Source organism: Pseudomonas sp. LBUM1672 (assembly GCF_059695655.1).
On record NZ_CP166781.1, the window covers coordinates 6,370,790 to 6,457,253 of the forward strand.

The following is an 86,464-nucleotide window of genomic DNA, read 5'->3' on the forward strand; positions in this document are numbered from 1 at the left end:
TTGGCCAACAGCTGGGCGATCGACAGAACGACGTCTTTCTCGCGCTCCCCTTTGGCACCCACCGCACCGGGGTCTTTGCCGCCGTGGCCCGGGTCGACCACCACGATGATGTCGCGTTTGGGGTGAGCCTTGTCGACGCTCGCCTCAGGCGCTATGGCAATGGGTAACGACGTTGCCGACTTCAGATCGAGCACCAGCCGATCGCCTTGGCCATCCTGCGGCGGCAGGAGAAAGCTGTTGAGCTGCACCGGGGCGCTGAGGTCGAGGACGATCCGCGTATCGCCCTGACCAAAATGCCCGGAGCGGATCGAACGGATGACCGTATTGCCAAGCGCCAACTGGCTGAAATCACCACTGAGGCTGGCACCCCGCAGATCGATGATCAGCCGCTCGGGCGCGCTGAGTGAAAAGGTTTTGTACTGTACCGGCCCGCTCAGATCGAATACCAAACGCAGCTTGTCATCGGAACGCCAAAGCCGCGCATTGCGAATCTGCGCGGCCGAAACACCAAAGGGTAAAGCGAAGGCCGCGCTGGCCAGTATCCAGTTGAGCAAGTGACGTCTGTGCATTTTGAGAGCCGCTCGTGAAAAAGGCGTAGTCGATTCTGATGTAATAACATAACATTAGAAACCGACTCCTACGATGGACCTGTTCATGAATGCGCTGACTCTGCCGGATATCGCCGCGCAGGCTTCACGCCAAGCCCTGCCACTCGACTGGGTGGGCATGTGCGGCATCGCCCTTCCTGTTTTGTTCGATGGCCAACGGCTAAGCGCAAAGGCGGACGCCGGCGTGAGCCTTGATGATGGAGAAGCACGCGGCATTCATATGTCCCGGCTGTATTTGGCGCTGGAAATGCTTGAACGTGAAAACCTGACACCCGCGCTTTTGCGGCGAGTCTTGCAACGTTTCCTCGACAGTCATGAAGGACTATCCAACACCGCCTACTTAAAAATTGATGCGGATTTACTGCTCAAAAGACCGGCGCTGATCAGCCCGTTGGCCGGCTGGAAAACGTATCCGGTGAGCATCGAAGCGCGTTTGAAAAACGCGATGTTCCACGTGGAACTAAAAATCGATGTTCCATATTCCTCAACGTGTCCGTGTTCAGCTGCACTTTCCCGACAATTGATTCAGCAACAGTTCGTCGACGACTTCGCCAACCAATCATTGCAACACGCCGATGTATTGGCTTGGCTAGGTTCCACAAAAGGCATCGTGGCGACGCCTCACAGCCAACGCAGCAATGCACATTTACGGCTGCGCTTGGACGATTATCTGGATGACCTGCCGCTGATCGCACTCATCAACGATGCAGAAGCAGCTCTCGGGACCGCCGTGCAAACCGCGGTGAAGCGCGCCGATGAACAAGCTTTCGCTCTGGCCAATGGTCAGAACCTGATGTTCTGTGAAGATGCTGCGCGCCGCTTGAATCTGGCCCTGAAACGCTCCCCCGGCATCAACGCCTTCCACATACGCGTCATCCACGCCGAAAGCCTTCACGCCCACGATGCCGTCGCCGAAAGCCGATGGAACTGGGAAGCGCCATGATCCGCTGCCAAGCATTGCGCTGGGGAGCACCTGGTCAACCGCTGACGCCACCTGTGGATTTTGCCTTACCCAGAGGAAGTCTGACGGCCGTGATCGGTGCCAATGGCTCCGGTAAAAGCAGCCTGCTAAAAGTAATCGCCGGACTGCAAAAGCCACTGGCTGGAAAAATCATCCTCGATGTTCCACGCAAGGGTTCGCTTTCTTTCCTGCCCCAGCAGCAACACTTGGACCGGCAATTCCCCATCAGCCTCCAAGAGTTGGTGGCAGCCGGTTTTTGGGGCAACCAACAATCACCAGCGCTACGCCGCCAACGCCTCAAAGCCGTGCTGGAAAACTGGTGCCTGAGCGGTTTGGAACAGCGCCCGTTGATGGCCCTTTCCGGTGGCGAATTACAGCGCGCCCTGCTCGCCCGATTGAGCCTCGCCGACACGCCGTTGCTGTTGCTCGACGAACCCCACGCCGCACTCGATGAGTTGGGCCAGTCGCTACTCTGGAAGCACATCCACGCCTGGCACGCCGAAGGTCGAACCCTGCTGGTCGTGTGCCATGACCTGGCCGCGGTTCGCCAACACATGCCTCAAAGCTTGCTGATCAAAAGCAGCGGCTGCGTACTTGGACCCAGTACCGAACTGATCCGTCAACAACCGCAAACACAGGTGGCTTGATGCTCGCTGCCGCTCAGCTTTGGCAACCGTTCCACGAGTTTGTATTCATGCGCCGGGCACTCTTGGGTGGATTGGTCCTGGCCTGCAGCACGGCTCCGCTGGGCGTGTTTCTGATCCTGAGACGCATGAGCCTGATCGGCGACGCAGTGGCTCACGGCATCCTGCCGGGTGCCGCGCTCGGCTTCTGGTTCGCCGGATTGAGTTTGCCGGCATTGACCTTCGGTGGCCTCGGCGCAGGCTTGAGCATGGCCGGACTCGCCGCCTGGATCACCCGCCGGACGGGGTTGCGCGAAGATGCGAGCCTCGCCGCGATCTACCCGATTTCCCTCGCCAGCGGCGTGCTGATCCTCGGCATCGCCGGCAAACGCCTGGACCTGCTTCACCTGTTATTCGGCTCGGCACTGGCGGTCGATGGGCCGACATTGACAGGCATGTTGTGGGTCTCCGGTGTCAGCCTGATCGCCATGGCGCTGATCTACAAACCGTTACTGCTGGACACCCTCGACCCGCTTTTCCTGCAAACCGTCAGCCGCCTCGGTCCCTTGGCACACGGCGTATTTCTGACCCTGGTGGTGCTGAACCTGGTGATCGGTTTCCAGGCCATCGGCGCGTTGATGGTGGTTGGGTTGATGATGTTGCCCGCCGCCGCATCGCGCTTCTGGAGTCGCCGTTTGCCAGTGTTGATCGCAATCGCCGCCCTGCTCGGCTGCCTCTCTGTGTGGCTCGGTTTGTTGCTGTCGTTCTACTACTCGCTGCCCAGCGGCCCGGCGATCGTGCTGGTGGCTGGCGGTTTGTATGTGCTGTCTGTGGTGTTCGGGCCGGTGCACGGTTTGCTGCGCCGCCCGCCTTTGTTCACATCCCAATGAGGTGCTTTCCGATGCGCGCTTTACTCGTGCTGTTCAGTCTGATGCTGTCGATGTCGATGTCGCTGTCCGCTGCGGAGAAACTTCAGGTGGTCACCAGCTTCAGCATCCTCGCCGACATGACTCATCAGGTCGGCGGCGAACATATCCACATCACTAACATGGTCGGTCCCGACGCCGATGCCCACACCTACGAGCCGACTCCGGACGATGCCAAAGCCTTGCTCAAGGCCCGACTCATCATCAAAAACGGTCTGGGATTCGAACCCTGGCTGGACCGTCTGGTGACCAGCACCGAGACCAAAGCCCCGGTCATCAGCGCGAGCCACGGCGTCATCCCACGCTCCCTGGATGAAGACGGCGAGACCGTTCCCGACCCTCACGCCTGGCACAACCTGGCCAACACCGAGTTGTACATCAGCAACATCACCAAAGCGCTGATCGCCGCCGATCCGGCGAACAAAGCCGACTACGAACGCAACAGCCAGGCCTACCTGAAACAGATCTACGCGCTGCTCGCCAAAGCCAAGGCCAAGCTTGGTTCGTTGCCACCAGGCAACCGCAAGATCGTCACTTCGCATGACGCCTTCGGTTATCTGGGCCAGGCCTACGGCATCGACTTCATGGCGCCGCAAGGCCTGTCCACGGAACGCGAACCTTCGGCCGCAGAAGTCGCAGCGCTGATCACTCAGATTCGCCAGGCCAAGGTTAAAGCGGTGTTCATGGAAAACATCAAGGATGCTCGCCTGCTCAAACAGATTGCCGACGAAAGCGGCGCGCACATCGGTGGCACGTTGTACTCCGACGCGCTCGCCGCAAGCGGTCCGGCGAGTACCTTTGCCGGCCTGTTTGAATACAACCTCAACACCCTCTACGACGCCTTGAGCAAGCCATGATTCGCAAGAACCCCTCAGGCGATTTGCCACTGATTGCGGAGTCCGCGTATGTGGATAAAACTGCAATCATCTGCGGCAAAGTGGTGATCGGCGAAAACGTGTTCGTCGGTCCATACGCCGTCATTCGGGCCGACGAAGTGGATGCGTCAGGCGAAATGGAACCGATCACCATCGGTGCCAATTCGAACATCCAGGATGGCGTGGTGATTCACTCCAAGTCCGGCGCGGCGGTGACCATTGGCGAGTTCAGTTCGATCGCTCATCGCTCCATCGTTCATGGCCCGTGCACCGTTGGCGACCGGGTGTTCATCGGGTTCAACAGCGTGTTGTTCAACTGCGCGGTCGGCGATGGCAGCGTGGTGCGGCACAATTCCGTGGTCGACGGTCGTGACTTGCCTGAGGATTTCTACGTGCCCTCCACCACTCGCATCGGGCCCCACACCGACCTCTCGCAGTTCCCGCCGGTGAGCGTCAGTGCCTCGGAGTTTTCTGAAGACGTGGCGCGCACCAACGTCGATCTGGTGCGCGGCTACAAAGCCCTGCAGAACGAGTTTTGACCATGAGCAGCGTGCTGATTCGCAATGCCAGATTGGTGAATGAAGGTCGGGAGTTCGAGGGTGACCTTCTGGTGAGCAACGGCCGGATCGTGAAGATTGCCAGCAGCATCGACGGGGAAAATGCCCACATCGAAATCGACGCGAAAGGGCAGTGGCTACTGCCGGGCATGATCGACGATCAGGTGCATTTTCGCGATCCCGGATCGCCGGATAAGGGCAGCGTTTACACGGAATCGCGGGCGGCCGTGGCGGGCGGTATCACCAGTTTCATGGACATGCCCAACACCAACCCGGCCACCCTGACCCTCGCGGCACTCGCCGACAAAAAACGTCGAGCGGCGATCAATTCTGTCGCCAACTATGGCTTTCACTTCGGCGTGAGCAACAACAATCTCGACACCGTCGCGGCGCTCAATCCCTGCGAAGTGGCTGGCGTAAAAGTATTCATGGGCGCCTCGACCGGCAACATGCTGGTGGACGATCCGCAGACGCTCGAACGTTTATTCGCCGAGGTGCCGACCCTTCTGCTGGCGCATTGTGAACACACGCCCAGCATCGAGGCCAATGCCGCGACGGTGCTTGAGCGTTTTGGAGAATACATTCCCGCCGCCGTCCATCCACTGATTCGCGACACCGAAGCCTGTTTTCGCTCCTCCTCAATGGCCGTGGACCTCGCTAAACGTCATGGCACGAGACTGCACGTTTTGCACCTGACCACAGCCCGCGAACTCGCTCTGTTCGAAGACAAGCCGCTGGCACAGAAACGCATTACCGCCGAAGTTTGCCTGCATCATTTGTTGTTCGATGATCGCGACTACCCGACCCTCGGCAACCTGATCAAGTGCAATCCGGCGATCAAAAGCCAGGCTGATCGTGATGCCTTGCGTCATGCCCTGTTAAGCAATCGACTGGACGTCATCGGTAGCGACCACGCGCCGCATACGTGGACGGAAAAACAACGGCCCTATACCCAGGCACCCTCCGGTCTGCCGTTGGTGCAACATGCCCTGCCGGCGTTAATGGAACTGGTGTTGGACGAAGTTCTGCCGATAACTACCCTCGTGGCCAAGACCAGTCACCGCGTGGCTGATCTGTTTGCCATTCCCGACCGCGGTTATCTGCGCGAAGGCTATTGGGCCGACCTTGTTCTGATCAAACCAGAGCCGGAAGGCGTAGCCGTTTCCAGGCAGCCAATCTTGTCGCAATGCGGCTGGACACCTTTCGCCCGCCAGCGGTTTCGCCACAGCGTCAGCACCACGATCGTCTCGGGGCAAATCGCCTGGCACGACCAACGTCTTAATGACAACTGCCAGGGTTTACCCCTACGGTTTATGCGCTAACGCGCGTTTATTGCACTCGAGAGCACCGACATGATTCACATCACCCTGAGCGATGGTTCATTGCGTGAATACGACCAACCGTTGTCGGTGTATGAGTTTGCCGCGAGCATCGGTGCCGGGCTGGCAAAAGCGGCCGTGGCCGGCCGGGTGGACGGTGTTCTGGTGGACTGTGAATTCATGATCGAGGCCGATGCCCGGGTCAGCATCGTTACGCCTCAAGAGCCCGATGGGCTGGAGATCTTGCGACGCTCCTGCGCCTTGATGCTGGCGGTGGCCATCAAGCAGCTCTATCCAAAAGCGCAATTGCAGACTGGATCGGCGCTGGGTGATGGCTTCTTTTATGAGTTTGCGTTCGAGCGTCTGTTAAATCTGGTCGACCTTGCCGCCATAGAAGCGCGCATGAGGACCCTGGCGGCCACCAACCATTCGATCCGGCGCCGCAAGCCGGTATCCGGATCGGCACCCACGCAGAGGTCATTGCCCTACCTCCTCGGGGATTTCGAATGTGTGTCATCGGGCCCGCACGTTCCCGCCACCCGAGTGTTGCAAGCATTCGCGCTCGATCACATCAGCGGCACCGCGCCGCAGCGGATCTATGGCACTTGCTGGAGCTGCCAACAGGAACTGGAAGACTGGCGATCGCCGCCGCACGTAATCATCGTCAGCATGGACGAGCGTCAAGCGGATTACGCACAGTCCGTGACCGAGGCCTTGCGCCGAAGCGGCGTGCGCGCTCGTGCGGATCTGCGCAATGAGAAAGTCCGCCACAAGATCCGCGAGCACAGTCAGCAAGTGCCCTATCTGGTGGTGATCGGCGAGAAAGAAAAAGCAGGCGGGTTTGTCAGTGTGCGCAGCCGCACCGGGGAAGATTTCGGCAGGATGGCTGTGGAGGCAGTGTGTGACTGGTTGAGGTCAATAGGCATTGCGAGGGTCTGAACTGACGCCATCGCGAGCAGGCTCGCTCCCACAGGATTCACACCGACCCTGTAGGAGCGAGCCTGCTCGCGATGCTTTTAAGCCCTAGGCTTAACGGTCCCGCAATCCTGGCCCAACCAAACCGCACGGGTATCAAGGCTACCCTTCTGCTGAAGGCCGGTCGCATTGAACGTGCCGTTGACCTTGGTGGTGAACTCACGATCACTGAGGAAAGTGGCGACACCCGCCCCCTGCGCTTTCGGACAGCTGAAGCGGAATTTCCACTGATTACCGCTGCGCTCAGTGATTTCCTGTTTGCAGCCCGATTGCGGATCCGTCAGCGGAATATTGTCTGACTTCACTTGCTCCGGCGTCAGACACGCCCGAATGCCTTTTCCGCCCATGGTGATGCCCTGCTTCTCCAGCTGCGCACGTTGTTGCGGGGTCATCTGGCCTTGCAACTGACCGAGGATCAACTGCAAATCCGGCAGGTTCTGGTCATCGACCTTCATGTTGCTCGTGGTCAATTCCCACAAACCTGGCTGCAGCATCTGCGCCTGAGCGGCCACAGGAAGTGCCAAACCAAAAGCCACGGCCAAACCCAGCAGACGAACGTTCATCGAGTAACTCCTGATCAGTAGTGGCCGTTAGACGTCAGCCAATGGCTTCGGTTCATGGGCCAATTAAATAGCGACATTCTGCACGGAACATGGTCTGTTAAGCATTGAATCTTCAGGAGCAAGGCTGCCCCATGGATTACTTTGGACCGCACATTTTCGGCTACATGATTGCACTGCTTCATACGCTGGGCCTGATAGCAGCCATCCACGCCGTACTCACCGTCCGGACCGCCCAGGGATCCATCGCCTGGGCCCTGTCGTTGATCTTCATGCCTTACCTCACGCTTATCCCGTACCTGGTCTTCGGCCGCAGCACCTTCGATGGCTACATCCAGGCGCGGCGCCAGGCCAACGAGGAGATGCGCAAGGCCATCTCCGAGCTCAACTGGCGGCCCTGGGTAGAAGAAGCGCTGACCGCTCGTGCTTCCAGTGCATACGCCTCCCTGAGAGCGATGCCGAAACTGGGGCGCATGCCGTGCCTGGCGAACAACGAAGTGCGTTTGCTGATCAACGGCCAAGCCACCTTCGACGCGATTTTCGAAGCCATCGACAACGCAAAGGAAGCGGTGCTGATTCAATTCTTCATCATCCACGACGACCGCCTCGGCCAGCGCCTGCAAACCCTGCTGTTGAAGAAAGCCGCCGAAGGCGTGGCAATCCACTTGCTGTACGACCGCATCGGCAGCCATTCCCTGCCCCATAGTTACGTGCAACCGTTGCGTGATGGCGGCGTCGAGGTCAAAGCCTTCGCCACCCGCAGCGGCTGGCTCAACCGCTTCCAGGTCAACTTCCGCAATCACCGCAAGATCGTCGTGGTCGACGGCATTCTGGGCTTTGTCGGCGGGCATAACGTCGGCGACGAATACATGGGCGAGAAACCACCGTTGGCACCCTGGCGTGACACCCACGTCCGCGTGCGCGGGCCGGTGGTGGCCTGCATGCAGGAATCGTTTGCCGAAGACTGGTTCTGGGCGGCGCGGTCGTTACCACCGCTGATCCTGCCGGACGTGTACCCGGACGACGGTGTGCTCTGCCAATTGCTCGCCAGTGGCCCGGCCGATTCCTACGAAACCTGTTCGTTGTTCTTCGTCGAAGCCATCCATGCGGCGACAGAACGGGTGTGGATCACCAGCCCTTACTTCATTCCCGACGAAGCGGTGTTCGCGGCGTTGAGACTGGCGGTGCTGCGCGGCGTGGATGTGCGGCTGCTGCTGCCATCACGACCGGACCACCGAATCGTCTACGCGGCCTCAAGTCTCTACGCCTTCGAAGCGGTACGCGCAGGCGTGCGAGTGTTTCGTTACCAGCCGGGTTTCCTGCATCAGAAAGTGGTGTTGATCGACAGCGAAATCAGCGCGATTGGCAGCGCCAACCTAGACAACCGTTCGTTCCGGCTGAATTTTGAAGTGATGCTGCTGACCGTCGACAGCGCGTTCGCCGCCGAGGTGGAACAGATGCTCAACGATGACTTCGCCCAGGCCCACGAGATCGCCAAAGAAGAAAGCCGGGAGACCCGCCGCCTGCAACAGGTCGGCATGCGGATCGCCCGGCTTATTTCGCCGATTCTCTAAAGGTAGATGTCGTCTCGCGTCCAAGGCAGTTCATGGCTGCCATCGGCGTGGGCTTTCACCGCGAGGATCTGGTGCAGGTTGATCCAGCCTCTGGCGAACGCATAGGCGCATCCCGCCAGGTACAACCGCCAGATCCGCAGCGCCTGTTCCGGAACCAGTTTTGAAGCCGCTTCCAGATTGTCCTCCAGGCGTTCGCTCCAATGGTCCAGGGTGCGCGCGTAGTGCAGTCGCAGACTCTCGACGTCGACGATCTCCAGCCCCGCTTCGCTGATCTCGGCGGAGATCATCGACAGGTGCGGTAACTCGCCGTTGGGGAACACATACTTCTCGATGAACTCCCCGGCACCGCGTCCCACGGGTCGGCCATCAGTGTGCTTGGCGGTGATCCCGTGGTTCATCACCAGACCGCCCTCTTTCACTGCGCCGAACAAGGTCTTGCAATACTCGGCCAGGTTGGCGTGGCCGACGTGTTCGAACATGCCGACGCTGACCACTTTGTCGAAGCGCCCGTCCTGAGGCAAATCGCGGTAGTCGAGCAATTGCAGTTCAACCAAATCGTCCAGGCCTTCGGCGGTGACTCTTTCACGGGCCAGGGCCAGTTGCTCTTTACTCAGAGTAATCCCGAACACTTTGGCGCCGAACTCACGGGCCGCAAAGCGGGCCAGCCCTCCCCAACCGCAACCGACATCCAGCAGGTATTCGCCGGGTTGCAGCCGCAGCTTGCGGCACAGGTGGCGGAATTTGGCTTGCTGGGCTTGCTCCAGCGTTTCACTGCCGGTCTCGAAATAGGCGCAGGAATACGCCATGTCGCTGTCGAGCCATAGCTGGTAAAACGCGTTGGAAAGGTCGTAGTGGTAGGAAATCGCCTTCGCGTCGGTTTCCTTGTCGTGGACGGTGCGCACAGGCTGACTGTCGTCGTCCTCGCTCAACAACGCCTGGCTCCATTCATCACAGACGCGGATCACGTCGCTGATGGAGCCTTCGAGTTCAAGCTTGCCTTCGACAAACGCCGCTCCGAGCGCGTCCAGGCTTGGGTGGGTGAACTGGGTAACCATTTGTGGGTCCTTGACCACAATAGTGACGCTGGGCGCCGGCCCCAGGTTGAATTCATGGCCGTCCCAGAGTCGCAGGCGTAGCGGTAACTGCAGATTCTGTAAGGCCGGTGGAAGTTGCGCGAGCATGGAAAATCCCCCCTTGTTTCAGACGTCTGATGTGAGGTTAGACCATCCTGGAAAAATAGCTGGCTATCGATTTAATAGCCGTTTTCTATGATTCGCGGCGCTGTAACCAACCGTCATGAATCCACTGTTTCAGCCATGTAACAGCTTGAAGTGGTGCACCCTCACCATAGATGACTGCTAATTCGGAACACAGTTCAGCAAAACTCCAGCCGTGCTGAAACATACCTTTTAGAGCGGTTGCCTCGGCAGATTCGAGACTCCGGTAGTGACAAACCAATTCGCTGCGCCAGATGGCGACAACCTGGTGCGCCTCCAATGCTGTGCTCCCTGGAAACGCGGTTTCATCCTTCACTGCTCGCCACAGTGCGACGCTGTTGAAAGCACATTCCAACCACTGCACGGTGGTACCGGGACAGACTCGCAACATCGGCCAGTCTTGCTGTGGCAAAGTGGCCATGTCCTGCATCGTCAGCGGTCGGGAATCAGGTGCGTCAAACGCCAGGGTGAAAGCCCACTCAAGCGCGGCTAACTCGGCAAGTGCAGCACTCTGTTCAGGTACCAGGTGCTGACGGATGAACATTTCAAAACCTTTACCGAGCCACCTCAAACTGAAATGCGTTGAGGGTGACTGGCGAATGTAAGCCGCGGCGAGCTGTGCGAATTCATCGTCGCCCAACCAATGCCAGATGGCCGGATAGTCCCCACGCAACACTTCCTGAAGCCGCGCCTGATAGGCGTTGTGATAGATCGCCAAGCCAGTATTTACATCGAGTGTCGGGCCGCCGATCAGGCTTGCTCCCAGCTTGGGATCGGCTATTGCCCGCTCCCCTGACAGGTAATCCTCAAAGGCCAGTTGCCAATCGTTCAGACGCATTTCAGTCTCCGGGCCAGCACGCTATCGCCTAGCTCCCGGACCTTTTGCAATTCAGTCAGCAGTTCTGCAAAAGGCGGGAGGTGATCATCGCGTTCCAGAAGCGTGGCGACCGGGCCGAGGTGTTCGAGGGTTTTTTGATAGAGCGTCCAGACCGAATCACTCACGGGCTGATCATGGGTGTCGATCACGTAATGTCCGTAATCGCTGTGCCCTGCCAGGTGCAGTTGGCGAATCTTGTTCGCCGGCAAACCTTGGATGAACGTCCACGGATCGAAGCCGTGATTGCGCGAACTCACATAGACATTGTTCACGTCCAGCAACAGCTCGCAGTCGCTCAGTCGGCTGAGGGCTTCAAGAAACTCCCACTCGCTGAAATCGTCGCCAGCGCTACGCACATAACTGGAGACATTCTCCAGCACCAACGGCCGCTGCAAAACGTCCTGAACCTGTCGCACTCGGCCCGCCACGTAATGAAGGCTTTCCTCGGTGTAAGGCAACGGCAACAGATCATGAAGCTGATGAGCGTTGCCGCGGCTCCAGCACAGGTGATCGGAGATCCACGCGGGTCTCACTCGCTCAGCCAATAATTTGAGTTGATTCAGATAGTCTGGATCGAGGGCGTGAGGCCCGCCGATGGACAACGACACGCCATGCATCACCACCGGATAACGCTCGGCAATGGCGTCGAGGTAGTACAAGGCTTTGCCGCCCTGAACCATGAAGTTTTCGGAGACGACTTCGAACCAGTCAACGGGGGGCGACTGCTCGAGAATCTGTTGGTAGTAAGCACTGCGCAAACCCAGGCCGTAGCCCAGGCAAGGAAGGGATGCAGACATTTTGCGGACTCCTCGCAAAGTGGCCGCAGTGGCGCAAACCACTGCGGCGGCATGCAGTAGTCGATTACTCGCCGACCTTGCCACCTGCTTTCACACACTCGGTCTGAGTCATTGCCTTGAAGCCGTGACCTTTGCAAACACCCTGGCCCTTGCAGGCATTTTCAGCAGTCTTGCAATCGTTCATGCCTTTGCAAGAAGTCACGCCGTAGCAATGAACCTGAGCAGTGTCCGCGGCTTGGGCCTGAGTGGCGACACCGGCAAACAGGGTGGCAGCAGCGAAGGCGAGAGCAGCACCGGCGGTGGCGTTTTTGAAGTTCATTTTTATATCCTCGGTAATCGTCAGTGGTGTCGGCTGGACGGCTTGTCCAGTCCCGACACAGCACTAGAGCGCAGTGCCCCCAACGGCGTTACAGAGGGAGTAAAAAAGAGTTTCGCGCCCCTTAAAGCTCGTCCTTCAACTTGAGCAATGGCTCCTGAAAGCGCAGCAACCGTCCAGCGTTACCGAGTACCAGCAACGTGCTGAGGTTATGCAGCAACGCTGCGATCATTGCCCCCGCTGCACCGAGCCAGCCGAACGCGGCGAAGGCAACAATCGCCAGGGTCCAGCCCAGCCCGATGATCACGTTGACCTGCAAGGTCTGCCGACATTGGCGACTCAACCGCACACAGGTGCCGAGGCGACGCAGGTCGCTGCCGATCAGCACGATGTCCGCCGACGCCAGCGCGATGTCCGCACCACCCGCGCCCATGGCCACACCCACGACGCCGGCCTTGAGTGCCAATGAATCGTTGATGCCATCCCCCACCACCATCGGCCGGAAACCGTTGCCGATCTCCGCCAGCACGCGATTAAGTTTGTCCTCGGGCAAGGCCTGCGCTTCAACGTCGCTGATGCCGACATCGCGCGCCAGCGTGTGCGCCACGCTGTGCCGGTCACCGGTGAGCAGCAACTGACGGCCCAACCCCAGTTCACGTAATTCGCTCAAGGCAAATCGCGCCTCAGGTTTGACGCTGTCGGCCAGCAACAGCCAGGCAAGGAATTCACCGTTGAGTGCCAGCCCGGCAATCGGGCCATCGTGTTCGGGAACGACTGAAGTGGCGATGCCCAGTTGCGCGAACAACTCCGGGCGACCGAGCGCCGCCTCGCCTTGCTCCGTCATCGCGACGACGCCCAGACCTTGGCGCTCGTGGATGTCCGAGAGCAGCAGAAAATGTTCCTGAGTGACCAACCCGGCGAGCGCACGGCTGACCGGATGACTGCTGGCCGAGCCGAGGCTGGCGGCGAGTTTCAGCACGTGACTGCGGTCCGCCAACGGGCTGTCGATGGACTGCAAGCGCAAGGTGCCAAAGGTCAGGGTTCCCGTTTTGTCGACCACCAGCGACGTCAGGTCCGCCAACTCTTCCAGAAACGCCGAACTACGGATCAGAATCCCGTGCCGCGCCGCCACCGCCACGCCGGCAATTGCCGTGGCCGGTGCCGACAAAACCAACGCGCAAGGACACGCCGCCACCAACACCGCGAGCATCGCCTGGGCATCGTTGGTGACAAACCAGGTCACCGCGGCCAATAGCAACACCAACACCATGTAGCTGCCGGCGTAACGTTCGAGCAAACGGGTGATCGGCGGCTTCGAACGCTCCGCGCTTTGCATGAGGGCGATGACTTTACCGAGGGTCGATTCGCTGCCCGTGCGCGTCACTTCGAGGCGCAGCAGACCGTCGAGGTTGATCGCCCCGCCAAAAACCTGCATGCCGACGCCCGCCTCGACCGGCACCGACTCACCGGTGATCGATGCCGTGTCGAGGCTCGCCTGACCGGACAACACCCGACCATCGGCCGGCACCCGGTCACCGGCCCGCACCTCGACAATGTCGCCGGATTTAAGTGTGCCGTTGTCGACCTCGACGATGGCACCGTCCCCCTGAACCTTGCGTGCGTGACTGCGGGTCAGTTTGCCGAGCGCACGAATCGCTTCCTGGGAACCGATCACACTGCGCTCTTCCAGTACGTGGCCGAAGATCATGATGATCGGCAACAACGCGGCGGTCAGCAGATCACCCGTGGCCCAGGCGCCGAGCATGGCGAGGGCGATCAACTGATCGGTGATTCCGTGCAGGCTCGGATAACGCAAGCTGTACCACGCCGATCGCATCACCGGCACAGCCACCAGTAAGGAAGCAAAACCCAACAGCAATTGACTGACGCCGATCTGTTCCGGCGACAGCCAGCGCCAGACCAAACCGAGGCTGAGCAAGCCAAGGGCGAGCATGGCCAGGGTCAATTGGCGTGCAGCGCTGCGTTGTTCAGCCGAGGACAACAGGCTCGGTGCGGCGGCAGTTTCGGCGGTCATTGTGCGGCTCCCTGAATGATCAGGCGGGTATCGTCTTTCGGGTTGACCGTCGTCACCGAGCCGGCCTGGCCGAGAATCTTCGGCATTCGCTCGCGGTAGATACGCAGCAACATTTGCGGGTCGGTGCCCTGCTGTTGCGCCTTGGCCAGGCTCAACACCGTGGCCGTATCGGCCGAGGCTTTGGCCAGTCGTTCGCTCGCCTGGGCGTGGGCGACTTGCAGTGTTCGATCGCCTTGTTCATTGGCGGTCTGGGTCAACTTCTCGGCCTCGGTGCGCGCATTGGCGACGGCTTTATCCGCTTGCTGGCTGGCGGTCAGCACCGCATTGAACGCATTCACTGCTGGGCCGGGCAGACTTGATTGCACGTCGACTCGCGTCGCTTCGATACCCAGTCCCTGCCCTGTCGCGGTCAGCTCGGCCAGTCGTTGATTGATGCCCTGCACCAAATCACCGCGCAGGCGTTCGCGGCGTTCGGCCGCCTGATTGTCGGAGCCGATCAGCTCCGGTCGTGCCACCAGAATGGTGTCGAGGTCGCGTGCGGCGGAGAGTGCAACGGCACTGCGAGTGACCAGTCGATCGAGTGCCGGCAGCACATGTTCACCTTGAAGCACGAAGGCATAAGGTTCGGTGACCTTGTAGAAAACCCGCACATCCAGTTGAACCACGCCCGCGTCACCGGTCAGCAAATAGCCCGAGCCAGCAAGCGCATCGCTCAGCGGAGTCGCGAAAGACGCTAGTCGGTCGGCCTGCAATGCAGCATCGCTGCGAAGCAGATTTTCTACCCGACGCTCGATCACCCGATCGGCTGCCGGCAACAAAATCACTTGCTCGAAGGGACGCGGCCACGCCAACAGCAACCCGGCATTCTGGATGCGATCCAGCGCGCCGAAGTGCAGGACCACAGCGCGATTCTGTGGATCGATCTGCCGCACATTGGAGAATGCCCAAGCTAGCGCGGCGAGAATTGTCACGCCGTATAGAGCCAGAAAAGCCAACCGCCCGGCCTGAATCCAGGGGCTACTTAACTCAAGTGTTCCACGTGGAACTAAATTCATGGCTGCGCCCCGGACTTGTTATCGAGGGTCGGCGGACCGTCAACCAACACCCGGAAAGGCGCGGCATCGGTGCGCAAAATCAGTTTGGTGCCTGGGGTGACGATCGTGCCCAAGGTGTCAAGGGAGCGCAGCAAGTTGTAAAGCTGCGGCGAACCGGCGTAGGCACGACCATAAATCTGCGCCGCTTCGACCCGTGATTGGGCTTCAATATCAGCCGCTTTGACCGTTGCATCGGCTTGCACGATGCGCGCATCACGCTCGGCAGCCGACCGGATTTGCGCGGCCTCTCGTTTGCCGATGGCGGTGCGTTCAGTGGCAATTGTTTCACGCTCGGCACGCATGCGATCGACGGTGGCGGTTAGCGTTACCGACGGCAGAGTCAAACGCTCGATGCCCACTTGCAGCACCCGGACGCCATACGTGGTCAGCAACTGTTGGTCGATCTGTTTACGCAGCTGCGCTTCGAAATCGGCAATGTGCACTTGATTGGCGTCGGTGTTCACCAGGTTGGCCAGATCAAAACTGCTCGCGGTGGTTTCCAGCGCAGAACCGACAAACGTACGAATCTGCCGCGCCGCTTCGTCCGGCTGATTCTGCACGGCGCGCATAAAGCGCTGCACGTTGTCTGGATCACCCTGCACCTGCCACGCCACGTACGCTTGAACAATGATGCGCAAACCGTCGCGCGTGCCCACATCCTGCAAGCCGCTGGAGGTGGTGCGCAGCCGCAAGTCGACAGGAATCGCCGCTTCAAACGGGGCCGGCCAGCGCCAGCCAAGGCCCGGCTCCAGCAACACCCGCGACGGATTGCCGAAGCGAGTGATCACCGTGGCTTCTCCCGAGCGAACCTGCACCAGACTCGCTGCCGCGATGGCGAATGCTACGAGCAACGCGGCCCAGCCCATGCGCCGCCACGGGAATGGACCGGCTTCCTGTGGATCACCGTGATGGTGGTGACCGTGGTGATGTCCGCCATGGCCGTGATCGTGGCCGGCGTGGTCGTCATGATCGTGAGTGTGCGACTGGCTCAATGGGCAGCTCCTGGCTGAGCGCTGGTGCGCGGCGACGCAGGATCGGCCGGCAGCGTGAAGGTTCGTAAGTCGATGGTCGGTGCATTGCCGCTGCCGCCGAGACGATGATCGAGCACCAGCAATTTGGCGTTGGCCAGGCCTTGGGTCAGTTGGCTGAGATACTGCTCCAACACGAACGCCTGGCCGGCGCTGGCATAAGCCTTTTGCTCGGCCGTGAATTTCAGATCAGCCGCCTGGGCGGTGGAATTGATTTCACGCGCACTGGCAGTCGCTTGATCGCGAGCGATGCTGGCCTGCAATTGCGCCTGATTGGTCGCCTCGGCTGCCGCGCCGCGTTCACGGGAGATCAACGCCTGGGCACCAATCTGCGCTGCTTGAACACCGTGATAAGCATTGGCCGCACCGGCCGGCGGATGGATCGCCTCCACCACCGTCGCGAGAATTTCCACGCCGCTGTCAAGTTTCTGCAGATCAGATTGCACGGCGCGACCGATCTCTTCGGCCAGCCCTACCCTGTCTTCGCCGAGCAAACCATCGAGGGTTCGCGAGGCAAAGTCGTGAACCAGAATCCGGCTGGCGGTGCTGCGAATCAACGTCGGTACATCGGCGCTGTTGTACGTCGCGGCCAGCGCCGCTTGATCGGTCAGACCGATGCGATAGACAAAACGCACGTCCATGTTGACGATTTGAAAGCTCTGCTTGTCGGCACGGCTGCTGGCGATGACCTGGGATTTATCGTTCACATGACTGGCGTCCCACAAGCGATTGGCTATCGCCGGCGCCGGGCCTTCCGCCGGCTCCAGGACGACTGGCGCCGACGTTTCGCCAACGCTCGTTGCCAACTCATGAACCACGCCGTTTTCAACATTCAGCACCCGACCCAATGGCCACGGCAGACCAGCGTGCAAACCTGGACCGAACACTTCCACCGGTTTGCCGAAACGTTCGTAGATGCCCCGCCCTTGCAGCGGTATTTCGTGAACGCCGGTGAGCGACCATCCGACAATCGCCACCACCGTCATCACCGGCAAAAACGCCCGACGCATGTAGGTGAAGGCCCAGATCTGCCGCAGGTCGATACCGAAGCGGTTATGCAATTCGTGCTGCAACGCCAGCAACGGTTGTGGTGGCCAGCGCAGCATGTCGGCGACAAAACTACGCGCCAGCAATGTCGGTTCAAGTTGTTCACGGCGAGGACTGAACAGCGACAGCACGGCGCGCAGCAGCAACTCGAATGCGACCAGTCCTGGCAGCAAGCCGATCAATACGGCGAGGCGTACCGGCCAGACCGAGGTTTCGCTACCGAACAACAAACACAACGCGCTGAGTACCAGGCAAATGATCGCCACCCGGCTCAGTTGCGCCAACGGCCCCGCTTCCGGCCATTGGGCGATGTTTTCCTGGGCGAGCTGACGCTCAAGCACCAGCAAACCGAAGGCCAGCAACAACGACAGCGCGGCGCCAACACTCGCCGATAAACCCAATGCAGCGGGCGGCAGCGCGAGGTTCCAGAACTGACTGATGCTGAAGATCGTCAACAGCGCCCAACCGGCGAGCCAGAGGGTTGGTGCGCCGATCTGCCCGAGCATGCGCACCCAGCGCTGACTGAGTCGCTCCAGCAGCCGTTCATACCAGCCTTCAGGAGCAACGGTTTCTTCCGTTACCACTACCGGCAGCGTCGGGCTCATCGCTTGTGCGCGCCACTGAGTCACCCACCACGCCGATTGCAGTCCCGCAATCAGCACCAGCAAACCGGCACTTTGACTTACCAGCAACGGCGCCCACAGCGACAGCGGCGCAAACAACCCGACGAAAAACGCCAACAACAGACCGACCGCCGCCAAGGCGCTCAGGCCGATCGCGAACTGACGTAATCGCCGCCCTTGAAAGACCGCCTGCTGAAAGCGCGGCAGCCCGGCTACCTGCGTTCCATCGACTTCGAGATCGACTTGCATACCACCCCAGTGCTTATCATTAGCTGTATCGCAATTCGTTACGATATAACGAAAGTGGTGAAATTTTTGTACTAATTCGCTCTATCTAAAGATGCCCAACCTGTCGCCTTGCTGAAGCCTTGACCGAAATAGTCACAAACGCACATATTACGTCCGTAATTTTAATCAAAGACTACGGTTATCCAGCCCATTCCCTTTCAGTCCAGGAGTACATCCATGAGCACTTATGACGTCGTGATACTGGGCGGTGGCCCGGGCGGTTACAACGCAGCGATCCGCGCAGGTCAGTTGGGCCTGAAAGCGGCGTGCGTGGAAGGCCGGGCGACGCTCGGGGGCACCTGCCTCAACGTCGGTTGCATGCCGTCCAAGGCGCTCTTGCATGCCTCGGAACTCTACGACGCGGCCATGGGCACGGAATTCGCCAACCTGGGGATCGAGGTCAAACCCACCCTTAACCTCGCCCAGATGATGAAGCAGAAAGATGAAAGCGTGACCGGGCTGACCAAGGGCATCGAGTTTCTGTTTCGCAAAAACAAAGTCGACTGGATCAAAGGCTGGGGCCACATCGACGGGCCGGGCAAAGTGACGGTGACCGACAGCCAGGGCGCCAAGACCGAACTGAGCGCCAAGGACATCATCATTGCCACCGGCTCCGAGCCCACTCCCCTGCCCGGCGTCGAGATCGATAACAAGCGCATCCTCGACTCCACCGGCGCGCTGTCACTGGCTAAAGTGCCGAAGCACTTGGTGGTGATCGGTGCCGGCGTGATCGGCCTGGAACTGGGCTCGGTGTGGCGACGCCTGGGCGCTCAAGTGACGGTGGTCGAATTTCTCGACCGCATCTGCCCCGGTGTGGACGCAGAAGCAGGCAAAACCCTGCAGCGTTCATTAAGCAAACAGGGCATCAGCTTCAAGTTGAGCTCGAAAGTGACCAGCGCCACCACCTCGGCAAACGGCGTTCAGCTCAGCGTGGAGCCGGCGGCGGGCGGCACCGCCGAGCTGCTCGAAGCCGATTACGTGTTGGTGTCCATCGGTCGCCGTCCTTTTACCCAAGGCCTGGGGTTGGAAAACGTCGGCCTCACCACCGACAAGCGCGGCATGCTCGCCAACAAGGGACACCGCACCGAAGCTGCGGGCGTGTGGGTGATCGGCGATGTCACGTCCGGGCCGATGCTCGCCCACAAGGCCGAAGATGAAGCCATGGCCTGCATCGAGCAGATCGTCGGCAAGGCGGGAGAGGTCAACTACGACCTGATCCCCAACGTCATTTACACCAAGCCTGAGTTGGCCAGCGTCGGCAAGACGGAAGAGCAGCTCAAGGCTGAAGGCCGCGCGTACAAGGTCGGTAAATTCCCTTTCACCGCCAACAGCCGGGCGAAGATCAACCACGAGACCGAAGGCTTCGCCAAAGTGCTGGCCGATGAACGCACCGACGAGATTCTCGGCGTGCACCTTGTAGGACCGAGTGTCAGTGAAATGATTGGTGAGTATTGCGTGGCCATGGAGTTCAGCGCTTCGGCTGAGGACATTGCGTTGACTTGCCACCCGCATCCGACACGGTCCGAGGCGTTGCGTCAGGCGGCGATGAATGTGGAGGGGATGGCGACGCAGATGTAAGCCAGCCTGGCCGCCTTCGCGGGCAAGCCCGCTCCCACACTGGTTTTGTGAACGCCACAAATCCCCTGTGGGAGCGGGCTTGCTCGCGAAGGGGTCGACTCGGTCTAAAGCGGCAAATGCCCCAACGGCAACGCCCCCGGCGTCTTCACCGTGTGAATCGCAAAGTTGCTGCGGATATCACTCACACCCGGCAATTTCAGCAATCGCTCCGTGAGAAAGCGGTCATACCCGCGCAAATCCGGCACCACCACTTGCAGCAGAAAGTCCGATTCCCCTGACACCAGAAACGCCGAAATCACCTCGGGCAGTGCCGTCACGGCCAAGCGAAAGGCGTCGGCCTGTTCATCGTTGTGGCGCTCAACCTTGACCCCGACAAACACCGTCAATCCAAGCCCCACCTCATCACGATCAAGATTGGCCTGATAGCCGCGAATCACGCCCGCCTCCTCCAGCATCCGCACCCGGCGCAAACACGGCGACGCGGACAAACCGATCTCGTCGGCCAGTTGCACATTGCTCAGGCGCCCGTCCCGTTGCAGGGCTGCGAGAATTTTGCGGTCGTAGGCGTCCAGTTTCATGGTTTGGCAGATCCTGATGGTTTGATCGTCACGAAGTGGCAGGTTATGCCAATTATCGATCCATTAGAAGCTGACTACGCAAGCACCTGCCCCACCCTTGCGCCCTAGACTGGCGCTACCAAATCGACAACGAATGGGGTGCAAAGTGGAAGGACTCTGGCTGTTTTTCATGGCATTGGCGGTGGTGTATCTGTTGCCTGGCCCGGACATGATTCTGCTGCTGCAAACCGGTGCCCGTCAGGGCAAAGGCGCGGCGTTGGCGACGGCGGTGGGTCTGGGCATTGCTCGCGGCTGCCACGTGGCGTTGGCTGCGCTGGGGCTGGCGGCGCTGTTCAAGGCTGCGCCGTGGACCTTCGACGTGGTGCGTCTGGCGGGGGCCGCGTACCTGCTGTGGATCGGCATTCAGTGCCTGCGAACCACGATGTTGCCGAACCTGAATGGCGCAGCCACAACAGGTGAAAAATCGTCCTGGCGCGCATCGATCCAGCGCGGTTTGCTGACCAACCTGCTCAACCCCAAGGCGCTGCTGTTCTGCTCGGTGCTGTTGCCGCAGTTCATCAACCCTCACGCAGGACCCGTGCTCGCGCAGTTTGCGGTATTGGGCGTGCTGCTGGTCGGCGTCGGTTTGCTGTTCGACAGCGCCTACGCCTTGACCGGCGCCGCACTGGGCCGCTGGCTGCAACGCAGTCCCTCGGCCCAGCGCCTGCAACAGTGGTTGTTTGGCAGTCTGTTGATCGGCTTCGCCCTGCGGCTGACCTTTGTTCAACAGGCCTGAACCTTACTGCGCCTTACGACGGCGACGGCGGTTGAGCAACAACAGCGCCGCCGCAGTCACCGCGATAACACCACCGATCTGCAACGGCCACTTGTACGGCCGCAGCACCGAACGCGTGGCGTCAGTCACCTGGGTGACATAACGTTTGCTGGCATTTTCGAAGTCGGGATACGGGCACTGGTGGCCGAAATCCACCGCCCACTCCACGTAGGGCCCTTCCTTGACATAGCGCTGGTACAGCGCGCTTTGGTCTTCAAGGCTGCTGTTCCAGCCCGCCGCTGAACACAACACCGCCGCAAAGGCCTGGCTGGTGTGAGGCAGGTTATCGGCGGCGCGGTTGGCCAAGGCCGTTGCGACGAATCGATAGTGGTAGCGTTCGTCGGGCTTCGCGGCACTGGCTTGCTGGCGCTGGACTTCACCCTCGGCCACCAATGGGCCAACCTTCAGCTCAGCCGTCTCCAGGCTGTAATTGCCGCCAAACGTGGCGTAGTCCGGGGCCATTTCATAACCGAGAATGTCCATGCCCCACTCGCGTGCCGTCCAGGCTGCGTTGAACAGCGCAGACGCACGCTTGGTCGGCCACCACGCCGCATCGGCGAGCTGCCGCTGTTGCGCATACAAACGGGCTTTTTTCTGTAGATCCGGGTTATCGAAGTAGACCAGCGCCTCGTCGTAGCGCTCTTCACGCAGCAAGCGACGCCCGAGCAGATTGCGCAGTTGCGCCGCCACCGGCAACGGCACGTAGTTGTCACGATCCTGCTGGCTGAGCGCTGGCGGCGCCGGCACCTGGGTGTCGACGTAATGCTTGAGTTCATCGACCGTCAATACGCGTTCGGCAACGGTCGCGGCGTCGAACCAATAGATGCTTTGGCTGCGATAAAGCTGATCGAACGCTTGCAGGTAATCGCCGCGTTGCAGCGCCAGGATCGCGCTTTCACCCTCGACCCGGCACTTGGGCTGCAGGCTTTCGAAATCGTAGTCGGGCGTACGTCGCTCGCCCCACGACTCGTTCTGCGGGAAAGCCTGGGCAGCCTTGGCATACGCCGCGGCGGCTGCGTTTTTGTCGCCGTCGCGCAGCGCCAGTTTCGCCCGCAGCCACCACGCCAGACCGCCGTCCCCGGCGTGTTCAAGGAACGCCTTGGCGCTGGTGTAATCGCCCTGCTGATAATTCATCGCCGCCAACCGATCAGCGTTGTCCAGACTGCCGCGCGTGCTGCTTTGCAGGAGTTTGATCAATTTCAGTTCGTTCGGTGGTTGATCACCAAATGACCAGCCCAGGCGACTGATCAACGACGCGGTCACCAGTTGCTGCACCGGTTTGCCCTTGAGCAACTCGGTCAACTGATCCTCAGGCATCGCCAGCAGATCCGCCATCAACAGCTTCAGCGAGGTGTAACCCACCGCCGAACCGTGACGATTTTGCGTGGCGTACAGGTTGATGGCGCGGTTCCAGTCGCCGGCGGTGCGCGCCACGCGGGCTTGTTCGCCGAGGCTGGCGACACCCAGTTCCTGCGGGTCGCTGAAACCCTCGATACTCAGCTGAAGGGCCTGCTCGAAAGCTGTTTGCGCCTGCGCCAACAGGTCGGGCGCTGCGTCCGCTTCGGCGCTCATGGCAAACAGCGCACGACCCAGCGAATAAGCGGCCCAGGTGCTGCGCAATGCGCGTTGATCCGCCGGCAGCGCCAGCACGTTCTGGAAGTATTCGGCGGCCAGCGCGTGATCACCGGCGTTGAACGCCGCCGCGCCCGCCAGATAGAACCGAAGCTCGGCCGGCAGGCTCGCGCCGTCGGTTTCGACTTGATGGGCATCGATCAGCGCGCGCAGTTGTTTGACCAAGGCTTGCTGCTGCTCCGTCAAACCGGCCTGCTCGGCCTTGTCCCGCTGCTCGGCGTAGTCAGTCGCCTCCATGCTGTAAGGGGACGCCGCAACGTTCTTGAGCCCAGCGATCATGTGCCCGAGGCGGTTGATCTCGAACTGGAAGTTGCCTTCCGGCAGCTCCGCCAGCGATTGGGCGCGGTTGTCCAGCAAGCGCATCGGGAAGTCCGGCCCGCAGGCCATCGCCGAACCCAGCGGCAGGCTGAGGCTCAGGCAAAGCAAATGGCGGGGCCAGTTACGGGTGAACATTCGAACCTCCTTGATCAATGTGTGCGCAGCGTGCCCAACCGATGGCGCGCTGCTCGCCGGCCGGTATCCGGCCGTCGCGCAGGCGGGTGAAGGTAAGCAGATCCGGGCTTTGTTGCAATGTATAACCGGCCAGCGCATCGGCACCATCGCAACCGCGAACCGCCAGCGTTACGCGTTCGGGCCAGGCGTTGTCGAGGTTGCCTTGATTGCTGACGCTGATGTCATAGAGGTCGTCTTGCGCGATGAGTTTCAAACTCAAGCGACTGTCGAGGGAATCTCCGCGAGCTACGGCCCTCAGCGTGTTCAGGCTCCAGGCCCGACGATCACCCGCCAGCGGCAGACGAAACCAGATCAGGCCGGCCAGATGCTCCGGTGGATCGGCGCGTAGCTCGGTGGCGAGTGTGCTCAGCTGCAAGGGGTCCGCTAGCAATTCCCTACGTTTGCCGGTCCGCTCGATGGGCACTTCGCTTTCAATGACCGGCGCACCACTGGCCCCCGGCAACAGAGCCACGCCATAGGCGGGCAGCGCGAGGTAAAAGGGTTTTGAGGTGATGCGGCTCCAGGCGTTGGCCCATTGCCTGGATTGGTCCGGATCAAACAAACCACGACGCGGATCGCTCACCGCATGCACCTGCAAGACGCTGCTGTCGACAGTCGCCAAGAGTGTCGGCAATTCAGGGCTGTCGAGCCAGGCAGGCAATGCGGTGATGCTTAACGGCAAAGCGGCAGGTAAAACCGCGCGCAAGTGCGTGAGAAATTCGCGGTAAGCCGGTAGCCGGGCGCTACCGGCGTCGTGGTCGATTTCGACGCCGGAGAGCGTCAGCCCCTGCCCTTGCCACTCGCTGAGCACTTGCTGGATCTGCGCCGTGACGTCGTCCTGATCCAGCGCCGTGAGTTGGCCATCGAGGCGGATCACCGCAATAAGCGGCCGGCCATCACGCTTGAGCAACGCCGGATCGATCCGCGCCCGGCTCCAGCCCGCCTGGGGAAATGCCTGCAAGGCCAGCACCCGCAAGGTCGAGAAGTCCGCGCGACTGTCTTGCAAGGCGGCGTCGTGGGCTGACGTCCATTGCCGTTGCCAGACGTAGAGTTGCTGATCGAGCGGTGGCGCGTCTTGTTGCTCGCAACTGTTGAGTAGCATTACCGCGGCCAGCACTGCCGCCAGTCGAACAAAAAAATACATGAATCCCCTTTCTCTGTAGCAGCTACCGAGCAGCGCGCTGTGGCGAGGGGATTTATCCCCGTTGGGCTGCGAAGCAGCCCCCTGCATTCCTTCAGACGCACAGAGTTTGCAGGATTGACGGCTGCTTCGCAGCCGAACGGGGATAAATCCCCTCGCCACAAGGCAGCTGCTACAGAGAGTGCCTACACCAATGGCTTGCGGGCAATGATCACCTGACTTTTCGCCACGACCGCGTCCAGCGCTTGCTTGATCTGAGTCCCCCGGGGCGATGCCAGGATGGCCTGCCATGTGTCGGCCCAGTGGTTGAGCAGCGGGTGGTCGGGATTGCTGAAATCGACCTTGGCTTCCCAGAACAACAGCATCCACATCGACCAGTAAAACCCGTACTGGCTGTGGCTGAGCACTTCCAGGCCCGCGTCACTGACCATCGCCTTGAACTGCTCTTCGCTGATGATGCGAATGTGGTTGGGCTTCTGAAAATACTCGGGCGCCGCGATGTCTTTTTGCAGGTCTTCGGAGCTTGGGTGCGGGACGCTGAGCAAGTACAGCGCGCCCGGTTTGCCGACACGGACCAGTTCGGCGAGAAACTGCGCCGGATCGTCCACGTGTTCAATGACTTCGGTGGACACCACGCGGGTGGCCGTCGCATCGACGATCGGCAGAGGATTGCAGTCGGTGACGTGGCATTCGACCTCGCGCGCCGGCGTGTCGCCCAGGCGCTGACGGGTGGCTTCGACCTTGGCCGCGTCGATGTCGGCGATGATGATCTTCGCCCCGCGCATGCCGCAGAAATGCACGTTGCCGCCATCACCGCAGCCGACGTCCAGCAGCGTGTCCTCGGCGGTCACCGGGAACCCGGTGAACAGCTCGCCGGTTTGCTGATTGAACCAGCCGCTGAGCATCGCGTCGTGCAGGCCGAGCATGTATGGATCGACCTTCTCGACCTTCTCGACCTTGTCCACCACAGGCGCCACGGGAGCGGGCGTACCCGCCGTGAGTTTCTTCAAAAGGCTCAGCATGAGGTGGCTCCAGAGGTTTGGGCGGCTGTTCGGGACGTGCCCAGGCGTTTGACCAGCGAGGCGCCGCGGTTGCGCATGGGCATTTCGATAAAGCGGAAGTTGAGTTCGCTCAACAAGGCGATCAACCCGCCAGCAATCATCAGTGTCAGGATCGGATGGCCGCCGGGATTGGGCAGACCGGCACCCTGCAAGCGGAAGGTGAATTCGCGTACCAGCAGATAAGCCGGAATGTGGATCAGGTAGATCCCGTAGGAGCGACTGCCGACCCACGTCATCAGGTTCTTGAACGCGCCCCGTGGCAGGAGGTAATCGCGATTGTAGGAAGCAATCCACACCAGCACCGCGCACAACACGGCAATCGTGCCGATGCGGTAGTTGGTAAACGTGAAGCGATCCGTCGCCATGAAACTGAGCACCAGCGACAGCGCGATCAACGCCGTCAGACCGGCCCATGGACGGCGTAAAAACGTCGGCTCCCAGCGCAGATACGAAGGTTGTGCACTCCACATCGCCAGCAAGATACCGAGTGCCAGCGCATCGGTGCGAACCACCATCAGGATCGGCGTGCGCAACGTGAACAACTGCACCGCGACCAGCGCCAGCAAGGCCCAGACCAGGTGCTTGCGACAAAGCAGAATCAGCAGCGGAAACAGCAAATAAAACTGTTCCTCCAGCGACAGGCTCCAGTACACGAAACTGGTGCCGTACTCATAGTTATAGAAGCTGTCGGCGAAGCGGAAGTTGGCGTACTGCGCGACCCCGGCCAGGGTCGCTTGCAGGTTGGCGTGCAGCGTGCCGAACGCCCCGGAGCGATTGAGGAAAATACACGCCAGCAACATCAGCGCCAGCCACAACCACGCCGACGGCAACAATCGAAAGGCTCGGCGCAGCCAGAAGTTGCGCGTCTGCTGCCAGTATTCCTGGCGTGTGCTGCAACCCTGCAACGCTGGGATCAGGCTGCGTGCGATGACAAACCCGGAGATAGCGAAAAACAGATCCACGCCCCACCACGGCTGCCCCCACGCGGTGATGGCTTGCAACAGCGGCACCGGGGCCGCAAACAGGCTGTCTTGCAGGTGATGGAACAACACGCCGAGCACTGCAATGCCGCGCAACAATTCGATGTCCATGATCCGTCTGTCGTTACTCATGTCGTCCTCCTGGACGCTGCTCCGCTATATACCCGATGCAACGCTGCGCGGGTCATGCTTCGGGGGTATCCACGGCGACGCAGGTTTCAAGGAGCTGCGCGAAGAAGACTTTCAGCCGTTGCTCGGCAGTGGCCTGGCTGCAGAATTTTTCCAGGCTGGCCACCGAATGCGCGGACATCTGCGCGTAACGCCCGGCATCGTTTTTGGCGACGTCATAGCTGGCCCGATAAGCGCGGCACAACGACGCCCAGTTCGTCACGTACCGCAGGGTCCGGAACGCCCTGCGCGGGTCGTGAGGCCAGGCCGTCAGCTCGTCGGTGGAGTCGATCAGGAACGCATTGTCGGCATCCAGGTAATCGATCATCGCCGTGGTCCGTGGCGCCACGGCCGGTTTGCCGCAGGACATGAACTCCATCAACGGCAAGCACTGGCCTTCGCCGTAGGAGGTGTTGACCACGTAGCTGGTTGCCTGCACCAGCTGCTCGTAGTCCGCATCCGCGAGGTAGCCGTAAATCAGCACGATGCGGCAGCGGTAAGACTGGTTTTTGTACAAATGGTGAAGGATGTCGGTCAGCGCCGCTTCGGCGTCGTGGTGGGTCAGTTTGAGCACCAGCGTCGCGTCATCGACCTCGCGGAACGTCACGCAGAAGGCACTGAGCATGTCTTCCCAATTCTTGCGCCCGTCACCCGGGTTGAACACTGAGGTGTAGATCACGCCGTCGAGCACCAACTCGTGTTCACGGGGCGGCGCCTCGAAATCGATACCTTCACCTTCGCGTAAAGGCGCCGGCCCAAAGGCCCGCAAGTCGAGCGTGCGGCTGTCTGCCACCAGGCCTTTGATCTTCAGTCGCACCTGGCTGGCCAGTGGTTGACGCTGCAACTGGGCGCCACGCGCCGAGAATCGGTCCCACACCGGCGCCGGCACCGCGACGATCGGATAGTCGGCGCCCATCGCCTCGTGCACGGCGTTCACGGTGTAGCCGGAATGGGTAATCGCCGCGCCTGAAGCGCGCAAAACCGTGCGCCAGTCATTGCGCGGCTCACCGGCAAAGGGTTCGTTGGGAATGGTGCTGAATTCCCACGCAAACACCGGCAAGGTCGGACAGGCGAAGTGCACCGGCGTGCAATGCGGCGGCGAGAACGACAGGAACACGCAGTCTTCACCACGGGACAGCGCGTCGAGGTACAAGGCATCGACTTCGGTCTGCGGATCCCTGACTTCTACCACGCGCCCCAGGCGTTCCAGCACCGGCCGGTACTCCTTGAGCACGAAGTAATAGCTGTACTCCGAACGGCCAAGGTTCTGGGCAATGGTGTGCTGGTTGGTTTCCGAATGAATGATGATCAGCATGAGGCGTTATCCGTCACAGCCGCTGCCGGCAAAACCTGCGGCGTCAGCCCGAAAAAATCCGCCAGGCGCTTCTGCACCGGGGCGAAGGCGCAGTAGTCGCGCATACGCTCGACCGCGTCGGCAGACATGCGCTGGTACGCCTGCGGTTGCTCCTTGGCCATCCGATAGCTGTTTTCGTAGGCGATTTTCAGCGACCCCCAGTCCGGTCGATAACGCAGGGTCCGGTAGATGATCCGGGTGTCCTGGGGCCAGATGGTCAGCTCTTCGCTGGACTTGACCACAAACGCCACACGCTCATCGATGTAATCCTCCATGGCGGTGTGGTTCGGGGCAATCACCGGTTTGCCGCTGGCCATGAACTCCATCAGCGGCAGGCACAAACCCTCGCAGCGCGAGGCGTTAACGTAATAACTGGCCGCTTCGTACAGCCGGGCATATTGCGGATCGTCCAGGTAGCCGTGCATCACCACCACCCGACAGGCGAACGGCGAAAGTTGCGCGAGCAAGGTCATCAGTTCGTCGTAATAGGACGACAGGTCGCTTTGGGTAATCTTCAGCACCAGCGTGGCGTCCTCCGTTTCGCGGAAGGCCCAGCAGAAGGCGGTGATCAATTGATGCCAGTTCTTGCGACCGTCCCGGGGGTTGAACACCGTGACGTACACCACGCCGTCGACGTGAGTCTCGACCTGGCCAGTGGTGTCCGGCCATTGACGCGGTTCAGGCTCATGCACGGCCATCGTCTGCGGGCCAGCGATGGCCGGCAAAAACCCGGCAAGCCGTTCATGAGCGGCGTCCGACAGCAAGTCACGAACGCCTTCCCAATACCACTGGCTCAGAAAGTGCGTGCGATGCACCGGGATGGGCAGTGTTTTGCCCATGTCCCGGCGCCACAGGTGCAGGTAATGGCGAGCAATGACGAAGCGGCGTTTCAAGGTCAGCGGCGGTGGCTTCGCGGCTTCCGCTTCAGCCTCTCGCGCGGCGATTTCTTCGGCCGTGGGCACGACCGGGATCAGTGCGTCAGCGCTGAGCCCGAGGGTACGGGTGTCGAAAATGCAGCCCTTGATCTCCAGAGTCGAACCGGCATTGACCGGGACGCTGGTGTGGTTGCTGCGAATCGTCGCGAAGTTCTCCCACAGTGGCGTGGGCAAAACCAGCACGGGGAAGTCTTCACCCATGGCTCGCCGAATCGCCCGGGCCGTGTGACTGGAAAGCGTAATGACCCGACCCTGGCGCGCGAGCATTTGCGTCCAGTCCTGGCGCGGGTCGTTGTCCCACTGCTCATCGGGAATGGAGTCGAACTCCCAGGCCACCACGCAGATCGTCGGGCACTCAAGGTCGTTCGGGGTTTTCTGCGGCGGCGTAAAGGACAGGAACAGGCTGTCTTCGCCGGCAGCCAACAGTTGTCGATAAAGAGGATCGACCTCGGCGGTGGAGGACACCACATGCACCCGCCCGAGGCTTTCGAGCACCGGGCGATACGCCTTGAGCACGAAGTAATAACTGTATTCGGGACGGCCGAGGCTCTGGCTGATGGAGCTGTCGTTGACGTCCGAGTAAAGAATGAAATTCATGGCATCCCACGATGAAACCGCCATCCCGGCAGCCTCACTCTATGACGGCAAAGCCACGGATCGACCCGGAGTTTGCCGGTCGTCGTCCATCGTCTTCTTGCCCGTCTACGTTCTTGTTTTAATGGTCAGTTTCGCGGGGTGTGAATACCACCCGGCCGAACCCTGGGTAATCGTGACGAGGGGCATTCTAAACACATCCGCTGAGGATTCGTGAACCGCCCGGCGAGAATAAATCGGGCTACGCTAACGAGAACTGACCGGTCACGGTGGGACCTGTTGAAATTGCCGCGTAATTGGCACAGATTGGCTACCAAACAACTACAACAAACGTTTCGCCTGTCTTTCGACCAAGGAATCCACCCGGTCTGTCAGACATCTCCATAGAGCCTGTGGGGAATGGACGAAATGCATGACCAAGGGGCTGCTGTTTGAAAAAGCGTCTGTTCGTTACGGGTCTCAGTGGATTCGTAGGACAACACATCCAATCTCGCCTGCAGGCCGGTGCCTCGGAATGGGAGCTTCTGCCTGTCGCCGCCCGTTACGATCTCGCTGAGCCCGGCACCCTCGACGGCCTCTGGCCCGAGATGCCCGACGCGGTCATTCACCTGGCTGGCCAGACCTTCGTTCCCGAAGCCTTCCGCGATCCGGTACGCACGCTGAATATCAACCTGCTCGGCACCCTGAACCTGCTTCAGGCACTCAAGGCCCGCGGCTTCAACGGGACCTTTCTGTACGTCAGCTCCGGCGACATCTACGGCCAGGTGATGGAATCAGACCTGCCGATTACCGAGCTCCAGCCACCCTGCCCGCGCAACCCCTATGCCGTGAGCAAACTGTCGGCCGAGTTCCTCAGCCTGCAATGGGGCCTGAGCGAAGGCTGGCCGGTACTGGTCGCCCGCCCGTTCAACCACATCGGCACCGGTCAGAAAGACAGCTTTGTCATCGCCAGCGCCGCGCGGCAGATCAACCGTATCAAACAAGGCCTGCAAGCCCCGCAACTGGAAGTCGGTGACATTGATGTCACTCGCGATTTCCTTGATGTCGGCGATGTCGTGTCGGCCTATCTGGCGCTGCTGGAAAAGGGCACGCCGGGGCAGGTCTACAACATTTGCTCGGGGCGCGAGCAGAGCATCCGCAGTTTGATCGAACAGTTGGGGGACCTCGCCCAGGTCGACATGCAATTGATTCAGGATCCGGCGCGTCTTCGCCGCGCGGATCAGCGTCGCGTTTGTGGCAGCCATGCCAAGCTCGCCCAGACCACAGGATGGACGCCTGAAATCACAACACAACAATCCCTGCGGGCGATCCTGTCCGACTGGGAGAAGCGAGTAAAAGAAGAATGACAAAAAGTGCATTGATCACAGGGATCACCGGTCAGGACGGCGCCTATCTGGCCAAACTGCTGCTCGACAAGGGTTATAAAGTTCACGGCCTGGTGGCACGGCGCAGCAGCGATGCGCGCTGGCGTCTGCGTGAGATGGGGGTCGAGGGCGACATCGTTTACCTGGACGGCGACATGGCCGATGCGTGCTCGGTGCAGCGTGCGGTGATCAAGTCCGCCCCGGACGAAATCTATAACCTGGCGGCGCAAAGCTTCGTCGCGGCCTCCTGGGATCAACCGGTCACCACCGGCATCGTCGACGGGCTGGGCGTGACTCATCTGCTCGAAGCGATCCGCCAGTTCAGCCCGCACACGCGTTTTTACCAAGCGTCGACCAGCGAAATGTTTGGCCTGATCCAGGCCGCGCAGCAGGACGAGAACACGCCGTTCTACCCGCGCAGCCCTTACGGCGTGGCCAAGCTGTACGGCCACTGGATCACCGTGAACTACCGCGAAAGCTTCAACCTGCACGCCAGCAGCGGGATCCTGTTCAACCACGAATCACCGCTACGCGGCATCGAGTTCGTGACCCGCAAAGTGACCGACGCCGCCGCCCGCATCAAGCAGGGAAAACAGCAGGAACTGAGCCTGGGCAACATCGACGCCAAACGCGACTGGGGGTTTGCCGGCGATTACGTCGAAGCCATGTGGCTGATGCTGCAACAGGACAAGCCTGACGACTTCGTGGTCGCCACCGGCGTCACCACCACCGTACGCGAGATGTGCCGCATCGCCTTCGACCACGTGGGGCTCAACTACCGCGACTTCGTCAAGATCGACCCGGCGTTCTTCCGCCCGGCCGAGGTCGAAGTGCTGCTCGGCAACCCGGCCAAAGCCCAGCGCGTACTGGGCTGGAAGCCAAAAACCGATCTGGATACCTTGATCCGCATGATGATGGATGCGGACATGAAACGCGTCGCCAAGGAGTAGGCCATGCTGATTCCTGTGATTCTCTCCGGCGGTGCCGGTACTCGCTTGTGGCCGGTGTCCCGCGAGGGCCATCCCAAGCCGTTCATGACCCTGCCCGACGGCCAGTCGCTGCTGGGCAAGACCTATCGGCGGGCGGCCGGGTTGCTCGATGGCTGGGGCGATATCGTCACGGTGACCAACCGCGACTATTACTTCCAGAGCAAGGATCACTATCAGGAGGCGCAGCTAAATCGCCATCGCGGGCACTTTCTGCTGGAGCCGACGGGCCGCAATACGGCCCCGGCCATCGCTGCCGCGGCCCTGTCGCTGCAAGCCCTGCACGGCGATGAAGCGATCATGGTGGTGATGCCCGCCGACCATTTGATCCTCAATGAAGATGCCTTGAAGTCCGCGGTCGAACACGCCATGGCACTGGCCAAAGATGGTTTCCTGGTGACGTTCGGCGTGGTGCCGACCGCCCCGGAAACCGGTTTCGGTTACATCGAGACCGGCGCGGCGCTGGACGGAAAAGGCGCCGCGAAGGTGCAGCGCTTCGTCGAAAAACCGGATCTGCAAACCGCCACCCAGTACCTGGAAAGCGGCAAGTTTCTGTGGAACTCGGGAATGTTCTGCTTCTCGGTCGCGACCGTACTGGCCGAACTGCAGGTCCACGCGCCCGAGCTGCTGGAGCAGACGCAAACCTGCATGGCGCAAAGCGCCCCCGTGGAAACCGCCGGGTGCCTGCAACAGGAATTGTCCCCGGCGCTGTTCGCCGAGATCACTGACATTTCCATCGACTACGCCTTGATGGAACGCTCCGACAAAGTGGTCGTGGTGCCCGCCGGTTTCGACTGGAGCGACATCGGTTCCTGGGGCGCAGTGGCCGCGCTGGTACCGGCGGATAGGCAAAACAATCGCGCCAGCGGGGACGCGGTGTTCGTCGACAGCCACAACAACTTTGTCCAGAGCGAAGACCGGCTGGTGGCGGCAGTGGGTGTGGATAACTTGATCATCATCGACACCGCCGACGCGGTGCTGGTGGCCCATGCCGATCGCGCCCAGGATGTGCGCCGGGTGGCCAAGCAGCTCAAGGACAAAAAGCACGAGGCCTATCGCCTGCACCGCACGGTCAGCCGCCCTTGGGGCACCTACACCGTGCTCGAGGAAGGCCCGCGCTTCAAGATCAAGCGCATCGTGGTCAAACCCGGCGCCAAGCTGTCGCTGCAAATGCACCATCACCGCAATGAACACTGGGTGGTCGTCGAAGGCATGGCCAAGGTCACCAACAATGGCACCGGCACTCACCTGGTGGCCAAGAACGAATCGACTTTCATTGCCGCCGGCCACAAGCATCGCCTGGAAAACCCGGGCGTGATCGACCTGGTGATCATTGAAGTGCAAAGCGGCGAATACCTGGGAGAGGACGATATCGTTCGCTTCGAAGACCAATATGGCAGGACGGTTTGAATGCTGCTTTCCCTATACCGCTCACTGTGCAGCCATCGAGGGTTCATCCTCGGTAGCGTCCAGCGAGAGTTTCAGGCGCGTTACCGCAATTCGCTGTTTGGTGCCCTATGGCCGGTGCTCAATCCCCTGTCGATGATCATCGTCTACACCGTGATTTTTTCTCACATCATGCGCGCCCGCCTGCCGGGTGTGGATGACAGCATGGCCTACAGCGTGTACCTGTGCGGCGGCTTGCTCGCCTGGGGACTGTTTGCGGAAATCACCCTGCGCAGCCAGAACATGTTTCTGGAAAACGCCAACCTGTTGAAGAAAATCAGCTTCCCGCGGATCTGCCTGCCGGTGATTGTCTTGATCAACGCCGGCATCAACTTCGCGATCATCATCGGCCTGTTCCTGGGTTTTCTGCTGTTCACGGGACGTTGGCCGGGCATGGCGTTGCTGGCGTTGATACCGCTAATGGCGTTGCAAATGATGTTCTGCGCCGGGCTGGGAATGATACTCGGCGTGTTGAATGTCTTCTTCCGTGATGTCGGGCAACTCTTCGGCATCTGCCTGCAATTCTGGTTCTGGCTGACGCCCATTGTGTACCCGATGAGCATCCTGCCGGACTGGGTTCAGCGCCTGCTGCAACTCAACCCACTGACCAACCTGATCGTCAGCTATCAAAACATGTTTCTCTATGGGCAATGGCCGGTCTGGAGTTCGCTGCTGCCGATTTTTGTCACCGGCGTGGTGTTCTGTCTGATCGGGCTGCGTCTGTTTCGCCAGCGCGTCGGCGAAATGGTGGATGAACTCTGATGGGGCATATTCGCGTCACCGGCCTGGGCAAGGCCTACAAGCAATACCCGAACCGCTGGAGCCGACTGGCCGAGTGGCTGATCCCGTTCTCGCCCAAGCGTCACCACGAGCACTGGGTGCTGCAAGACGTCGAATTCGAGATCGCCCCCGGTGAAGCGGTGGGCATCGTCGGGGTCAACGGTGCGGGCAAAAGCACCTTGTTGAAGATGATCACCGGCACCACCCAACCGACGTGCGGCAAGATCGTACTCGAAGGCCGGGTGGCGGCGCTGCTGGAACTGGGCATGGGGTTTCACCCGGACTTTACCGGTCGACAGAATGCAATCATGGCCGGGCAATTGCTGGGCATGCAGGTCGATGACATTGAAGCGCTGATGCCCGAGATCGAACATTTCGCGGAGATCGGCGAAGCCATCGACCATCCGGTGCGGACCTACTCCAGCGGCATGCAGATGCGCCTGGCGTTCAGCGTGGCCACCGCTCGACGTCCGGACATCCTGATCGTCGACGAAGCGCTGTCCGTGGGCGATGCCTACTTCCAGCACAAGAGCTTCGAACGCATCCGCAGCTTCCGCAAGGCCGGCACCACCCTGCTGATCGTGTCCCACGACCGCTCGGCCATCCAGGCGATTTGCGATTCTGCCATCCTGCTCAAGGACGGCCGCATGGCCATGCACGGCAAACCCGAAGCGGTCCTGGACTATTACAACGCCATGATGGCCGAACGTGAAGGCCAGATCGTGCGTCAGGAAATGCTCGCGGACGGGGAAGTGCAAACGATTTCCGGCACCGGTGAAGCGGGCATCCTCAGTGTGCGGTTGCTGGACGAGAATGAACGTTCCATCGACGCCGCCGAGGTCGGCCAGGCCGTGGTGCTGGAAGTCCAGGTCGAAGTCCGTCAGGACATCGAGCGATTGGTGCTGGGCTTCATCCTCAAGGACCGCCTGGGTCAGATGATGTATGGCATCAACACCCATCGCCAGGACAAGGCCCTGACCGATCTGCACGCAGGAGAGCGCTACACGTACCGTTTTGCCTTCGTCATGGGCCTGGGCAAGGGCAATTATTCCGTGTCCCTGAGTCTGTCGCGGCTGGACTCGCATCTGGACCGCAACTACGAATGGCGCGATTACGGGTTGGTGTTCCACGTGATCAACAACCGGCATGAAGACTTCGTGGGCTGCTCGTGGCTGGCGGCGAAAACCACCATTACCCGCTCCGGGTCGACTGTTTCGGAGCGCACGCCATGACCCGTCTCCTGGTGGAATGCACCCACGTGTTCCAGCACCCCAAGGTCAATTCGGGCATTCAGCGGGTGGTGCGTAACGTCATCAATCAGCTGCCGGACAGTGTCGAGGGTGTCGAGTGCATTCCGGTGGTGATGCTCAAAGGCAAACTCTATCGGGTGCTGAAACTCGGCGCGTTGAACATCCCGTTTTTCGATGGTTTGATGACCTTCGGCGGACGATTGGGACGCCTTGCTCATCGTTTCTGGCAACTGCATCAACGCTTGCACAAACGCAGCAACTCGCGAGTGATCAAGCGCCTGCTGCACGTGGCCTACCGCCTCACAGCCATTACCTGCTTCAGCCTGCCGATACGGCTGATCGAGGCCATCAATCAGTATCAACTGCCCAAACGGTGCTCGCCGCTGCAGCATCAGCCGGGCGATCAACTGGTGTTGCTGGACTCTTCCTGGCACAGCGATTTCTTCCCGTTTGCCGAACAGCTCAAGCGTGAAGGCGTGGGCATCGTTTCGGTGATCTACGACCTCATCCCGCTGACTCACCCACAGTTCTACGACACGCGGCTGGTGCAGATTTTCAACGAGTGGTTCAACTGGATCACCCAAACCGCTGACGGCTACGTGGCGATTTCGGCCACGGTGCGCGATCAGGTACGAGAAGAACTGCAGCACCGGCTGGGCCCGGCCAAAGCCGATGCGCTGTGGTTCGACTATTTTCACCTCGGTTCCGAGCTGGACCTGAGCGAAGCCACCGCTGCCGTCGAGCCACGACTGACGCGCGTATTCGAAACGCCGGAACCGGTTTTTTTGATGGTCAGCACCATCGAGCCGCGTAAGAACCACGATTACCTGCTCGACGCTTTCGAACGCGCCTGGGCCTCGGGTTCGCACGCCCGGTTGTGCATCGCCGGGCGTATCGGCTGGAAGTGCGACGCCCTGCTCGCCCGCGTGCGCAATCACCCGCAACTGAACCAACGCCTGTTCATGTTCAACGACCTGAGCGACACCAGCCTCGAACACGCCTATTCCCACGCCAGCGCGCTGGTGTTTCCGTCCTGGGTCGAAGGCTTCGGCCTGCCCCTGGTCGAAGCGATGCAACGCGGTTTGCCGGCCATGGGCAGCGACATTCCGATCTTCCGCGAAATCGGTGGCGAGTTCATGGCGTACTTTGATTTGGCCGAACCGCAAAGCCTGGCAGACCTGGTCACCGGTTTCGAACGCTCGGGGCAATTCCCGGCGGTTCGCAGTGTGGCGGACTGGCAGTGGATCGGCTGGCGTGAAGCCAGTGCGCAACTGGCCGAACGCACCGTGCGCAATCTGGCAGAAGCGCCGGTCGTGCAAGAGAGGCAACATGCGAATTGCCCTTAACGCCCGGATCCTGCAAGCCCCGCGCACCGGCATCGGCCATTACGTCGCCGAACTGGCGAACGCCCTGGCTGATGAGCCCGATGTCGAACTGACGCTGTTCCACGGTTGGGGCTGGAGTTCGGATTTGCCGGAAGCCGCCATGCCCGGCTACTCGCGACTGACGCCGTTGCTGCGACAGATTCCGGGGGCTTATCAGGCCCGGCGCTGGCTGGAGCAGAAACGCTTCGATCAAGGGCGCTCGAAGACCATCGACCTCTATCACGAACCGAGCCTGTGGCCGCTGTCGTTCGACGGCCCGACGGTCATCACCCTGCATGACCTGACGCACCTGCACTACCCCGAGACGCAACCCCCCTCGCGCCTGCGGGAAATCGAGCGGCGACTGGCCGACGGCGTGCAGCGGGCGAGTCTGATTCTCACCGACTCGCAGTACATTGCCGACGAAGCCCAAGCGTATTTCGCACTGCCGGCCGAGCGTTTTGTCGTCGCGCCGCTGGGCGTGGCCGCACGTTTCCATCCACGGGAACCTGAAGCCATCGACGCGGTGCTCAAGGCCCACGGCGTTGAGGCGCGGGAATACTTTCTGTGCGTCGGCACCCTTGAGCCGCGCAAGAACCTGACGCTGGCCCTGCGTGCCCACGCCCGACTACCGGAAGCCGTGCGCCAGCGTTTTCCACTGCTGATCGCCGGCATGGCCGGTTGGCAGGGCGAACAGTTCAGTGACGAATTGCGCGCCGCCCTGGCCACCGGCGATGTGTGCCTGCTGGGCTATCTGCCCGATGAAGCGCTGGCACAACTGCTGGCCGGCGCCCGGGCCTTGGTCTTTCCCTCGTTGTACGAAGGGTTCGGCCTGCCCGTCCTGGAAGCCATGGCCAGCGGCACGCCGGTGATCCTGACCCGGCATTCGGCCATGCCGGAAGTCGCGGGCGCCGCCGGCAACTACATAGCACCGGACGATCCGGACCAATTGCGCGATGCCATGAGCCGACTCATCGACGACCCGCTGCATTGGCAGGTCTGTCGCGAAGCCGGTTTGCAACAAGCGAAGCTTTTTTCCTGGGCGCGTTGCGCGAAGGCCACGGCCCGCGCTTACCGCCAGGCTATGGGAGACTGATATGCGCGTACTGCACTTCTATAAGACCTATCTGCCGGATTCGATGGGTGGCATCGAACAGGTCATTTTTCAACTCTGCGAGAGCGGCGCGCGCCACTCGGTCGACAGCACGGTACTGACGTTGAGCAACAACCCGGCACCTGGCGCGATACAGATCCGTCAGCACCAGGTTCATCAGGCCCGGATGGATTTTCAGATGGCCTCCACCGGTTTTTCCTACAGCGTCTTCAAACAGTTTCGTGAGCTGGCGGCTGAGGCGGACGTGGTCAATTACCACTTTCCCTGGCCCTTCATGGACCTGGTGCATTTTTTCAGCGCCACTAAAAAGCCCTGCGTGGTGAGCTACCACTCGGACATCATTCGCCAGCGCCATTTGCTCAAGCTCTACCGTCCATTGATGCGTCGTTTCCTGGACAGCGCCGACCGAATCGTCGCAGCCTCCCCCAACTATTTTCATACCAGCGATGTGCTTCAGGAGTACCGCGATAAAACCCGCGTCATCACCTACGGGCTGGACAAGTCAGGTTATCCACAGCCTGAAGCGGAACGTACCGAACGCTGGCGCAAACAGGTGGGCGACCGCTTCTTCCTGTTCGTCGGCGTCATGCGCTACTACAAGGGGCTGCATATTCTGCTGGACGCGATGCAAGGGCTGAATTATCCGGTGGTGATCGTTGGGGCCGGACCGCTGGAAGTCGAACTGCATGCCCAGGCCAAGGCCTTGGGATTGCAAAATTTGCACTTCCTGGGGCGTTTGGGTGACGAGGACAAGGTGGCCTTGCTGGAGTTGAGTTACGCGGTGGTGTTTCCGTCACACCTGCGCTCGGAAGCGTTCGGCATCTCGCTGCTCGAAGGCGCGATGTACGGCAAGCCGATGATCTCCAGCGAAATCGGCACCGGCACCAGCTACATCAACATCCACAACGAAACCGGGCTGGTGGTGCCGCCGAGTAATCCACAGGCGTTCCGTGAAGCGATGCGCACGCTGTGGGAAAACCCGACGCGTGCAGCGGAAATGGGCGTGAAGGCTGAGGCGCGGTATCGGCAGTTATTCACCGCTGATGAAATGGGCCGCAAGTGGACCGAGCTGTATGAAGAACTGCTGGAAGAAAAATCCCTGTCCTACGCCTGACTGCTTTTCTGTGGGAGTGAGCCTGCTCGCGATAGTGGTGTATCGGTCGACATCAATGTGACTGTCAGGCCGCCATCGCGAGCAGGCTCGCTCCCACAGTGGTTCAGCGGTGTGGTGCAGATTTCGGTACGGCAACGTTATCCAGCATCCGGTTCACCGCCAGTTCCGCCAGCATCACAATCTGCTGAATCGCCATCGCCGTATGCCGATGCGGCCCTTCCAGATACCCCGCAAAATCACTCGCCATCACGCTGGCCTGAGCCAACGACTCACAGGTGTGGGCCAACAGGTCTTCATCTTTGATATCCGGCGCGATCATGAACATCGTGCTTGGCTGGCGGGCCACGGGGGATTTGAGCGCGGACGGGTTGAGGTAGTGATCCAACGCGCGCTCGGCGGCGTCGTTGAGTTTTTTGGAGTCGATGGATTCGTAGGGGGAAACGTCGTCGGTTTCCGGGGGATTTGGTGTTTCTTTAATCATGGTGACACTCCGAATGAGAGGGTGGCTGCCACTGATCGCTGCGACGCGATGTGAAGGAGGCAGCTGTACGCGGGGTCGCAGACCGAGCCATTCGGAAACTCGGCATACCCGAAGGTATCCCGCGCACAGCCGCCATCAAGCGGGGCCGGCGATTATGCACCAAATGAACTGAACGGACTGCGACGCCCGGTCGCTGACGTGCAGCGACCTCCAAAGCCTATCCCCCCCGACTTCCGACACGACAACCGCTAGAACGTGTCCGAATCATCTCCAGGAACGCTCAAGTTTGTAGGACGTTCGCAGTATTTTTCAGGCCAACATCGGCCCCAATGTGGGAACGGGCTTGCTCGCGAAGGCTGTTTAACATTCAACATTGAAGTTGGCTGACACACCGCCATCGCGAGCAGGCTCGCTCCCACAGGGGATCTCCTGCGCTTTGCGGATTCGTTACAGATCCAGCACCAACGGCTGCGACCCTTGCGCCGGCACCGCGCAACAAATCAGCACCTCTCCCGCATCGGGCACTTCCGCCGGGGGCTGTGGATAATTCACTGCGCCGCTGATCAGACGAGTCTTGCACGTGCCACAGGAACCACCGCGACAGCTGAATTCCGGACGCAATCCACGGCTTTCCGCCAGCTCCAGCAAACTCCCGCCCTCCGGCTGCCAGCGCGCCTCTTTGGCCGAGCGCTGGAACACGACAGGCACCGAAACCGTGGCGGCCGGCGGTTGCTCGATGACCACGGCGTCCGGGTCCGGCGTGCGACGCAACGTCGAAGGCCCAAAGGTTTCGGCGTGAATCCTGGAGTCGCGAATGTCCAGGCCCCGCAGGGTGTCGTACAGCCCTTGGGTAAAACTGCCCGGACCGCAGAGGACAAAGTCCACCTGGTCGAAGTCTTCCACTTCAAGGATCGTCTTGAGCAAGTCGCCGTCAATCCGCCCGGTCAGGTCGAAATCTTCACCTTCGCGGGCATCCGGCTCCGGTTGGCTGAGCAGCCGCAGAACGCGCACCGCGCCACCGAGGCCATCAAGCAAGCGGTCCAGCTCGGGACGAAACGGCTGATCGGCCAAGGTTCGCGAACTCTGGAAAAACCAGGTCGGGCGGATGCCCCGCGTGCGCAGACCTTGATAAACCACCTCACGTACCATCGACAGCAGCGGCGTGACTCCGACGCCAGCGGCCAACAGCACCAGCGGCCGCCGCTCATTGGCCGTCACGGTGAAATGCCCCTGAGGTGCGCGGGCTTCCAGCACATCGCCGACCCGGATCTGCTCATGCAGGTACGACGACACAAGGCCTTCACGCTTCACACTGATGCGGAAAAAGTCATCGGACGGCGCGCTCGACAGGCTGTACGTGCGGATATGCACATCGCCCCCAATGTTGAATCGCAAAGGCAAATGCTGCCCGGACTGAAACACCGGCAACCCGGCGTCATCGGCAGGCTCCAGATAGATCGAACGGATGTTGTGGCTCTCCTGTTCGATGCGCGCCACCCGCAGCGGCCGCCAGAGATCGCCCAAGGCCTTGGCTTGCAGGCGTGCGTTTGCCTGCGCCCAGGTACCGGTCAGCAAACTGGTGGGCGACACGCCGTCAAAGCGCCAGCGCAACGCCAACGCCGCAGGCCTCCGCACCACGCGCTCCACGTCGAACGTCCACAGCCGCTCGGCGCCTTGAAAGGCTTCGACTTGCTCGCCTTCGAGGATGACTTGCGCGCGGCCGCTGAGGTGCAGCAGGTCGCCCGTATTGAAATCGATGAACAGCAAACCGGCCCGAGGATTAATCAGCAGGTTGCCCAAGGTGTTGAAGAACAGGTTGCCGGCAAAGTCCGGGATGGTCAGGCGATTGCCTTCCACCTGTACGAAACCGGCCTGTCCGCCTCGATGAGAAACGTCCACCGAGCGTTGGCCTTCGACGTCGACATAACTGGCGACAAAGAAGGTATCGGCGCCGGCGATCATGGCTTGGGCCGCGTCATCCAGCGCATTGAGGTGTTGCGCGACACGGGTCGCCGGATCCGCCAAGGGCACCGAACGAAACTGGCGCAACTGGATGTATTGCGGGCAATTGCCGAAGGATTGCTCCACCGTGACCGCGAAACCATCCTCGGTGACAGCGCCGACTCGGCCGTTCATACGGTTGCGGCGTCGGGTGTGCAGCTCGATACCGAGCAGACCGATCGCCGCACCTTCTTGCAACTGCGCAGGGTCGTCGCTGCCAGGCAGGCTGGCGAACTGCAACAACGCAGGTGCCGGGGAATGAGCAAACCCCGGTGCCCCTTCGAGAATGCTGGCCCAAGGGTTGCCGTCGGCATCCACCGCGCCGTACAGCATGAACGGCAATTGCTGATAGAACTGGCGGTGCTGATCCGGCATCTCGCCGCGAATCACCCTACGACCTAATGTGTCCATTCGCTCGGCCACACCCACGTGAGCCTGCAACTGTTTCTCGCCTGCGTGCCAAGGTGAACGGTCCATAACGGCTTCTCCCCTGCGCTCATCGCGCAACCAGAACGGCCCGACAGAGTCGGGCCGTTAACATCAGGCAGTTTTTTGCAAACCGACGACGGTGCGCGGCATGCCGACAAACCCTGGCAGGGCTTCGATGCGAGCCAGCCAGGCGCGGATATTGGCGTAGTCGTCCAGCGACACGTTGCCTTCCGGCGCATGGGCGATGTAGCTGTAGGCCGAGACATCGGCGATGGTCGGCTCATTGCCGACAAGGTATTGCGTGGCGGCCAATTCCTGATCGATCGCTTTGAGCCAGGTGTGGGAGTAAGCGATCACTTCTTCGGCGTTGTAAGACGCACCAAACACAGTGATCAACCTTGCTCTAGCTGGGCCAAAGGCAATCGGCCCGGCGGCGATCGACAACCAGCGCTGGACCCTGGCCGCACCGACCGGATCGGTTGGCAACCAACGCCCGTCGCCGTATTTCTGCGCCAGGTAAACCAGAATCGCGTTGGAATCGGCCAGCACCACGCCTTGATCATCAATCGCCGGCACCTGACCCAATGGATTGAGTGCCAGGTAATCCGGCTGCTTGTGCGCGCCTTTGGCCAGATCGACGAAGATCAGCTCGGTCGGCAGTTGCAGCAGGGACAGCATCAGCTCCACACGGTGAGCATGGCCGGAACGCGGGAAGTTGTAGAGTTTGATGGCTTGCATGGTCGACTCCGCTGGGTAGTGGCGCCGTTCCAGGGAAGATCAGCGCCGATAGGAGCTATCTTCCCCTCTCAACCAAAACAACAGAATAACCAGCAAACGCAATCCATTATTTCAGCCAGCGCAATAACCCATCAGCCGTGCAAGGCCGGGTGCTCACGCAGCTCTTTCACCGCGAAGTCGACAAAGCTGCGGACCCGCACCGGCGCCTTGCGTCCACCCTGATAGACCACATGAATGGGCAACGGCGGCAGTTCGAAGTCAGCCAGCACGATTTCCAGCTCACCGGCGGTGATCTTGCTCGCCACTTGATACGACAGGACTCGGGTCAGGCCCAGCCCCAGGCTCGCGGCGGTAATGGCTGCCTGATTGGCCGTGACCACAAGCCTCGGCTCCGGGCGGGCACTCAATGGCTCCCCCGCCTCAAGGAACGGCCAGGTTCTCAGTTGGCCAATGGACGAGGTGGCGATAATCGGCGCCCCGTTTAAATCATTGGGGTGCAGAGGCTTGCCGCGCTTCGCCAGAAACTCCGGAGAGGCGCAAATAACCCGCCGCACCTCGCCCACACGAATCGCATGCTGGTTGCTGTCAGGCAATTCACCGATGCGCACCGCCACATCGATGCCCTCCTCGACCATGCTCACCACCCGGTCGACGAGCAGCGCGTTGATGGTGACTTCAGGAAACTGATTGAGGTAACCGACCGTGAGCGGCGTGACGAATAACTCACCGAACAATACCGGTGCTGTAATCGTCAGTTGCCCACGAGGTTGTGCGTGACTGCCGGCGGCCGAATCCTCGGCTTCCTGCACCTCGGCGAGAATCCTCCGACAATCTTCCAGAAAACGCTGCCCCGCCTCACTCAAATGCACGCTGCGAGTGGTCCGCGTCAGCAACTGCGTGCCGATGCGCTTCTCCAACGCAGCCACCGCCCGGGTGACGCTAGCTGCCGACATCCCCAAACGCCGCGCCGCCGCAGAGAAGCCTTGGTCCTGGGCGACGGCGACGAAGACCTGCATTTCCTGGAATCTGTCCATGGGGCAATGTCCTTCATTCGGATAAAAAAAATCGCAACCATAGGCTGCGATTTTTAGTGTTGGCGCTGAACAAAACATTTTGACACTAGCAGGTCAGTAAATACGAGGGCAAACGTATTAACCTGGCACGCAGCCAGGTGGTGTTTTGCCGTTAACGAAGTTGCTCGACGTGTCGCCGGAGGTGCTGGATCTGATTGCCTGCTCGGCCCCTTGCCAGCCGGCCTGGCGCAAAGCGTAGAGCAAGGTGGCGGCATCCAGCCCCGGCACCGCATGCCCGTTGCCTTCGGAATCATCGAGATATCAAACATCCAAGGCTGATGAAGCGTGGGGGGAGATTCGCAGGGGGGCTTATGTCCCGAAATAGTCTTCCGGGCCTGACTAATTCATCATAAACCAACCAACTCTCTCTAGAGGCGAGTGGATGGTGGGCAAAGCCGCGAAGGCTGGGGTACCGGCAACTAGTACCGGCCACCCTTTCGGGCGCCCGACGCGACTCCGCCCATAACGCAGACAACGCGATAATTCACAGAGGCCCTAAGCAATCCCGTTGGATTCACCGACGGGCTTCTTGGTAGCAATTCTAGGCTAATCGATATCAAGTCTTCGTCGAGATTTGATTCAAAAAACATCACTCCCCCCCGATAGGAGCAGTGTTCCATGGTCGGCTACGGGCAAGGCTCAATCAAATCCTTTCCAGAACACCTCGTCTTCGATAATCCATTTACGGGGCCGTGCTATCAAGCAATTCGCGATCGCTTATTTGACTAAGGTGATTGGTACTTCTGAGAGCTGAATCACCTTAGCCGCGACAGAACCCAGAAAGATCCCCGCCAGAAAACCGTTACCATGGGAACCTAGGATGATGCTGTCACATCCTAGGGATTGCGAGCTCGCCACGATTCTGCTGGCAGCATCGCCTTGTAACGTATGGAATGTGAATGCAATGCCTTCTTGTGTCAGAAGCGTCACAGCCTTTTGTGAGTCTTCAGCACTTTTATCACCGTAGTAACGATCAATCTCATCCTCGCTCATGTCGTGTGCGATTCGAGTGGGTAAAAGTGGCTGCACATTCACCAGATGTACCTCAACACTCCCGCCCAGTAATCCGCCATCTTGGATCAGCCCAATAAGGTAACTAACCGCGCGCCCCGAATGCTCGGAACCATCGACCGCTACAAGTATTTTATGCATTTTCTAAACCCTCTTTCAGTGGCATGAAGATGCTTGTCGATAGGGTATGGCCAGCTTGCAATCAGTTCTACTCGGACAAGCGGATTCGAATTTGTTTTTCAATCTCGATGATCGCAAAGAGCGCAACACCAACCCCGATGATCAGTAGGCCATCAAGGAAGGGTATCGCTTCTGTGGCAAACACCTTTTGCAGCGGTGGCGCATACGTGATGGCGAACTGAGCGATGGTAACCACTGCGACGGTCATCCACACGACCTTGGTGCCACGAATGCCCTTCCAGGTAAGCGATGTGCTGTAGAGATTACGAATGAAGAACAAATGGAATATTTCCATCACGACTAACGTGTTCACCGCGATGGTTCGGGCCAACTCCACCGAGTAGCCTCGGTCGAGCGCATACGAAAAAATACCGTAAACGCCGCAGAGAAACAGAATAGAAACAAGCACCATATGCCAGACTAAAGCACCGCTTATCAGCGGCTCTTTGCGCGAACGGGGCGGTCTAAGCATGGTGTTTTCTTCGGTGGGCTCAAACGCTAGTGCGATGCCGAGCGTCACTGCGGTTATCAGATTGATCCACAGAATCTGTATCGGCGTCACCGGCAGTGTAAGGCCGAGTAGCAGGGCCACGATGATGGTCATGGTCTCGCCCGCGTTTGTAGGCAGCGTCCAGCTCAGCACTTTCTTGATGTTGTCGTAGACTGTCCGCCCTTCGCGCACTGCAGCCACGATGGACGCGAAGTTGTCATCGGCCAGCACCAGGTCTGCGGCTTCCTTGGCGGCCTCACTGCCTTTTCCACCCATGGCGATACCGGCATCGGCACGCTTTAGCGCTGGTGCATCGTTAACACCATCGCCGGTCATGGCCACAGCCATGCCATTCGATTGCAGCAGCATTACCAGCCTGAGCTTATGTTCGGGGCTGGTACGAGCAAAGATATTGACGTCCTTTACCGCCTCCTTGAGGGCGGCATCGTTCATGGCGTCCAGGTCTACACCAGTCAGCACCTTGTCGGGATTTTGCAGGCCAATCTGGTAACCGATGGCGGCGGCGGTGCCGCCATGATCGCCAGTAATCATTTTTACGACAATGCCCGCCGCTTGGCATTGTTGAACTGCCTTTATGGTCTCGGGTCTAGGCGGGTCAATCAGCCCGACCATACCCAGCAAGGTTAATGTCCCTTGCACGTCCCCAAACTCCAACACGGTGTGCTCGGGCTGAACTGATCTAACTGCAAAAGCCAATACACGCTGCCCTTTGGCAGCAATCGTGTTTGCCTGTCCGTGCCAGTAGTCCGCGTTTAGCGTCTCAGTCCCGCCAGCGTTTACGAGTTGCTGCGTGCTCATGGCCAATATTTGCTCTGGCGCACCTTTCACATAAATAGAGGCCTTCCGATCATGGTTGTGATGCAGGGTCGCCATAAAGCGGTGTTTCGCGTCAAACGGAATGGCATCGGTGCGGGGCCAGGCCCGATGATCTTCATCGCTATCTACTCCGGTCTTTCCGGAAAATGCCAGCAAGGCACCCTCCATCGGATCTCCCTCTACCTTCCATAAGTCTTCATGCAGGCGCAGCACAGCATCGTTGCACAGGCCGGCTGCTCGCCCCAGTTCTGCCAACGCAGGATAAGTCGATATATCGACTAGCTGATCTGCAAGACTGATGCTTCCCGCAGGCTGATAACCTGCGCCATCGACCTTGAAGACGAGATCGTTCGTGACGACCGATGCCACCATCATTTCGTTGCGGGTGAGTGTGCCGGTCTTGTCAGTGCAGATGACGGATACCGAGCCTAGCGTTTCGATGGCAGGCAGGCGACGCACGATGGCGTTGCGGCGAGCCATTGCCCGAACTCCGACAGCCAGAGTGATAGTAAGGACGGCGGGTAGCCCTTCAGGTATCGCCGCGACTGACATCCCGACCACGACCATGAAGATATCGGTGAACTCGTAGTGCCCGACATAATGGCCGAACACGAGCAAAAGGCCGCCGACTAACAAGATCAAGATCGTCAGCCAGCGCGCAAATACGTTCATTTGCTGCACCAGCGGAGTGGTCAGCGTTTCTACTCCTGCAAGCAGCGTACTGATGCGTCCGATTTCAGCTGCTGCTGCGGTAGCAACTACAACCCCAGTTGCTTGTCCGCAAGTCACGAGCGTGCCGCTGAACGCCATGCAAGTACGATCACCCAGGGCGGCTTCAAGACCCACTGGTTCGGTATGTTTTTCTACTGGTACGGATTCACCGGTGAGAATTGCTTCTTGAATTTGTAGTCTGTTCGCGTGCAGCAGTCGTAAATCAGCAGGTACTTTGTCTCCGGCCTCCAGCAAGACAATATCGCCCGGTACTAGCTCCTCGCCTACAACACTCAAGCGTTCGCCTGCACGAACTACTGCGGCGTGCGGTGCCAGCATCTGCCGGATAGCGTCCATGGCTTTTTCCGCTTTGCCTTCTTGGACATATCCAATGATTGCGTTTGCAATAACCACTGCAAGAATCACCACCGTGTCCCACAGATGCTGCAGCATCGCGGTAATCGCAGCGGATCCTAGAAGTACATAAATCAGAATGTTGTGAAATTGCAGCAGGAATCTGAGCCACGCAGGTCGACGTGCTGCTTCTGGTAGCCTGTTGAAACCAGTGCGGGCAAGCCTGGCTTGAACTTCGGCGGCCTCCAGCCCAACATGCTCATTGACCTCAAGCAGGTTCGTCACCTGCTCTGCAGGCAGGGAGTGCCAGGCCACGGAATGCGGAGGGATTGGTGTTTGCTCAACTGCTGCATCGACCACCTGATTCATCAATAATTATCTCCTGTGCGCACAGCTCAACTGAATCGGGCTGAGGTGGTCATGAGCGAGCGTGGCTATATCAGAATGCTGAAAAATCGTTCGTCGTTCTTACATTCTCTATGTCATCTAGCTGATACGAACTAAAAGATACATGCAACCAATCGCTCGATGATTATTGACTTAAATCAAATTGTTGGCAGTCGGTAGTGTGACAAGATATTTTGCTGAGTAAGCTATTCTTCGATCTAAGTTTCTGGTGATTAAGGGTGTCAGCCCCCTGATATTATTGTTTAGTAAGTTTGATCTGTGAGCCTTTTGAATACCGTTACTGCAATACGTTGATAAATCATTACGTTACAGTCCGCCTATTGGTTGCACTCGACGTCAGAGTGCAACCATACGGGGTACCTAGCTTGATTGAGCACCGCTGTCGACCGGATTCTCATCCAGCACTTCTAGTGCTTCTGGCAACTCGGTAATCACGCTGAAGTCGCTCACCTCAACGGCACCCAATCCATAGCCCAACAAGTGGAACGAAAACGCCTTACGCGACTGCGGATTGTCAAAACTGAAGTCCATCTCCAGTGGCTGGTCTGCAGTGACGACCATTTCGGCTGGCAGGCCCAGTTGGACATCCTGTTCCAGCTCCTTGGCCTTGAGCAGTATGTAGGCGTTCTGTTGTGGATCTACCGAGCGCACGGTCAGACGCACGCGAGTATGTGAGCCCTTGGGCATTTCCAGGTACTGAGCACCGATAAGGTTATCGGCCCAGTCATCCTTGATCTGCGCCTGAAGCGGGATGATGGCGGGACTGCCGAACTGGTACTGCTGGTTCAACGGTGTCCGGAGCAGCGAATGATCCAGTGCCGTCGCTCTGGCTACGATTTGGCGGGCACGCTGGCCCCCATACTGCCCCGTCAAGGTTGCACGCTCGGCAATGAAGCCGGCGCTGGCGTAATACCGACAGCGCTGTTGAAAGTCACACTCGGTCAAGATGCCTTGCAGCCAGTCGCCTATAAGTTTGATCCGTTGATCCATTGGGGACTCTCGATTCCAGGGCATGGTCAGGCACCTCCTGACCATATTTCACACCTGTAAAGAATGTCTCCGGTTTAAAACGTAAAGGATGTCTCTAGTTTCTACCGCTTGGCGGTTGACGCCGACGTAAGCGCCGGGAATACCTTCCCGCGCGATGATCAACACATTGCGCGCACGCCCCGGTGCCGCGAGCAATTTCTGTCCGTCCAAATCGAGTTGAGTGAGCCCCGCCATTTGCGGTGGGACATCGACAACATCACCTTCCAACCACTCTTCTGCGCTTGCCTGAACATCGCCAACGCTCGCGGCCATCAACTGATGCGGGAGGTTGAACAAGCGCCACTGGTCTTCCTCTGAGGGGCACAGGTGCTGAGCGCCCCAATGGGCGATCAATAGCAGTAGCGGTGCTCCCCACGCGCTTCGTGGCAAGCCCGGAGCGGCAGTGGAGCGCCCCAGATACTGCGTGATCAGCCAAATCACCAGTCCAAGAAACAGAGTGGCGGCTAGCCAAGGCTGGGCGAAACCACCACCGGTAGAGTTTTCCAAAAACTGAGGGTCGATCAGGTAGTGGGGGTATGGAGCCGATGGGCGCATGTATATTGTTTCGCATGCCAATAGGTTCTGGTCTAAAACCCCCATTCCAGAGTAATGAATGAACAGCATTAATGCCCGGTTATGGCCTTGAACATTAACTGTTTCAGGCTGTTTAACGCCGCCATTCGTGTAGGCCAGATGTTAATCTATTACCTTTTAAGTGATCCCAAGGACGTTGATGACCAAGCATCAAGCTAAAGCCGAAACCCCTAGAGCAGCCGCGATTCTGGCTCGCTTCCTGTCGTCGGAATCCGCTGGCGGTCTCGTGTTGATGGGTGCAGCTCTGGCCGCTCTGATTGTTGCTAACTCGCCTCTATCCCAGAGTTACTTTGCAGCGTTGCACAGCGTTTGGATGGGCATGTCTGTAGAGCATTGGGTGAATGATGGTCTGATGGCGATCTTCTTTCTGATGGTCGGTCTAGAAATCAAACGAGAGGTGCTGGCTGGTGGGCTTTCCACTTGGGGGCAGCGAGCCTTACCTGGATTTGGTGCTTTGGGCGGCATGGTTGTTCCTGCGCTGATCTACATCGCAATCAACTGGGGTAATCCTGAGACCTTGGGGGGGTGGGCGATCCCGGCCGCTACTGACATCGCATTCGCCTTAGGTGTTTTGTCGTTGCTGGGTAAGCGAGTCCCGACTTCGCTGAAGGTGTTCCTTGCTGCCTTGGCGATCATTGACGATCTGGGCGCGGTGGTGATCATCGCCTTTTTCTATACGTCGGGCCTTTCCATGCCGATGTTGCTGGCCTCGCTTGCGACTCTGGTCATTCTGATCGCAATGAATCGATTGGGCGTAAGGCGATTGTTCCCGTATCTCCTGGTCGGTGGTGTGCTGTGGTTCTTCGTGCTGCAATCGGGTGTCCATGCCACGCTGGCCGGTGTCGCTGTGGCGCTGTGCATCCCCATGGGCAAGCCAGAAGAGGAAGCCCGATCTCCGCTGCTTTTCCTGGAAGAGAAGCTGCACATGTGGGTAGCTTTCGCTGTGGTGCCGATTTTTGGTTTCGCCAACGCGGGTGTTTCATTGGCCGGTATTTCGATGGAGAACCTGGTCGATCCGGTTCCACTGGGTGTCGCTCTGGGGCTGTTGGTGGGCAAGCAGGTCGGTATTTTCCTATTGGCTGCTATGGCGATTCGTATGGGCCTGGCCAAGCTGCCGGAAGGGAGTACCTGGGTTCAACTCTATGGCGTAGCACTGTTGTGCGGCATTGGTTTCACTATGAGCCTATTCATTGGCAATCTGGCGTTCGCCGGATCAGCTCTTTTGATTGATGAAGTCAAAGTCGGTGTATTGATCGGATCGATTCTGGCAGCGTTGGGCGGCGTTATAGTCCTTCGCCGCAGCAGCGTCCTAACGAGTGCTGCCGTAGCCAAATAATCTCTCCTGATATGACCACAGTATTTCTCGAAGCCTAGAAATACTGTGGTTTAAGAACCTGCGTCAGCCACTTAACAACCGATCCTTGTTTGACTGATTGCCCGTAGAAATTTTACGCAAAATTTACGGGGCGTGGAGGTTGAGCATTCGATACTGCGCGGCGCTAATTTGGCAGGCTACTTTCTATGTCCCTCGCAGCATTGCGGCTCATCGGCTTCATCATAGGCATTTTTTTGATCACGCTGGCCGTAAGCATGGCTATTCCCATGATTACGCTGGTGGCCTATGAGCGTAACGACGATCTGTCGGCTTTTCTCTGGTCGAGTTTGATTACCTTCATCAGCGGCCTTCTTTTGATCGTGCGTGGGCGCCCTGATACTGGCCAGCTCCGTCCGAGGGATATGTACCTGTTGACGACTGGCAGTTGGGTGGTGGTGTGTACCTTCGCAGCGTTGCCAATGGTGTTCATCAGTCACATCAGTTACACCGACGCTTTCTTCGAAACGATGTCCGGCATCACGACCACCGGCTCAACTGTCCTGAGTGGTTTGGATAGCGCTTCACCGGGATTGTTGATCTGGCGCTCGATGCTGCACTGGCTGGGTGGTATCGGCTTCATCGGCATGGCTGTGGCGATCCTTCCACTGTTGCGAGTGGGTGGCATGCGTCTTTTCCAGACAGAGTCCTCAGACTGGTCGGAGAAAGTGACTCCTCGCTCCCATGTGGCAGCCAAGTACATCCTTTTGCTCTATCTGGGACTCACCGGTGCCGGAGCTCTGGCACTCTGGATCGCTGGGATGACGCCGTTTGAAGCGGTCAACCACGCAATGTCGTTGATCTCTACTGGCGGATTCTCCACTTCAGACGCCTCGCTTGGGCATTGGACGCAGCCAGCGATTCACTGGGTAGCGGTGGTCATCATGATTCTGGGCAGCCTGCCTTTTACCTTGTACGTCGCAACTTTGCGCGGCCATAGGCGTGCGCTACTGAAGGATCACCAGGTACGCGGATTTCTTGGATTCCTGATTGTCACCTGGCTGGCTGTGGGTACATGGCTATGCTTTCACAGCGACTACGTTTGGTGGGATGCATTTCGTATTGTGGCGGTCAACGTGACCTCCGTCGTCACGACCACAGGAGTTGCAGTTGGCGATTACACACTATGGGGTAGTTTTGCCGTTCTGTTGTTCTTCTATCTGACGTTTGTCGGCGGATGCTCAGGCTCGACGGCTGGCGGACTGAAAATCTTTCGCTTCCAAGTTGCTGCCGCCCTACTCGTGAGTAGTTTGAAGCAGTTGATCCATCCTCGAGCCGTGATTCAGAAGAAGTACAACGGTCACCCCATTGACGAGGAGATCTTGCGCTCACTTTTAACCTTCTCATTTTTCTTCACCATCACCATTGCGGTAATCGCCCTAGGGCTCGCTTTAATCGGACTGGATTGGACGACGGCTTTAAGTGGCGCTGCTACTGCTGTGTGTAACGTTGGGCCAGGCCTGGGCACGATTATCGGGCCTGCCGGTAACTTCTCATCACTACCTGATGCAGCAAAATGGTTACTGACCATTGGCATGTTACTGGGGCGGTTGGAAATCCTGACCGTGCTGGTACTTATTACGCCAGTCTTTTGGAGGTATTAGCCTACCTATTGTGAGTTTGAGACTGGCTGCCCAAAACCTCCATCGCCAATTGAAAGAATGGAAAACCGAGTTAGGTGCAGATGTTGTTGAGTCGTGGCACACTCAATAACATCATTTGTAAGTACAAAGGGCCCTGTGAGGGTAATGCCAGTCAGCCAAGCTGACTTGTAGTGGTCAACTAATCCCGGACACGACGTTAAGTTTTTCTTCGGCCCGAGCTGGCGCCAGTCCATCGTTGAATTGATGGGGCCGAATCCAGTTGTACCGATGCATCAAGAAATCACTGATATCGCGTTGGGCTTCTTGAGCAGTCCTGTAGCCCGTGGTCGGTATCCATTCTGTTTTCAAGCTGCGGAACACGCGCTCCATCGGCGCGTTGTCCCAGCAATTTCCCCGACGACTCATGCTCTGACGCATTCGATAACGCCACAGTCGCTGGCGAAATAAACGACTCGCATACTGCGACCCTTGATCAGAGTGAAACAGCAGGCCCCGAGGCCTTCCTCGTTGTTCGTAGGCCATATCCAGCGCCTTGATAGCCAGCTCGGCGTCCGGCTTTTCCGACAACGCCCAGCCCACCACCCGGCGCGCGCAAAGATCCATCACGACAGCCAGATAATGCCATTTCCCCTGAGCCCAAATGTAGGTGATGTCGCCGCACCACACTTGGTTGGGTGCCGGGACATCGAACTCCCGATTCAAGATGTTCGGGATATCCAACCGCTCAACCGTCGCCCGTTTATAAGCATGAGACCCTGGCTGTTTGCTCACGAGGTCAAGCTCACGCATCAAGCTGCGTACTTTGAACCGACCGAGTTGCTCACCATCGTCACGCATCAACGAGAGAATGCTACGGCTGCCGGCAGCACTGCGACTTTGCGAAAACAACTCGCTCACCCGGCTGCGTAGCCGAAGCCGTTCGACATCAGGCGTTCGACGCTTGAGGCGGTGGGCGTAGTAACTTGAGCGGTTGATTTCAAACACTTGGCACAGCCAATCAACCGGCTCGTGGACGCTCAGCTGATTGATCAGCGCGTACGCTCGTGATCTTCCGACATCAAGAGCGCGGTAGCCTTTTTTAGTATCGATTTCTCCCGTTCAAGGCGGGCGATCCGGGCTTCCAGCTCCTGGATTTTCTGCTGCTCTGATGTCAGCGCTTTGCTCTGCGGAGTAACGCCTTGGCGTTCCTTCTGAACCTGGTCAACCCAACGGCGCAGGGCCGACTCGCCGACGCCGAGTGAACGGCTGGCTTCGATGTAGCTGTAGTTTTGCTTGAGCACGAGGTCGGCAGCCTCGCGTTTGAACTCAGCGGAAAAGGAACGGCGTTGTTTGGTCATCTGACACCTCGATCTGGCGAGCATTCTCGCCTAAATGGGTGTCCGGTTTCATTAGACCACTACAGACTGGCATTTTTTTCGGGGGTGAGAATCCCGATTAGGCGTCATCGCAGCGACCGATTGAGAAGCCCAAAATTATTAGGCTAACTCAGCTTCCCACTCAAGGCGTTGGTTTCGACTACAGTAGAAAGACTCTGCATAAAGCCATAACAAGACGGAGAGTTTTCCATGCGAGTAAACAAACGCTTTAGCCTCTTTGCGGCCACCACTGCGTTGACAGTCTCGTGCGCAGCTAACGCCGCACCGGTGTTCATAAACATCCTTACAGGTGGTACTAGCGGGGTTTATTACCCCATTGGGGTTGGGCTGTCACAGATATACAGCGATGGGATACCGGGGGTGAAGACTTCTGTCCAAGCGACCAAAGCCTCGGTGGAAAATCTCAACCTTTTACAAGCTGGTCGTGGGGAGCTCGCTCTGGCGCTTGGGGACTCTGTGGCTGATGCAAAAAACGGAGTGGAAGATGCCGGATTTAAGGCCCCGCTGACAAAGTTGCGAGCAATTGCCGGAGCCTATCCGAATTACATTCAAATTGTTGCGAACAAAGAGTCCGGCATCAAAACCTTGGCGGATCTGAAAGGGAAAACCATCTCCGTCGGCGCCCCCAAGTCCGGTACCGAGCTGAACGCGCGTGCGATCTTCAAAGCTGCGGGATTGACGTACGAAGACATGAGCAAAGTCCAATACCTACCCTTTGCGGAGTCGGTCGAGCTGATCAAAAACCGTCAGTTAGATGCCACGCTTCAGTCCTCGGGGTTAGGAATGGCGGCTATCCGCGACCTTTCCTCAACCATGCCATTGAACTACGTCTCCATCCCTCCCGATGTGGTTTCGAAAATCGGCAATGCCGCGTATCAGCCTGCACAAATTCCAGCCAATACCTATGACGGACAGCCTGAGTCAGTGCCTACGGTGGCAATCACTAATATTTTGGTGACGCGCGAGGATGTCTCGGATGACGTTGCCTACCAGATGACCAAGCTGATGTTCGAAAACCTCACTCGTTTAGGTAATTCTCACTCAGCCGCCAAGGACATCAAGTTGCAAAACGCTGCCAAGAATCTGCCCATTCCACTTCACCCCGGCGCCGAGCGCTACTACAAGGAAGCTGGAGCGCTGTAATCCAAAAATGCGCCACGGGGATGGTCGCTAGAGCGATAGAGCGGTTCGTACCCTTCTATGTAGTTTTGAGGCAGGTACCCAATGAGCGAAGATCATCATGGCATAGCCGCCAATCCACGCGACTGGCCTAAGACGCTGTTCTATGTGGCGTTGTTGTTTTCAGTTTTCCAGATTATCACCGCTGCGTTTGCGCCTGTTTCCAGCCAGGTGCTGCGCGCGGTGCACGTTGGTTTCCTGCTGTGGGTGGTGTTTTTAAGTTACCCGGCGTATGGCAGAGCACGTCCTTGGCAGCCGTTGGCCTGGATATTGAGTCTCGCTGGGATTACCACTGCCTTGTATCAATGGTTCTTCGAGGCGGATTTGATCCAGCGTTCGGGTGACCTGACATCTGCAGACATGGTCGTTGGGCTGGTATTGATCGCATTGGTGTTTGAGGCGGCTCGTCGGGTGATGGGTATCGCATTGCCCGTCATCTGTGGACTGTTTTTGGCATACGGTTTATTGGGTGAATACCTGCCAGGCGACTTGGCACATCGAGGCTACGGATTCGATCAAATCGTCAACCAGTTTTCCTTCGGCACCGAAGGTCTCTACGGGACACCCACCTACGTTTCCGCTACCTATATTTTCCTGTTCATTTTGTTCGGGTCCTTTCTCGAACAGGCCGGCATGATCAAATTGTTCACAGATTTCGCGATGGGACTGTTTGGCCACAAACTCGGGGGGCCGGCAAAAGTATCGGTAGCGTCATCGGCTTTGATGGGGACGATTACAGGTTCAGGCATTGCAAACGTTGTCACGACAGGACAGTTCACAATTCCATTGATGAAGCGCTTCGGCTACAAGGCAGCATTTGCTGGCGGCGTAGAGGCGACTTCGAGCATGGGCAGCCAACTGATGCCACCTGTGATGGGAGCTGTGGCCTTCATTATGGCGGAAACAATTAACGTACCGTTCGTAGAGATCGCCAAAGCTGCGTTAATTCCAGCCATCCTGTATTTCGGTTCGGTATTCTGGATGGTTCACCTTGAGGCAAAACGCTCCGACCTTAAAGGGCTACCCAAAGACCAATGTCCCAGCGCATGGGGTGCGGTAAAGGAAAGCTGGTATTTGCTGATTCCGCTTTTTGTCCTGGTCTACCTGCTGTTTTCCGGACGTACCCCGCTATTCTCCGGAATGGTGGGGCTGGCGCTAACAGCCATCGTTATTCTCGGTTCGGCAATCATTCTTCGGGTGTCCAGTTTCGCGTTGCGGTGTGCGTTCTGGATCGCTCTTGGTGTCCTCTGCGTCGGTTTTTTCCAGTTGGGTATCAGCGTGATCTTTGCGGTGATCGCCACGTTGGTGGTCATCTGCTGGTTCATTCAGGGAGGCCGAGAAACCCTGAGTATTTGCCTGCATGCCTTGGTCGAAGGTGCTCGTCATGCTGTGCCGGTCGGGATTGCTTGCGCGCTAGTGGGAATCATCATCGGTGTAGTGTCATTGACGGGCATAGCCTCGACCTTCGCCGGTTACATACTGGCCATCGGCAGGGATAACTTGTTGTTGTCACTCATACTGACGATGGTTACCTGCCTGGTGTTGGGTATGGGTATCCCGACGATTCCCAACTACATCATCACCAGTTCGATTGCAGCACCCGCCTTGCTGGAATTGGGTGTGCCGCTGATCGTGTCGCACATGTTTGTTTTCTATTTCGGAATTCTTGCAGACCTTACTCCACCGGTCGCTTTGGCATGCTTTGCCGCAGCACCCATCGCCAAGGAAACAGGATTCAAGATCAGTCTGTGGGCGGTTCGTATTGCACTGGCAGGCTTCGTCATTCCTTTCATGGCGGTCTACAACCCTGCGCTCATGATGCAAGGCGACAATTTGTGGATGACGGCCTATATGTTGGTGAAGACGGTGTTGGCCGTTGGCCTCTGGGGAATGGCGTCCACAGGCTATCTGCAACAGAAGATGCCGATTTGGGAGCGTTTATTGAGTTTCGCCGCAGGTGCTTTGTTGGTCGTTGCGCTGCCGTTGACTGACGAAATCGGTTTCGTGCTGGGTGTGTTGATAATACTTCAGCATGTCTGGCGGTCTCGTCGTGTCGGACCGGCCATAGCATGATTGGCTTGTGCCTGGGTTTGGCCGGCGTCGCCTGGGCTCAACTCCCAATCTCAAGCTTTACACTGGCTTGGAATCACACAATTGAAAAAATTCGTTGGGAAGAAGACTACCGCGCCTCGGAACAAGGACTCGTTCTTATGGAGGCCAGGGTCAAGGGGAATGGCGCAGGTATGGAGATTCCCCCGGAGGCCAGATTGGAAAAAGGCAGTTGGCACTATCAACGCCACCTGCCGCCCTTGCAGCCTCTGAGTCTGGGACGTACCCCGCAAGCAGGTGACTACCAGTTATGCTTTGATCAGCAATGTCATGAGATGAGCGAGTGGCTGGGACCACCTGTCAGCAACCCGTCCTCCGTGGAGCTATGGAGTTGCTGGACGGACTCATAAGTGGCCAGAAGCCCAAACGTGAAAGCCCTGTCCGGATACGAACGTCCAGTACCCGGACAGGCAAGCATCAACTCATGCCCAGCCAGTTTGGCAAAACCAGGGAAATCCAAGGCACGTAGGTAATCAGGATCAGGAACAGGAACAGAATCATTAGCCAGGGCATGGCGGCTCTGATGGTTGCCGGCAGTGTCATGCCCGTCACAGCAGAGGTCACGAACAGGTTCAGACCCACGGGCGGCGTGATCAAGCCGATCTCCAGATTCACCACCATAATGATGCCCAGGTGAATCGGATCGATACCCAGCTTCATGGCGATGGGGAAGAGGATCGGTGCCAGGATCAGGATGATGGCCGAGGGTTCCATAAAGGCCCCTGCAATCAACAGCACAATGTTCACCACCAGCAGGAACATCACCGGCGTCAGGCCCGCTTCAATCACCCACGCGGTGATCTGTTGCGGTAGCTGCTCGGTCGTCAGCACATGGGCGAAGAGCATGGCGTTGGCAATAATGAACATCAGCATGATGCTCAGCTTGGCCGAGTCCAGCAGGACTTTTGGCGTATCGCGAAACGTCAGGTCTTTGTAGACGAACAAGGCGATGAAGGCCGAGTACACGGCCGCCACCGCTGCAGCTTCGGTGGGGGTAAACATCCCGGAGTAGATACCTCCCAAGATGATGAACATCAGCAGTAGACCCCAGATCGCCTCGCGTGCCGTGCCAAGCCATTCACGGAACGTCGCGCGCGGCATGGCGGGCAGGTTTTTCTTCACGGCGACGATGTAGATCGCCACCATCAACGCCAGCCCCAGCAGCAGGCCAGGTAACACGCCAGCCATAAACAGTTTGCCGACAGAGGTTTCTGTCGCAGCGGCGTAGACCACCATCACGATCGAAGGTGGGATCAGGATGCCCAACGTCCCCGCGTTACAGACGATCCCCGCACCGAAGGCCTGCGGATAACCGGAGCGGACCATGCCGGCAATGGCAATTGAACCCACCGCAGCGACAGTGGCCGGGCTCGATCCGGAAAGGGCCGCGAACAACATGCACGCCAACACGGCAGCGATGGCCAGACCACCACGGATATGGCCGACACAGGCATTGGCAAAGTCAATCAGCCGCCGAGCGACGCCACCGGTGGTCATGAAGGCCCCCGCGAGCAGAAAGAACGGGATGGCCAGCAGCGTGTAGTGCTCCGACGTCTCGAACAGTTTGATCGCCAGTGAGCGCACGGAGTCCGGGCTGAAAAAAACGATGGTCAGTGAGCCCGCCAACCCCAGGGAGATGGCAATGGGAACACCGATAAACATCAGCACGAACAGCGATATAAACAGGAAGGCAATGGTCATGACTTGTCATCCTCGTGTTCAGTCAGTTTCATCGCATCGGCGGCTTCATCGGCCAGGCCCAGGCCGGTCTGCCTGTTTTGCAGGATGCGCACGAGAATTTCAGCGAAACGGATGAAGACCAAGGCGAACCCTACGGGGACGATCAACCCGATGTGCCATTGCATGATCCCGTACTGGCCCAGGTCTTCGGCACCTATGCGCGCAATCATCAGGGTCTGGATCCACCCGAAACTGGCAATGCTGAGCAGTCCGGCATAAGTCAGGCAGAAAAGACACGCGATGACGCCAATGAACCGTTGCATCGGTTTGCTGGCCAGCCTGACCAGCGCGTCGACGCCGATATGGCCTGCCGTGCGGACGCCGTACGACAGCCCGAAAAATATCAGCCAGCCAAACAAGGCCTTGGTCAGTGAGGTGCTCCAGGTCATCGCCTGGGCCATTCCCATGACCCCGTCGCCGATGACGAACAGCGATTCGCTAGCGCCTTCCCAGCTCTCGGCGAGACTGTAGAACAGGGTGTAGAGATTGTTGAGGACAACGTAGACAAATGTTACCAACGTCATGGCGGCCAGAAGAAAGACGATGAAGCCTTCCTCGAAGTGTTCCCAGATGCGCCGAAAAGCATTCATGGATGGCATCTCCTCTAGCGGATGACAGGCAGGTGCTGCCAGGACGGCAACACCTGTCCTCCACCGATCATTGGGCCTGGTTGGCAGCTTCAGCAGCAGTGATCAGCTCGGCGCCGATATCGCCTTCGAACTTCTTCCACACGGGCTTCATCGCGACACGCCATTGGTCGCGTTGCTCAGGCATCAGGGTGATGATCTCGGTAGTTTTTGCCGCAATGATGCTCTGCTTGGCGTTCTGATTGAGTTGCTCGGCCTCTTTGTTCACATGGGCGGTGACTTCGACGAGGATCTTTTCCAGTTCGCCACGAAGCTCCGGCGATAAACCGCTCCAGAACTTGGTGTTGGTGATTAGCATGTAGTCCAGTACACCGTGGTTGGATTCGGTGATGTACTTCTGCACTTCATGCATTTTCTGGCTGTAGATGTTCGAGTAAGGATTCTCCGCGCCGTTGACGACACCGGTCTGCAAGCCCTGATACACCTCGGCGAAGCTCATCTTGCGCGGATTGGCGCGTATGACCTTGAACTGCTCCTCAAGCACTGCAGAAGCCTGCACCCGGAACTTCAGGCCACGGGCATCACCCGGTACTCGTAGCGCTTTGTTCGCGGACAGTTGTTTCATCCCGTTGTGCCAATAGGCCAGTCCTGTGATGTTTTTGTCTTCCATGGACTTGAGCAGTCCCTGGCCCTGCGGGCTCAGCTGGAAGCGGTCAACAGCGGTGATGTCATCAAACAGGAAAGGCAGGTCGAACAGTTGAACGGTCTTGGTGTAGTGCTCGAACTTGGCCAGCGACGGAGCAATCATCTGTACGTCCCCGAGCAGTAAGGCCTCCATCTCTTTGCCATCGCCAAACAACGAGGAGTTGGGGTAGACCTCGACTTTGACCTTGCCGGGCAAGCGTTCTTCCACCAGTTTCTTGAACAACAGGGCGCCCTGGCCTTTGGGAGTCTGCTCAGCGACGACGTGGGAAAATTTTATAATTACCGGGTCTGCAGCCATGGCCGTACTCATGGTGCCAAGAGCAAGGGCGCAGGCGACTGCTTTCCACATAGGCTTGAACATTGGGGGGATTCCTCTTGTTTTGATTTTTCGTACAGTTCCATGCTCCGAAAGCATGTGCACGGCGGACAAGAGCAAGTCTAGGCAGAAAACTGGAATTTGGAGGGTGATGACTGAATGTAGTTAGAAATCTTGTACGTAATAAGGTGTTGCCTCTGGAAACAACTTATTACAATTAATGTTTGAGACGATTGCGATAAGGGGTAGCGGTTTTAAGAGCCATCTATACCGATTAAAATCTCATCATCGATCAACGCACCACAACAAGGGCATCTACTTAGCTCATGCTCATCGCTTCAGAATAAGAGGGTATATAGGTCAGTTGGCCTTTTTGCCGACGACGCCCATTTCGATCGGGAGTCTTAATAAAAAACACGGAAATTTCTTCGTCCTCCAATAGCTTGAACAACGTTCCGGACTCGTCCTCGGTGATGGTCATGCGTAGACCGCCTAAGGGTCAGCTGAAGTCAGCAGCTTGGGTCAAAACCACATCAGCACCAACAGCCGGCTGCGATATTGGCGGTTTTTTCGTTCAGTGATCCGCTTCTCCCTTGATGGCCAAAACGCTGCAGGGCACCTGATACAGAACATGCTCCGTGGTACTGCCAATCAGCTTGTCCACCCCTTTGTGATGGGTATTTCCCATTACGAAGACATCCGCTCGAGTATGAGTCGCAAAGTCGGCCATCGCTTTGGTTGGCGGCCCTGCAATGAAGTGTTGTCGCTCAGGTGGCACGCCGTAGCGTCCAGCCAAGGCAACGAAGCACTTTTCAAGTGATCGGCGCACATCGTTGCTGAAGCCGGGCATCGTCACGGCGCCAGCACCTGCATCAGAGAAATGTGTGTGTGTCAGTTCATAGGCATACAGCATGTGCAATTCAGCATCACATTGCGTCGCCAATTCGTTCGCCGCCTGAATGACGCTGTCGTTGATTCCGCTGATCTGACCCTCTGGATGCGATGGATCAACCGCCGCCACAATCACCCGAGGAAGAGGACACCTGACTTCGCTGACCAGATGTATGGGGGTCGGACATTCGCGCAATAATTGCCAATCCAAAGGCGTGACGAATACGCGTTTGAGCGCTGATTCATGATGTACGTCCTTGATAATCAGGTCCGGCTGCATTTCAGCTACATGCCCGAGGATCTCCTGCAGTGGGTCACGGGTCAATGCAACTTCGGTGGTCACATTGATACCCTTCCTGCGCATAAGTTCGGCCTCATCCGCCAACCACTGCAGGTTCTCCTGCCGGCAACTCTCACGAAGTTGTGCACTGTTGCTCATTAATCGCATAAGGTCGAAGTCTTCGATGAACACCGCAATATGCAGCGCTGCGCCTGTGGCATCGGCAAGTGCGATTGCCCGCTCCATCGCCGGCGAGTGACGCATGGTTGGACCTGCGATCAGAAAGAGTCGTTGATACTGCCTCATGTGACACCTCCAAACGTTCCGGGTTATCCGCTAGCGCCCCCCAGCACTCTCGCTTGTCCCACCATTGGCGATCTTTTATCGCCTCAACTATCTGGATCGACACTATCAATATACGCCTGCATCACCGGCTTAGCAGTTGCCAAGCCTTTCGAAGGGTGTAGCAGACCTTTTCATCACGATCGAGCAGGAGGCGGGACTGCTGGAGCCGCGCGCCATGCCACCCGCCGTGACCACGGAGCAAAACCAATGCAATTGCCGGTAGTTGAGTACCTGAATCAATACTTCGTAAAAAACGAACTATTCGCAACGAATAAACGATTTTTGTTGATGTAACAGGCTCGTTAGCATGACTCCTCCAGCCTATTGCTGCTTCATGCGGAGACAGTAAATGACCGCCATCAGCGTCGGCCAATCCTGGATGTGGGCCGCCTTCATCGTGTTCGTCCTTGCCATGCTGGCGCTCGATCTGTTCGTCTTCGGCGGACGCAAGGCGCATCGTGTTTCGGTTCGCGAAGCGCTGGCCTGGGTCATCGCCTGGACCAGTTTGGCGTTGATCTTCGCCGTCCTGCTCTGGTGGTATCTGCGCAGCATGTTCGGCGCCGAAGTGGCCCAACGTACAACGCTCGAATTCCTGACGGGCTACCTGATCGAGCAGTCGCTGTCGATCGACAACATGTTCGTTTTCGTGATGATATTCGGCTACTTCGCCGTGCCGCCAGAGTTGCAGCGCCGCGTCCTGCTTTATGGCGTGCTGGGCGCCATCATCATGCGCGCCGGTATGATTTTCGCCGGTGTCTGGCTGGTGCAGGAGTTTGCCTGGCTACTCTATGTCTTTGGTGCTTTCCTCGTCATCACCGGCATCAAGATGCTGATCTTCGCCAACCAGCAGCCAGACCTCGAAAAGAACCCTTTGCTGCGCTGGATGCGTAGCCATCTTCGCATCACCGACGGCTTTCATGGCGAGCGCTTCTTCGTGCGCCAGAACGGCCTGCTCTGGGCGACGCCGATGTTCCTGGTGCTGGTACTGATCGAGGCCAGCGATTTGGTGTTCGCGGTCGATAGCATCCCGGCTATCTTCGCCGTCACCACCGACCCCTTCATCGTGTTCACCTCCAACATCTTCGCCATCATGGGCCTGCGCGCACTGTATTTTCTGCTTGCCGACATGGCCAACCGCTTCCACTTGCTCAAATATGGCCTGGCCATCGTACTGGTGTTCATCGGCGGCAAAATGCTGGTCGCGCCGTGGTGGCACATGCCGATCCAATGGTCGCTGACCACAGTCGGCGGCGTCATATTGATTTCGGTACTGTTGAGCCTGACTTTGACGAAGAGCAAAACACGGGTTACGGGAGAACAATGATGAATCAGAGATGTTGGCGCTGAGGCGGTTTTGACCCAGGCTACCGGAAATCAATGACCTACCCGAATACTTGGTAATCGATGGTCTTATGCGTGTCTTCACAGGCCGCCAAAGGGGCAGCTGAAGTCAGCAGCTTGGGTCAAAACCGCACCAGCACCTGCACCAACATATATAGATCCGACATCTAGCTAATATCCTATCGGTCGATACACGACTCAGCATCGTCAGGAGTAGCTGTATCGCGGTTTCGCGCTCTGGATCATAAGGATCAAGAGCGCCAATACGGTGACGCGAGATCTTGGCGAACAGTTTCGGCACTTGCCCTGCATTAACCGCCGCGCCTGCATCGCCCTTGACTGACTCAACTACGCTTTAAGTGAAGGTTGCAGGCTGCCGAACCCGCAATCAGGAGGGTCCCATGAACAGTCGCTGGTGGTGCCGCCTGCTCCTGCTGATGATACTGGTCGGGTTGCCGATGGGGTCAGTGACGGCTGCGGGCAGCATCGTGGTCCTGACGGTCAACGATGCCATCGGCCCGGCCAATGCCGACTACGTCGTGCGGGGCCTGACGCGTGCGGAGACCGAGGGCGCACAGTTGGTGGTCATCAAGCTCGACACCCCCGGCGGGCTGGACACTTCGATGCGCTTGATCATCAAGGCGATTCTGGCCAGCCCTCTGCCAGTGGCCAGTTTCGTCGCCCCCAGTGGCGCACGTGCGGCCAGCGCCGGCACCTATATCCTATATGCCAGCCACGTTGCCGCCATGACCCCGGGCACCAATCTGGGCGCCGCTACGCCGGTGCAGATCGGCGGCCTGCCCGGGACCGCGCCAGATCCACCGCGCCCACCAGCGGCACCTGCCACCGACAAAAACTCACCGCCCGAGCCGCTGGATACCCTGGCTCGCAAACAGATCAACGATGCAGCGGCTTACATCCGCGGCCTAGCGCAACTGCGCGGACGTAACGCCGACTGGGCCGAACAAGCGGTACGTGAATCGCTCAGCCTGTCGGCCGACGAAGCGCTCAAACTCAAGGTGGTCGATTATGTGGCCAATGACGTGGCGGACCTGCTCAAGCAACTGGACGGTAAGAGCCTGAATGTCGCCGGTCAGACGTTGAAGCTGAGTACCACCGGGGCTGCACTCATCGATCATGCGCCTGATTGGCGCACACAACTGCTGGCGGTGATCACCAACCCCAGCGTGGCATTGCTGCTGATCATGTTCGGGGTCTATGGGTTGATATTCGAATTCATGAACCCAGGGTCAGGTGTCGGTGGAGTACTCGGTGGTATCTGCCTGTTGCTGGGGTTGTATGCCCTGCAACTGTTGCCCGTGAATTACGCCGGGGTCGGACTGATTCTGCTAGGGCTCGCCTTCATGATCGCCGAGGCGTTTCTACCGAGTTTCGGTGTAATCGGCTTCGGTGGGGTGGTTGCTTTTGTAATCGGCGCAGTGATTTTGATGGACACCGATGTACCGGGCTTCGGCATTCCGTTGGCGCTGATCATCGGCATGGCACTGATCAGCGCCCTGTTACTAATGACTCTGGTCGGCATGGCGCTCAAGGCCCGACGCCGTGCCCTGGTCAGCGGCGATGCGGGCTTGGTTGGCAGCCTGGCCACGGTGACGGGGCTGCTGCCGGGTCTGCCGATGAGCGGCTGGGTGCAACTGCAGGGCGAAAAATGGCAAGTTCAGAGCCGCTCGCCTCTGCACCTGGGCCAACAGGTCCGGGTGGTGGCACGCACGGGCGTGAAGCTGGACGTCATTGCACCGGATGAAACGCCACCGCGAGGAGGTTGATCCATGTTCGTCGAATTGGGTTTTGGCGCGCTGCTCGCCTTGCTCCTCATCGCCAAGCAAGCCGAGGCTGAGCGTGAACGGCGGGCCAAGGTGATACACGCCGAAGGTGAATTGCAGGCTTCGGAGAAGCTCATGCAGGCCGCCGAGATGCTTGGGCGCCAGCCTGGTGCCATGCAACTGCGCTATATGCAGACACTGGGTGCAATCGCTGGGGACAAGAGCTCGACCATTGTATTTCCGTTGCCGATTGAGTTTTTGAAAGGAATGGCCGATTTGTCGCAAAAGAAATGACCAACACCGGTGTAGCATCCAATGCGGCAGCTCGAGAACCATCTCGTTCAGCATGAAGTGCTGAAGGTGCTTGGCCCCCTGACGGACCGACTCTGGAACAGACTGGTCTCTCGCCAAGTCGCGCAAACAATCACCCGTTTGAATAATGCTACGAGTAAGTTCATGGGGCGTTTGAGGTTGGTCGCGGAGACTAAGGGAGGGTCGCCTGTGAGCGACCTCCCGATCGTGAGACAGTTTTTATTATCGCTGGACAGACTTTATTGCCTGAAAGCAGTGTTCAGTCAGCTGTGGATAACTTATTCCACCGTCACCGACTTCGCCAGGTTCCGTGGCTGGTCAACGTCCGTGCCTTTCAACACCGCCACGTAGTACGAGAGCAACTGCAGCGGGATGGTGTAGAGGATTGGCGACAGGATGTCGTGGATGTGCGGCATGTGGACAACGTGGGTACCCTCGCCGTTGGTCATGCCGGCCTTTTCGTCTGCGAAGACGATTAATTGGCCGCCACGGGCGCGGACTTCCTGGAGGTTGGACTTCAGCTTCTCCAGCAGTTCGTTGTTCGGTGCCACGGTGACCACGGGCATGTCGTTATCCACTAGCGCCAACGGGCCGTGCTTCAGTTCGCCCGCCGGGTAGGCTTCAGCGTGGATGTAGGAGATTTCCTTGAGTTTCAGGGCCCCTTCCATCGCTACCGGGAATTGCGCGCCACGACCGAGGAACAGGGTGTGGTTCTTCTCGGCGAACAGTTCGGCGATTTTCTCCACGGTGCTGTCCATGGCCAGGGCTTCGCCCAGACGTGTTGGCAGGCGGCGCAGTTCTTCAACCAGGGTGGCTTCGACGCCTTTGGCCAAAGTGCCGCGAACCTGACCCAGGGACAGAGTCAGCAACAGCAGGCCGACCAATTGGGTGGTGAAGGCTTTGGTCGAGGCCACGCCGATTTCGCGACCGGCCTGGGTCAGCAGGGTCAGGTCGGACTCACGCACCAGCGAGCTGATGCCGACGTTGCAGATCGCCAGGCTGGCGAGGAAGCCCAACTCCTTGGCGTTGCGCAAGGCGGCCAAGGTGTCGGCGGTTTCGCCGGACTGGGAAATGGTCACGAACAGCGTGTCTGGCTGCACCACGACTTTGCGGTAGCGGAATTCACTGGCGACTTCGACCTGGCACGGGATACCGGCCAGTTCTTCCAGCCAGTAACGGGCAACCATACCGGCGTGGTAGCTGGTGCCGCAGGCGACGATCTGTACGTTGCGAACCTTGGCGAACAACTCCGGGGCTTCCGGGCCGAAGGCTTGCACCAGAACCTGTTGTTGGCTCAGGCGTCCCTCCAGCGTGCGCTGCACGACCGTAGGCTGCTCGTGGATTTCCTTGAGCATGAAGTGGCGGTACTCGCCCTTCTCGGCGGATTCGGCGTTGTCGCCGTACTGCACGGCTTCGCGCTCGACGAGTTTGCCATCAACGTCCCAGATTTGAACGCTGTCGCGGCGAATCTCGGCGATATCGCCTTCTTCCATGTACATGAAACGGTCGGTGACCTGACGCAAGGCCAATTGGTCGGAAGCGAGGAAGTTTTCCCCCAGGCCCAGGCCAATCACCAGCGGGCTGCCACTGCGGGCGGCGACCAGACGATCCGGCTGGTCGGCGCTGATAACTGCCAGACCATAAGCACCGTGCAGTTCTTTGACGGTCGCCTTCAAGGCCACGGTCAGGTCGTGCAGATCCTTGAGTTTATGCGCCAGCAGGTGAGCGATGACTTCAGTGTCAGTGTCCGAGGTGAACACGTAGCCCTGGGCCTTCAACTGTTCGCGCAGGGCCTCGTAGTTCTCGATGATGCCGTTGTGCACAACGGCCAGGTTCTGCCCGGAGAGATGTGGATGGGCGTTGCGTTCGCAAGGGGCGCCATGGGTTGCCCAACGGGTATGGGCGATGCCCAGACGACCGATCAGCGGCGCCTCGGCCAGAGCTTGATCCAGCTCATTGACCTTGCCCGGACGACGGACGCGATCAAGGATCCCGTCGTTGGTGAAAACCGCCACACCGGCGCTGTCGTAGCCACGGTATTCCAGGCGTTTCAGACCTTCGAGCAGGATGGCGGTGATGTTACGTTCTGCGACTGCTCCGACAATTCCACACATGCTATTTCTCCTGACTGACAGCCGCGATAATCAAATTGATACCGCGGGCCTGAATCTGATCCCGTGCTTCAACTGGCAGGCGATCATCGGTAATAAGGGTATGGACGCTGCTCCAGGGCAGTTCCAGGTTGGGAATCTTGCGGCCGATCTTGTCGGCCTCCACCATCACGATCACTTCACGGGCGACGTCAGCCATAACCCGGCTCAGACCCAGCAATTCGTTGAAGGTGGTGGTACCGCGAACCAGGTCGATGCCATCGGCACCGATAAACAACTGGTCGAAGTCGTAAGAGCGTAGTACTTGCTCGGCGACCTGCCCCTGAAAGGACTCGGAATGCGGGTCCCAGGTGCCGCCGGTCATCAACAGCACCGGCTCGTGTTCGAGTTCGCTCAAGGCGTTGGCCACATGCAGGGAATTGGTCATCACCACCAGCCCGGGCTGTTGACCGAGTTCCGGGATCATGGCGGCGGTGGTGCTGCCGCTGTCGATGATGATTCGTGCATGCTCGCGAATCCGCCTAACGGCGGCACGGGCAATGGCCTGCTTGTATTTGGAGACCGGTTGGCCGATGTCGGCGACCAGCTCCTGAGGCATGGTGATCGCTCCGCCATAGCGGCGCAGCAACAAACCATTACTTTCTAGTGCGGCCAAATCCTTGCGAACCGTAACTTCTGAAGTTTCGAAGCGCTTGGCCAGCTCATCCACACTGACTTCGCCCTGCTCATTGACCAAGGCGAGGATGTTGTGACGACGTTGGGGTGTATTGCGTTTCGACATGATCTAGTAAGTTTCGATTCGAAAGATAACGGAAGCAATAAAAACCTATCAGCGAAACTTCGTCAAGCGGGTGTAAGAAAAAATATCTGTGGATAAACGCATCGCGGGCAAGCCCGCTCCCACAAGGTCTTGCGAAATCCTTGTGGGAGCGGGCTTGCCCGCGATGACGATCAATCAGGCTGTGTATAACTAAAACCTGAAAACGCTATGTGGATAACTCAGCTCTTCTTGATCTTCACCGGCCGTTTCCAGCCATCGATATTCTTCTGGCGCGCGCGACCCACCGCCAACTGCGCGTTATCCACATTCTGGGTAATCGTCGAACCGGCCGCCGTCGTCGCACCGGAAGAGATATCCACAGGCGCCACCAACGAGTTGTTGGAACCGATGAACACATCTTCACCCAGCACGGTTTTCCACTTATTGGCGCCGTCGTAGTTGCAGGTGATGGTGCCCGCGCCAATGTTGGTGCGCGCGCCGATCTCGGCATCGCCCAGATAGGTCAAGTGACCGGCCTTGGCGCCTTCACCCAGATGAGCGTTCTTCAGCTCTACAAAGTTACCCACATGCGCGCGAGCTTCCAGCACCGTACCTGGACGCAGGCGAGCGAACGGGCCGGCATCGCTGCCTTCGCCCAGGATCGCGCCTTCGATATGGCTGTTGGCCTTGATCACCACGCCTTTGCGCAGGGTGCTGTCCTTGATCACGCAGTTGGGACCGATCACCACATCATCTTCAATGACGACCTTGCCTTCGAGGATCACGTTGATGTCGATCAGCACGTCGCGGCCGACGGTGACTTCACCGCGCACATCGAAACGCGCCGGGTCGCGCAGGGTCACGCCTTGCGCCATCAGACGACGACCGGCGCGCAGCTGATAATGGCGCTCGAGCTCGGAGAGTTGCTTGCGATCATTGGCGCCCTGCACTTCCATGGCGTCATGGGGTTGCTCGGTAGCCACCACCAGACCATCGCTGACCGCCATTGCAATCACGTCGGTCAGGTAATACTCGCCCTGGGCATTGTTGTTGGAGAGGCGGCTCATCCAGCCACCCAATTGCGCGAAAGGCAGCGCCAGAATGCCGGTGTTGCCTTCGGTGATCGCACGCTCGGCTTCGTTGGCGTCTTTCTGCTCGACGATGGCCGTGACCTTGCCGGCGGCATCGCGGACGATGCGGCCGTAACCGGTCGGGTCATCCAGCTCGACGGTGAGCAGGCCCAGTTGCTGCGGGGCGACTTTCTTGAGCAGACGTTGCAGGGTTTCGACTTCAATCAACGGCACGTCACCGTACAGGATCAGTACGGTGTCGGACTCGATGAACGGCACGGCCTGAGCCACCGCGTGACCGGTACCCAGCTGCTTGTCCTGCAGCACGAAATTCAGATCGTCCGCCGCCAGACGCTCGCGCACCGCTTCGGCGCCATGACCGATCACGACGTGGATGCGCTGTGGATCAAGTTGCCGGGCGCTGTGGATAACATGACCAAGCATCGAGTTGCCGGCAATCGGATGCAGCACTTTCGGCAACGCCGAACGCATGCGAGTGCCTTGGCCGGCAGCGAGGATAACGATTTCAAGAGACATGACTGGCTACCAATCCTGGGTGGTCAGCGGCTGCGACCAGGTTATGAATATCGGAAAAGAAAAAAGGGTAGCCGAGGCTACCCTTTTTAATCAATCGCGCAACAAGCAATGGCCTATTAGTGGCCAAACTTCTTGCGGATCTGCTGGACGGTGCGCAGCTGAGCTGCAGCCTCGGCCAGACGTGCGGCAGCAGAACCGTAATCGAATTCCGCGCCCCGCTCATGCAAGGCCTTCTCGGCAGCCTTAACGGCTTCCTGAGCGGAGGCTTCGTCCAGGTCGGCAGCACGTTGCACGGTGTCGGCAAGAACCTTGACCATGTTCGGCTGAACCTCGAGGAAACCACCGGAGATGTAATACACCTCCTCTTCCCCGCCCTGCTTGACCAGGCGGATCGGGCCCGGCTTGAGATTAGTGATCAACGGCGCGTGACCCAGGGCGATACCAAGATCACCCAGTGCACCGTGCGCAATCACCATCTCGACCAGACCGGAAAAGATTTCCCCTTCCGCGCTGACGATATCGCAATGGACTGTCATAGCCATCTGATTGCCTCAACCTAAATTAGCGCCCGTTGCCGGGCGCCGGGATTACAGTTTCTTGGCTTTCTCGATCGCTTCTTCGATGCCGCCGACCATGTAGAACGCTTGTTCTGGCAGGTGGTCGTAGTCACCGTTGAGGATGCCTTTGAAGCCAGCAATGGTGTCTTTCAGGGAAACGTATTTACCCGATGCACCGGTGAAGACTTCAGCCACGAAGAACGGCTGCGACAAGAAACGCTGGATCTTACGAGCACGGTTTACCAACTGCTTGTCGGCTTCCGACAGCTCGTCCATACCCAGGATCGCAATGATGTCCTTCAGTTCTTTGTAACGTTGCAGAACATACTGTACGCCGCGAGCGGTGTCGTAGTGGTCCTGACCGATTACGTTCGGATCCAGCTGGCGCGAAGTCGAGTCGAGTGGATCGACCGCCGGGTAGATACCCAGGGAAGCGATGTCACGGGACAGAACGACGGTGGCGTCCAAGTGGGCGAAGGTGGTCGCTGGCGACGGGTCAGTCAAGTCATCCGCAGGTACGTATACCGCTTGGATCGAGGTGATCGAACCGTTCTTGGTCGAAGTGATACGCTCTTGCAGAGTACCCATCTCTTCGGCCAGGGTCGGCTGGTAACCTACTGCGGAAGGCATACGGCCCAGCAGTGCGGATACTTCAGTACCGGCCAGGGTGTAACGATAGATGTTGTCGACGAACAGCAGAACGTCGTTACCTTCGTCACGGAACTTCTCGGCCATGGTCAGGCCGGTCAGTGCTACGCGCAGACGGTTACCCGGCGGCTCGTTCATTTGACCGTAAACCAGTGCCACTTTGTCCAGAACGTTGGAATCCTTCATCTCGTGGTAGAAGTCGTTACCCTCACGAGTACGCTCACCCACACCGGCGAACACGGAATAACCGCTGTGCTCGATGGCGATGTTACGGATCAGTTCCATCATGTTTACGGTTTTGCCTACACCGGCACCACCGAACAGACCGACTTTACCACCCTTGGCGAACGGGCAAACCAGGTCGATAACCTTGATGCCGGTTTCCAGCAGGTCGTTGCCGCCCGCTTGTTCAGCGAAGGTTGGCGCAGGACGGTGAATGCCCCAGCGCTCTTCGGTGTCGATCGGGCCAGCTTCGTCGATCGGGTTGCCCAGTACGTCCATGATCCGGCCCAGAGTCGCTTTACCGACCGGTACGGAGATGGCTGCGCCGGAGTCGGTGACTTCCAGACCGCGCTTCAAGCCTTCGGTGGAACCCATCGCAATGGTACGAACCACGCCGTCGCCCAGCTGTTGCTGAACTTCGAGGGTGGTTTCAGCCGCGCTCACTACTTTCAGCGCGTTGTAGATGCTCGGTACGCTGTCGCGTGGAAATTCCACGTCGATAACGGCGCCGATGATTTGAACGATACGTCCGCTACTCATAGCTGGATCCTCTGAATATTTGAACCGTTAAACCGCGGCAGCGCCGCCGACGATTTCCGAGATCTCTTGGGTGATCGCAGCCTGACGCGCCTTGTTGTAGACCAGCTGCAAATCGCTGATCAAATCACCGGCGTTGTCGGTAGCGTTCTTCATCGCGATCATCCGCGCAGCTTGTTCAGCCGCGTTGTTCTCGACCACCGCCTGGTAGACCTGCGACTCCACGTAACGGACCATCAAGCCGTCAAGCAGCTCTTTGGCGTCCGGTTCGTACAGATAATCCCAGTGGTGCTTGAGTTCCTGATCCGGGGTTGCCACCAGTGGAATCAATTGCTCCACGGTAGGCGTTTGCGTCATGGTGTTGACGAACTTGTTGGACACCACGGACAGGCGGTCAATACGGCCGTCCAGGTAGGCATCCAGCATCACCTTGACGCTGCCGATCAGGTCATTGATCGACGGCTCTTCACCCAGGTGGCTGATAGCGGCTACGACGTTACCGCCGAAGTTGCGGAAGAAAGCCGCACCCTTGCTACCAACAACACACAGATCGATCTCGACGCCGTTTTCGCGGTTTACCGCCATGTCCTTGACCAAAGCCTTGAACAGGTTGGTGTTCAAGCCACCACACAGACCACGGTCACTGCTCACCACGACATAACCGACGCGCTTTACTTCACGGTCGAGCATGAACGGGTGGCGATATTCCGGGTTGGCGTTGGCCAGATGGCCAATAACCTGGCGGATGCGCTCCGCATAAGGACGGCTAGCAGCCATGCGCATTTGTGCCTTGCGCATTTTACTGACCGCCACTTTTTCCATGGCGCTGGTAATCTTTTGCGTGCTTTTGATGCTCGCAATCTTACTGCGAATCTCTTTTGCGCCTGCCATGTAACACCTATCAGGTTAGCAAGCGGGAGCCTTGCGGCTCCCGCTGCGGCTTACCAGGTTTGGGTGGCCTTGAACTTCTCGATACCGGCTTTCATGCCAGCGTCGATTTCGTCATTGAAGTCACCCTTCACGTTGATCTTCGCCATCAAATCGGCGTGATCGCGGTTGAAGAAAGCAATCAGCGCTTGTTCAAAGCTGCCGATCTTGGCGATTTCGACGTCAGTCAGGAACCCACGCTCAGCGGCATACAGCGACAGCGCCATGTCAGCGATCGACATTGGTGCGTATTGCTTCTGCTTCATCAGCTCGGTAACGCGCTGACCATGCTCAAGTTGCTTACGGGTCGCTTCGTCCAGGTCAGAAGCGAACTGGGCGAATGCCGCCAGTTCACGGTACTGAGCCAGAGCGGTACGGATACCACCGGAGAGCTTCTTGATGATCTTGGTCTGAGCGGCACCACCCACACGGGATACCGAAACACCGGCGTTCACAGCAGGACGGATCCCGGAGTTGAACATGGCCGATTCCAGGAAGATCTGACCGTCGGTGATGGAAATCACGTTGGTCGGAACGAACGCGGAAACGTCGCCAGCCTGGGTTTCGATGATCGGCAGTGCGGTCAGGGAACCGGTTTTGCCGGTCACTGCGCCGTTGGTGAACTTCTCTACGTATTCTTCCGAAACGCGGGATGCGCGCTCCAGCAGACGGGAGTGGAGATAGAACACGTCGCCTGGGTAAGCTTCACGGCCTGGTGGACGGCGCAGCAGCAGGGAAATCTGGCGGTAAGCCACTGCTTGCTTGGACAGATCGTCATAAACGATCAGCGCGTCTTCACCGCGGTCGCGGAAGAATTCACCCATGGTGCAACCGGAGTACGGTGCCAGGAATTGCAGTGCTGCAGATTCCGAAGCGCTCGCCGCCACGACGATGGTGTTAGCCAGTGCGCCGTTTTCTTCCAGCTTGCGAACCACGTTGGCGATGGTCGATTGTTTCTGACCGATTGCCACGTAGACGCAGAAAATGCCGCTGTCTTTCTGGTTGATGATCGCGTCGATCGCCAGAGCGGTTTTACCGATCTGACGGTCACCGATGATCAGCTCACGCTGGCCACGGCCGACAGGGATCATGGCATCGACAGCCTTGTAGCCAGTTTGTACAGGCTGGTCTACCGACTTACGCCAGATCACGCCTGGAGCAACTTTCTCGACCGCATCGGTCTCGGTGTTGTTCAGCGGACCTTTGCCGTCAACTGGGTTACCCAGTGCGTCGACTACGCGACCCAGCAGTTCCTTACCAACCGGAACTTCGAGGATGCGGCCGGTGCACTTGGCGCTCATGCCTTCAGCCAGAGACTGGTAGGAGCCCAATACAACGGCGCCTACGGAGTCTTGCTCCAGGTTGAGAGCCATACCGAAGACGCCGCCCGGAAACTCGATCATCTCGCCGTACATGACGTCGGCCAGACCGTGAATCCGCACGATACCGTCAGATACGCTGACGACAGTGCCTTCGTTACGGGCTTGGGAGGTCACATCGAGCTTGTCGATGCGGCCCTTGATAATTTCACTTATTTCGGAAGGATTGAGTTGCTGCATTGCTCTGCTGCCCCTTCAAACTCAAGATTTCAATGCTTCGGCAAGGCTCGCGAGTTTGCCGCGAACCGAGCCATCGATAACCAGGTCGCCGGCGCGGATGACAATGCCCCCAATAAGGGATTTGTCTTCCTCGACTTGCAGGCGCACTTCCCGGTTGAGTCGTGCACTGAGAACCTTGGCGAGTTTGTCTTGCTGTTCTTGGTTCAATGCAAAAGCACTGGTGACTTCAACGTCTACCGATTTCTCTTGTTCAGCCTTGTACAGGTCAAACAGAGCGGCGATCTCCGGCAGAAGCGGGAGACGGTCGTTTTCGGCAACGACGTGAATGAAGTTCTGTGCCTTGGCATCAAACTTGTCGCCGCACACGTCAATAAACGTGGCGGCCTTGTCTGCGCTCGTCAGTCGCGGGGCCTTGAGCACGCGCTGCATGGTGTCATCTTGCGACACTGCTGCAGCCAGGCCGAGCATGGCTGACCAAGAGGCCAGTTGCTGGTGGGCCTGGGCGTGCTCGAAGGCTGCCTTAGCGTAAGGTCGGGCCAACGTGGTCAATTCTGCCATGATCGCCCTCGCTTAAATTTCAGCAGCCAGTTTGTTTACCAGCTCCGCGTGCGCGTTTTGATCGATTGTGGAACCCAGGATCTTCTCGGCGCCAGAGACTGCCAGGTTACCCAGTTGGGCACGCAGCGCGTCTTTGACACTGTTCAGTTCCTGCTCGATCTCGGCCTGAGCCTGAACCTTCACACGGTCAGCGTCGATACGGGCTTTTTCAACAGCCTCTTCAACGATCTGGTTACCGCGTTTCTTGGCTTGCTCAATGATTTCGGCTGCCTGAGCTTTTGCTTCGCGCAGTTGCTGACCCGCTTTATCTTGGGCCAGCTCCAGGTCGCGAGCTGCTCGGGCGGCAGCGTCCAGTCCATCCGCGATCTTCTTCTGACGTTCGTGCAAAGCCGCGATGACCGGAGGCCACACGAACTTCATGCAAAACAGTACAAAAATGAAGAACGCAACGGACTGGCCAATCAGGGTTGCATTAATGTTCACGCCAACACCTCGCTCGTTCGTTGCACATCACACCAATTACTCGAAGGTTCGAGTAATTAGCCAGCGAGTTGACCAACGAATGGGTTCGCGAAAGTGAAGAACAGAGCGATACCAACACCGATCATGGTTACGGCGTCGAGCAGACCGGCAACGATGAACATTTTAACTTGCAGCATTGGAACCATTTCTGGCTGACGCGCTGCGCCTTCCAGGAACTTGCCGCCCAACAGGCCGAAACCAATTGCGGTACCCAGTGCGCCCAGGCCGATCAACAGTGCAACAGCGATAGCGGTTAGACCAACTACAGTTTCCATCTTTCCTCCCGACTTTTACGTCGTATGGTTTAGGTTTTTTAGATTTTAAAGCGGTAAAACAAATCGTTTCATAGCCCTGTTCGGGCACCCACCCGTTTGACCGGGTGGGACATCAGACTAGTCGAGACTGGTCTTAATGGTTCTCTTCGTGCGCCATCGACAGGTAAACGATGGTCAACATCATGAAGATAAACGCCTGCAGGGTGATGATAAGGATGTGGAACACAGCCCACGCCCACTGCAGAACTACGCCCAGGCCGCTAAGCCAGAGCAGACCGCTGCCGAACATCACAGCAATCAGAATGAAGACCAGTTCGCCGGCGTACATGTTGCCGAACAGACGCAGTGCCAGCGAGATAGGCTTGGCGATCAGTGTCACGAACTCCAGCAGGAAGTTCACCGGAATCAGCAGGGCTTGAACGAAGATGTTCTTGCTGCCGAACGGGTGCAGAGTCAGCTCGCCGATGAAGCCGCCGATGCCCTTGACCTTGATGCTGTAGAAAATGATCAACGCGAACACCGACAGGGCCATGCCCAGGGTAGCGTTCGGGTCAGTGGTCGAAACGGCACGGAAAGGAATGTGCGCATCGCCAGTGATCAGGATGGCCAGCTGAGGAATCCAGTCGACCGGGATAAGGTCGACGGCGTTCATCAGGAAGACCCAGACGAAGATGGTCAGTGCCAACGGTGCGATCACCGGGCTACGGCCATGGAAGCTGTCTTTCACGCTGCCATCGACGAATTCGACCAATACTTCAACGAAGTTCTGCAAAGCACCAGGCTGACCGGAAGTCGCCTTCTTAGCCGCCATGCGGAAAAGAAGAACGAAGATCAGACCCAACGCGACCGACCAGCCGAGGGTATCGACGTGGAAAGCCCAGAAGCCCATTTCCTTGGCTTCTGCTGCGGTGTGGGCAAAACCCCACCCGCCAGTTGGGTGCTGACCGAAGGTCAGGTTCTGCAAGTGGTGCTGGATATAGCCCGAAGCGGTTGTCTCTGCCATGGTTGCCTCAAACGCCCTAAGGTCTCGAAAGTCTTGTTCTCATCAGCAGGGGCGCGAACCAGCTGACCAGTTGGGTCAACACGAAGACGCCGAATACAGCTAGCGGCGCCAATGGCTTCACACCTGCGAACGTCAATGCAAAGAGCACTGCCGTCAAAATCAGTTTGCCCGCCTCACCGGCATAAAAAGACCGGACGATGGCTTGGGCTGCTCGGGCGCCGGAAAACCGAAAGGCCCTGTGAGCGAAATAAACATTGGGCAGCAAGGCTATCAGGCCTCCGCAGAGTCCCGAGTACCCGGCAACGACTCCGTGCCATTGCCAGAGCGCCAAAGCGGCGATCAGCAAAACTACAAACTGAGCCATTAACACCGGAAAAACTGCCAGGCGATGGAACGGCAAGCGGTTTGGCGTGCGGCTTTCCATCACAATTACTCCCCAATGGTCGGCTGCCAGAATTCAATAACTTGGCATAATTTGTGCCGACAAAATGCGCGCAGAGTATAGGGGCGGTTCTGCCCCTATTCAACTGTCAGGTAGTGATTTCCGACTGCACGCTACATGAGGAAATGTTTCAGCGAATGTGTGCGAGCACACCCTGAAGCTCATCAAGGGAGTTGTAACCAATAACCAACTGCCCTTTCCCCTTCTTTCCGTGGCGGATCTGCACCGCAGAGCCTAGGCGTTCGGCCAGGCGCTGCTCGAGTCGGGCGATATCAGGGTCCGGTTTGACTGGTTCGGCAGGCTCCTGTTTGCCACTCAACCACTGGCGAACCAGTGCCTCAGTTTGGCGCACCGTCAGCCCCCGTGCGACAACATGTCGCGCCCCTTCAACCTGTTGATTCTCCGGCAAACCGAGCAAAGCACGGGCATGACCCATTTCCAGGTCACCGTGCGACAGCATGGTTTTGATAACTTCCGGCAACGCGATCAAGCGTAGCAGGTTGGCCACAGTCACGCGGGATTTGCCCACGGCTTCGGCCACTTGTTGCTGAGTCAGCTGGAATTCCTGCTGCAAACGCTGCAGGGCCACGGCTTCTTCGATCGGATTGAGGTCTTCACGCTGGATGTTCTCGATCAGCGCCATGGCGATCGCGGTTTCATCCGGCACATCGCGAACCATCGCCGGAATGGTTTCCTGGCCAGCCTGCTGGCTGGCGCGCCAGCGACGTTCACCGGCGATGATTTCGAAGCGACCGCTGCCAATCGGACGAACCACGATCGGCTGCATCACGCCCTGGGCCTTGATCGACTGCGCCAGCTCTTCCAGCGCCTGAGGATCCATGTCCCGACGCGGCTGGTACTTGCCGCGCTGGATCAGGTCCAGGGGCAGGTGCTGCAGCTCACGCTGATCGGCCTGCACCGCTTGTTCTTCCAGCGAGCTGACAGTCGGACCACTCAGCAGTGCATCCAGTCCACGTCCGAGACCTCGTTTCTTGACGGCCATGGGGATTCCTTAAGTTGCCTGAGCGGCGGCGGTGCGTGAGTTTTTGCGTTGACGACGAACCAGCTCGCCGGCTAACGCCAGGTAGGCGATAGCGCCACGCGATGCTTTGTCGTAAGCCAGTGCCGGCATACCGTAACTGGGTGCTTCAGCCAGACGGATGTTGCGCGGGATAACGGTGTCGTACAGTTGCTCGCCGAAGTGTTCCTTGAGCTGCGCCGACACGTCGTTCATCAGGCTCAGGCGCGGGTCATACATGGTCCGCAACAGGCCTTCGACTTTCAGGTTCGGGTTGAGCAATTCAGCGATGCGCTTGATGTTATCCACAAGGTCGCTCAAACCTTCGAGCGCAAAGTACTCGCACTGCATGGGGATAATCACCCCGTCAGCCGCGACCAATGCGTTCAATGTGAGCATCGACAGCGACGGCGGGCAGTCGATCAAAATGTAATCGTAGTTTTCACGGATCGGCGCCAGCGCACTGCGCAGACGGCTTTCCTTCATCTGCATTTCCAGCAGAACCACTTCAGCCGCCGTGAGGTCACGGTTGGCCGGCAACAACTGGTAACCGCCATGCTCGGAGTAGTGCATGGCCTGGGCCAGGTCACACTCGCCGATCAGCAGGTCGTAGACCGAGTTTTCCAACCCGTGTTTATCCACACCGCTACCCATGGTGGCGTTGCCCTGTGGATCGAGATCGATCAACAGCACCCGGCGCTTGGTAGCAACCAGGGAAGCTGCGAGGTTGATGCAGGTGGTGGTTTTACCCACACCACCTTTCTGGTTCGCTATCGCGAATACCTTAGCCATTCTTGCTTGTGTTCCCAATCATGCCGTGCGGCGCAGTATCAGCAGATGGCGTTGGCCTTGGCAACCAGGTACGGCCAGGGCGTGTTCGCTATCGAGGTGGAAGTCTGCCGGCAATGCTACCAGCTCATCGGCCGGATGAACGCCCTTCATTGCCAGCCAGCGCGTATCGGCATCGCCAAGGTGGCGAGTCCAGTTACTGAAGTTTTCCATGCTGCTGAATGCCCGGGAAATGATCCCGTTGAACGGCTGGGCAGGCTGGAACGCTTCGACACGGCTGTGGATAACTTGCAGGTTATCCAGTTTTAGTTCGAGTTTGACCTGGGTCAGGAAGCGGGTTTTCTTGCCGTTGCTGTCCAGGCAGGTCACTTGCGACTCAGGAAACAGGATAGCCAACGGAATACCCGGCATGCCGCCGCCGCTGCCAACGTCCAGCCAGCGACCGTTCTCGACGAACGACATCACGCTCAAACTATCGAGCAGGTGACGGGAAACCATTTCATCCGGATCGCGCACGGCGGTCAGGTTGTAAGCCTTGTTCCATTTGATCAACAGGGCCAGATAGCCCAGCAATTGCACGTGCTGGGCTTCTGTCAGTGTGACACCGAGCTGGCGGGCACCTGTGGATAACTCTTCGGCATGTTGCGAGGTGACCAACGAACTCAAGCGCTTTGCTCCAACTGACGGCCCGCGCCGCGTTTTTTCAAATGAATCATCAACAGCGAAATCGCTGCCGGCGTGACGCCCGGGATACGTGATGCCTGACCCAAAGTCTCTGGACGGGTCGCACCGAGCTTGCTCTGGATCTCCTTGGAGAGACCGGAAATGTTCGTGTAATCGATATCCACAGGCAGTTTTGTATCTTCGCTGGCCCGCAAACGAGCGATTTCATCCTGCTGACGATCAATGTAGCCGGCGTATTTGGTCTTGATTTCGACCTGCTCGGCGACCTGTGGATCTTCTGCGCCCCCACCGGTCACGGCGATCAGACCAGCGTAGTCGATTTCCGGACGGCTCAGCAGGTTGAGCAAATTGTATTCGTGGGTAAGCGGCGTACCGAACTTCTCGGAAATCGCATCGCCCTGCTCGGTACCCGGGCGGACCCAGGTACTTTTCAGACGTTGCTCTTCGAGATCGATGCTTTCGCGTTTCTTGCAGAACGCCGCCCAACGTGCGTCATCGACCAGACCCAACTCGCGCCCTTTTTCGGTCAGGCGCAGGTCGGCGTTGTCTTCGCGCAGGATCAGGCGGTATTCGGCACGGGATGTGAACATCCGGTACGGCTCTTGAGTACCGAGGGTAATCAAGTCGTCGACCAACACCCCGATGTACGCCTCATCGCGACGCGGGCACCAGGCATCTTTGCCCTGTGCCCGCAGCGCGGCGTTGGCCCCGGCCAGCAACCCCTGGGCACCCGCTTCTTCGTAACCGGTGGTGCCGTTGATTTGCCCGGCGAAAAACAGACCGCCGATGACTTTGGTTTCGAGGTTGTACTTCAGGTCACGGGGGTCGAAGTAGTCGTACTCGATGGCGTAGCCAGGACGAACAATGTGCGCGTTTTCCATGCCGCGGATCGATTGCACGATCTGCAATTGCACGTCGAACGGCAACGATGTGGATATCCCGTTCGGGTACAACTCGTGCGTCGTCAAACCTTCCGGCTCGATGAAGACCTGGTGGCTTTCCTTGTCGGCAAAGCGGTGGATCTTGTCTTCGATCGACGGGCAATAACGCGGACCGATACCTTCGATCTGTCCTGCATCGGAATACATCGGCGAACGATCAAGGTTCGCGGCGATGATTTCGTGAGTGCGGGTGTTGGTGTGGGTAATCCAGCAGCTCACCTGTTTCGGATGCTGCTCTTTGGACCCCATGAACGACATCACCGGGATCGGTGTATCGCCTGCTTGCTCGGTCATGACCGAGAAATCCACGGAACGGCCGTCGATTCGCGGTGGTGTACCGGTTTTCAGACGACCAACCCGCAATGGCAATTCACGCAGACGGTGAGCCAGGGCGATCGATGGCGGATCACCGGCGCGGCCACCGGAATAATTCTGCATGCCGATGTGGATAAGTCCACCGAGGAAGGTGCCAGTGGTCAACACCACGGAATCCGCGAGGAAACGCAGGCCCATTTGGGTGACAACACCACGCACTTGCTCCTGCTCGACGATCAAATCATCAGCAGCTTGTTGAAATATCCACAGGTTCGGCTGGTTTTCCAATGCTTCGCGGACAGCGGCCTTGTACAGAACCCGGTCTGCCTGAGCGCGAGTTGCACGCACGGCCGGGCCTTTGCGGCTGTTCAATACGCGAAACTGGATACCACCTTTGTCGGTAGCCATGGCCATCGCGCCGCCGAGGGCATCGATTTCTTTTACCAGATGGCTTTTGCCGATCCCGCCAATGGCAGGGTTGCAACTCATGGCACCGAGGGTTTCCACGTTATGCGTCAGCAACAGGGTTTTAGCACCCATGCGTGCTGAGGCCAGTGCTGCCTCGGTACCGGCATGACCGCCGCCGATGACGATCACTTCAAAACGGGAAGGGAAATCCACCACGCACCTCGTGCCTGCTTCAGTCAGGTAATCAGGAATAGTTTGAGCTCAGGTTTCTATACCTGGTCGGCAAGTATAGGGACTTCGCCCTTCCTAAAGAACCCTTTGCACAAAAATTAACCAGCTGTGGAGAAGTCGGGGTTATAGAAATTAAAAAGAGAGAAATTTATTAAATCTTTGTTTTTATGTTTATTTCTACTGAGGCACATTTCTGTGGATAGATCTCTACAGGCCTTTATATTCAATATGTACAGCGATTCAAAACCCTGTGATCATGTGCCAAGGAGGCCCTTGGATAACCGGTTTAAGCCTGTGGATGAAAGGGGTGGTTATCCACAGGGGCGGTTATCTTCAGTTTTAAGGCCCTGTTATCAACTGCCCTTAGTGGCAGTTACTCACAGGGCTTAATCCACAGAAAAGTGCTGATCCAGCAAATTCCGCACACGGAAAATCCGCTCAAGCAGAAAGAATCTGCTCAGCACTGGAGGACGATCTGAGAAAAGGGAAGGAACAGACAGGCGCGAATGGCCTGTCTGTGGACAACGGAAGGACTATTTACCGATGCAGAAGCTGGAAAAAATGCGCCCCAGCAGGTCATCGGAGCTGAATGCACCGGTGATTTCACCCAAAGAGTGCTGAGCCTGGCGTAAATCTTCGGCTAGCAGCTCACCGGCGCCCGCCAAGGTCAGCTGTGCACGGCCATGTTCAAGGGATGCGCTGGCATGTCGTAGTGCCTCAAGGTGACGCCTGCGAGCACTGAAGCTGCTTTCCGAGGTCTGCTCGTAGCCCATGCACGCCTTTAGATGTTCGCGTAGCAGCTCCAGTCCCATGCCGGCGGATTTCGCACTGAGGCTTATGGTGACGTGGCCATCGTCACTGACTTCCAGGGCAATCGCTTCTCCCGTCAGGTCAGCCTTGTTACGGATCAGCGTGACCTTTGCCGGATCCGGGCGTATTTCCAGGAATTCCGGCCATAACGCAAACGGATCAAGTGCCTCAGGAGCAGTCGCATCGACCACTAACAGCACGCGATCTGCCTCGCCGATGGCTTTCAACGCCCGCTCGACACCGATTTTTTCCACCTGGTCATCGGTATCTCGCAAACCTGCCGTGTCGACCACGTGCAACGGCATGCCATCGATGTGGATATGTTCGCGAAGAATATCCCGGGTGGTGCCGGCAATCTCGGTCACGATCGCGGCTTCTCGCCCGGCCAACGCATTCAGCAGGCTGGACTTACCGGCATTCGGCCGGCCGGCAATGACCACGGTCATCCCATCGCGTAACAAGGCACCTTGTCCGGCTTCACGAAGCACTGTGGATAATTCGTCGCGCACCTTATCGAGCATCGTCAGTACGTGGCCGTCAGCCAGGAAGTCGATTTCTTCCTCCGGGAAATCGATGGCCGCTTCGACGTAGATGCGCAGGCCAATCAGCTGCTCGGTGAGGTTATGCACACGCTGGGAGAAGGCGCCCTGCAACGAACGCAACGCGTTGCGCGCGGCCTGTGCAGAACTGGCCTCGATCAGGTCGGCGATGGCTTCCGCCTGGGCGAGGTCGAGTTTGTCATTGAGGAAGGCACGCTCACTGAATTCTCCCGGCCGGGCCAGACGGCAGCCCAGTTCCAGGCAACGTTTGAGCAACATGTCCAGAACGATCGGCCCGCCGTGCCCCTGCAGTTCAAGCACGTCTTCGCCGGTAAAAGAGTTGGGTCCCGGGAAATACAAGGCGATGCCTTCGTCCAGCACCTCTTCGTTTTCATTGAGGAAGGGGCCGTAGTGGGCAAATCGGGGTTTCAGTTCGCGACCGCTGATCGCCTTGGCGGCAATGCTCGCCAACGGCCCGGAAATACGGACGATGCCCACTCCGCCGCGACCTTGAGCGGTGGCGACAGCTGCGATGGTTTCCCGAGGAACGCTCATAAACCGGTATCCAGACAAAAGTGACAGATAGCAAAACGCCCCACTAGGGGGCGTTTTGAGTGGTTATCCACAGTGTAAATCAGGCAGCTGCTTTAGTAGCCGCTTCGACTTTACGAGTGATGTACCACTGTTGGGCGATGGACAGGCAGTTGTTCACTACCCAGTACAGCACCAGACCAGCCGGGAACCACAGGAAGAAGAAGGTGAAGATGATTGGCATCAGCTTCATGACCTTCGCCTGCATCGGATCCGGAGGTGTCGGGTTCAACTGCTGCTGGATGAACATGGTTGCACCCATGATGATCGGCAGAATGAAGAACGGATCCTTGATCGACAGGTCAGTAATCCACAGCATGAATGGCGCTTGGCGCATTTCAACGCTTTCCAGCAGAACCCAGTACAGAGAAAGGAAAACCGGCATCTGTACGAGGATTGGCAAGCAACCTCCCAGCGGATTGATCTTCTCTTTCTTGTACAGCTCCATCATGGCTTGCGACATTTTCTGCCGGTCATCGCCATGTTGCTCTTTCAGCGCGGCCAGTTTCGGTGCCACTGCACGCATGCGCGCCATGGATTTGTAGCTGGCAGCCGACAGCGGGAAGAAAATCCCTTTGATCAGCATGGTCAGGAAGATGATCGACCAGCCCCAGTTACCGACGATGGCGTGGATGTGTCCCAGCAGCCAGAAGATTGGCTGGGCAATGAACCACAGAATGCCGTAGTCGACGGTCAGTTCCAGACCTGGGGACAACTCTTTCAGCACGGCCTGGCTTTTCGGACCAGCGTAGAGAACAGCGCTGGTTTCGGCTTTTGCACCTGGCGCAACGCTCATTGCCGGGCCGGTATAACCGATGATGTAGTTGCCTTTGCTGTCTTTACGGGTCTGGACGACGTTGTTTTCGCCCTTGGCCGGAATCCATGCGGTGACGAAGTAGTGTTGCAACCAGGCAACCCAACCACCACTGACAGTTTCCTTCAACTGCGCCTTGTCCATGTCCTTCATGGACACTTTCTTGTACGGCTCGTTACTTGTCCACAGGGCAGCGCCCAGGTAAGTGGCGGTGCCGGTGGCGGTGGTTGAGGAAGGATCGCCGCTGGCGTCACGCTTCAGTTGCGCGAACATCGCACCAGACCAGGGCTGTGCGCTCTGGTTGTCGATCAGATAGGAAACGGTTACGTCATACAGGCCACGTTTCACCGTGAAACGTTTGATGTAGTTGACGCCGTCTTTGCTGAACTTCAGGTCCACGACCAATTGGTCCTGACCGTCAGCCAGTTGATAAATCTTCTTCTCCGAGGTGTAAACCGGACGACCGGCTGGACTTGCGTCCGGGCCGTTGGTGCCGATCAAACCGCTCTGGGCCAGATAAGTCCGCTCGTTGCCGTTATCGAACAACTGGAATGGAATTTCCGGATGGTCCTGGCGACGTGGATACAGCGGCAACGTCAGCTGGGCAACATCACCACCCTGTGGATCGATAGCCAGGTTGAGCACATCCGTTTTGATCTGGATGAGATCCTTGCTGACAGCTACTGGTGTTTCAGTAGGTGCAGTTGCACTGGTATCACTTGCGGCGCGTGGAATGTCGTCACTGACAGAAGCATTATTGCCAGTCGCCGTGTCCGGTAGGCCCGGTGCGGTAGTACTGGAAGCAACATTCTGAGTCGGCAGGGCAGCCTGGCCATAGTCCTGGTTCCATTTAAGAACCATAACGTAGGACACGATTGCCAGGGCGACGATCAGGATCGTGCGTTTGATATCCATGATTACTCGGCCATCGAAGAAGAACGGGAGGTAGGGATAGGTGGAACCGGGTCATAACCACCGGGATTCCACGGATGACAGCGACCTAAACGACGAAAGGTCAGCCAGCCACCGCGCAGAAGGCCATGATTTTCTATGGCTTCATACGCGTAGCAGGAACAACTGGGGTAGAAACGACAGTGACTGGCCATCAGGGGACTAATGGCATAGCGATAGAACTGGATCGGAACGAGTGCCAGTTTACGCATCGGGACTGTCTACCCCTACAGTTTCGGTTTTGACTGCTGGTACCGGCTTGCTACGTGCCAGACGCTTCCAGAGTTTGCCGAAATGCTGAATCAATTCGGGGTTTTCTACGTCACCCAAACCTTTGCGCGCGACGATAACAATGTCCCAACCGACCAGTGAATCCTGGTTCAGGCGAAACGATTCGCGCATCAGACGTTTGAGGCGATTGCGCTCGACGGAGAGCTTTACGCTCTTTTTCCCGATAACCAGCCCGAGACGGGGGTGATCGAGATCGTTGTTGCGCGCAAGGAGCAGGAGATTTTTCCCCGGAACCTTGCCGGTAGGGGAGTCAAAGACTGCCTTGAAATGCCGGGGGGTAAGCAGACGCTTTTCCCGACTGAAGTCCTGACTCACCTCCAGTGCCGGATTATCAAACTGCCAGACGCGCACGACCTTTGGCGCGACGACGCGACAGGACGGCACGACCGTTCTTGGTAGCCATGCGAGCACGGAAACCGTGGGTACGAGCGCGTTTGATAGTGCTTGGTTGGAAAGTACGTTTCATTGTCGTGTTACCTGGTTCGTCCACAACGGGCCGGAATGGCCCCCGTTTTAAGAGACCGGGGATTCTAGAGAAAGCAAGCCTCTAGGTCAATTTCCAACCAGCGTTTCCTTATAAATAGATCTCCAGCCGTTTTTCTCGTCCGCCTCCTTCGCTAGATATAGAAATAAAGAAGGAAGTTATTTAAAGCTTTTCTGTAAAGCTTATAAAAGCTAGAGAGGCGATCCTCTGTGGATAACTGCGTTAAGCCCTTCTATTCCGCACTGTACAGAGAATGACAACTACAGTGGAAAACAGGGGGCAGCCTGTGCTGCGCTGTCGGATAAGCTGTGTGTGGAATGGCCAGTTATCCACAGGCAGGTTATCCACCGAGTTTCGCCCCCACTTGTCCAGTGCCCTCATGGGCGGTTATCCACAGAGCTTATGCACATACCATTGGTCGTCTTTTTGACGGTTAACGCGTTGATAATTCATGGCCTGTGCGCAACCTGCATGTGGATAAGTGGACGTCTGGCCGCTACAATGGCCGCTTGTTTTTGCCTCACCGGCTTTCAACTTAGGGGATATCC

77 protein-coding genes and 3 pseudogenes (1 of these 80 only partly in view) are annotated in these 86,464 nt (G+C 58.3%); 27 read left to right on the top strand and 53 right to left on the bottom strand.

Annotated features, from left to right (window positions below; translation table 11 throughout):
- On the bottom strand, nt 1-569 hold the 5' end (the start) of the coding sequence (locus ACA053_RS29170; protein ID WP_497394251.1) for an N-acetylmuramoyl-L-alanine amidase. The gene continues 628 nt to the left of window position 1, outside the view; only the first 569 of its 1,197 coding nucleotides appear in the window; it begins with the start codon at nt 567-569; its stop codon lies off the left edge, out of view.
- Between the two features lie 85 nt (nt 570-654).
- Between ACA053_RS29170 and folE2 the strand changes: the two genes are divergently transcribed.
- The 7 genes from folE2 to ACA053_RS29205 are packed head-to-tail and all read left to right on the top strand — an operon-like array spanning nt 655 to nt 6,808.
- Nucleotides 655-1,551, top strand: coding sequence for a GTP cyclohydrolase FolE2 (folE2, locus tag ACA053_RS29175; protein WP_109626875.1), 897 nt, complete (start codon nt 655-657; stop codon nt 1,549-1,551).
- Nucleotides 1,548-2,216 carry a metal ABC transporter ATP-binding protein gene (locus tag ACA053_RS29180; RefSeq protein ID WP_109626876.1) on the top strand — a complete coding sequence of 223 codons (669 nt, stop codon included), beginning with the start codon at nt 1,548-1,550 and terminating at the stop codon, nt 2,214-2,216. Before folE2 ends, ACA053_RS29180 begins: the two co-directional genes overlap by 4 nt.
- Nucleotides 2,216-3,082: a metal ABC transporter permease gene (locus ACA053_RS29185; protein ID WP_109626878.1), complete on the top strand. Its 867-nt coding sequence runs from the start codon at nt 2,216-2,218 to the stop codon at nt 3,080-3,082. Before ACA053_RS29180 ends, ACA053_RS29185 begins: the two co-directional genes overlap by 1 nt.
- An 11-nt stretch (nt 3,083-3,093) precedes the next feature.
- On the top strand, nt 3,094-3,975 hold the full coding sequence (locus ACA053_RS29190; RefSeq protein WP_497394253.1) for a metal ABC transporter substrate-binding protein: 882 nt from the start codon (nt 3,094-3,096) through the stop codon (nt 3,973-3,975).
- Nucleotides 3,972-4,532 carry a gamma carbonic anhydrase family protein gene (locus ACA053_RS29195; RefSeq protein WP_109626881.1) on the top strand — a complete coding sequence of 187 codons (561 nt, stop codon included), beginning with the start codon at nt 3,972-3,974 and terminating at the stop codon, nt 4,530-4,532. The genes ACA053_RS29190 and ACA053_RS29195 overlap by 4 nt, the downstream gene beginning before the upstream one ends.
- 2 nt (nt 4,533-4,534) lie before the next feature.
- A complete protein-coding gene (locus tag ACA053_RS29200; protein ID WP_497394254.1) occupies nt 4,535-5,872 on the top strand; it encodes a dihydroorotase in 1,338 nt (445 codons plus the stop codon).
- A gap of 30 nt (nt 5,873-5,902) precedes the next feature.
- Entirely contained in the window at nt 5,903-6,808 is a 906-nt protein-coding gene (locus ACA053_RS29205) for a His/Gly/Thr/Pro-type tRNA ligase C-terminal domain-containing protein (protein WP_497314626.1), read from the top strand.
- A 77-nt stretch (nt 6,809-6,885) separates the two neighbouring features.
- Here the strand turns inward: ACA053_RS29205 and ACA053_RS29210 are convergent, their stop codons facing one another.
- Nucleotides 6,886-7,407 carry a DUF3617 domain-containing protein gene (locus tag ACA053_RS29210; RefSeq protein WP_461978026.1) on the bottom strand — a complete coding sequence of 174 codons (522 nt, stop codon included), beginning with the start codon at nt 7,405-7,407 and terminating at the stop codon, nt 6,886-6,888.
- Between the two features lie 131 nt (nt 7,408-7,538).
- Here ACA053_RS29210 and cls point away from each other — a divergent pair, with 131 nt between their 5' ends.
- Nucleotides 7,539-8,978 (top strand): cardiolipin synthase, encoded by a 1,440-nt coding sequence (gene cls / locus ACA053_RS29215; protein ID WP_497394255.1) that lies wholly within the window; start codon nt 7,539-7,541, stop codon nt 8,976-8,978.
- Here the strand turns inward: cls and cfaB are convergent.
- The 8 genes from cfaB to hflK (ACA053_RS29255) all read right to left on the bottom strand — a co-directional run bounded on the left by cfaB (nt 8,975) and on the right by hflK (ACA053_RS29255) (nt 18,261).
- Nucleotides 8,975-10,159, bottom strand: a complete 1,185-nt coding sequence (gene cfaB / locus ACA053_RS29220) for a C17 cyclopropane fatty acid synthase CfaB (RefSeq protein WP_109626891.1) — start codon at nt 10,157-10,159, stop codon at nt 8,975-8,977. The genes cls and cfaB overlap by 4 nt on opposite strands.
- Before the next feature lie 85 nt (nt 10,160-10,244).
- Nucleotides 10,245-11,033 (bottom strand): HvfC/BufC family peptide modification chaperone, encoded by a 789-nt coding sequence (locus tag ACA053_RS29225; protein ID WP_497394257.1) that lies wholly within the window; start codon nt 11,031-11,033, stop codon nt 10,245-10,247.
- Nucleotides 11,024-11,869, bottom strand: coding sequence for an MNIO family bufferin maturase (gene bufB, locus ACA053_RS29230; protein ID WP_497314629.1), 846 nt, complete (start codon nt 11,867-11,869; stop codon nt 11,024-11,026). The genes ACA053_RS29225 and bufB overlap by 10 nt, the downstream gene beginning before the upstream one ends.
- A 64-nt stretch (nt 11,870-11,933) precedes the next feature.
- On the bottom strand, nt 11,934-12,188 hold the full coding sequence (bufA2, locus tag ACA053_RS29235; RefSeq protein ID WP_109626897.1) for a BufA2 family periplasmic bufferin-type metallophore: 255 nt from the start codon (nt 12,186-12,188) through the stop codon (nt 11,934-11,936).
- 121 nt (nt 12,189-12,309) lie between these two features.
- Entirely contained in the window at nt 12,310-14,220 is a 1,911-nt protein-coding gene (locus tag ACA053_RS29240) for a cation-translocating P-type ATPase (protein WP_497314631.1), read from the bottom strand.
- Nucleotides 14,217-15,275, bottom strand: coding sequence for a protease modulator HflK (gene hflK, locus ACA053_RS29245; RefSeq protein ID WP_497394259.1), 1,059 nt, complete (start codon nt 15,273-15,275; stop codon nt 14,217-14,219). The genes ACA053_RS29240 and hflK (ACA053_RS29245) overlap by 4 nt, the downstream gene beginning before the upstream one ends.
- Nucleotides 15,272-16,306 carry a protease modulator HflC gene (hflC, locus tag ACA053_RS29250; RefSeq protein ID WP_497314635.1) on the bottom strand — a complete coding sequence of 345 codons (1,035 nt, stop codon included), beginning with the start codon at nt 16,304-16,306 and terminating at the stop codon, nt 15,272-15,274. Before hflC ends, hflK (ACA053_RS29245) begins: the two co-directional genes overlap by 4 nt.
- Nucleotides 16,303-18,261: a protease modulator HflK gene (gene hflK, locus ACA053_RS29255; protein WP_497314637.1), complete on the bottom strand. Its 1,959-nt coding sequence runs from the start codon at nt 18,259-18,261 to the stop codon at nt 16,303-16,305. Before hflK (ACA053_RS29255) ends, hflC begins: the two co-directional genes overlap by 4 nt.
- A 216-nt stretch (nt 18,262-18,477) precedes the next feature.
- Between hflK (ACA053_RS29255) and lpdA the strand changes: the two genes are divergently transcribed.
- Nucleotides 18,478-19,878 carry a dihydrolipoyl dehydrogenase gene (gene lpdA, locus ACA053_RS29260; protein WP_497394261.1) on the top strand — a complete coding sequence of 467 codons (1,401 nt, stop codon included), beginning with the start codon at nt 18,478-18,480 and terminating at the stop codon, nt 19,876-19,878.
- A 104-nt stretch (nt 19,879-19,982) separates the two neighbouring features.
- Here lpdA and ACA053_RS29265 read toward each other — a convergent pair whose 3' ends face one another.
- The gene (locus tag ACA053_RS29265) at nt 19,983-20,456 is read right to left on the bottom strand and encodes an Lrp/AsnC family transcriptional regulator (RefSeq protein ID WP_497314640.1); all 474 of its coding nucleotides are present in this window, start codon (nt 20,454-20,456) and stop codon (nt 19,983-19,985) included.
- A 145-nt stretch (nt 20,457-20,601) separates the two neighbouring features.
- Between ACA053_RS29265 and ACA053_RS29270 the strand changes: the two genes are divergently transcribed.
- A complete protein-coding gene (locus ACA053_RS29270) occupies nt 20,602-21,231 on the top strand; it encodes a LysE family translocator (RefSeq protein ID WP_109635909.1) in 630 nt (209 codons plus the stop codon).
- 3 nt (nt 21,232-21,234) lie between these two features.
- Here ACA053_RS29270 and ACA053_RS29275 read toward each other — a convergent pair whose 3' ends face one another.
- The 6 genes from ACA053_RS29275 to ACA053_RS29300 all read right to left on the bottom strand — a co-directional run bounded on the left by ACA053_RS29275 (nt 21,235) and on the right by ACA053_RS29300 (nt 29,630).
- Complete coding sequence (locus ACA053_RS29275; RefSeq protein WP_497394262.1) at nt 21,235-23,355, bottom strand: hypothetical protein; 2,121 nt, start codon at nt 23,353-23,355, stop codon at nt 21,235-21,237.
- The gene (locus tag ACA053_RS29280) at nt 23,342-24,538 is read right to left on the bottom strand and encodes a DUF3142 domain-containing protein (protein ID WP_497394264.1); all 1,197 of its coding nucleotides are present in this window, start codon (nt 24,536-24,538) and stop codon (nt 23,342-23,344) included. The genes ACA053_RS29275 and ACA053_RS29280 overlap by 14 nt, the downstream gene beginning before the upstream one ends.
- 182 nt (nt 24,539-24,720) lie before the next feature.
- A complete protein-coding gene (locus ACA053_RS29285; protein ID WP_497394265.1) occupies nt 24,721-25,557 on the bottom strand; it encodes a class I SAM-dependent methyltransferase in 837 nt (278 codons plus the stop codon).
- Nucleotides 25,551-26,708, bottom strand: a complete 1,158-nt coding sequence (locus ACA053_RS29290; RefSeq protein WP_497314648.1) for an acyltransferase family protein — start codon at nt 26,706-26,708, stop codon at nt 25,551-25,553. Before ACA053_RS29290 ends, ACA053_RS29285 begins: the two co-directional genes overlap by 7 nt.
- 52 nt (nt 26,709-26,760) lie before the next feature.
- A complete protein-coding gene (locus ACA053_RS29295; protein WP_497394266.1) occupies nt 26,761-28,059 on the bottom strand; it encodes a glycosyltransferase in 1,299 nt (432 codons plus the stop codon).
- The gene (locus tag ACA053_RS29300; RefSeq protein ID WP_497394267.1) at nt 28,053-29,630 is read right to left on the bottom strand and encodes a glycosyltransferase; all 1,578 of its coding nucleotides are present in this window, start codon (nt 29,628-29,630) and stop codon (nt 28,053-28,055) included. Before ACA053_RS29300 ends, ACA053_RS29295 begins: the two co-directional genes overlap by 7 nt.
- Before the next feature lie 428 nt (nt 29,631-30,058).
- Between ACA053_RS29300 and ACA053_RS29305 the strand changes: the two genes are divergently transcribed.
- From ACA053_RS29305 to ACA053_RS29340, 8 genes are read left to right on the top strand one after another with little or no spacing between them, the layout of a single operon-like run.
- Nucleotides 30,059-30,973, top strand: a complete 915-nt coding sequence (locus ACA053_RS29305) for a GDP-mannose 4,6-dehydratase (protein ID WP_497394268.1) — start codon at nt 30,059-30,061, stop codon at nt 30,971-30,973.
- The gene (gene gmd, locus ACA053_RS29310; protein WP_497394269.1) at nt 30,970-31,941 is read left to right on the top strand and encodes a GDP-mannose 4,6-dehydratase; all 972 of its coding nucleotides are present in this window, start codon (nt 30,970-30,972) and stop codon (nt 31,939-31,941) included. Before ACA053_RS29305 ends, gmd begins: the two co-directional genes overlap by 4 nt.
- Nucleotides 31,942-31,944: 3 nt before the next feature.
- The gene (locus ACA053_RS29315) at nt 31,945-33,387 is read left to right on the top strand and encodes a mannose-1-phosphate guanylyltransferase/mannose-6-phosphate isomerase (RefSeq protein WP_497394270.1); all 1,443 of its coding nucleotides are present in this window, start codon (nt 31,945-31,947) and stop codon (nt 33,385-33,387) included.
- Nucleotides 33,388-34,185, top strand: a complete 798-nt coding sequence (locus ACA053_RS29320) for an ABC transporter permease (protein WP_109626927.1) — start codon at nt 33,388-33,390, stop codon at nt 34,183-34,185.
- Nucleotides 34,185-35,435 carry an ABC transporter ATP-binding protein gene (locus ACA053_RS29325; RefSeq protein ID WP_497394272.1) on the top strand — a complete coding sequence of 417 codons (1,251 nt, stop codon included), beginning with the start codon at nt 34,185-34,187 and terminating at the stop codon, nt 35,433-35,435. Before ACA053_RS29320 ends, ACA053_RS29325 begins: the two co-directional genes overlap by 1 nt.
- Nucleotides 35,432-36,799 (top strand): glycosyltransferase family 4 protein, encoded by a 1,368-nt coding sequence (locus ACA053_RS29330; RefSeq protein ID WP_497394273.1) that lies wholly within the window; start codon nt 35,432-35,434, stop codon nt 36,797-36,799. The genes ACA053_RS29325 and ACA053_RS29330 overlap by 4 nt, the downstream gene beginning before the upstream one ends.
- Entirely contained in the window at nt 36,783-37,913 is a 1,131-nt protein-coding gene (locus ACA053_RS29335) for a glycosyltransferase family 4 protein (protein WP_497394274.1), read from the top strand. Before ACA053_RS29330 ends, ACA053_RS29335 begins: the two co-directional genes overlap by 17 nt.
- A gap of 1 nt (nt 37,914) precedes the next feature.
- Nucleotides 37,915-39,045, top strand: a complete 1,131-nt coding sequence (locus ACA053_RS29340) for a glycosyltransferase family 4 protein (RefSeq protein ID WP_497394275.1) — start codon at nt 37,915-37,917, stop codon at nt 39,043-39,045.
- 103 nt (nt 39,046-39,148) lie between these two features.
- Here the strand turns inward: ACA053_RS29340 and ACA053_RS29345 are convergent, their stop codons facing one another.
- From ACA053_RS29345 to ACA053_RS29380, 8 genes and pseudogenes are all read right to left on the bottom strand, one after another.
- Complete coding sequence (locus ACA053_RS29345; protein WP_497314666.1) at nt 39,149-39,526, bottom strand: DUF6124 family protein; 378 nt, start codon at nt 39,524-39,526, stop codon at nt 39,149-39,151.
- A 447-nt stretch (nt 39,527-39,973) separates the two neighbouring features.
- Nucleotides 39,974-42,004: a pyridoxamine 5'-phosphate oxidase family protein gene (locus ACA053_RS29350; protein ID WP_497314668.1), complete on the bottom strand. Its 2,031-nt coding sequence runs from the start codon at nt 42,002-42,004 to the stop codon at nt 39,974-39,976.
- Between the two features lie 63 nt (nt 42,005-42,067).
- Complete coding sequence (locus ACA053_RS29355; protein ID WP_497394276.1) at nt 42,068-42,694, bottom strand: glutathione S-transferase family protein; 627 nt, start codon at nt 42,692-42,694, stop codon at nt 42,068-42,070.
- Nucleotides 42,695-42,825: 131 nt separating this feature from the next.
- Nucleotides 42,826-43,728: a LysR family transcriptional regulator gene (locus tag ACA053_RS29360; protein ID WP_497394277.1), complete on the bottom strand. Its 903-nt coding sequence runs from the start codon at nt 43,726-43,728 to the stop codon at nt 42,826-42,828.
- A 756-nt stretch (nt 43,729-44,484) separates the two neighbouring features.
- Nucleotides 44,485-44,919, bottom strand: coding sequence for a universal stress protein (locus tag ACA053_RS29365; protein WP_497394278.1), 435 nt, complete (start codon nt 44,917-44,919; stop codon nt 44,485-44,487).
- Nucleotides 44,920-44,986: 67 nt separating this feature from the next.
- The gene (locus ACA053_RS29370; protein WP_497394279.1) at nt 44,987-47,719 is read right to left on the bottom strand and encodes a cation-transporting P-type ATPase; all 2,733 of its coding nucleotides are present in this window, start codon (nt 47,717-47,719) and stop codon (nt 44,987-44,989) included.
- Between the two features lie 399 nt (nt 47,720-48,118).
- A pseudogene (locus ACA053_RS29375) lies at nt 48,119-48,712 on the bottom strand (LTA synthase family protein); the annotation flags it as partial.
- Nucleotides 48,713-48,796: 84 nt separating this feature from the next.
- Nucleotides 48,797-49,411 (bottom strand): hypothetical protein, encoded by a 615-nt coding sequence (locus ACA053_RS29380; RefSeq protein WP_497394281.1) that lies wholly within the window; start codon nt 49,409-49,411, stop codon nt 48,797-48,799.
- A gap of 109 nt (nt 49,412-49,520) precedes the next feature.
- Here ACA053_RS29380 and nhaA point away from each other — a divergent pair, with 109 nt between their 5' ends.
- From nhaA to ACA053_RS29395, 3 genes are all read left to right on the top strand, one after another.
- A complete protein-coding gene (gene nhaA / locus ACA053_RS29385) occupies nt 49,521-50,717 on the top strand; it encodes a Na+/H+ antiporter NhaA (protein WP_109626950.1) in 1,197 nt (398 codons plus the stop codon).
- A gap of 185 nt (nt 50,718-50,902) precedes the next feature.
- Entirely contained in the window at nt 50,903-52,357 is a 1,455-nt protein-coding gene (locus tag ACA053_RS29390; RefSeq protein ID WP_497314678.1) for a TrkH family potassium uptake protein, read from the top strand.
- Between the two features lie 10 nt (nt 52,358-52,367).
- Nucleotides 52,368-52,466 (top strand): hypothetical protein, encoded by a 99-nt coding sequence (locus ACA053_RS29395; protein WP_497394282.1) that lies wholly within the window; start codon nt 52,368-52,370, stop codon nt 52,464-52,466.
- A 65-nt stretch (nt 52,467-52,531) separates the two neighbouring features.
- Here ACA053_RS29395 and ACA053_RS29400 read toward each other — a convergent pair.
- A protein-coding gene (locus ACA053_RS29400; protein ID WP_497394283.1) for an IS3 family transposase occupies nt 52,532-53,694 on the bottom strand; the annotation gives its coding sequence in 2 pieces (ribosomal slippage) (nt 52,532-53,439 and nt 53,439-53,694; 1,164 coding nt in all).
- A gap of 228 nt (nt 53,695-53,922) precedes the next feature.
- Here ACA053_RS29400 and ACA053_RS29405 point away from each other — a divergent pair.
- From ACA053_RS29405 to ACA053_RS29415, 3 genes are all read left to right on the top strand, one after another.
- A complete protein-coding gene (locus tag ACA053_RS29405) occupies nt 53,923-54,876 on the top strand; it encodes a TAXI family TRAP transporter solute-binding subunit (RefSeq protein ID WP_497314682.1) in 954 nt (317 codons plus the stop codon).
- Between the two features lie 81 nt (nt 54,877-54,957).
- Nucleotides 54,958-56,985 (top strand): TRAP transporter permease, encoded by a 2,028-nt coding sequence (locus ACA053_RS29410; protein WP_497394285.1) that lies wholly within the window; start codon nt 54,958-54,960, stop codon nt 56,983-56,985.
- A complete protein-coding gene (locus ACA053_RS29415; protein WP_497394287.1) occupies nt 56,982-57,371 on the top strand; it encodes a DUF1850 domain-containing protein in 390 nt (129 codons plus the stop codon). Before ACA053_RS29410 ends, ACA053_RS29415 begins: the two co-directional genes overlap by 4 nt.
- Before the next feature lie 67 nt (nt 57,372-57,438).
- Here ACA053_RS29415 and dctM read toward each other — a convergent pair whose 3' ends face one another.
- The 5 genes from dctM to ACA053_RS29440 all read right to left on the bottom strand — a co-directional run bounded on the left by dctM (nt 57,439) and on the right by ACA053_RS29440 (nt 61,846).
- Complete coding sequence (gene dctM / locus ACA053_RS29420) at nt 57,439-58,722, bottom strand: C4-dicarboxylate TRAP transporter large permease protein DctM (protein ID WP_497314688.1); 1,284 nt, start codon at nt 58,720-58,722, stop codon at nt 57,439-57,441.
- A complete protein-coding gene (locus tag ACA053_RS29425) occupies nt 58,719-59,351 on the bottom strand; it encodes a TRAP transporter small permease (RefSeq protein WP_497394289.1) in 633 nt (210 codons plus the stop codon). The genes dctM and ACA053_RS29425 overlap by 4 nt, the downstream gene beginning before the upstream one ends.
- Before the next feature lie 67 nt (nt 59,352-59,418).
- On the bottom strand, nt 59,419-60,414 hold the full coding sequence (locus tag ACA053_RS29430) for a TRAP transporter substrate-binding protein (protein ID WP_497314690.1): 996 nt from the start codon (nt 60,412-60,414) through the stop codon (nt 59,419-59,421).
- Nucleotides 60,415-60,688: 274 nt separating this feature from the next.
- On the bottom strand, nt 60,689-60,850 hold the full coding sequence (locus tag ACA053_RS29435; protein ID WP_497314692.1) for a hypothetical protein: 162 nt from the start codon (nt 60,848-60,850) through the stop codon (nt 60,689-60,691).
- Between the two features lie 93 nt (nt 60,851-60,943).
- A complete protein-coding gene (locus ACA053_RS29440; protein WP_497314694.1) occupies nt 60,944-61,846 on the bottom strand; it encodes a universal stress protein in 903 nt (300 codons plus the stop codon).
- A gap of 388 nt (nt 61,847-62,234) precedes the next feature.
- Between ACA053_RS29440 and ACA053_RS29445 the strand changes: the two genes are divergently transcribed.
- From ACA053_RS29445 to ACA053_RS29455, 3 genes and pseudogenes are all read left to right on the top strand, one after another.
- A complete protein-coding gene (locus tag ACA053_RS29445) occupies nt 62,235-63,209 on the top strand; it encodes a TerC family protein (RefSeq protein WP_497314696.1) in 975 nt (324 codons plus the stop codon).
- 418 nt (nt 63,210-63,627) lie between these two features.
- The gene (locus ACA053_RS29450; protein WP_497314698.1) at nt 63,628-65,013 is read left to right on the top strand and encodes an NfeD family protein; all 1,386 of its coding nucleotides are present in this window, start codon (nt 63,628-63,630) and stop codon (nt 65,011-65,013) included.
- A 48-nt stretch (nt 65,014-65,061) separates the two neighbouring features.
- Nucleotides 65,062-65,304: pseudogene (locus ACA053_RS29455) on the top strand (slipin family protein); the annotation flags it as partial.
- Between the two features lie 75 nt (nt 65,305-65,379).
- Here ACA053_RS29455 and ACA053_RS29460 read toward each other — a convergent pair.
- From ACA053_RS29460 to rpmH, 22 genes and pseudogenes are all read right to left on the bottom strand, one after another.
- Nucleotides 65,380-65,538 (bottom strand): annotated as a pseudogene (locus ACA053_RS29460) (BPSL0761 family protein); the annotation flags it as partial.
- Between the two features lie 62 nt (nt 65,539-65,600).
- Entirely contained in the window at nt 65,601-67,436 is a 1,836-nt protein-coding gene (glmS, locus tag ACA053_RS29465; RefSeq protein ID WP_109626969.1) for a glutamine--fructose-6-phosphate transaminase (isomerizing), read from the bottom strand.
- Nucleotide 67,437: 1 nt separating this feature from the next.
- Complete coding sequence (locus ACA053_RS29470; RefSeq protein WP_178082333.1) at nt 67,438-68,217, bottom strand: DeoR/GlpR family DNA-binding transcription regulator; 780 nt, start codon at nt 68,215-68,217, stop codon at nt 67,438-67,440.
- Nucleotides 68,218-68,432: 215 nt separating this feature from the next.
- On the bottom strand, nt 68,433-69,800 hold the full coding sequence (gene glmU, locus ACA053_RS29475) for a bifunctional UDP-N-acetylglucosamine diphosphorylase/glucosamine-1-phosphate N-acetyltransferase GlmU (RefSeq protein WP_497394290.1): 1,368 nt from the start codon (nt 69,798-69,800) through the stop codon (nt 68,433-68,435).
- Between the two features lie 116 nt (nt 69,801-69,916).
- Nucleotides 69,917-70,342 carry a F0F1 ATP synthase subunit epsilon gene (locus ACA053_RS29480; protein ID WP_007969909.1) on the bottom strand — a complete coding sequence of 142 codons (426 nt, stop codon included), beginning with the start codon at nt 70,340-70,342 and terminating at the stop codon, nt 69,917-69,919.
- A 45-nt stretch (nt 70,343-70,387) separates the two neighbouring features.
- Nucleotides 70,388-71,767 carry a F0F1 ATP synthase subunit beta gene (gene atpD / locus ACA053_RS29485; protein WP_008155715.1) on the bottom strand — a complete coding sequence of 460 codons (1,380 nt, stop codon included), beginning with the start codon at nt 71,765-71,767 and terminating at the stop codon, nt 70,388-70,390.
- A 27-nt stretch (nt 71,768-71,794) separates the two neighbouring features.
- Nucleotides 71,795-72,655: a F0F1 ATP synthase subunit gamma gene (atpG, locus tag ACA053_RS29490; protein ID WP_109626974.1), complete on the bottom strand. Its 861-nt coding sequence runs from the start codon at nt 72,653-72,655 to the stop codon at nt 71,795-71,797.
- A gap of 50 nt (nt 72,656-72,705) precedes the next feature.
- Nucleotides 72,706-74,250 carry a F0F1 ATP synthase subunit alpha gene (gene atpA / locus ACA053_RS29495; protein ID WP_008007884.1) on the bottom strand — a complete coding sequence of 515 codons (1,545 nt, stop codon included), beginning with the start codon at nt 74,248-74,250 and terminating at the stop codon, nt 72,706-72,708.
- Nucleotides 74,251-74,271: 21 nt separating this feature from the next.
- Nucleotides 74,272-74,808, bottom strand: a complete 537-nt coding sequence (locus ACA053_RS29500; protein ID WP_109626976.1) for a F0F1 ATP synthase subunit delta — start codon at nt 74,806-74,808, stop codon at nt 74,272-74,274.
- A gap of 12 nt (nt 74,809-74,820) precedes the next feature.
- Nucleotides 74,821-75,291: a F0F1 ATP synthase subunit B gene (locus tag ACA053_RS29505; protein WP_109626978.1), complete on the bottom strand. Its 471-nt coding sequence runs from the start codon at nt 75,289-75,291 to the stop codon at nt 74,821-74,823.
- Nucleotides 75,292-75,347: 56 nt separating this feature from the next.
- Nucleotides 75,348-75,605 (bottom strand): F0F1 ATP synthase subunit C, encoded by a 258-nt coding sequence (atpE, locus tag ACA053_RS29510; protein WP_002555987.1) that lies wholly within the window; start codon nt 75,603-75,605, stop codon nt 75,348-75,350.
- A 133-nt stretch (nt 75,606-75,738) separates the two neighbouring features.
- Nucleotides 75,739-76,608, bottom strand: a complete 870-nt coding sequence (gene atpB / locus ACA053_RS29515) for a F0F1 ATP synthase subunit A (protein WP_010465471.1) — start codon at nt 76,606-76,608, stop codon at nt 75,739-75,741.
- A gap of 16 nt (nt 76,609-76,624) precedes the next feature.
- A complete protein-coding gene (locus ACA053_RS29520; RefSeq protein ID WP_010465473.1) occupies nt 76,625-77,032 on the bottom strand; it encodes a F0F1 ATP synthase subunit I in 408 nt (135 codons plus the stop codon).
- Between the two features lie 148 nt (nt 77,033-77,180).
- The gene (locus ACA053_RS29525; RefSeq protein ID WP_008027541.1) at nt 77,181-78,053 is read right to left on the bottom strand and encodes a ParB/RepB/Spo0J family partition protein; all 873 of its coding nucleotides are present in this window, start codon (nt 78,051-78,053) and stop codon (nt 77,181-77,183) included.
- A gap of 9 nt (nt 78,054-78,062) precedes the next feature.
- On the bottom strand, nt 78,063-78,860 hold the full coding sequence (locus ACA053_RS29530) for a ParA family protein (protein WP_090177596.1): 798 nt from the start codon (nt 78,858-78,860) through the stop codon (nt 78,063-78,065).
- Between the two features lie 18 nt (nt 78,861-78,878).
- Nucleotides 78,879-79,523, bottom strand: a complete 645-nt coding sequence (gene rsmG / locus ACA053_RS29535) for a 16S rRNA (guanine(527)-N(7))-methyltransferase RsmG (protein ID WP_497394291.1) — start codon at nt 79,521-79,523, stop codon at nt 78,879-78,881.
- Nucleotides 79,520-81,418: a tRNA uridine-5-carboxymethylaminomethyl(34) synthesis enzyme MnmG gene (mnmG, locus tag ACA053_RS29540; protein ID WP_497394292.1), complete on the bottom strand. Its 1,899-nt coding sequence runs from the start codon at nt 81,416-81,418 to the stop codon at nt 79,520-79,522. The genes rsmG and mnmG overlap by 4 nt, the downstream gene beginning before the upstream one ends.
- Nucleotides 81,419-81,969: 551 nt before the next feature.
- Nucleotides 81,970-83,340, bottom strand: coding sequence for a tRNA uridine-5-carboxymethylaminomethyl(34) synthesis GTPase MnmE (gene mnmE / locus ACA053_RS29545; protein ID WP_497314704.1), 1,371 nt, complete (start codon nt 83,338-83,340; stop codon nt 81,970-81,972).
- 79 nt (nt 83,341-83,419) lie between these two features.
- The gene (gene yidC / locus ACA053_RS29550) at nt 83,420-85,105 is read right to left on the bottom strand and encodes a membrane protein insertase YidC (protein WP_497314706.1); all 1,686 of its coding nucleotides are present in this window, start codon (nt 85,103-85,105) and stop codon (nt 83,420-83,422) included.
- 2 nt (nt 85,106-85,107) lie between these two features.
- A complete protein-coding gene (yidD, locus tag ACA053_RS29555) occupies nt 85,108-85,353 on the bottom strand; it encodes a membrane protein insertion efficiency factor YidD (RefSeq protein ID WP_010465488.1) in 246 nt (81 codons plus the stop codon).
- The gene (rnpA, locus tag ACA053_RS29560; protein WP_010465490.1) at nt 85,346-85,747 is read right to left on the bottom strand and encodes a ribonuclease P protein component; all 402 of its coding nucleotides are present in this window, start codon (nt 85,745-85,747) and stop codon (nt 85,346-85,348) included. Before rnpA ends, yidD begins: the two co-directional genes overlap by 8 nt.
- Nucleotides 85,748-85,763: 16 nt before the next feature.
- On the bottom strand, nt 85,764-85,898 hold the full coding sequence (gene rpmH, locus ACA053_RS29565; protein ID WP_003213577.1) for a 50S ribosomal protein L34: 135 nt from the start codon (nt 85,896-85,898) through the stop codon (nt 85,764-85,766).
- Nucleotides 85,899-86,464 lie beyond the last annotated feature (566 nt).

Bases quoted from the DNA above. Each gene is read 5' to 3' on its own strand.
- ACA053_RS29240 (WP_497314631.1), bottom strand. From the start codon at position 14,220: ATGACCGCCGAAACTGCCGCCGCACCGAGCCTGTTGTCCTCGGCTGAA.
- ACA053_RS29210 (WP_461978026.1), bottom strand. From the start codon at position 7,407: ATGAACGTTCGTCTGCTGGGTTTGGCCGTGGCTTTTGGTTTGGCACTT.
- ACA053_RS29300 (WP_497394267.1), bottom strand. From the start codon at position 29,630: ATGAATTTCATTCTTTACTCGGACGTCAACGACAGCTCCATCAGCCAG.
- cfaB (WP_109626891.1), bottom strand. From the start codon at position 10,159: ATGCTCGCGCAACTTCCACCGGCCTTACAGAATCTGCAGTTACCGCTA.
- atpD (WP_008155715.1), bottom strand. From the start codon at position 71,767: ATGAGTAGCGGACGTATCGTTCAAATCATCGGCGCCGTTATCGACGTG.
- yidC (WP_497314706.1), bottom strand. From the start codon at position 85,105: ATGGATATCAAACGCACGATCCTGATCGTCGCCCTGGCAATCGTGTCC.
- ACA053_RS29360 (WP_497394277.1), bottom strand. From the start codon at position 43,728: ATGGACAGATTCCAGGAAATGCAGGTCTTCGTCGCCGTCGCCCAGGAC.
- bufA2 (WP_109626897.1), bottom strand. From the start codon at position 12,188: ATGAACTTCAAAAACGCCACCGCCGGTGCTGCTCTCGCCTTCGCTGCT.
- ACA053_RS29290 (WP_497314648.1), bottom strand. From the start codon at position 26,708: ATGAGTAACGACAGACGGATCATGGACATCGAATTGTTGCGCGGCATT.
- ACA053_RS29325 (WP_497394272.1), top strand. From the start codon at position 34,185: ATGGGGCATATTCGCGTCACCGGCCTGGGCAAGGCCTACAAGCAATAC.
- dctM (WP_497314688.1), bottom strand. From the start codon at position 58,722: ATGACCATTGCCTTCCTGTTTATATCGCTGTTCGTGCTGATGTTTATC.
- hflK (WP_497314637.1), bottom strand. From the start codon at position 18,261: ATGCAAGTCGATCTCGAAGTCGATGGAACGCAGGTAGCCGGGCTGCCG.
- ACA053_RS29350 (WP_497314668.1), bottom strand. From the start codon at position 42,004: ATGGACCGTTCACCTTGGCACGCAGGCGAGAAACAGTTGCAGGCTCAC.
- ACA053_RS29320 (WP_109626927.1), top strand. From the start codon at position 33,388: ATGCTGCTTTCCCTATACCGCTCACTGTGCAGCCATCGAGGGTTCATC.
- folE2 (WP_109626875.1), top strand. From the start codon at position 655: ATGAATGCGCTGACTCTGCCGGATATCGCCGCGCAGGCTTCACGCCAA.
- hflK (WP_497394259.1), bottom strand. From the start codon at position 15,275: ATGAATTTAGTTCCACGTGGAACACTTGAGTTAAGTAGCCCCTGGATT.
- glmU (WP_497394290.1), bottom strand. From the start codon at position 69,800: ATGTCTCTTGAAATCGTTATCCTCGCTGCCGGCCAAGGCACTCGCATG.
- bufB (WP_497314629.1), bottom strand. From the start codon at position 11,869: ATGTCTGCATCCCTTCCTTGCCTGGGCTACGGCCTGGGTTTGCGCAGT.
- ACA053_RS29380 (WP_497394281.1), bottom strand. From the start codon at position 49,411: ATGCTGTTCATTCATTACTCTGGAATGGGGGTTTTAGACCAGAACCTA.
- ACA053_RS29275 (WP_497394262.1), bottom strand. From the start codon at position 23,355: ATGTTCACCCGTAACTGGCCCCGCCATTTGCTTTGCCTGAGCCTCAGC.
- ACA053_RS29185 (WP_109626878.1), top strand. From the start codon at position 2,216: ATGCTCGCTGCCGCTCAGCTTTGGCAACCGTTCCACGAGTTTGTATTC.
- ACA053_RS29180 (WP_109626876.1), top strand. From the start codon at position 1,548: ATGATCCGCTGCCAAGCATTGCGCTGGGGAGCACCTGGTCAACCGCTG.
- ACA053_RS29525 (WP_008027541.1), bottom strand. From the start codon at position 78,053: ATGGCCGTCAAGAAACGAGGTCTCGGACGTGGACTGGATGCACTGCTG.
- atpB (WP_010465471.1), bottom strand. From the start codon at position 76,608: ATGGCAGAGACAACCGCTTCGGGCTATATCCAGCACCACTTGCAGAAC.
- ACA053_RS29480 (WP_007969909.1), bottom strand. From the start codon at position 70,342: ATGGCTATGACAGTCCATTGCGATATCGTCAGCGCGGAAGGGGAAATC.
- ACA053_RS29355 (WP_497394276.1), bottom strand. From the start codon at position 42,694: ATGCAAGCCATCAAACTCTACAACTTCCCGCGTTCCGGCCATGCTCAC.
- ACA053_RS29530 (WP_090177596.1), bottom strand. From the start codon at position 78,860: ATGGCTAAGGTATTCGCGATAGCGAACCAGAAAGGTGGTGTGGGTAAA.
- ACA053_RS29200 (WP_497394254.1), top strand. From the start codon at position 4,535: ATGAGCAGCGTGCTGATTCGCAATGCCAGATTGGTGAATGAAGGTCGG.
- ACA053_RS29340 (WP_497394275.1), top strand. From the start codon at position 37,915: ATGCGCGTACTGCACTTCTATAAGACCTATCTGCCGGATTCGATGGGT.
- atpG (WP_109626974.1), bottom strand. From the start codon at position 72,655: ATGGCAGGCGCAAAAGAGATTCGCAGTAAGATTGCGAGCATCAAAAGC.
- gmd (WP_497394269.1), top strand. From the start codon at position 30,970: ATGACAAAAAGTGCATTGATCACAGGGATCACCGGTCAGGACGGCGCC.
- atpA (WP_008007884.1), bottom strand. From the start codon at position 74,250: ATGCAGCAACTCAATCCTTCCGAAATAAGTGAAATTATCAAGGGCCGC.
- ACA053_RS29195 (WP_109626881.1), top strand. From the start codon at position 3,972: ATGATTCGCAAGAACCCCTCAGGCGATTTGCCACTGATTGCGGAGTCC.
- ACA053_RS29280 (WP_497394264.1), bottom strand. From the start codon at position 24,538: ATGTATTTTTTTGTTCGACTGGCGGCAGTGCTGGCCGCGGTAATGCTA.
- ACA053_RS29225 (WP_497394257.1), bottom strand. From the start codon at position 11,033: ATGCGTCTGAACGATTGGCAACTGGCCTTTGAGGATTACCTGTCAGGG.
- ACA053_RS29435 (WP_497314692.1), bottom strand. From the start codon at position 60,850: ATGACCATCACCGAGGACGAGTCCGGAACGTTGTTCAAGCTATTGGAG.
- ACA053_RS29410 (WP_497394285.1), top strand. From the start codon at position 54,958: ATGAGCGAAGATCATCATGGCATAGCCGCCAATCCACGCGACTGGCCT.
- ACA053_RS29295 (WP_497394266.1), bottom strand. From the start codon at position 28,059: ATGCTGATCATCATTCATTCGGAAACCAACCAGCACACCATTGCCCAG.
- lpdA (WP_497394261.1), top strand. From the start codon at position 18,478: ATGAGCACTTATGACGTCGTGATACTGGGCGGTGGCCCGGGCGGTTAC.
- rpmH (WP_003213577.1), bottom strand. From the start codon at position 85,898: ATGAAACGTACTTTCCAACCAAGCACTATCAAACGCGCTCGTACCCAC.
- ACA053_RS29345 (WP_497314666.1), bottom strand. From the start codon at position 39,526: ATGATTAAAGAAACACCAAATCCCCCGGAAACCGACGACGTTTCCCCC.
- ACA053_RS29370 (WP_497394279.1), bottom strand. From the start codon at position 47,719: ATGAATCAGGTGGTCGATGCAGCAGTTGAGCAAACACCAATCCCTCCG.
- ACA053_RS29520 (WP_010465473.1), bottom strand. From the start codon at position 77,032: ATGGAAAGCCGCACGCCAAACCGCTTGCCGTTCCATCGCCTGGCAGTT.
- nhaA (WP_109626950.1), top strand. From the start codon at position 49,521: ATGACCAAGCATCAAGCTAAAGCCGAAACCCCTAGAGCAGCCGCGATT.
- mnmE (WP_497314704.1), bottom strand. From the start codon at position 83,340: ATGAGCGTTCCTCGGGAAACCATCGCAGCTGTCGCCACCGCTCAAGGT.
- ACA053_RS29365 (WP_497394278.1), bottom strand. From the start codon at position 44,919: ATGCATAAAATACTTGTAGCGGTCGATGGTTCCGAGCATTCGGGGCGC.
- ACA053_RS29425 (WP_497394289.1), bottom strand. From the start codon at position 59,351: ATGAATGCTTTTCGGCGCATCTGGGAACACTTCGAGGAAGGCTTCATC.
- yidD (WP_010465488.1), bottom strand. From the start codon at position 85,353: ATGCGTAAACTGGCACTCGTTCCGATCCAGTTCTATCGCTATGCCATT.
- glmS (WP_109626969.1), bottom strand. From the start codon at position 67,436: ATGTGTGGAATTGTCGGAGCAGTCGCAGAACGTAACATCACCGCCATC.
- cls (WP_497394255.1), top strand. From the start codon at position 7,539: ATGGATTACTTTGGACCGCACATTTTCGGCTACATGATTGCACTGCTT.
- ACA053_RS29205 (WP_497314626.1), top strand. From the start codon at position 5,903: ATGATTCACATCACCCTGAGCGATGGTTCATTGCGTGAATACGACCAA.
- ACA053_RS29335 (WP_497394274.1), top strand. From the start codon at position 36,783: ATGCGAATTGCCCTTAACGCCCGGATCCTGCAAGCCCCGCGCACCGGC.
- ACA053_RS29430 (WP_497314690.1), bottom strand. From the start codon at position 60,414: ATGTTCAAGCCTATGTGGAAAGCAGTCGCCTGCGCCCTTGCTCTTGGC.
- ACA053_RS29190 (WP_497394253.1), top strand. From the start codon at position 3,094: ATGCGCGCTTTACTCGTGCTGTTCAGTCTGATGCTGTCGATGTCGATG.
- ACA053_RS29285 (WP_497394265.1), bottom strand. From the start codon at position 25,557: ATGCTGAGCCTTTTGAAGAAACTCACGGCGGGTACGCCCGCTCCCGTG.
- ACA053_RS29440 (WP_497314694.1), bottom strand. From the start codon at position 61,846: ATGAGGCAGTATCAACGACTCTTTCTGATCGCAGGTCCAACCATGCGT.
- ACA053_RS29330 (WP_497394273.1), top strand. From the start codon at position 35,432: ATGACCCGTCTCCTGGTGGAATGCACCCACGTGTTCCAGCACCCCAAG.
- ACA053_RS29390 (WP_497314678.1), top strand. From the start codon at position 50,903: ATGTCCCTCGCAGCATTGCGGCTCATCGGCTTCATCATAGGCATTTTT.
- ACA053_RS29450 (WP_497314698.1), top strand. From the start codon at position 63,628: ATGAACAGTCGCTGGTGGTGCCGCCTGCTCCTGCTGATGATACTGGTC.
- ACA053_RS29265 (WP_497314640.1), bottom strand. From the start codon at position 20,456: ATGAAACTGGACGCCTACGACCGCAAAATTCTCGCAGCCCTGCAACGG.
- ACA053_RS29415 (WP_497394287.1), top strand. From the start codon at position 56,982: ATGATTGGCTTGTGCCTGGGTTTGGCCGGCGTCGCCTGGGCTCAACTC.
- ACA053_RS29405 (WP_497314682.1), top strand. From the start codon at position 53,923: ATGCGAGTAAACAAACGCTTTAGCCTCTTTGCGGCCACCACTGCGTTG.
- ACA053_RS29445 (WP_497314696.1), top strand. From the start codon at position 62,235: ATGACCGCCATCAGCGTCGGCCAATCCTGGATGTGGGCCGCCTTCATC.
- ACA053_RS29500 (WP_109626976.1), bottom strand. From the start codon at position 74,808: ATGGCAGAATTGACCACGTTGGCCCGACCTTACGCTAAGGCAGCCTTC.
- atpE (WP_002555987.1), bottom strand. From the start codon at position 75,605: ATGGAAACTGTAGTTGGTCTAACCGCTATCGCTGTTGCACTGTTGATC.
- ACA053_RS29315 (WP_497394270.1), top strand. From the start codon at position 31,945: ATGCTGATTCCTGTGATTCTCTCCGGCGGTGCCGGTACTCGCTTGTGG.